At 72.2% G+C, this 115,343-nt stretch carries 95 protein-coding genes and 2 pseudogenes (2 of these 97 cut by a window edge); 43 read left to right on the forward strand and 54 right to left on the reverse strand.

The features are described from left to right. From QFZ58_RS15565 to QFZ58_RS15575, 3 genes are all read right to left on the reverse strand, one after another. Positions 1-702 carry the 5' portion of an ABC transporter ATP-binding protein gene (locus QFZ58_RS15565; protein ID WP_307125515.1) on the reverse strand. The gene continues 291 nt to the left of window position 1, outside the view, so 702 of the gene's 993 nt are visible here — the first part of the coding sequence; its start codon is at positions 700-702; its stop codon lies off the left edge, out of view. 104 nt (positions 703-806) lie between these two features. Beyond that, entirely contained in the window at positions 807-2,036 is a 1,230-nt protein-coding gene (locus QFZ58_RS15570) for a sigma-E factor regulatory protein RseB domain-containing protein (protein ID WP_307125516.1), read from the reverse strand. A gap of 210 nt (positions 2,037-2,246) precedes the next feature. Next, positions 2,247-3,257, reverse strand: coding sequence for a polyprenyl synthetase family protein (locus tag QFZ58_RS15575; RefSeq protein WP_307125517.1), 1,011 nt, complete (start codon positions 3,255-3,257; stop codon positions 2,247-2,249). 472 nt (positions 3,258-3,729) lie between these two features. Between QFZ58_RS15575 and QFZ58_RS15580 the strand changes: the two are divergent. From QFZ58_RS15580 to QFZ58_RS15630, 11 genes and pseudogenes are all read left to right on the forward strand, one after another. Beyond that, positions 3,730-3,990: pseudogene (locus QFZ58_RS15580) on the forward strand (MFS transporter); the annotation flags it as partial. 9 nt (positions 3,991-3,999) lie between these two features. After that, the gene (locus QFZ58_RS15585; protein ID WP_307125518.1) at positions 4,000-5,994 is read left to right on the forward strand and encodes a CocE/NonD family hydrolase; all 1,995 of its coding nucleotides are present in this window, start codon (positions 4,000-4,002) and stop codon (positions 5,992-5,994) included. Positions 5,995-6,120: 126 nt separating this feature from the next. Further along, a complete protein-coding gene (fahA, locus tag QFZ58_RS15590; RefSeq protein WP_307125519.1) occupies positions 6,121-7,350 on the forward strand; it encodes a fumarylacetoacetase in 1,230 nt (409 codons plus the stop codon). Next, positions 7,347-8,033 carry a GPP34 family phosphoprotein gene (locus tag QFZ58_RS15595; protein ID WP_307125520.1) on the forward strand — a complete coding sequence of 229 codons (687 nt, stop codon included), beginning with the start codon at positions 7,347-7,349 and terminating at the stop codon, positions 8,031-8,033. The genes fahA and QFZ58_RS15595 overlap by 4 nt, the downstream gene beginning before the upstream one ends. A 152-nt stretch (positions 8,034-8,185) precedes the next feature. Then, positions 8,186-8,956, forward strand: coding sequence for a GntR family transcriptional regulator (locus QFZ58_RS15600; RefSeq protein ID WP_307125521.1), 771 nt, complete (start codon positions 8,186-8,188; stop codon positions 8,954-8,956). A 32-nt stretch (positions 8,957-8,988) separates the two neighbouring features. Further along, positions 8,989-9,216: a ferredoxin family protein gene (locus QFZ58_RS15605; RefSeq protein WP_307125522.1), complete on the forward strand. Its 228-nt coding sequence runs from the start codon at positions 8,989-8,991 to the stop codon at positions 9,214-9,216. Positions 9,217-9,231: 15 nt separating this feature from the next. After that, entirely contained in the window at positions 9,232-10,605 is a 1,374-nt protein-coding gene (locus tag QFZ58_RS15610; protein WP_307125523.1) for an ABC transporter substrate-binding protein, read from the forward strand. Beyond that, complete coding sequence (locus QFZ58_RS15615) at positions 10,602-11,468, forward strand: ABC transporter permease (protein ID WP_307125524.1); 867 nt, start codon at positions 10,602-10,604, stop codon at positions 11,466-11,468. The genes QFZ58_RS15610 and QFZ58_RS15615 overlap by 4 nt, the downstream gene beginning before the upstream one ends. After that, positions 11,465-12,220 (forward strand): ABC transporter ATP-binding protein, encoded by a 756-nt coding sequence (locus QFZ58_RS15620; RefSeq protein ID WP_307125525.1) that lies wholly within the window; start codon positions 11,465-11,467, stop codon positions 12,218-12,220. Before QFZ58_RS15615 ends, QFZ58_RS15620 begins: the two co-directional genes overlap by 4 nt. A gap of 12 nt (positions 12,221-12,232) precedes the next feature. Continuing rightward, complete coding sequence (locus QFZ58_RS15625; protein ID WP_307125526.1) at positions 12,233-14,953, forward strand: fumarate reductase/succinate dehydrogenase flavoprotein subunit; 2,721 nt, start codon at positions 12,233-12,235, stop codon at positions 14,951-14,953. Between the two features lie 84 nt (positions 14,954-15,037). Further along, positions 15,038-15,646, forward strand: a complete 609-nt coding sequence (locus QFZ58_RS15630; protein WP_307125527.1) for a Uma2 family endonuclease — start codon at positions 15,038-15,040, stop codon at positions 15,644-15,646. A 14-nt stretch (positions 15,647-15,660) separates the two neighbouring features. Here the strand turns inward: QFZ58_RS15630 and recQ are convergent, their stop codons facing one another. The 15 genes from recQ to QFZ58_RS15705 all read right to left on the reverse strand — a co-directional run bounded on the left by recQ (position 15,661) and on the right by QFZ58_RS15705 (position 33,839). After that, positions 15,661-17,691 (reverse strand): DNA helicase RecQ, encoded by a 2,031-nt coding sequence (recQ, locus tag QFZ58_RS15635; protein WP_307125528.1) that lies wholly within the window; start codon positions 17,689-17,691, stop codon positions 15,661-15,663. Between the two features lie 123 nt (positions 17,692-17,814). Next, entirely contained in the window at positions 17,815-19,479 is a 1,665-nt protein-coding gene (gene nuoN, locus QFZ58_RS15640) for an NADH-quinone oxidoreductase subunit NuoN (protein WP_307125529.1), read from the reverse strand. Further along, complete coding sequence (locus QFZ58_RS15645; protein WP_307125530.1) at positions 19,476-21,047, reverse strand: NADH-quinone oxidoreductase subunit M; 1,572 nt, start codon at positions 21,045-21,047, stop codon at positions 19,476-19,478. The genes nuoN and QFZ58_RS15645 overlap by 4 nt, the downstream gene beginning before the upstream one ends. Positions 21,048-21,051: 4 nt before the next feature. Next, entirely contained in the window at positions 21,052-22,998 is a 1,947-nt protein-coding gene (gene nuoL, locus QFZ58_RS15650) for an NADH-quinone oxidoreductase subunit L (RefSeq protein WP_307125531.1), read from the reverse strand. Positions 22,999-23,010: 12 nt separating this feature from the next. After that, a complete protein-coding gene (nuoK, locus tag QFZ58_RS15655) occupies positions 23,011-23,310 on the reverse strand; it encodes an NADH-quinone oxidoreductase subunit NuoK (protein WP_069171239.1) in 300 nt (99 codons plus the stop codon). Next, positions 23,307-24,143 (reverse strand): NADH-quinone oxidoreductase subunit J, encoded by an 837-nt coding sequence (locus tag QFZ58_RS15660; protein ID WP_307125532.1) that lies wholly within the window; start codon positions 24,141-24,143, stop codon positions 23,307-23,309. The genes nuoK and QFZ58_RS15660 overlap by 4 nt, the downstream gene beginning before the upstream one ends. Then, positions 24,140-24,736 (reverse strand): NADH-quinone oxidoreductase subunit NuoI, encoded by a 597-nt coding sequence (gene nuoI, locus QFZ58_RS15665; RefSeq protein ID WP_307125533.1) that lies wholly within the window; start codon positions 24,734-24,736, stop codon positions 24,140-24,142. The genes QFZ58_RS15660 and nuoI overlap by 4 nt, the downstream gene beginning before the upstream one ends. Next, positions 24,729-26,132, reverse strand: coding sequence for an NADH-quinone oxidoreductase subunit NuoH (nuoH, locus tag QFZ58_RS15670; RefSeq protein WP_307125534.1), 1,404 nt, complete (start codon positions 26,130-26,132; stop codon positions 24,729-24,731). The genes nuoI and nuoH overlap by 8 nt, the downstream gene beginning before the upstream one ends. Next, positions 26,129-28,636 carry an NADH-quinone oxidoreductase subunit G gene (locus QFZ58_RS15675; protein WP_307125535.1) on the reverse strand — a complete coding sequence of 836 codons (2,508 nt, stop codon included), beginning with the start codon at positions 28,634-28,636 and terminating at the stop codon, positions 26,129-26,131. Before QFZ58_RS15675 ends, nuoH begins: the two co-directional genes overlap by 4 nt. Next, positions 28,633-29,997 carry an NADH-quinone oxidoreductase subunit NuoF gene (gene nuoF / locus QFZ58_RS15680; protein WP_307125536.1) on the reverse strand — a complete coding sequence of 455 codons (1,365 nt, stop codon included), beginning with the start codon at positions 29,995-29,997 and terminating at the stop codon, positions 28,633-28,635. The genes QFZ58_RS15675 and nuoF overlap by 4 nt, the downstream gene beginning before the upstream one ends. Beyond that, entirely contained in the window at positions 29,997-30,830 is an 834-nt protein-coding gene (nuoE, locus tag QFZ58_RS15685) for an NADH-quinone oxidoreductase subunit NuoE (RefSeq protein WP_307128877.1), read from the reverse strand. Before nuoE ends, nuoF begins: the two co-directional genes overlap by 1 nt. Before the next feature lie 29 nt (positions 30,831-30,859). Beyond that, positions 30,860-32,194 (reverse strand): NADH-quinone oxidoreductase subunit D, encoded by a 1,335-nt coding sequence (locus tag QFZ58_RS15690; protein WP_307125537.1) that lies wholly within the window; start codon positions 32,192-32,194, stop codon positions 30,860-30,862. After that, positions 32,194-32,910, reverse strand: a complete 717-nt coding sequence (locus QFZ58_RS15695; protein WP_307125538.1) for an NADH-quinone oxidoreductase subunit C — start codon at positions 32,908-32,910, stop codon at positions 32,194-32,196. The genes QFZ58_RS15690 and QFZ58_RS15695 overlap by 1 nt, the downstream gene beginning before the upstream one ends. Then, positions 32,907-33,461 carry an NADH-quinone oxidoreductase subunit B family protein gene (locus QFZ58_RS15700; RefSeq protein WP_069171248.1) on the reverse strand — a complete coding sequence of 185 codons (555 nt, stop codon included), beginning with the start codon at positions 33,459-33,461 and terminating at the stop codon, positions 32,907-32,909. The genes QFZ58_RS15695 and QFZ58_RS15700 overlap by 4 nt, the downstream gene beginning before the upstream one ends. A gap of 18 nt (positions 33,462-33,479) precedes the next feature. Beyond that, complete coding sequence (locus tag QFZ58_RS15705) at positions 33,480-33,839, reverse strand: NADH-quinone oxidoreductase subunit A (RefSeq protein WP_053654533.1); 360 nt, start codon at positions 33,837-33,839, stop codon at positions 33,480-33,482. A gap of 1,244 nt (positions 33,840-35,083) precedes the next feature. Here QFZ58_RS15705 and QFZ58_RS15710 point away from each other — a divergent pair. Next, the gene (locus QFZ58_RS15710; RefSeq protein WP_307125539.1) at positions 35,084-35,923 is read left to right on the forward strand and encodes a C40 family peptidase; all 840 of its coding nucleotides are present in this window, start codon (positions 35,084-35,086) and stop codon (positions 35,921-35,923) included. Between the two features lie 96 nt (positions 35,924-36,019). On the opposite strand, the gene mptB is transcribed toward QFZ58_RS15710, so the two are convergent. Together mptB and QFZ58_RS15720 are read right to left on the reverse strand one after the other, a co-directional pair. Continuing rightward, positions 36,020-37,558, reverse strand: a complete 1,539-nt coding sequence (mptB, locus tag QFZ58_RS15715) for a polyprenol phosphomannose-dependent alpha 1,6 mannosyltransferase MptB (RefSeq protein ID WP_307128878.1) — start codon at positions 37,556-37,558, stop codon at positions 36,020-36,022. Positions 37,559-37,632: 74 nt separating this feature from the next. Next, positions 37,633-38,916, reverse strand: coding sequence for a geranylgeranyl reductase family protein (locus tag QFZ58_RS15720; protein ID WP_307125540.1), 1,284 nt, complete (start codon positions 38,914-38,916; stop codon positions 37,633-37,635). 96 nt (positions 38,917-39,012) lie between these two features. Between QFZ58_RS15720 and QFZ58_RS15725 the strand changes: the two genes are divergently transcribed. Beyond that, complete coding sequence (locus QFZ58_RS15725; RefSeq protein ID WP_307125541.1) at positions 39,013-39,531, forward strand: GNAT family N-acetyltransferase; 519 nt, start codon at positions 39,013-39,015, stop codon at positions 39,529-39,531. A 41-nt stretch (positions 39,532-39,572) separates the two neighbouring features. On the opposite strand, the gene QFZ58_RS15730 is transcribed toward QFZ58_RS15725, so the two are convergent. Next, positions 39,573-40,265 carry a demethylmenaquinone methyltransferase gene (locus QFZ58_RS15730; RefSeq protein ID WP_307125542.1) on the reverse strand — a complete coding sequence of 231 codons (693 nt, stop codon included), beginning with the start codon at positions 40,263-40,265 and terminating at the stop codon, positions 39,573-39,575. A 700-nt stretch (positions 40,266-40,965) separates the two neighbouring features. On the opposite strand from QFZ58_RS15730, the gene QFZ58_RS15735 reads away from it, so the two are divergent. Then, positions 40,966-41,853: a DUF3152 domain-containing protein gene (locus tag QFZ58_RS15735; protein ID WP_307125543.1), complete on the forward strand. Its 888-nt coding sequence runs from the start codon at positions 40,966-40,968 to the stop codon at positions 41,851-41,853. Between the two features lie 113 nt (positions 41,854-41,966). Here QFZ58_RS15735 and QFZ58_RS15740 read toward each other — a convergent pair whose 3' ends face one another. From QFZ58_RS15740 to QFZ58_RS15755, 4 genes are all read right to left on the reverse strand, one after another. After that, positions 41,967-42,614, reverse strand: coding sequence for a hypothetical protein (locus tag QFZ58_RS15740; protein ID WP_307125544.1), 648 nt, complete (start codon positions 42,612-42,614; stop codon positions 41,967-41,969). Between the two features lie 7 nt (positions 42,615-42,621). Beyond that, a complete protein-coding gene (gene mqnC, locus QFZ58_RS15745) occupies positions 42,622-43,821 on the reverse strand; it encodes a cyclic dehypoxanthinyl futalosine synthase (RefSeq protein ID WP_307125545.1) in 1,200 nt (399 codons plus the stop codon). A 72-nt stretch (positions 43,822-43,893) separates the two neighbouring features. Next, entirely contained in the window at positions 43,894-45,549 is a 1,656-nt protein-coding gene (locus tag QFZ58_RS15750) for a serine/threonine-protein kinase (RefSeq protein WP_307125546.1), read from the reverse strand. A gap of 438 nt (positions 45,550-45,987) precedes the next feature. Next, a complete protein-coding gene (locus QFZ58_RS15755; RefSeq protein WP_307125547.1) occupies positions 45,988-46,866 on the reverse strand; it encodes a menaquinone biosynthetic enzyme MqnA/MqnD family protein in 879 nt (292 codons plus the stop codon). 286 nt (positions 46,867-47,152) lie between these two features. Here QFZ58_RS15755 and QFZ58_RS15760 point away from each other — a divergent pair, with 286 nt between their 5' ends. The 3 genes from QFZ58_RS15760 to QFZ58_RS15770 all read left to right on the forward strand — a co-directional run bounded on the left by QFZ58_RS15760 (position 47,153) and on the right by QFZ58_RS15770 (position 51,582). Further along, a complete protein-coding gene (locus tag QFZ58_RS15760) occupies positions 47,153-47,356 on the forward strand; it encodes a cold-shock protein (RefSeq protein ID WP_006347360.1) in 204 nt (67 codons plus the stop codon). Positions 47,357-48,244: 888 nt separating this feature from the next. Next, the gene (locus QFZ58_RS15765) at positions 48,245-51,217 is read left to right on the forward strand and encodes a BTAD domain-containing putative transcriptional regulator (RefSeq protein ID WP_307125548.1); all 2,973 of its coding nucleotides are present in this window, start codon (positions 48,245-48,247) and stop codon (positions 51,215-51,217) included. Between the two features lie 191 nt (positions 51,218-51,408). Then, positions 51,409-51,582, forward strand: a complete 174-nt coding sequence (locus tag QFZ58_RS15770; protein WP_307125549.1) for a hypothetical protein — start codon at positions 51,409-51,411, stop codon at positions 51,580-51,582. A 324-nt stretch (positions 51,583-51,906) separates the two neighbouring features. Here the strand turns inward: QFZ58_RS15770 and QFZ58_RS15775 are convergent, their stop codons facing one another. Next, on the reverse strand, positions 51,907-52,461 hold the full coding sequence (locus QFZ58_RS15775) for a hypothetical protein (RefSeq protein ID WP_307125550.1): 555 nt from the start codon (positions 52,459-52,461) through the stop codon (positions 51,907-51,909). 228 nt (positions 52,462-52,689) lie between these two features. Between QFZ58_RS15775 and QFZ58_RS15780 the strand changes: the two genes are divergently transcribed. Beyond that, positions 52,690-53,436 (forward strand): hypothetical protein, encoded by a 747-nt coding sequence (locus QFZ58_RS15780; protein WP_307125551.1) that lies wholly within the window; start codon positions 52,690-52,692, stop codon positions 53,434-53,436. A gap of 181 nt (positions 53,437-53,617) precedes the next feature. On the opposite strand, the gene QFZ58_RS15785 is transcribed toward QFZ58_RS15780, so the two are convergent. Both QFZ58_RS15785 and QFZ58_RS15790 read right to left on the reverse strand, forming a co-directional pair. Continuing rightward, a complete protein-coding gene (locus QFZ58_RS15785; protein ID WP_307125552.1) occupies positions 53,618-55,984 on the reverse strand; it encodes a PQQ-binding-like beta-propeller repeat protein in 2,367 nt (788 codons plus the stop codon). A 236-nt stretch (positions 55,985-56,220) separates the two neighbouring features. Beyond that, positions 56,221-57,030 carry a VOC family protein gene (locus QFZ58_RS15790; RefSeq protein ID WP_307125553.1) on the reverse strand — a complete coding sequence of 270 codons (810 nt, stop codon included), beginning with the start codon at positions 57,028-57,030 and terminating at the stop codon, positions 56,221-56,223. A 375-nt stretch (positions 57,031-57,405) separates the two neighbouring features. Between QFZ58_RS15790 and QFZ58_RS15795 the strand changes: the two genes are divergently transcribed. From QFZ58_RS15795 to QFZ58_RS15815, 5 genes are all read left to right on the forward strand, one after another. After that, positions 57,406-58,053 carry a TetR family transcriptional regulator gene (locus QFZ58_RS15795; protein WP_307125554.1) on the forward strand — a complete coding sequence of 216 codons (648 nt, stop codon included), beginning with the start codon at positions 57,406-57,408 and terminating at the stop codon, positions 58,051-58,053. Positions 58,054-58,215: 162 nt separating this feature from the next. Continuing rightward, on the forward strand, positions 58,216-58,881 hold the full coding sequence (locus QFZ58_RS15800; RefSeq protein ID WP_307125555.1) for a pyridoxal 5'-phosphate synthase: 666 nt from the start codon (positions 58,216-58,218) through the stop codon (positions 58,879-58,881). A gap of 74 nt (positions 58,882-58,955) precedes the next feature. Further along, positions 58,956-59,867 (forward strand): zinc metalloprotease HtpX, encoded by a 912-nt coding sequence (gene htpX / locus QFZ58_RS15805; RefSeq protein ID WP_307125556.1) that lies wholly within the window; start codon positions 58,956-58,958, stop codon positions 59,865-59,867. A 9-nt stretch (positions 59,868-59,876) separates the two neighbouring features. Continuing rightward, on the forward strand, positions 59,877-60,461 hold the full coding sequence (locus tag QFZ58_RS15810; RefSeq protein ID WP_307125557.1) for a hypothetical protein: 585 nt from the start codon (positions 59,877-59,879) through the stop codon (positions 60,459-60,461). A 91-nt stretch (positions 60,462-60,552) separates the two neighbouring features. Further along, positions 60,553-61,737 (forward strand): NAD(P)/FAD-dependent oxidoreductase, encoded by a 1,185-nt coding sequence (locus tag QFZ58_RS15815; RefSeq protein ID WP_307125558.1) that lies wholly within the window; start codon positions 60,553-60,555, stop codon positions 61,735-61,737. 117 nt (positions 61,738-61,854) lie between these two features. Here the strand turns inward: QFZ58_RS15815 and QFZ58_RS15820 are convergent, their stop codons facing one another. Continuing rightward, on the reverse strand, positions 61,855-63,204 hold the full coding sequence (locus QFZ58_RS15820) for an MFS transporter (protein ID WP_307125559.1): 1,350 nt from the start codon (positions 63,202-63,204) through the stop codon (positions 61,855-61,857). A 262-nt stretch (positions 63,205-63,466) separates the two neighbouring features. Beyond that, positions 63,467-63,829, reverse strand: coding sequence for a DUF2809 domain-containing protein (locus QFZ58_RS15825; RefSeq protein ID WP_307128879.1), 363 nt, complete (start codon positions 63,827-63,829; stop codon positions 63,467-63,469). Between the two features lie 237 nt (positions 63,830-64,066). Here QFZ58_RS15825 and QFZ58_RS15830 point away from each other — a divergent pair, with 237 nt between their 5' ends. Then, complete coding sequence (locus QFZ58_RS15830; protein ID WP_307125560.1) at positions 64,067-65,059, forward strand: GlxA family transcriptional regulator; 993 nt, start codon at positions 64,067-64,069, stop codon at positions 65,057-65,059. Between the two features lie 35 nt (positions 65,060-65,094). On the opposite strand, the gene QFZ58_RS15835 is transcribed toward QFZ58_RS15830, so the two are convergent. The 3 genes from QFZ58_RS15835 to QFZ58_RS15845 all read right to left on the reverse strand — a co-directional run bounded on the left by QFZ58_RS15835 (position 65,095) and on the right by QFZ58_RS15845 (position 67,134). Beyond that, entirely contained in the window at positions 65,095-65,544 is a 450-nt protein-coding gene (locus QFZ58_RS15835; RefSeq protein WP_307125561.1) for an ATP-binding protein, read from the reverse strand. A gap of 571 nt (positions 65,545-66,115) precedes the next feature. Continuing rightward, positions 66,116-66,652, reverse strand: a complete 537-nt coding sequence (locus QFZ58_RS15840; RefSeq protein ID WP_307125562.1) for an EF-hand domain-containing protein — start codon at positions 66,650-66,652, stop codon at positions 66,116-66,118. A gap of 107 nt (positions 66,653-66,759) precedes the next feature. Next, a complete protein-coding gene (locus QFZ58_RS15845; protein WP_307125563.1) occupies positions 66,760-67,134 on the reverse strand; it encodes an STAS domain-containing protein in 375 nt (124 codons plus the stop codon). A 294-nt stretch (positions 67,135-67,428) separates the two neighbouring features. Here QFZ58_RS15845 and QFZ58_RS15850 point away from each other — a divergent pair, with 294 nt between their 5' ends. Beyond that, entirely contained in the window at positions 67,429-68,010 is a 582-nt protein-coding gene (locus tag QFZ58_RS15850) for a sigma-70 family RNA polymerase sigma factor (protein ID WP_307125564.1), read from the forward strand. Next, positions 68,007-69,341, forward strand: a complete 1,335-nt coding sequence (locus QFZ58_RS15855) for a maleylpyruvate isomerase N-terminal domain-containing protein (protein WP_307125565.1) — start codon at positions 68,007-68,009, stop codon at positions 69,339-69,341. The genes QFZ58_RS15850 and QFZ58_RS15855 overlap by 4 nt, the downstream gene beginning before the upstream one ends. Positions 69,342-69,350: 9 nt before the next feature. On the opposite strand, the gene purU is transcribed toward QFZ58_RS15855, so the two are convergent. Continuing rightward, complete coding sequence (purU, locus tag QFZ58_RS15860; protein WP_307125566.1) at positions 69,351-70,253, reverse strand: formyltetrahydrofolate deformylase; 903 nt, start codon at positions 70,251-70,253, stop codon at positions 69,351-69,353. A gap of 28 nt (positions 70,254-70,281) precedes the next feature. Next, the gene (locus QFZ58_RS15865) at positions 70,282-70,728 is read right to left on the reverse strand and encodes a hypothetical protein (RefSeq protein WP_307128880.1); all 447 of its coding nucleotides are present in this window, start codon (positions 70,726-70,728) and stop codon (positions 70,282-70,284) included. Positions 70,729-70,902: 174 nt separating this feature from the next. Between QFZ58_RS15865 and QFZ58_RS15870 the strand changes: the two genes are divergently transcribed. Beyond that, on the forward strand, positions 70,903-72,171 hold the full coding sequence (locus QFZ58_RS15870; protein WP_307125567.1) for an ABC transporter substrate-binding protein: 1,269 nt from the start codon (positions 70,903-70,905) through the stop codon (positions 72,169-72,171). Positions 72,172-72,356: 185 nt separating this feature from the next. Here QFZ58_RS15870 and QFZ58_RS15875 read toward each other — a convergent pair whose 3' ends face one another. Together QFZ58_RS15875 and QFZ58_RS15880 are read right to left on the reverse strand one after the other, a co-directional pair. Then, entirely contained in the window at positions 72,357-73,937 is a 1,581-nt protein-coding gene (locus QFZ58_RS15875; RefSeq protein ID WP_307125568.1) for a hypothetical protein, read from the reverse strand. Positions 73,938-74,095: 158 nt separating this feature from the next. Continuing rightward, positions 74,096-75,478 carry a transcriptional regulator gene (locus QFZ58_RS15880; RefSeq protein WP_307125569.1) on the reverse strand — a complete coding sequence of 461 codons (1,383 nt, stop codon included), beginning with the start codon at positions 75,476-75,478 and terminating at the stop codon, positions 74,096-74,098. Positions 75,479-75,746: 268 nt separating this feature from the next. Here QFZ58_RS15880 and QFZ58_RS15885 point away from each other — a divergent pair, with 268 nt between their 5' ends. From QFZ58_RS15885 to QFZ58_RS15895, 3 genes are read left to right on the forward strand one after another with little or no spacing between them, the layout of a single operon-like run. After that, positions 75,747-76,433, forward strand: coding sequence for a bifunctional DNA primase/polymerase (locus tag QFZ58_RS15885; RefSeq protein ID WP_307125570.1), 687 nt, complete (start codon positions 75,747-75,749; stop codon positions 76,431-76,433). Positions 76,434-76,472: 39 nt separating this feature from the next. Next, positions 76,473-77,333 carry an ABC transporter ATP-binding protein gene (locus tag QFZ58_RS15890; protein WP_307125571.1) on the forward strand — a complete coding sequence of 287 codons (861 nt, stop codon included), beginning with the start codon at positions 76,473-76,475 and terminating at the stop codon, positions 77,331-77,333. Continuing rightward, entirely contained in the window at positions 77,330-78,976 is a 1,647-nt protein-coding gene (locus QFZ58_RS15895; protein ID WP_307125572.1) for a transporter, read from the forward strand. The genes QFZ58_RS15890 and QFZ58_RS15895 overlap by 4 nt, the downstream gene beginning before the upstream one ends. Positions 78,977-79,099: 123 nt before the next feature. Here QFZ58_RS15895 and QFZ58_RS15900 read toward each other — a convergent pair whose 3' ends face one another. Both QFZ58_RS15900 and QFZ58_RS15905 read right to left on the reverse strand, forming a co-directional pair. After that, positions 79,100-79,993, reverse strand: coding sequence for an alpha/beta fold hydrolase (locus QFZ58_RS15900; protein ID WP_307128881.1), 894 nt, complete (start codon positions 79,991-79,993; stop codon positions 79,100-79,102). A 726-nt stretch (positions 79,994-80,719) separates the two neighbouring features. Then, a complete protein-coding gene (locus QFZ58_RS15905) occupies positions 80,720-81,412 on the reverse strand; it encodes a metal-dependent transcriptional regulator (protein ID WP_307125573.1) in 693 nt (230 codons plus the stop codon). A gap of 198 nt (positions 81,413-81,610) precedes the next feature. Here QFZ58_RS15905 and QFZ58_RS15910 point away from each other — a divergent pair, with 198 nt between their 5' ends. Continuing rightward, positions 81,611-82,366, forward strand: coding sequence for an SIS domain-containing protein (locus QFZ58_RS15910; protein WP_307125574.1), 756 nt, complete (start codon positions 81,611-81,613; stop codon positions 82,364-82,366). A 172-nt stretch (positions 82,367-82,538) separates the two neighbouring features. Here the strand turns inward: QFZ58_RS15910 and QFZ58_RS15915 are convergent, their stop codons facing one another. Both QFZ58_RS15915 and pdxH read right to left on the reverse strand, forming a co-directional pair. Continuing rightward, a complete protein-coding gene (locus QFZ58_RS15915) occupies positions 82,539-83,960 on the reverse strand; it encodes a PAS domain-containing protein (protein ID WP_307125575.1) in 1,422 nt (473 codons plus the stop codon). 423 nt (positions 83,961-84,383) lie between these two features. Next, positions 84,384-85,010: a pyridoxamine 5'-phosphate oxidase gene (gene pdxH / locus QFZ58_RS15920; RefSeq protein ID WP_307128882.1), complete on the reverse strand. Its 627-nt coding sequence runs from the start codon at positions 85,008-85,010 to the stop codon at positions 84,384-84,386. A gap of 286 nt (positions 85,011-85,296) precedes the next feature. Here pdxH and QFZ58_RS15925 point away from each other — a divergent pair, with 286 nt between their 5' ends. Beyond that, a complete protein-coding gene (locus tag QFZ58_RS15925; protein ID WP_307125576.1) occupies positions 85,297-86,406 on the forward strand; it encodes a citrate synthase 2 in 1,110 nt (369 codons plus the stop codon). Positions 86,407-86,803: 397 nt separating this feature from the next. Here the strand turns inward: QFZ58_RS15925 and QFZ58_RS15930 are convergent, their stop codons facing one another. The 9 genes and pseudogenes from QFZ58_RS15930 to QFZ58_RS15970 form a co-directional block, all read right to left on the reverse strand. Next, positions 86,804-87,397, reverse strand: coding sequence for a TetR/AcrR family transcriptional regulator (locus QFZ58_RS15930; protein ID WP_307125577.1), 594 nt, complete (start codon positions 87,395-87,397; stop codon positions 86,804-86,806). Next, complete coding sequence (locus tag QFZ58_RS15935; RefSeq protein ID WP_307125578.1) at positions 87,385-88,137, reverse strand: enoyl-CoA hydratase family protein; 753 nt, start codon at positions 88,135-88,137, stop codon at positions 87,385-87,387. The genes QFZ58_RS15930 and QFZ58_RS15935 overlap by 13 nt, the downstream gene beginning before the upstream one ends. Then, positions 88,134-89,711 (reverse strand): 4-coumarate--CoA ligase family protein, encoded by a 1,578-nt coding sequence (locus QFZ58_RS15940; protein ID WP_307125579.1) that lies wholly within the window; start codon positions 89,709-89,711, stop codon positions 88,134-88,136. Before QFZ58_RS15940 ends, QFZ58_RS15935 begins: the two co-directional genes overlap by 4 nt. A gap of 257 nt (positions 89,712-89,968) precedes the next feature. Further along, complete coding sequence (locus QFZ58_RS15945) at positions 89,969-91,129, reverse strand: acyl-CoA dehydrogenase family protein (protein WP_307125580.1); 1,161 nt, start codon at positions 91,127-91,129, stop codon at positions 89,969-89,971. Beyond that, positions 91,126-93,060 carry a biotin carboxylase N-terminal domain-containing protein gene (locus tag QFZ58_RS15950; RefSeq protein ID WP_307125581.1) on the reverse strand — a complete coding sequence of 645 codons (1,935 nt, stop codon included), beginning with the start codon at positions 93,058-93,060 and terminating at the stop codon, positions 91,126-91,128. Before QFZ58_RS15950 ends, QFZ58_RS15945 begins: the two co-directional genes overlap by 4 nt. A 116-nt stretch (positions 93,061-93,176) precedes the next feature. Further along, positions 93,177-94,775 carry an acyl-CoA carboxylase subunit beta gene (locus tag QFZ58_RS15955; protein WP_307125582.1) on the reverse strand — a complete coding sequence of 533 codons (1,599 nt, stop codon included), beginning with the start codon at positions 94,773-94,775 and terminating at the stop codon, positions 93,177-93,179. Continuing rightward, positions 94,772-96,475: an acyclic terpene utilization AtuA family protein gene (locus QFZ58_RS15960; RefSeq protein WP_307125583.1), complete on the reverse strand. Its 1,704-nt coding sequence runs from the start codon at positions 96,473-96,475 to the stop codon at positions 94,772-94,774. Before QFZ58_RS15960 ends, QFZ58_RS15955 begins: the two co-directional genes overlap by 4 nt. Then, positions 96,472-97,278: a TIGR03084 family metal-binding protein gene (locus tag QFZ58_RS15965; protein WP_307125584.1), complete on the reverse strand. Its 807-nt coding sequence runs from the start codon at positions 97,276-97,278 to the stop codon at positions 96,472-96,474. Before QFZ58_RS15965 ends, QFZ58_RS15960 begins: the two co-directional genes overlap by 4 nt. Positions 97,279-97,838: 560 nt before the next feature. Further along, positions 97,839-98,825: pseudogene (locus QFZ58_RS15970) on the reverse strand (DMT family transporter); the annotation flags it as partial. Between the two features lie 139 nt (positions 98,826-98,964). Between QFZ58_RS15970 and QFZ58_RS15975 the strand changes: the two are divergent. Then, entirely contained in the window at positions 98,965-99,897 is a 933-nt protein-coding gene (locus tag QFZ58_RS15975; RefSeq protein ID WP_307125585.1) for a LysR family transcriptional regulator, read from the forward strand. A gap of 181 nt (positions 99,898-100,078) precedes the next feature. Here QFZ58_RS15975 and QFZ58_RS15980 read toward each other — a convergent pair whose 3' ends face one another. Together QFZ58_RS15980 and QFZ58_RS15985 are read right to left on the reverse strand one after the other, a co-directional pair. Continuing rightward, positions 100,079-102,859, reverse strand: a complete 2,781-nt coding sequence (locus tag QFZ58_RS15980) for an FAD-binding and (Fe-S)-binding domain-containing protein (RefSeq protein WP_307125586.1) — start codon at positions 102,857-102,859, stop codon at positions 100,079-100,081. A 90-nt stretch (positions 102,860-102,949) separates the two neighbouring features. Continuing rightward, positions 102,950-104,746, reverse strand: a complete 1,797-nt coding sequence (locus QFZ58_RS15985; protein WP_307125587.1) for an LCP family protein — start codon at positions 104,744-104,746, stop codon at positions 102,950-102,952. A gap of 454 nt (positions 104,747-105,200) precedes the next feature. Here QFZ58_RS15985 and QFZ58_RS15990 point away from each other — a divergent pair, with 454 nt between their 5' ends. From QFZ58_RS15990 to QFZ58_RS16025, 8 genes are all read left to right on the forward strand, one after another. Further along, positions 105,201-106,667 (forward strand): sensor histidine kinase KdpD, encoded by a 1,467-nt coding sequence (locus QFZ58_RS15990; protein ID WP_307125588.1) that lies wholly within the window; start codon positions 105,201-105,203, stop codon positions 106,665-106,667. Continuing rightward, positions 106,664-107,110, forward strand: coding sequence for a roadblock/LC7 domain-containing protein (locus QFZ58_RS15995; protein WP_307125589.1), 447 nt, complete (start codon positions 106,664-106,666; stop codon positions 107,108-107,110). Before QFZ58_RS15990 ends, QFZ58_RS15995 begins: the two co-directional genes overlap by 4 nt. Next, the gene (locus QFZ58_RS16000) at positions 107,107-107,478 is read left to right on the forward strand and encodes a DUF742 domain-containing protein (RefSeq protein ID WP_307125590.1); all 372 of its coding nucleotides are present in this window, start codon (positions 107,107-107,109) and stop codon (positions 107,476-107,478) included. The genes QFZ58_RS15995 and QFZ58_RS16000 overlap by 4 nt, the downstream gene beginning before the upstream one ends. Continuing rightward, on the forward strand, positions 107,459-108,121 hold the full coding sequence (locus QFZ58_RS16005; protein WP_307125591.1) for an ATP/GTP-binding protein: 663 nt from the start codon (positions 107,459-107,461) through the stop codon (positions 108,119-108,121). The genes QFZ58_RS16000 and QFZ58_RS16005 overlap by 20 nt, the downstream gene beginning before the upstream one ends. After that, positions 108,118-109,353: a cytochrome P450 gene (locus QFZ58_RS16010; protein ID WP_307125592.1), complete on the forward strand. Its 1,236-nt coding sequence runs from the start codon at positions 108,118-108,120 to the stop codon at positions 109,351-109,353. The genes QFZ58_RS16005 and QFZ58_RS16010 overlap by 4 nt, the downstream gene beginning before the upstream one ends. Then, the gene (locus tag QFZ58_RS16015) at positions 109,350-110,558 is read left to right on the forward strand and encodes a cytochrome P450 (protein WP_307125593.1); all 1,209 of its coding nucleotides are present in this window, start codon (positions 109,350-109,352) and stop codon (positions 110,556-110,558) included. The genes QFZ58_RS16010 and QFZ58_RS16015 overlap by 4 nt, the downstream gene beginning before the upstream one ends. Positions 110,559-110,654: 96 nt before the next feature. Further along, on the forward strand, positions 110,655-111,773 hold the full coding sequence (serC, locus tag QFZ58_RS16020) for a phosphoserine transaminase (RefSeq protein ID WP_307125594.1): 1,119 nt from the start codon (positions 110,655-110,657) through the stop codon (positions 111,771-111,773). 143 nt (positions 111,774-111,916) lie between these two features. Beyond that, complete coding sequence (locus tag QFZ58_RS16025; RefSeq protein WP_307125595.1) at positions 111,917-112,411, forward strand: DinB family protein; 495 nt, start codon at positions 111,917-111,919, stop codon at positions 112,409-112,411. 66 nt (positions 112,412-112,477) lie between these two features. On the opposite strand, the gene QFZ58_RS16030 is transcribed toward QFZ58_RS16025, so the two are convergent. Beyond that, the gene (locus tag QFZ58_RS16030) at positions 112,478-112,972 is read right to left on the reverse strand and encodes a GNAT family N-acetyltransferase (protein WP_307125596.1); all 495 of its coding nucleotides are present in this window, start codon (positions 112,970-112,972) and stop codon (positions 112,478-112,480) included. 119 nt (positions 112,973-113,091) lie between these two features. On the opposite strand from QFZ58_RS16030, the gene QFZ58_RS16035 reads away from it, so the two are divergent. Next, on the forward strand, positions 113,092-113,493 hold the full coding sequence (locus QFZ58_RS16035) for a PPOX class F420-dependent oxidoreductase (RefSeq protein WP_307125597.1): 402 nt from the start codon (positions 113,092-113,094) through the stop codon (positions 113,491-113,493). A gap of 282 nt (positions 113,494-113,775) precedes the next feature. Here the strand turns inward: QFZ58_RS16035 and QFZ58_RS16040 are convergent, their stop codons facing one another. Continuing rightward, on the reverse strand, positions 113,776-114,765 hold the full coding sequence (locus QFZ58_RS16040) for a WD40 repeat domain-containing protein (protein ID WP_307125598.1): 990 nt from the start codon (positions 114,763-114,765) through the stop codon (positions 113,776-113,778). Between the two features lie 58 nt (positions 114,766-114,823). Between QFZ58_RS16040 and QFZ58_RS16045 the strand changes: the two genes are divergently transcribed. Beyond that, positions 114,824-115,343 carry the 5' portion of a GDSL-type esterase/lipase family protein gene (locus QFZ58_RS16045; protein WP_307125599.1) on the forward strand. 179 nt of this gene lie beyond the right edge of the window, so only the first 520 of its 699 coding nucleotides appear in the window; it begins with the start codon at positions 114,824-114,826; its stop codon lies off the right edge, out of view.

Below are 115,343 nucleotides of genomic sequence, written 5' to 3' on the forward strand. Positions count from 1 at the left end.
GAGGAGCCTGCCGCGCGCCATCACCGCGGCGTGGGTGCAGACCTGTTCGATCTCGTCGAGCAGGTGGGAGGAGAGGAAGACCGTGGTGCCCTCGGCCGCCAGGTCCCGGACGAGGGCCCGGATCTCGCGCATGCCCTGGGGGTCGAGGCCGTTGGTCGGTTCGTCCAGGACGAGCAGCCTGCGCGGCCGGAGCAGCGCGGCGGCGAGCCCGAGGCGCTGCTTCATGCCGAGCGAGTAGGCCTTGGCCTTCTTGCCTGCCGCGGCGGCGAGGCCGACCCGGTCCAGGGCGCCGTCGACGCGTGCGCGCCGGGTCCGCGGATCGGCCGACGGGTCGGCGCAGTCGTAGCGCACGAGGTTGTCGCGGCCGCTCAGGAACCCGTACGGCGCGGGCCCCTCGATCAGTGCGCCGACGTGCGGGAGGACCGTACGGGTGGCGGCCGGCATGGGACTGCCGAGGACGCGCGCGGTACCGGAGGTCGGGTCGATGAGGCCCATGAGCATGCGGATCGTCGTGGTCTTGCCCGAGCCGTTGGGGCCCAGGAAGCCGAAGACGCTGCCGCCCGGAACACTGAGGTCGAGCCCGTCGACGGCCAACTGCCCGCCCCGGTAGCGCTTGGTGAGGCCACGGGTCTCGATCACCGCGCCCTCTCGCGGCCGCCCGGCCGGCTCCCTCGCCACCGCCCCGGGCGCTGTGCCGGTCATACGCACTCCCGTCCCTTCCCGCCGTGTGCGGACACGACCGCCATGGCCGCGCCGCCCCGCCGTACGGAGCGTACGGCGGGGCGGCGCGGCGCGGACGGAACGTCCTACTCGGCGGTGTCGGCCGCCTTCACCAGCGCGTCCTTGGTGACCGCGCCGACGTACACCTTGCCGTCGTCCGTCATCAGCGCGTTGACCAGGCGCGTCCTGAAGACCGTGCCGGAGCCGAAGTCGCCGGTGACCTTGTCGCCGAGCGCGTCCAGGAACTGCTGCGCCTGGGCGGGCATGTCCCCGGAACCGTCGGCCGGGAGGCCCGCGCCGCCCGGGAGCTCGATCTCGGCGACCGCGTTCCAGCCTTCGCCGATGACGTTGACGCCCTTGAAGTCCTCCAGGGCGCCGAGGTCCTGCTGCGCCTTGTCCGTCGCACCCTTCTTGCCGGCCTCGGCCTTCAGCTCGTCGGCCTCGGTGACCTCGGCCCCCTTGGGCGGGGTGAAGGAGAAGGAGGACGCGTCGGGCTTCGCGAAGTCGACCTTCGTGAAACCGGCGTCGATCGCGGCCTTGCCACCGCTGCTCGGGGACAGGGTGAACTTCAGGGGTACGCCGGTCGAGGCGTCGACCGCGACCCGGACGGATCCGATCGTCGAACCGGACTGCTTCGGCTTGATCAGCAGCTGGTACGCGTCACGTCCCGCCACCTGCGCCGTGCCGTCGACCGTGACCGACGTGGTGTCGTCGGCCGCCGCGAGGGCTTCCTCGGCCAGCTCCTTGGGAGTGGTCGGCACCCCCTTGGGCGCCGTGTGCTTCCCGGCCTTCCCGCCGGTCTCCTCGGACCGCGCGTGGTAGACCTCGTTGCTCTCGCTGTCGTACGCCCAGACGTCGTCCCCGTTGTGGACGACGCTGTACTCGGAGCCCTCGCCGAGGATCGACAGGCGCTGCCGGTCGGGGCCGTCGGCCGCCACCCGCAGCGTGTGCGTGCCGGACGCCAGCTCCATCAGCTTCGCGTCGGGGGCGGCGCTCGACGTGCTGTCGCTCCCCTGGCCTCCCGGCGCGAAGGAGCCCGCGAGCCCGCCGAGGGAGGGGATACCGAGGTCCGTGCTGATCTTGACCGTGCCGGACAGCTGCTCCTCGTCCGAAGCGGCGATCTTCTCGACGAGTTCCTGCGCCGTGATCTTCGGCAGGTCCGGGTCGCCGGAGTCCGCCAGCGCCGGGACGAGTCCGATCGTCACCGCCGCCACCCCCGCCACCGCGACGGGGACCATGTAACGTGCCGCCTTCCGGCGGCCCACGACAGTGCCCGTGGCCTCGCCGGTCGTCTCCGCGCTGTCGTTCGATGCCATGTGTGCTCTACCTCCGTGGTCGGCGGCTGCCATCCCGTTGCACTCGTCCACCCCTCGCCGCCATTCTCACCCGATGTGGTCAGGAGTGGTTGTTCTCCATCTGACCAAATCGGGCGGCGACAAGCGTCAACCCCCGGGAGCAACTGTCGCTACCTCTCCGGGATGACAACGGGGGGGTCGTAGCCCCTAGGGGGAGCCGCCGACGCGGGGTCAGCCCGCGCGGTGCACCACGGCATCGCACAGCTCTTCGAGCGCGGCCTTCGCGTAGCACTCGGGGAGGGGCGCCAGGGTGGCCCTCGCCTCCTGTGCGTAACGGACGGTGTCCCGCCGGGCCTGCTCCAGTGCCGGGTGCGCGCGGAGACGGCTCAGGGCCGTGGCGAGCCGGTCGTCGTCGGCGAGGTCGCCGTCCAGCAGCTCCACGAGCTCGAGGTCGTCCGGCTTGCCCTCGGCCGCCGCCTGCGCGCGCAGGTGGAGGACCGGGAGCGTGGGGATCCCCTCACGCAGGTCGGTGCCGGGTGTCTTGCCGGACTCGTGCGAGTCGGAGGCGATGTCCAGTACGTCGTCGGCGAGCTGGAAGGCGATGCCGAGCCGTTCGCCGTACTGGGTGAGGATGTCGACGACCGATTCGTCGGCCCCCGCCATCATGGCGCCGAAGCGGCCGGAGACGGCGACCAGGGAGCCGGTCTTGCCGCCCAGCACGTCCATGTAGTGGTCGACCGGGTCCCGGCCGTCGCGCGGGCCGGCCGTCTCCAGGATCTGCCCGGTGACCAGGCGTTCGAACGCCTCGGCCTGGACGCGGACGGCCTCGGGGCCGAGGTCGGCCAGGATGTGCGAGGCGCGGGCGAAGAGGAAGTCGCCCGTCAGCACGGCGACGGAGTTGCCCCAGCGGGTGTTCGCGCTGTCCACCCCGCGGCGCACGTCCGCCTCGTCCATCACGTCGTCGTGGTACAGCGTGGCCAGGTGCGTCAGTTCGACCACCACGGCCGCGGGCACGATCCCCGGCGCGTCGGGGTCCCCGAACTGGGAGGCCAGCATCACGAGCAGCGGACGGAACCGCTTGCCTCCCGCGCTGACGAGGTGCTGCGCGGCCTCCGTGATGAACGGGACGTCGCTTTTGGTGGCGTCCAGCAGCCCCGCCTCGACAGCGGCCAAACCGGCTTGGACATCGGCCTCAAGAGCCTGGTCCCGCACGCGCAGTCCGAACGGCCCGACGACGGTCACGAGGGGATCTCCTGTCTGCTGACGATCACACGGAATGTCGATGTGTCGCTGTCTTCACCCAAGCCAGCGTATCCGGTCCCCTTTGGATCACCGTGGGCGCCTTCCCGCCACCGCCGGTATGTTCGGGATCAGCTCATACGATCAGGAGTTGCCGCTTTGTCCCACACCGTGATCGGTACCGAACCGGCGCAGCCACCACCCGAGGACGACCGGGCCTTCTCCGGCCGGGCCCGGGGGCTGACGACCCTGTCCGGGCCGGAGGTCCGGAAGCGCTTCTCGTGCCCCGGGACGCAGGCGATCCTGGTCCTCTTCTTCGCCGGCTTCCTCGCCGACAAGGTGTCCGACGGCGGCATGGGGCATGGACCCGGGCACCGGCGCCTCGGTGTCGGCGGCCTACGGCACCCTGGTCCACCTGGTCTCCGTCAGTACGTGGCGGGCCGGCGTCACCTGGCCGGGCGAAAGCACGCCGCGGCTCGGCGACATCCTGCTGGAGACCTCCGGCATGCCCGCCACCACCGAGCTCGCCCCACGGGCGTTCGTCAGCCGGACGACGGCGCTGTGGCCCCTGCCCCTGGCCCTCGCCCACGGCATCCAGGCGCAGATCGTGAAGCTGTACGGCGAGGTGTCCGACCCCGCCCACTTCGGTGTCAATGGCGCTATCGCGGTGGCGGCCGGTGTGGCCGTCATCGCCGCCGCTCCCTGGCTCGAGCGCACCATGCACCCCGTCCGCTGAGGTATCGCCATGCAGATCCGCACCGAGTTCCCGTACGAGACGACCCACGAGGACCTCTACATCCCGTTGCCGGACGGCACCCAGCTGTACGCACGGATCTGGCGGCCGGTCACCGACGAACCCGTGCCCGCGCTGCTGGAGTACCTGCCGTACCGGCTGAGCGACCGGACGGCGCCGCGGGACTGGCAGCGCCATCCCTGGTACGCGGGTCACGGCTACGCCTCCGTACGCGTGGACGTGCGCGGGCACGGCAACAGCGAGGGGATGCCGGGCGACGAGTACGACGCGACCGAGCTGGCCGACGGGGTCGCCGTCGTGCACTGGCTCGCCCGGCAGGAGTGGTGCTCGGGCCGGGTCGGCATGTTCGGCATCTCCTGGGGCGGCTTCAACTCGCTGCAGATCGCCGCCCTCGCCCCTGAGCCCCTGAAGGCGGTCGTCACCGTCTGCTCGGCCGACGACCGCTACGACAACGACGTCCACTACATGGGGGGCTCCGTCCTCGGCGTCGACATGCACGCCTGGGCCGCCACCATGCTGGCCTTCGTCTGCCGCCCTCCGGACCCCGCGGACGTCGGCGACGACTGGAGGGACATGTGGCTGGGGCGGCTGGAGGCCGTGGAGCCGTTCATCCACACCTGGCTGGCTCATCAGACCCGTGACGACTACTGGAAGCACGGCAGCGTCTGCGAGGACTACGGCGCCGTCGAGGCGAGCGTGCTGGCGGTGGGCGGCTGGCACGACCCCTACCGCGACACCGTCCTGCGGCTCGTCGAACACCTGGACCCCGGCAAGGTGCGCGGGCTCATCGGCCCCTGGTCGCACCAGTACCCGGACCGCGGGCTGCCCCCCGGCCCCGCGATCGGCTTCCTGCAGGAGACGCTGCGCTGGTGGGACCAGCACCTCAAGGACAAGGACACCGGGGTGATGAACGAGCCCCTCCTGCGGTCCTGGATCAGCGGTTCGCACCGTCCGGCCACGGCGTACGAGACGCTGCCCGGGCGCTGGGTCGGTGACGCGACCTGGCCGTCGGCGAACGTCGCCACCGTCGCGTACGCCCTCCAGGGCGGCCCGCAGACCGTCCGCTCGCCGCAGCGGACCGGGCTGGACGCCGGCCGCTTCGTCCCGTTCGGCAACGAGGCCGACCTGCCGCCGGACCAGCGCGACGAGGACGCCAAGTCGGTGTGCTTCGAGTTCCCGGTCGAGGAGGCGCCGATCGAGATCCTCGGCAGGCCCCGGGTGAGGCTCCGCATCCGTATGGACGTGCCGCGCGGCCAGGCCGTCGCCCGGCTCTGCGACGTGTCCCCCGACGGCGCGTCGACCCTGGTGACCTGCGGGGTCCTCAATCTCTCGGCCCGCCACGGGCGCGAGCGGTGCGACGACTGGCCGGCCGGGGAGACCGAGGACGTGACCTTCGAACTCAACGGCATCGGGCACACCTTTCCGCCCGGCCACCGGATCAGGCTGGCCGTCTCGTCGGCGTACTGGCCGTGGATCTGGCCGCAGGCGGGTTCGGACGGCTTCACGCTCGAGGCGGACGGGAGCCTCGTCGAACTCCCGGTGCGCCGGCACACCGAGGACCCGGCCATCACCTTCGGCGAACCGGAGCAGTCACAACCGCTCAACGTCGTCTTCCCGGTCACGCTCGACGAACAGCGCCCCGAGCGCCTGGTGGTCCGGGACGTCGCCAAGGGCGAGTGGCGCCTGGAGGTCGATCCCCGCTACGGCGGCACGCGTGTCCACCCGGACGGGTTGGAGTACACCGAGGACGCGGTGGAGACGTACACGATCCAGGAGGACGACCCGCTGTCGGCCCGGGCCCGTTCGGACTGGACGATCCGGCTGCACCGGCCGGAGATGTCCTGGGACGTGCGCATCGAGACCCGGTCGGAGACCGGTGCCGACGGGAACGACTTCATCACGTCCGACGAGGTCGTCTGCAAGGACGGCGACGAGATCGTCTTCCACCGGACCTGGGAGAAGCGGATCCCGCGCACGGCGGGGTGACGGCGGGCCCCATACGGGACCAGGGGGTAACTTTCCGGGCATCACGCCTACTTGAGGCCCTGCCACCGGCCGGCCCGACCGACGTAACGTGTCCCCCAAGCGACCTGGAAAGCGAGGCAGCAACAGATGCCCGAGCAGAGCAGCCCGCTCGATCTGGCCGAGGGCGACCCCTTCGGTCCGCACAACCTTCCGTACGGCGTGTTCTCCACCCCCGAACACCCGCACGACCGCAGGGTCGGTGTCCGCATCGGCGGGCATGTGCTGGACGCCGGAGCGGCCGCCCACGCGCTCGGTTCGCCGTACGCCCGGCTGCTGGCCCGGCCGAACCTGATGCCGCTCCTCGCGGCGGGGCGCACGGCGTGGCGGGACGTCCGGCGGGCGATCACGGCCTGGGTGACCGTGCCGGCCCACCGGCCGGACGTCGAGCCCCTGCTGCACCCCGTGGACTCGGTGACCCTGCACCTGCCGTACGAGGTCGCGGACTACGTCGACTTCTACGCCAGCGAGCACCACGCCACGAACGTCGGCAGGATCTTCCGCCCGGACGGCGCGGCACTCACCCCCAACTGGAAGCACCTCCCGATCGGTTACCACGGGCGGGCCGGCACGGTCGTCGTCTCGGGCACGGACGTGGTGCGCCCCTCCGGGCAGCGCAAGGCGCCCACCGACCCGGCCCCGGTCTTCGGCCCCTCGGTGAAGCTGGACATCGAGGCCGAGGTCGGCTTCGTCGTCGGTGTGCCCTCCGAGCAGGGCTCCCCCGTCGCGCTCGGCGACTTCCGTGAGCACGTCTTCGGGATCGGCCTGCTCAACGACTGGTCGGCCCGGGACATCCAGGCCTGGGAGTACGTCCCGCTCGGGCCGTTCCTGGGCAAGTCCTTCGCCACCTCCGTCTCCGCGTGGGTGACCCCGCTGGAGGCCCTGGACGCGGCCCGCACGGCACCGCCCGCCCGCGACCTCGACCTGCTGCCCTACCTCGACGACACGGACGAGGAGGAGCCCGGCGGCTTCGACATCCGGATCTCCGTCGCGATCAACGGCCGGACGGTTTCCGAGCCGCCGTTCGCCTCCATGTACTGGACGGCCGCCCAGCAGCTGGCCCAGATGACGGTGAACGGCGCCTCGCTGCGGACCGGTGACCTGTACGGCTCCGGCACGGTCAGCGGCGCGGAGCCCGGACAGCGCGGCTCCCTTCTCGAACTGACGTGGAACGGCCGCGACCCGCTGGACCTGCCCGAGGGCAGGCGGACGTTCCTGGAGGACGGCGACACGGTCACCCTGACCGCCTGGGCGCCCGGACCGCACGGCACGCGGGTCGGGCTCGGCGAGGTCACCGGACGGATCGTGCCGGCAACGTGACCACCCCCGCGCCCACGCTCCCCGAGGAGCTGCTGCTGCTCGCCCTGGATCCCGTACGCGGCAAGCCGTACTGCCGCGGCCGGTTCCTGGAGTACGGAATCGCCGGGGCCGCGCTGGCGGAGCTGGAGCTCCAGGGCCGGATCGCCGAGAAGCGCGGCCGGGTGGTGGTCGTCAATCCGCTCGACCCGCCGGACCCGCTGCTCGCGGTGTTCCTGCGCAGCCTCCCGCCACCCGGTAAGGGCCGATTCGGCTCGGGGGTGTCGGCGCGGCGCTGGGTGCGGCAGTCGGGGCGGCGTGCCGAAGGGCTCTACCTGGACGCGCTCGTGGAGCGCGGTGTGCTGCGCAGGGAGACCCACCGCTTCCTCGGCCTGTTCCCGTACCACCGCCACCCGGCGGGCTCCGCCTCGCCCGCGGAGGAGGTGCGGCAACGCTTCGATGCCTCCCGTGCGGCGGGTCATCCCGACCGCCGCAGCCGGCTGCTCGCGGCTCTGGGCGCGGCGGTCGAGCTGCCGTCGGTGGTGAGGCACGGTGACCGCCGCACGCGCGCGGCGGTGCGGGCCCTGGCCCGTGAGGAGTGGCCGGCGGCGGCCGTGCACCGCAACGTGCGCCAGGACAAGGCCGCCCAGGCCGGTGGCGGAGACGGCGGCGGAGGCGGAGACGGCGGCGGGGGCGGCGGCGACTGACGCCCCCCAGTGTCCGAAGGGTGGTCGCCCGAGTGGCAGATCTTCGCCGACCGGACTGAAAACAGCAGGTCACAGCGGTGCGTCCCGGATCCTCAGGTGGCGCAACACTGTGGCAACACCACCGCGGGCACGCCGTCGGTATGGTCCAGCGCATGCCAGCCGAACGCACCCGTGAGCACACCGTGCCCGTCGCCGCCGCCCGTCGGCGCCGGCTGCGCGCGGACCATGCCCGGCTGCTGGCCGACCTGCTGCGCCATCAGCTGCGCACCGGCGGCTTCCCGGGGGGTGTGCTGCCCTTCGAGGACGCGATCGGCAGCGACTACCGCGTCTCGCGCAACACCGTCCGCCAGGCCCTGGATCTGCTGCGCGCCGAGGGTCTGGTGGAACGTCAGCCCGGCGTCGGCACCGTCGTCGTCGGCGAGAAGTACCCGCACCGCCTCGACCGGCTCCAAGGGCTGGCCGAGACCCTCCGCGGACACGGCCGGGTCACCAACGAGGTCCGTACCGTCGGCCCCGTGCCGGCGCCGGGGCCCGTCGCACGGCGACTGCACATCGCGGAGCACACGGACGTGCTCTACATCGAGCGGCGGCGGCTGCTGAACGGGTTGCCGCTCTCCCTCGACCTCACCTACGTCCCCCTGGACCTCGGGACCGGCCTGCTCGGCTGCGACCTGGAGAACACCGACGTCTTCCGGCTGCTGGAGTCCCTCGCCGGGCAGCCGCTCGGCACCGCCGAGATCACCATGGAGGCCGTCAACGCCGACGCGCACTCCGCCGCCGTGCTGGAGGTCCCGCAGGGTTCCGCCGTCCTGATGCTGGAACGGCTCACCCACCTCGATGACGGCCGCCCCGTGGACCTGGAGTTCATCCGGTTCCGCGGCGACCGCATCAGCATGAGCGGCCTGCTGCACAGGTCCGACTGAGTCCCCTCATCCCTTCTTTCCTGGAGACCGCCATGCCTCTGGCGCCCCAGCGGGCCGACGTGCCCGTGACCATCGACGAGTCCAAGTGCATCGACGGCTGCACCCTCTGCGTCGACATGTGCCCGCTCGACTCCCTGGCCATCGACCCGGCCAGCGGCAAGGCGTACATGCACGTCGACGAGTGCTGGTACTGCGGCCCGTGCGCGGCCCGGTGTCCCACCGACGCGGTCACGGTCAACATGCCCTATCTCCTGCGGTGAAAGGCTCCTCCTCCCATGCGACGCACGGCAAGCCGTACTGCCGGGGCCCTGCTGGCCTCCGCTCTCCTCGTCCCGCTCACGGCGGGCTGCGGCGGCGGGGCGAGCGCGGGTGACGGTGACACGGTCACGGTGACCGTCGGCTACCAGTCCAGGACCATCAACACCGTCACGGCGGGCACCCTGCTGCGCTCGCTCGGCTACTTCGAGGACGAACTGCGCGCCCGCGGTGAGCGGGAGGGCGTCACGTACGAGGTGAAGTGGCAGGACTACGCGACCGGCGCGCCGATCACCGCCCAGATGACCGCGGGGAAGATCGACATCGGTTCGATGGGCGACTTCCCGCTGCTGATCAACGCGGCCCGCGGCAAGCAGCTGAACCGTCCGACGAAGCTGGTGTCGGTCACCGGCTACAACCTGCGCGGCGGCCTGAACACCGTGGTGACCGGGCCCGACTCGGCTCTCGGTTCCTTGGAGGACCTGCGTGGCAAGAAGGTCTCCACGAGCGTCGGTTCGGCCGCCGACGGAACACTCGTCCGCGCGCTCCGGCAGGCCGGAATCGATCCGGAGAAGGACATCCGCAAGCTCAACCAGCAGCCCGCGGTGGGGGCGTCGGCACTCCAGGCGGGCAGCGCCGACGCCCTGTCGCAGTTCGTGGCGTGGCCCGGCCTGCTGGCCTTCCAGGGCCGGGCGAAGGCCCTCTACGACGGCGCGGAGCTGAATCTCCCGACCTTCCACGGGGTCACCGTCGTCGAGGACTTCGCCAAGGAGCGGCCCGCCGTGCTGGAGGACTTCCTCCGGGCGCAGGGCCGGGCCACCGACTACCTGCACGAGCACCCGGTGGCGGCCTCCGAGTCGGTGGCGAAGGCGACGGGCCTCCCGGCCGAGGTCGTCCACCTGTACAACGGCGCCCAGGGCATCGCCACCTTCGACCCGACGGTGAAGCCCGCGCTGGTGGCCGCGCTGAAGAAGGACGTCCCGGTCCTGCGTTCGGCGAAGCTGGTCGGGGACGTGGACGTCGACTCCTTCGTCGACGAGACCTACCTGAAGCGGGTGTACGGCTCCGCCTACGCGAAGGCGCGGGCTGCCGGTCCGCCCGTCGCACGCGGCGGCGAGGTCTGGCTGAAGGGCGAGGACACCACGTCGGCGTTCGCCACTGCCGCCGAGGTCCTGCGGTACACCGCCGGACACGGGGGCCGGGTGCGCGCCGCGTACGTCCCCGACGCGAGCACCGGGACCCTGTGGTTCGCGGACCGGGCGGTCTGGGTGTCGGACGGGACGGAGCTCCGGCCGTACGTCACCGGCTCCGCGGCCCGCGCGGACATCGCCGCGCATCCCGGCGCCCGTGTCGTCCCGTACGCCACCGCGCTCGACCTGGCCCGCGCGTCATGAGGGCGCGGCGGTGGTCGGTGGTGCTGCGGGTGCTGTCGCTGGTGGCCGCACTGGGCACCTGGCAGCTCCTGACCTCCTACGACGTCGATCTTTGGCTGCGCTTCGAGCAGTTCCCCACGGTGACCGATGTGGCCCGGGCGTTCGGGGACCGGGTGGGCGGTGAAGCGTACTGGCAGGACCTCACCGACAGCCTGACCAGGATCGTGACCGGGTTCGCGCTGGCCGCCGTCCTCGGCGTGACGGTCGGCACGGCCGTCGCCCGGTCCAGGGTGGCCTCGGACCTGCTGGACCCCGTGCTCGAAGTGATCCGCCCCGTACCGGCGATCGCCCTCGTGCCCGTGGCGATCCTGCTCTTCCCCAGCAACGAGCAGGGCATCGTCTTCATCACCTGCACCGCGGCGTTCTTCCCCGTCATGGTCTCCACCCGGCACGCGGTACGGGCGCTCACCCCGATGTGGGAGGAGGCGGTCCTGACGATGGGGGGCGGCCGGTGGCGGATCCTCGGCTCCGTCGTCCTGCCCGGCGCGCTCCCCGGCATATTCGGCGGGCTCTCCGTCGGCATCGGCGTGGCATGGATCTGTGTGATCTCCGCCGAGATGATCTCCGGAGAGTACGGGGTGGGCTACCGCACCTGGCAGGACTACACGGTCGTCGACTATCCGGGGGTCTTCGTCGGCATGGCCACGATCGGCCTCCTCGGCCGGCTCACCTCCACGGCGGTGGAGCTGCTGGGCCGCCGGCTCACCCGGTGGCTGCCGCGCACGGAGGGCAACCGGCCCCCCTCCCCCGCGCGGCACCGGGCCCGGGCCGTGCCCCCGGTGGCAGTGCCGGTCCCCCTGCCGAAGGAACGGGTGCACCCATGACCTCGCCCACTACTCCCCCGGGCGTCCGGCTGAGCCTGCGCCGCGCCGTGCTGGGCCGGGCCGGGGCCCCCGTGCTCGACGGGATCGACCTCGACGTCGTGCCCGGCGAGATCCTCGCCGTCGTCGGCCCGTCCGGCTGCGGCAAGTCCACACTGCTGCGCACCCTGGCCGGGCTGCTGCCCGTCCTCGGCGGCGACGTCACCCAGGACGGCGAGGCGATCACCGCGCCCCACGCCGAGCGGGCCCTCGTCTTCCAGGACGACGCCCTGCTGCCCTGGCGCACGGCGCGGGCCAACGTCGAACTGCCCCTGGCCATCCGGGGCGTCGCCCGAGGCGAGCGCAGGACGCGCGCCGAGTCCTGGCTGGCCCGGGTCGGCCTGGACGGCCACGGCACCAAGCTGCCGCACCGGATCTCCGGCGGCCAGCGCCAGCGCGTCCAGCTGGCCCGCGCCCTGGCGGCCGAGCCGCGCGCGGTCCTGATGGACGAACCCTTCGGCGCGCTGGACGCCCAGACCCGGGCCGGCATGCAGCAGTTGCTCGTCGACGTCCTGCGGGGCACGGGCGCCACGGTCGTCTTCGTCACGCACGACGTCGACGAGGCCCTGTTCCTCGGCGACCGGGTCGCGCTGCTGCCCTCCGGGCGCGTCCTGGACGTGCCGCGTCCCCGGGAACGCGCCGCGCACGCCGATCCGGCGACCGTCGCGCTGCGCCGCGAGGTCCTGCAGTCCCTCACCCCCGCCACCTCCTCCTGAAAGGCTCCGACCGTGCAGATCCCCGCCCTCGCCGACGCCGAGGAACTCTCCTGCGACGTCCTGGTCGTCGGGGGCGGCACGGCCGGCACGATGGCCGCGCTCACCGCCGCCGAACACGGCTCCTCCGTCCTGCTGCTGGAGAAGGCGCACGTCCGCCACTCGGGCGCCCTCGCCATGGGCATGGACGGCGTCAACAACGCCGTGATCCCCGGCCGGGCCGAACCCGACGACTACGTCGCCGAGATCACCCGTGCCAACGACGGCATCGTCGACCAGTCCACCGTCCGGCAGACCGCCGAGCGCGGGTTCGGCATGGTGCAGCGGCTGGAGTCGTACGGGGTGAAGTTCGAGAAGGACGAGCACGGGGAGTACGCCGTCCGGCAGGTGCACCGCTCCGGCTCGTACGTACTGCCGATGCCCGAGGGCAAGGACGTCAAGAAGGTCCTCTACCGGCAGCTGCGGCGCCGGGAGATGCGGGAGCGGATCCGGATCGAGAACCGGGTGATGCCGGTCCGCATCCTCACCGGAGACGACGGCCGGGCGATCGGCGCCGCGGCCTTCAACACGCGTACCGGTGCGTTCGTCACCGTGCGCGCCGGAGCCGTCGTCCTCGCCACGGGACCGTGCGGGCGGCTCGGCCTGCCCGCTTCGGGATACCTCTACGGCACGTACGAGAACCCCACCAACGCGGGCGACGGTTACGCCATGGCGTACCACGCGGGGGCCGAGCTGACCGGCATCGAGTGCTTCCAGATCAACCCGCTGATCAAGGACTACAACGGGCCGGCCTGCGCCTACGTGGCCAATCCCTTCGGCGGCTACCAGGTGAACCGGCACGGCGAGCGGTTCGTCGACTCCGACTACTGGTCGGGGCAGATGATGGCGGAGTTCGCGGCGGAGGTCGCCTCGGACCGCGGACCGGTGTACCTGAAGCTGAGCCACCTGCCCGAGGAGTCCGTCAGCGCCCTGGAGAGCATCCTGCACACCACGGAACGGCCCACACGGGGCACGTTCCACGCGAACCGTGGCCACGACTACCGCACGCATGACATCGAGATGCACATCTCCGAGATCGGCCTGTGCGGCGGGCATTCGGCCTCCGGCGTCCGCGTCGACGACCGGGCCCGCACGACGGTGCCGCGCCTCTACGCGGCCGGGGACCTGGCGTGCGTCCCGCACAACTACATGATCGGCGCGTTCGTCTTCGGCGATCTCGCCGGCGCCGACGCCTCGCAGTACACCGCGTACGAGGGCGAACTGCCCGCGGAGCAGCTGCGCGAGGCCCACGAGCTGATCTACCGGCCGCTGCGCAACCGGGAGGGGCCGCCGCAGACCCAGGTCGAGTACAAGTTGCGCCGTTTCGTGAACGACTACGTGGCCCCGCCCAAGTCGGGGGCACGGCTCTCGCTCGCCCTGGAGTCCTTCGAGCGGATGCGCACGGACATCGCGGAGATGGGGGCGACTTCCGCGCACGAGCTGATGCGGTGCGCGGAGGTGAGCTTCATCCGGGACTGCGCGGAGATGGCGGCGCGCTCCTCGCTGGCCCGCACGGAGTCCCGCTGGGGGCTCTACCACGAGCGTACGGACCATCCCGAGCGCGACGACACGGACTGGTTCCACCACCTCGACCTGCGCAAGTCGGCCTCGGGCGCGATGGAGTTCACGGCGCGGCCGGTGGCGCCGTACCTCGTGCCGGTGGACGGTTTCGAGCCGGTCGGCGGGGCGTCCAGGGAACTGGGCGAGGTCGAGGCGGAACAGGTCGCGACGGCGGGAGCACGCGAGTCGGCCCCGTCCGGATCGACGGCGACCGTGCGCACCAGGGCCGCCGCCTCCGACCCCGCCGGCCCGTCCCCCCGCATCCTGGAACTCCTCGCGCTGGCCGAGGACCAGCCGGAGCTGCCCGACCTCGCCCCGTATCTGACCGACTCCGACCCGGCGGTCCGGCGGGCCGCCGTGGCCGCGCTCACCGAGTCGACCCCTGCGGGCGCGGGACCGGCGCTGGCGGCGACGCTCGCCGACCCGGCGCCGTCGGTGCGGGCGGCGGCCGCCGCCTCGCTGCGGGAGCTGGTCGAGGTACTGCCGGCCGAGCCGGCCCTCCGGGAACCGCTGGTGGCGGCCCTCGGCTCGGACGACCCGGTCGTCCGGGCCACGGCGCTGGACACCCTGCGGGCGCTGCGGCTGGGGGAGGCGGAGCTCTTCGCGGGCACGCTCGGCGATCCCGACATCGCCGTACGCCTCCACACGGTGAGCGCGCTGGTCTCGGTGGACGCGGCCGATCTGCTGGCCGAAGCGGTGACCGACCCGTCCCGCGAGGTCCGGGTGGCCGTCGCGAAGGGCCTCGGGGCCACGCGGTCCCCCCGCCCGGAACCGCTGACACCACTGCTCGAGGACCCGGACCCGCTGGTGCGGGCCGCAGCCCTGGCGGCGCTCGCCGCGACGGGATGCCCCGCGCCGTACGCCGTCCGGGCCACTGCGGCATTGACGGATCCGGCCTGGCAGGTCCGGGCAGGAGCGGCGGCGGCGCTCTCGTCTGCGGACCCGGTTCCGGCTGTCGCGGCGCTGGCCGGGGCGCTGGGAGACCCGAACGCCGACGTCCGGAAGGCGGCGGTCCTGGCGCTGCTGCACCACACGTCCCACGACGCCGCCCGGGAGGCCCTGGCCGGGGTGCTCACCGACCCGGACGCGGACGTGCGTGCCTATGCGGCCAGGGGTGCGGCGGTCAACGGGGCGTGAGGCGTTCGCACGTGCGGGGGACCCCATCTCGTTGCCTGCGGATACGCTGAACAGACCCGCGAGACTGCGTTCATGGGAGCACTGATGAGCATCGAACCCGAGGCCCCCCAGCCGCGGTGGGCGGTCCCGCCCGTGGGCGGCTGGACCGCCGATGACCTGGACACACTCCCGAATCTGCCTCCGCACACGGAGCTGATCGACGGGAGCCTCGTTTTCGTGAGTCCGCAGACCGTGTTCCATGAGCGTGCAATCGACTATCTCAAGTGGCAGTTGCAGTCGGTCGCGCCACTCGACCTGGAAGTCTTTCGCGAGTTCACCATCGACGTCGACTTCCAGAACCGGCCTGAACCCGATGTCGTCGTCGTCCGTGCGGACGCGGTCGAGAGCCTGCGGCAGACGCGGTTCCCCGCAGACAGTGTGGTGCTGGCCATCGAGGTCGTGTCCGACGAGTCCGTCACCCGTGACCGGGAGACCAAACCCGTGAAGTACGCGCGCGCGAGAATCCCTCACTACTGGCGGGTGGAGAACCAGGACGGCCGCACGGTCGTCTACGTCTTCGAGCTGGAACCCGCCACCGGCGTATACACATCCACCGGGATCTTCCACGATCAGATGAAGATCTCCGCGCCCTTTCCCCTCGATCTCGACCTGACCGCGATCGTCTCCCGCCGCCGGGCGGCGGACCCCCGGTAGGGACCCGCCCCAGCTCACTCGTACTCGGGCGGCTCCTCGTCCCAGCCGAACTCCGGGTCCGGTGTCCCGGCGGCGGGCTGAGCCGCCGGGGCCGGTGCCCGGGCCGGTGCGGGGACGCCCGCTTCCGGCGCTGCAGGCGGGGCGACCGTCTCCCGTGCGGGGGCAGCCGCTTCCGGGGCTGCGAGCGGGGCCGCGTCGCCCAGCCCCGCCAGCACCTCCAGCACCCCCTCGCCGTAGGTCGCCAGCTTCTTCTCGCCGAGTCCGCTGACCCCGCCCAGCTCTGCCAGGGAGCCGGGGCGCAGGACGGCGATCTCCCGCAGCGTCGCGTCGTGGAAGATCACGTACGCCGGGAGGCCCAGCTCCTTCGCCGTCGCCCCGCGCCAGGCACGCAGCGCCTCGAAGACCGGGACGGCCTCCGCCGGGAGGTCGGCCACCGCGGCGGCCGACTTCGCCTTGCGCTCGCCCGGGCCACCACCGGACCGGGTCGTCGGCCGCTTCGGCTCCTTGCGGAGCAGGACCTCGCGCTCCCGGCCGAGCACGGAACCGCTCTCCTCGGTCAGCACCAGCGTGCCGTACTCACCCTCGACCGCGAGCAGCCCCTGAGCCAGCAGCTGGCGCACCACGCCCCGCCACTCCGCCTCCGCGAGCTCCTCGCCGATACCGAAGACCGAGAGCTGGTCGTGGTCGAACTGGATGACCTTCGCGGTTTTGCGGCCCAGCAGGATGTCGATGATCTGCCCGGCGCCGAACTTCTGGTTGCGCTCCCGCTTCAGCCGGACGACGGTGGACAGCAGCTTCTGGGCGACCACCGTGCCGTCCCAGGTCTCGGGCGGGGTGAGGCAGGTGTCGCAGTTGCCGCAGCTCTCCGCGCCGGGTTCCTGGCCGAAGTACGTCAGGAGCTGGGCGCGGCGGCACTGCACGGTCTCGCAGAGCGCCAGCATCGAGTCGAGGTGCGAGGCCGCCCGGCGCCGGAACGCCTCGTCGCCCTCGCCGCCCTGGATCAGCTTGCGCTGCTGGACGACGTCCTGGAGCCCGTAGGCCATCCACGCCGTGGAAGGCGCCCCGTCACGGCCCGCACGGCCCGTCTCCTGGTAGTAGCCCTCGACGGACTTGGGCAGGTCGAGGTGGGCGACGAAGCGGACGTCGGGCTTGTCGATGCCCATGCCGAAGGCGATGGTCGCGACGACGACCAGGCCCTCCTCGCGGAGGAAGCGCGACTGGTGGGCGGCGCGCGTCGCGGCGTCCAGACCCGCGTGGTAGGGCACGGCCTCGATGCCGTTACGGCTGAGGTATTCGGCGGTCTTCTCCGTGGAGTTGCGCGAGAGGCAGTAGACGATGCCGGCGTCCCCCGGGTGCTCCTCCTTGAGGAACGTCAGCAGCTGCTTCTTCGGGTCGGACTTGCCCACGACGCGGTACTGGATGTTGGGCCGGTCGAAGCTGGCCACGAAGTGCCTGGCGTCGGGCATGCCCAGGCGCTGGGTGATCTCCCGGTGCGTGGCGTCGGTCGCCGTGGCCGTCAGCGCGATGCGTGGCACGTCGGGCCAGCGCTCGCCCAGGACGGAGAGGGCCAGGTAGTCGGGGCGGAAGTCGTGGCCCCACTGGGCGACGCAGTGCGCCTCGTCGATGGCGAAGACGGAGATCTCACCCCGGGCCAGGAGGGACAGGGTGGAGTCCAGGCGCAGCCGCTCGGGCGCCAGGTACAGCAGGTCGAGCTCGCCCGCCACGAACTGGGCCTCCATCGAGCGGCGCTCGTCGAAGTCCTGCGTGGAGTTCATGAAGCCCGCGCGGACACCGAGTGCCCTCAGAGCGTCCACCTGGTCCTGCATGAGGGCGATCAGCGGGGAGACCACCACGCCCGTCCCCGGCCTGACCAGGGCGGGGATCTGGTAGCAGAGCGACTTGCCGCCGCCGGTGGGCATGAGCACGACCGCGTCCCCGCCCTCGACGACATGCTCGATCACCGCGCCCTGCTCACCGCGGAACGCCTCGTACCCGAACACCTTGTGCAGGGTCTGCTGCGCGGCGCTCTCGGTCGTCACACTCATCGTTCCGCCCGTTCCGTTCCGTCCTGCACCCGTCCACAGCAACCATAGGCGCCTCCTACGACAACGCCGGACGGGCTTGACTTCCCAAGGCCCGTCCGGCGTGTGCACCGCTCCTCGCTCCGCCTACCGGACGAAGACCCCCGCCTGGCTCGCGAGGTCGAGGAAGTACTGCGGGGCGATGCCCAGCACCAGGGTGACGGCGACGCCGACCGCGATCGTGGTCATCGTGAGCGGGGACGGGACGGCGACCGTGGGGCCGTCCACCTTCGGTTCGCTGAAGAACATCAGGACGATGACCCGGATGTAGAAGAACGCGGCGATGGCCGACGAGATCACACCCACCACGACCAGCCCGGACGCGCCGCCGTCCGCCGCCGCCTTGAAGACGGCGAACTTGCCGGAGAAGCCCGAGGTGAGCGGGATGCCGGCGAAGGACAGCAGGAACACCGCGAACACCGCCGCGGTCAGCGGGGAGCGCCGGCCGAGCCCGGCCCACTTCGACAGATGTGTCGCCTCCCCGCCCGCGTCGCGCACCAGGGTGACGACGGCGAAGGCGCCGACGGTCACGAAGGAGTACACCGCGAGGTAGAAGAGGACCGACGAGATCCCTTCGGGGCTGGACGCGATGACGCCGGCGAGGATGAAGCCCGCGTGCGCGATGGAGGAGTAGGCCAGCAGCCGCTTGATGTCGGTCTGGGTGATCGCGACGATCGCACCACCCAGCATCGTGACGATCGCGACGCCCCACATGACGGGGCGCAGGTCCCAGGTGAGGCCCGGCAGCACCACGTACAGCAGGCGCAGCAGGGCGCCGAAGGCCGCGACCTTGGTGGCCGCCGCCATGAAGCCGGTGACCGGGGTGGGGGCGCCCTGGTAGACGTCCGGGGTCCACATGTGGAACGGGACCGCACCGACCTTGAAGAGCAGACCCATGAGGATCATCGCCCCGCCGATCAGCAGCAGCGCGTCGTTGCCCATGGTGTCGGCGAGTGCCGGGTCGATCTGCTGGACCGTGCCGTCGACCACGTTGGCGATGCCGGCGTACGAGACGGAGCCCGCGTAGCCGTAGAGGAGGGCGATCCCGAAGAGGAGGAAGGCCGAGGAGAACGAGCCGAGCAGGAAGTACTTCACCGCCGACTCCTGCGACATCAGCCGCTTGCGGCGGGCGATGGCGCACAGCAGGTAGAGCGGGAGGGAGAAGACCTCCAGGGCGACGAAGAGCGTCAGCAGGTCGTTGGCCGCGGGGAAGACGAGCATGCCCGCCACGGAGAAGAGGACCAGCGGGAAGACCTCGGTCGTGGTGAAGCCGGCCTTGACCGCCGCCTTCTCGCTGTCGCTCCCCGGGACCGACCCCGCCTGGGCGGCGAAGGAGTCCACGCGGTTGCCGTGCGAGGCCGGGTCCAGGCGCCGCTCGGCGAACGTGAAGACCGAGACCATGGAGACCAGCAGGATGGTGCCCTGCAGGAAGAGGGCCGGACCGTCGACCGCGACGGCACCCATCGCGGCGATGTGCGCGTTCTTCGTGGCGTACCCGTCGGCGGCCAGGCCCACCACCGCGGCGAACGCGGCGGCGAGGGCGACGACGGTCAGGAACACCTGCGTGGTGTACCGCGCCCGGCGTGGGACGAAGGCCTCCACCAGGACGCCCAGGACGGCGACGCCGACCACGATCAGGACGGGCGCCAGTTGGGCGTACTCGATGGTCGGTGCGGTGAACGTGTCGCCCGGGGCGGCCGAGGTCACCCCGCCCGCCGTCGTCCACAGGCTGTGGACAGCTGTTGCGCTCACTTGGCGGCCTCCACCTCGGGCTGGGGGTCCTTCTTCTGTACGTCGTGCATGGTGTGCCGCACCGCCGGGTCGACGACCTCGGTGAGGGGCTTCGGGAAGACACCCAGGAAGATCAGCAGCGCGATCAGCGGCAGGGCCACGGCCAGCTCACGGACCCTGAGGTCGGGCATACCCCTCACCCCCTCCCTGACCGGTCCCGTCATCGTCCGCTGGTAGAGGACCAGGACGTAGAGCGCGGCGAGGACGATGCCCACGGTGGCGATGATCCCGACCGCCGGGTAGGCGCTGAAGGCGCCCACCAGGACGAGGAACTCACTGACGAACGGGGCGAGTCCGGGCAGTGACAGGGTGGCCAGGCCGCCGATCAGGAAGGTCCCCGCCAGCACGGGCGCCACCTTCTGCACCCCGCCGTAGTCGGCGATGAGCCGCGAACCGCGGCGGGTGATCAGGAATCCGGCGACGAGCATCAGCGCGGCCGTCGAGATCCCGTGGTTGACCATGTAGAGCGTGGCACCGGACTGGCCCTGGCTGGTCATCGCGAAGATGCCGAGCACGATGAATCCGAAGTGCGAGATCGACGCGTAAGCGATGAGCCGCTTGATGTCGCGCTGGCCGACGGCGAGCAGCGCCCCGTAGATGATGGAGATCAGCGCCAGTACGAGGATCACCGGCGTCGCCCACTTGCTGGCCTCCGGGAACAGCTGGAGGCAGAAGCGGAGCATCGCGAAGGTGCCGACCTTGTCGACGACCGCGGTGAGCAGGACGGCCACCGGGGTGGTCGCCTCCCCCATGGCGTTGGGCAGCCAGGTGTGCAGCGGCCACAGCGGGGCCTTCACCGCGAAGGCGAAGAAGAATCCGAGGAACAGCCACCGCTCCGTGCCGGTCGCCATCTCCAGCGAGCCGTTGGCGCGGGCCTCGGCGATCTCCGAGAGCGAGAAGCTCCCCGCGACGACGTAGAGCCCGATGACGGCGGCCAGCATGATGAGGCCGCCGGCCAGGTTGTAGAGGAGGAACTTCACGGCCGCGTAGCTGCGCTGCGCCGCCGCGTTCTCGTCGCTGCCCGAGTGCGCCCGGTCCCCGAAGCCGCCGATGAGGAAGTACATCGGGATGAGCATGGCTTCGAAGAGGATGTAGAAGAGGAAGACGTCGGTGGCCACGAAGGAGAGGACCACCATCGCCTCCACCATCAGGATCAGGGCGAAGAAGCCCTGGGTGGGACGCCAGCGCGAGGACGAGGTCTCCAGGGGGTCGGCGTCGTGCCAGCCGGCCAGGACGACGAAGGGGATCAGCAGCGCGGTGAGCGCGAGGAGCGCCACCCCGATGCCGTCGACGCCCAGTTCGTACCGGACGCCGAAGTCCTTGATCCAGGCGTGCGATTCGGTGAGCTGGTAGCGGTCGCCGCCCGGTTCGAAGCGGGCGAACACGATGCCGGTCAGGACGAGCGTGGCCAGCGAGACGGCCAGCGCGAGCCATTTGGCCGCGGTGCGCCGTGCGGCCGGGACGGCGGCGGTGGCGATCGCGCCGATCGCCGGGAGCGCCGCCGTCACGGTCAGGAGGGGAAACGACATGGGATCAGACCGCCCTCATCAGCAGGGTGGCGGCGATGAGGACCGCCGCACCGCCGAACATCGAGACCGCGTAGGAGCGGGCATAGCCGTTCTGCAGCTTGCGCAGCCGGCCGGAGAGCCCGCCCATGGAAGCGGCCGTGCCGTTGACGACGCCGTCGACCAGGGTGTGGTCGACGTAGACCAGGGAGCGGGTGAGGTGTTCGCCGCCGCGGACCAGGACCACGTGGTTGAAGTCGTCCTGGAGCAGGTCCCGGCGGGCCGCCCTGGTGAGCAGCGAACCGCGCGGGGCGACGGCCGGCACGGGCCTGCGCCCGTACATGGCCCAGGCGATGGCGACACCGACGACGAGCACCACCATGGTGGCGGCGGTCACGGTGCTCGCGCCGACCGGGGCGTGGCCGTGGTCGTGCCCGGTGACGGGCTCCAGCCAGTGCATGAACCGGTCGCCGATGGAGAAGAAACCGCCGGCGAACACCGACCCGAAGGCGAGTACGACCATCGGGATCGTCATCGACTTCGGTGACTCGTGCGGGTGCGGCTCGCTGTGCTCACCGGCCGTCTCCGCGGCGGGCTCCACATCCGGCTCGGCGGGCGACGGAGTCGCCGAACGGCGCCAGCGCTCCTCGCCGAAGAAGGTCAGCAGCATCACGCGCGTCATGTAGAACGCGGTGATCGCGGCGCCCAGCAGGGCGACCGATCCGAGGATCCAGCCCTCGGTGCCCCCCTTGGCGAACGCGGCCTCGATGATCTTGTCCTTGGAGAAGAAGCCGGACAGGCCGGGGAAGCCGATGATCGCGAGGTAGCCGAGGCCGAACGTCACGAAGGTGACCGGCATGTACTTCCGCAGACCGCCGTACTTGCGCATGTCGACCTCGTCGTTCATGCCGTGCATGACCGAACCGGCACCGAGGAAGAGCCCGGCCTTGAAGAAGCCGTGCGTCACCAGGTGCATGATCGCGAAGACGTACCCGATGGGGCCGAGGCCCGCGGCCAGGATCATGTAGCCGATCTGCGACATCGTCGAACCCGCGAGGGCCTTCTTGATGTCGTCCTTGGCGCAACCGACGACGGCACCGAAGATCAGCGTGACCGCGCCGACGACCACGACGACGAGTTGCGCGTCCGGTGCGCCGTCGAAGATCGCGCCGGAGCGGACGATGAGGTAGACGCCCGCGGTCACCATGGTGGCGGCGTGGATGAGGGCCGAGACGGGGGTCGGGCCCTCCATCGCGTCACCGAGCCAGGACTGCAGCGGCACCTGGGCCGACTTGCCGCAGGCGGCCAGGAGCAGCATCAGGCCGATCGCCGTGAGCTTGCCCTCGCCCGTCTCCCCGGTCGCTTCCAGCACCGGGCCGAAGGCGAAGGTGCCGAAGGTGGTGAACATCAGCATGATCGCGATCGACAGGCCCATGTCGCCGACCCGGTTGACCAGGAAGGCCTTCTTCGCGGCGGTGGCCGCGCTGGGCTTGTGCTGCCAGAAGCCGATGAGCAGGTACGACGCCAGGCCGACACCCTCCCACCCGACGTACAGCAGGAGGTAGTTGTCGGCGATGACCAGGATGAGCATCGCGGCGAGGAAGAGATTCAGGTAGCCGAAGAAGCGGCGGCGCCGTTCGTCGTGCTCCATGTAGCCGATCGAGTAGATGTGGATGAGCGTGCCCACGCCTGTGATCAGCAGGACGAACGTCATCGACAACTGGTCGAGCTGGAAGGCCACGTCGGCCTGGAAGCCCTCGACGGGGATCCAGCTGAACAGCTTCTGGTGCAGGGCCCGGTCCTCGGCGCCCTTGCCCAGCATGTCGGTGAACAGCACGACGCCGACGACGAAGGACGCGCCGGCGAGCAGGGTGCCGATCCAGTGGCCGACGCGGTCGAGGCGCCGGCCGCCGCACAAGAGGACCGCGGCTCCGAGCAGGGGCGCCGCGACCAGCAGCGCAATCAGGTTTTCCACGACTGCGACCCCTTACAGCTTCATCAGGCTGGCGTCGTCGACCGAGGCCGAGTGGCGTGAGCGGAACAGCGACACGATGATCGCGAGCCCGACGACGACCTCCGCGGCGGCGACGACCATCGTGAAGAACGCGATGATCTGGCCGTCGAGGTTGCCGTGCATCCGGGAGAACGCGACGAACGCGAGGTTGCAGGCGTTGAGCATCAGCTCGATGCACATGAACACCACGATCGCGTTCCGCCTGATCAGCACACCGGAGGCGCCGATCGTGAACAAAAGGGCCGCGAGGTAGAGGTAGTTGACCGGATTCACTTGGCGACCTCCTCCTCTTCTTCTGCGTGGTCACGGCCCAGCCGCTCCTCCGAGCGCTGTTCCAGCGCCTTGAGGTCGGCGAGCGATTCGTTCGACACGTCGCGGATCTGGCCGCGCCGGCGCAGCGTCTGCATGACGGTGAGCTCGGACGGGGTGCCGTCCGGGAGCAGTCCCGCGATGTCCACGGCGTTGTGCCGTGCGTAGACACCGGGGGCGGGCAGTGGCGGGACGTGGTTGCTGCGCACCCGCTCCTGGGACATCTCCCGCTGGGTCTTGGCGCGTTCGGTGCGCTCCCGGTGGGTGAGGAGCATCGCGCCGACGGTCGCCGTGATCAGCAGGGCGCCGGTGATCTCGAACGCGAACACGTACTTGGTGAAGATGAGGTTGGCGAGGCCCTCGACGTTTCCGCCGTGCCGGGCGTTCGCCGTGGCGAGGCCGTTGAAGCTCGTCAGGGAGGCCTGCCCGATACCGGCGATCAGGAGGATGCCGAAACCGAGCCCGCACGCGGCGGCCAGCCAGCGCTGGCCCTTGAGGGTCTCCTTCAGCGAGTCCGCCGCCGTGACGCCGACGAGCATGACGACGAAGAGGAACAGCATCATGATCGCGCCGGTGTAGACGACGACCTGGACGATGCCCAGGAAGTAGGCGCCGTTGGCGAGGTAGAAGACCGCCAGCACGATCATGGTGCCGGCGAGCGAGAGCGCGCTGTGCACCGCCTTCCTCATGAGGACGGTGGAGAGCGCGCCGATGACGGCGACGGTGCCGAGCAGCCAGAACTGGACGGCCTCGCCGGTCGAGGTGGCGGAGGCCGCTGCGGCCAGGGTGGCACTCACGCGTCCACCTCCTTGTCCGCTTCTTCCTCGGAGACGGCCCTCTGGCGTTCCGTGCCGGCGGCGGCCTCGGTCACCAGGCCCCGGTAGTAGTCCTGTTCGTCCATGCCGGGGAAGATCGCGTGCGGGCTGTCCACCATGCCTTCCTCGAGACCCGCGAGCAGCTCGTCCTTGGTGTAGATGAGGCTCTCGCGGGTGGTGTTGGCGAGCTCGAACTCGTTCGTCATGGTCAGGGCGCGGGTGGGGCAGGCCTCGATGCAGAGCCCGCACAGGATGCAGCGCGCGTAGTTGATCTGGTAGACGCGGCCGTAGCGCTCCCCCGGGGAGTAGCGCTCCTCGTCGGTGTTGTCCGCGCCCTCCACGTAGATCGCGTCCGCGGGGCACGCCCACGCGCACAGCTCGCAGCCGACGCACTTCTCCAGCCCGTCCGGGTGGCGGTTGAGCTGGTGGCGGCCGTGGAAGCGCGGGGCCGTCACCTTCTGCGTCTCCGGGTACTGCTCGGTCAGCCGCTTCTTGAACATGGCCTTGAAGGTCACGCCGAAGCCGGCCACCGGATTCATGAACTTGTCCCCTGAGGGCTCCGATGACTCAGACACCGTCAGCCTCCTTTCCGTTACCCGCGGAGTCGTCACTCTGAGTATCCGACCCGCCACTGACAACGAGCTCCCGCTCGCGCCGTGGCGTGCGGCGCGGCACCGGCGGCAGGGTCTGGCCGGGCAGTGGCGGCACCGGGTATCCGCCCGCCATCGGATCGAACGCCGGTTCCGGACCGGCCGCCTCCTCGGCGGACTTGGCCTTGCGGTCGCGGAAGATGTCGGCCACGAACGAGACCAGCAGAACCGCGATGACGGCCCCGGCGACGTACAGCAGGATCCTCGAGAAGTCGTACCCCTCGTTGCGCAGCGCCCTGACCGTGGCCACCAGCATCAGCCACACCACGGAGACCGGGATGAGCACCTTCCAGCCGAGCTTCATCAGCTGGTCGTAGCGGACCCGGGGCAGCGTGCCGCGCAGCCAGATGAAGAAGAAGAGGAGCAGCTGGACCTTGATGACAAACCAGAGCATCGGCCACCAGCCGTGGTTCGCGCCCTCCCAGAAGGTGCTGACCGGGTACGGAGCCCGCCAGCCGCCCAGGAAGAGGGTCACCGAGACGGCGGAGACGGTGACCATGTTGACGTACTCGGCGAGCATGAACATCGCGAACTTGATGGACGAGTACTCGGTGTTGAACCCGCCGACCAGGTCGCCCTCGGACTCCGGCATGTCGAACGGGGCGCGGTTGGTCTCACCGACCATCGTGACGACGTAGATGATGAAGGAGACCGGGAGCAGGATGATGAACCAGCGGTCCTCCTGCGCCGCGACGATCTCCGAGGTCGACATCGACCCCGAGTAGAGGAACACCGAGGCGAACGCGGCGCCCATCGCGATCTCGTAGCTGATCATCTGGGCGCAGGAGCGCAGGCCGCCGAGCAGCGGGTACGTCGATCCGGAGGACCAGCCGGCGAGCACGATGCCGTAGATGCCGACGGAGGCGACCGCGAGGATGTACAGCATCGCGATCGGCAGGTCGGTCAGCTGCATCGTCGTGCGCTGGCCGAAGATCGAGACCTCGTTGCCGGACGGGCCGAACGGGATCACCGCGATCGCCATGAAGGCGGGTGCCGCGGCGACGATCGGTGCCAGGACGTAGACGACCTTGTCGGCCCGTTTGACGACGACGTCCTCCTTCAGCATCAGCTTGATGCCGTCGGCGAGCGACTGGAGCATGCCCCAGGGGCCGTGCCGGTTGGGGCCGATGCGCAGCTGCATCCAGGCGACGACCTTGCGCTCCCAGACGATGGAGAACAGCACGGTCACCATCAGGAACGCGAAGCAGAACACCGCCTTGACGACGACGAGCCACCACGTGTCCGTGCCGAACACCGAGAGGTCCTCGGCTGCCAGGACGGTGCCCCGGGGTGCCGCGGCGAGTTGAGCGAGGGCGGTCACTCTCCTACCTCCGATGTCACGACGTGGGAGCCCGGTGCGGCCGGACCGATCCGCACCAGACCGCCGGGCTGGGCGCCGGTGTCGGCGGGGACGCCCCGGCCGACGGAGTTGAGCGGCACCCAGACCACCCGGTCCGGCATGTCGGTGACCGCGAGCGGGAGTTCGGTCGTGCCGGTGGGGCCGGTGACGGCCAGCAGGTCGCCGTCCTTCACCCCGGCCTCGGCCGCGGTGGTGGCGGAGACCCTGGCGAGCGCCGCGTGCCGGGTGGCGGCCAGGGCCTCGTCGCCCTCCTGCAGCCTGCCCCTGTCGAGCAGCATGCGGTGGCCCGCGAGGACCGCCTCCCCGTCGCCGGGCCGTGGCACCGGACGGGAGACCGCGTGCGGGTCGTCGGCGTACGGGCCGGGCCGGCCGCCGAGGCGGTCGAGCTCGCGGCGGGCCGCCCGCAGGTCGGGCAGCGCGAGGTGTACGTCCAGCGCGTCGGCGAGCATGTGCAGGACCCGCGCGTCGGTCGGGCAGAGCGTACGGGGCAGCTGCTCGGGCTTGAGCGCGGCCTCGAACATCCGGGCCCGTCCCTCCCAGTTGAGGAAGGTGCCGGGCTTCTCGGCGACGGCGGCGACCGGAAGGACCACGTCGGCCCGCTCGGTTACCTGGCCGGGCCGCAGTTCGAGCGAGACCAGGAAGCCGACCTCGTCCAGCGCCTCCAGGGCCCGAGCCGGGTCGGGCAGGTCCTCGGGGTCGACACCCGCGACCAGCAGCGCGGCCAGCTCACCGGTGGCGGCGGCCTCCACGATCTGGCCGGTGTCGCGTCCGAAGCGGGTGGGGAGCCGGGCGACGCCCCAGACGGACGCCACCTCCTCCCGGGCCCGCGGGTCGGTCGCCGGACGGCCGCCGGGCAGCAGCGACGGGAGCGCGCCCGCCTCCAGCGCACCGCGTTCACCGGCCCGCCGCGGGATCCACACCAGCGCTGCGCCGGTCGCCGCGGCGGTGCGTACGGCGGCGCTCAGCGCGCCGGGCACCCCGGCGAGCCGCTCGCCCACCACGATCACGGCACCTTCGCCGTGGAGCGCCTCGGCAGCCACGGCGCCGTCACCCTCCAGGCCGACACCGCCCGCGAGCGCGTCCAGCCACTCCGTCTCGGTGCCCGGTGCGGCGGGGAGCAGCGTTCCACCCGCCTTCTCGAGGCCGCGCGTGGCGTGCGAGGCGAGGGCGAACGTCCGCTGCCCGTGCTTCCGGTGGGCCTTGCGCAGCCGCAGGAAGACGCCGGGGGCCTCCTCCTCCGACTCGAAGCCGGCCAGCAGAACGGCCGGGGCGTTCTCCAGCGAGGTGTACGTGCCCCCGCTGCCGTCCAGGTCGCGTCCGCGCCCGGCCACCCTCGCCGCCAGGAAGTCGGCTTCCTCACCGCTGTGGACCCGGGCCCGGAAGTCGATGTCGTTGGTGTCGAGGGCGATCCGCGCGAACTTGCTGTACGCGTAGGCGTCCTCGACGGTCAGCCGGCCGCCGGTGAGGACCCCGGCCCTGCCTCGAGCCGCCGAGAGGCCGGCCGCCGCGGCCGCCAGCGCCTCGGGCCAGCTCGCCGCTTCCAGGACTCCGTCCGCGTTGCGCACGAGCGGGGTGGTGAGCCGGTCGCGCTGCTGGGCGTAGCGGAAGCCGAAGCGGCCCTTGTCGCAGAGCCACTCCTCGTTGACCTCGGGGTCGTTGAGGGCCAGGCGCCGCATGACCTTGCCGCGCCGGTGGTCGGTCCTGGTCGCGCAGCCGCCCGCGCAGTGCTCGCACACGGACGGCGTCGACACGAGGTCGAAGGGCCGGGAGCGGAAGCGGTACGCGGCGGAGGTGAGCGCCCCGACGGGGCAGATCTGGATGGTGTTGCCGGAGAAGTACGACTCGAAGGGGTCGCCCTGCCCGGTACCGACCTGCTGGAGGGCGCCGCGCTCGAGGAGCTCGATCATCGGGTCGCCCGCCACCTGGTTGGAGAACCGGGTGCACCGCGCGCAGAGCACGCAGCGCTCACGGTCCAGCAGCACCTGGGGGGAGATCGGGACGGGCTTCTCGAACGTGCGCTTCTTCCCGTCGAAGCGGGAGTCGGTGCCGCCGTGCGACATCGCCTGGTTCTGCAGGGGGCACTCGCCGCCCTTGTCGCAGACCGGGCAGTCCAGCGGGTGGTTGATGAGCAGGAGCTCCATCACCCCCTTCTGGGCCTTCTCCGCGACGGGCGAGGTGATCTGCGACTTCACGACCATGCCGTCGGTGCACGTGATGGTGCAGGACGCCATCGGCTTGCGCTGGCCCTCGACCTCGACGATGCACTGCCGGCAGGCGCCGGCCGGGTCGAGGAGCGGATGGTCGCAGAAGCGCGGGATCTCGATGCCCAGGAGTTCGGCGGCCCTGATGACCAGGGTGCCCTTCGGCACGCTGATCTCGATGCCGTCGATCGTCAGCGTGACCAGGTCCTCGGGCGGGATGGCCGCCTCGCCGCCCCCGGAGGGCGCACTCGTGGTGACTGTCATGCGTTCACCCCCCGGTGAGCGTTCTTGTCGTCGGCCCAGACGGTCGACTTGGCGGGATCGAAGGGGCAGCCCTTGCCGGTGATGTGCTGCTCGTACTCCTCGCGGAAGTACTTCAGCGAGGAGAAGATCGGCGAGGCGGCGCCGTCGCCGAGGGCGCAGAAGGACTTGCCGTTGATGTTGTCGGCGATGTCGTTGAGCTTGTCGAGGTCGGCCATCTGCCCCTTGCCCGCCTCGATGTCGCGGAGCAGCTGGACGAGCCAGTAGGTGCCCTCGCGGCAGGGCGTGCACTTGCCGCAGGACTCGTGGGCGTAGAACTCCGTCCAGCGGGTGACGGCCCGCACCACACAGGTGGTCTCGTCGAAGCACTGCAGTGCCTTGGTGCCGAGCATGGATCCGGCGGCGCCGACGCCCTCGTAGTCCAGGGGGACGTCGAGGTGCTCGTCGGTGAACATCGGGGTGGACGAGCCGCCGGGCGTCCAGAACTTCAGACGGTGCCCGGCCCGCATGCCGCCGCTCATGTCGAGCAGCTGGCGCAGGGTGATGCCGAGCGGGGCCTCGTACTGGCCGGGGCTGGTGACGTGCCCGCTGAGCGAGTACAGCGTGAAGCCCGGGGACTTCTCGCTGCCCATGGACCTGAACCAGTCCTTGCCCTTGTGCAGGATCGCGGGAACCGAGGCGATGGACTCGACGTTGTTCACCACGGTGGGGCAGGCGTACAGGCCGGCGACCGCGGGGAAGGGCGGCCGCAGCCGGGGCTGGCCGCGCCGTCCTTCGAGGGAGTCGAGCAGCGCGGTCTCCTCTCCGCAGATGTACGCCCCGGCACCCGCGTGCACCGTGAGTTCCAGGTCGAGTCCCGAACCCAGGATGTTCGCCCCCAGATAACCCGCCTCGTACGCCTCACGCACGGCTTCGTGCAGCCGCCGCAGTACGGGCACGACTTCGCCCCGCAGGTAGATGAAGGCGTGCGAGGAGCGGATCGCGTAACAGGCGATCACGATGCCCTCGATGAGGCTGTGCGGATTCGCGAAGAGGAGCGGGATGTCCTTGCAGGTTCCGGGCTCCGACTCGTCGGCGTTGACCACGAGGTAGTGCGGCTTGCCGTCGCCCTGCGGGATGAACTGCCACTTCATGCCGGTGGGGAAGCCCGCGCCTCCGCGTCCGCGCAGACCGGAGTCCTTGACGTAGGCGATGAGGTCGTCCGGCGACATCGCGAGGGCCTTGCGCAGTCCCTCGTAGCCGTCGTGGCGCCGGTAGGTCTCCAGGGTCCAGGACTCCGGCTCGTCCCAGAAGGCGGACAGGACGGGAGCCAGAAGCTTCTCCGGGCTGGTCCCGTTCTTGCCGATCTCGGCTGCCAAGGTCATCACTCCCCCTCCTCGGCTACGGGTCCGGCCGGGTTCTCCGGGTCGGAGGCCGAGGTCTGCTGCGGCGCGTCGTGCGAGCTGAGGTGCTCGGACGGCGACGGGTCGTGCGGCGGTGTGTCCCGGGGCGCCTCGCCCCGCTGGCCGACCACCCGGGCCTGCGATCCCGCCTCGCCCTTGGCGAGCCTGAGTCCGGCCAGTGAGGCGGCGCCCGCTCCCCCGGACGCCTCGACGGCGCCGGGGCGCGTGTCGGGGAAGCCGGCCAGGATCCGGGCCGTCTCCTTGTAGGTGCACAGAGGGGCGCCGCGGGTGGGCTCGACGGTCCGGCCGGCGATCAGGTCGTCGACGAGCTGCGTCGCGCTCTCGGGCGTCTGGTTGTCGAAGAACTCCCAGTTGACCATCACGACGGGCGCGAAGTCGCAGGCCGCGTTGCACTCGATGTGTTCGAGGGTGACCTTGCCGTCCTCAGTTGTCATGTCGGACCCGTCGTCGCCGACGCCCAGGTGGGCCTTGAGCCGGTCGAAGATGGCGTCGCCGCCCATGACCGCGCACAGGGTGTTGGTACAGACCCCGACCTGGTAGTCGCCGCTCGGCCGGCGCCGGTACATCGTGTAGAAGGTGGCGACCGCGGTGACCTCGGCTGTGGTGAGGCCGAGGAGTTCGGCGCAGAACGCCATGCCCGTACGCGAGACGTACCCCTCCTCCGACTGCACCAGGTGCAGCAGGGGCAGCAGTGCGGAGCGGCTTCCCGGGTAGCGGGCGATCACCTCCTTCGCGTCCGCCTCGAGCCGGGTGCGCACCTCGGCCGGGTAGGCGGGGGCGGGGAGCTGCGGCATCCCCAGGCTGACTTCTTGACTGGATGCGGTCACCGGTCGACGCCTCCCATCACGGGGTCGATGGACGCGACGGCGACGATGACGTCGGCGACCTGGCCGCCCTCGCACATCGCCGCCATGGCCTGGAGATTGGTGAAGGACGGGTCGCGGAAGTGGACCCGGAAGGGGCGTGTGCCGCCGTCGGAGACGACGTGCACCCCCAGCTCGCCCTTGGGGGACTCGATGGCGGTGTACGTCTGTCCGGCCGGGACCCGGAAGCCCTCGGTCACCAGCTTGAAGTGGTGGATCAGGGCCTCCATGGAGGTGCCCATGATCTTCCTGATGTGGTCGAGCGAGTTGCCGAGCCCGTCGGGGCCCAGCGCGAGCTGCGCCGGCCAGGCGATCTTCTTGTCGCCGACCATGACCGGGCCCGGCTCCAGCCGGTCCAGGCACTGCTCGACGATCCTGAGCGACTGGCGCATCTCCTCGAGCCGGATGAGGAAACGGCCGTAGGCGTCGGCGGAGTCGGCGGTGGGCACGTCGAACTCGTAGTTCTCGTAGCCGCAGTACGGGTCGGACTTGCGCAGGTCGTGCGGGAGTCCGGCGGACCTGAGGATCGGGCCGGTCGCGCCGAGCGCCATGCAGCCGGCCAGATCGAGGTAGCCGACGTCCTGCATGCGCGCCTTGAAGATCGGGTTGCCGGTCGCGAGCTTGTCGTACTCCGGCAGGTTCTTCTTCATGGTCTTCACGAACTCGCGGATCCGGTCGACCGCGCCGGGGGGCAGGTCCTGGGCCAGTCCGCCCGGCCGGATGAACGCGTGGTTCATGCGGAGGCCGGTGATCAGCTCGAAGAGGTCGAGAACGAGTTCACGGTCGCGGAAGCCGTAGATCATGATCGTCGTGGCGCCGAGCTCCATACCGCCGGTGGCGACGCAGACGAGGTGCGAGGAGAGCCGGTTGAGCTCCATCAGGAGCACCCGCAGGACGGTGGCCCGGTCGGGGATCTGGTCCTCGATCCCGAGCAGCTTCTCGACCCCGAGGCAGTATGCGGCCTCGTTGAAGAACGGGGTCAGGTAGTCCATGCGCGTCACGAAGGTGGTGCCCTGGGTCCAGTTCCGGAATTCGAGGTTCTTCTCGATGCCGGTGTGGAGATAGCCGATGCCGCAGCGGGCCTCCGTGACGGTCTCGCCGTCGATCTCCAGGATGAGCCGCAGCACGCCGTGCGTGGACGGGTGCTGGGGGCCCATGTTGACGATGATGCGCTCGTCGTCGGACGTGACCGCGGACTCGACGACCTCGTCCCAGTCGCCGCCGGTGACCGTGTACACGGTCCCCTCGGTCGTGGCGCGGGGCGTCGAGTGGGGCGTTGCGTGTGGAGTGGTCATCAGCTGTACGACCTCCGCTGGTCCGGAGCCGGGATCTGGGCGCCCTTGTACTCGACGGCGATGCCGCCGAGGGGGTAGTCCTTGCGCTGCGGGAAGCCCTGCCAGTCGTCCGGCATCATGATCCGGGTCAGGGCGGGGTGCCCGTCGAAGATCAGCCCGAAGAAGTCGTAGGTCTCGCGCTCGTGCCAGTCGTTGGTCGGGTAGACCTCGACGAGGGACGGGACGTGCGGGTCGCTGTCCGGGGCGGACACCTCGACCCGGATCAGCCGCCCGTGGGTCAGTGATCGCAGGTGGTAGACCGCGTGCAGTTCGCGGCCCTTGTCCCCGAGGTAGTGGACCCCGCTGACGCCCGTGCAGAGCTCGAAACGCAGGGCGGGGTCGTCGCGCAGGGTGCGGGCGACCCGGAGCAGGTGTTCGCGGGCGACGTGGAAGGTGAGCTCGCCCCGGTCGACGACCGTCTTCTCGATGGCGCTCTCGGGAAGCAGGTCCTGTTCCTCGAGGGCTCCCTCCAGCTCGTCCGCCACTTCGTCGAACCAGCCGCCGTACGGGCGGGACGCGGCGCCGGGCAGGGTCACCGTGCGGACGAGTCCGCCGTAGCCGGTGGTGTCGCCGCCGTTCTCGGCGCCGAACATGCCCTTGCGGACGCCGATGACCTCACCGGAGTCCTCGCGCGGGGCGGGTACCTGGCCGCTGTTCGTGTTCGGTTCGTCGCTCATCGAAGCAGCCCCTTCATCTCGATCAGGGGCAGTGCGTTGAGGGCCGCCTCCTCCGCCTCGCGGGCGGCCTCCTCCGCGTTGACCCCGAGCTTGGAGCCCTGGATCTTCTGGTGGAGCTTGAGGATGGCGTCGATCAGCATCTCGGGTCGCGGCGGGCAGCCCGGCAAATAGATATCGACCGGCACAATATGATCAACACCCTGAACAATGGCGTAATTGTTGAACATTCCACCCGATGACGCGCAAACCCCCATGGAGATGACCCACTTGGGGCTGGGCATCTGGTCGTAGACCTGCCTCAGGACGGGCGCCATCTTCTGGCTGACCCGCCCCGCGACGATCATCAGGTCCGCCTGCCGCGGCGAGCCGCGGAAGACCTCCATGCCGAAACGGGCCAGGTCGTAACGCCCGGCCCCGGTCGTCATCATCTCGATGGCGCAGCAGGCGAGGCCGAAGGTGGCGGGGAAGACGGAGGACTTCCGCACCCATCCGGCAGCCTGCTCGACAGTGGTCAGCACAAAGCCGCTCGGCAGCTTTTCTTCGAGTCCCATGGTGTGCCCCTCAGCCCCTCAGTCCCATTCCAGACCGCCCCGGCGCCACACATACGCGTAGGCGACGAAGACGGTGAGCACGAAGAGCAGCATCTCCACGAGCCCGAAGATCCCCAGGGCGTCGAAGGTGACCGCCCAGGGATAGAGGAAGACGATCTCGATGTCGAAGACGATGAACAGCATCGCCGTCAGGTAGTACTTGATGGGGAAGCGGCCGCCTCCGGCCGGCGTGGGTGTGGGTTCGATACCGCACTCGTACGCGTCGAGCTTTGCCCGGTTGTAGCGCTTGGGGCCGATAAGCGTGGCCATGACCACGGAGAAGATCGCAAACCCTGCCCCCAGGGCGCCGAGCACGAGGATGGGCGCGTAAGCATTCACGCTCCTCGCTCCTTCCAGTCGTCCTTGACCGTTGGACCGCATCGGGCGACCGGCTCGCCACCTCACCAAGATCGTGCACATGTGAGGCAGTTCACAAGCCCGACTGCCCCGCATCCTATGCCTGCCGTCCTGTGATCTGCGACACGGGGTACGTCACCGACTTTGTGATCTCCACCACCCGGCGAACGATCATGAAGTCGGATGAGCGGTGATCTACGTACGCGAAGCGGCCGAGCAGTTACGAGACGTGACATTTGGCGGCGTTGTTGCTGGTCAAAGCCGTGCAGCACTATCAATCGTAGGCCTCTACATGCAAATTGGCGATGGACGGCAGGAGGGTGATATAGGAGGTGCCTTCATTTTCCGCCCACCCGGAAGAGGGGCCGCCCGGACCGAGGTGGACAGTGGCAATGCGCGCCCGTTCACTAACTCTCCGGATGCGAGGCCGGGGATGGCGAACGGTTCGTACGCGCCACCCTCGGCGACGCGTACGAACCGGATCGCCCGACCCCTCGGCCGGCGCGATCGGGCGGCGTCCGGATGGCAGGCGGGACGGTGGACCGGACAGTGGGCCGGACGGCGGGCAGGCCGGACCGCACGGCGGGCCGTACGGAGGGCCGTACGGAGGGGACGGCGGACCGAAGGAGAGGCGGCGGGCCGGAGGAGCCGGCGGGGCGACCGGACGACGGGCGGGGCGGCGGATCACCGCGAGACCGCGCCGGCTCATCGGGCGGCCCGCCGGCAGCTCACCGGAGCGCCCCGAGGAGAGCTCCCGGGAGCACCCCGGGAAGCGCCCCACGGAGAGCGCCCGGGAGAGCCGCTGCAGGGCATTCCCCGGAGGATCCACCGGAAGCCTTCGCGACCCCTTCGAAAGCCGCCCCGGCAAAGCGGACATGACTCGTCAATAGGTCACGGGGCGACAAGTGGCGAGCCGGCCCGCGTCCGGACTCGCGGCCCGGGCGCGCGGTTGCCTCTCACAGCAGACCCACACTGTGACCTGCGTCACTCCGCGCGTCCTCCGATTAAAGCGGGCTTGGCCAACCGTGTGAACGGATGGTAAGCCACGGGCAATTCGGGCGTATTGCTGAAAACCCGTGATCACGCCCGTGATCGGGTGCGACCGTTTTGTCCGTTAAGGCGTCAATAAAGGTGGGGACTAAGCGGATTCACAGATTCCGAACGTAACTGTGTCGCAACACACGTTTCTTGATGGGACCCCTACCGCCCTGATAGCGCTAGTACTCATGTCCCACACCGCTCACATACCCAGCCACCGGAAGCCCCGCCAGAGTGCCTCGAAGACTGCGCTGCGGGCAGGAGTTGCCGGTGGCGTCCTCAGCACCATCGCGGTCGCCGGTGCCGCCGGTCCGGCTCAGGCCGAGCCGGTGACCCAGACCATCGAGATGCCCACGATCACGGCCGGGCTCTCCACCACCGTCGCCGCATCCGCACAAGCCACGCAGCAGGTCGCTCTCGACATCGAGACGCAGGCCCACGAGGACGCGGCCGCGGCCTACGCCGCCAAGACCGCCAAGAAGGCCAAGGCCGAGGCGGTCCGCAAGGCCGAGGCCGAGAAGAAGGCCCAAGCAGCCGCCGAGGCCGAGGCCAAGGCGGAGGCCGCCGAGCGCGCCTCCCGTACCGCCGAGCGCACGACGCTCAGCGCTTCCTCGGACTCCTCCGATTCCTCCGTCTCCTCCTCCTCCTCGCCGTCCTACTCCTCGAACGCCACGGGCTCCGCGGCGTCCGTCGTCGCGTTCGCGCAGTCGCAGGTCGGCGACGCGTACGTCTCCGGCGGCACCGGCCCCAACTCCTGGGACTGCTCCGGCCTGGTCCAGGCCGCGTTCCGCACGGTGGGCGTCGACCTGCCGCGCGTCTCGCAGAGCCAGTCGACCGCCGGCACCCAGGTCTCGCTCAGCAACCTGCAGCCCGGCGACATCCTGTACTGGGGCGGCGCGGGCAGCGCGTACCACGTCGGGATCTACATCGGCGACGGCCAGTTCGTCGGTGCGCAGAACTCCTCCACCGGTGTGGTCCAGAAGTCCCTCGACTACGACCCGCCGTCGGGCGCCGTCCGCGTTCTCTGATTCACAAGCGCCGGTCGCGCACGTGCCGCTACCGCACGCACCGGAACGCCTGAGTACGACAGCGGGCCGTCGCTCCCCCTCGGGAGTGACGGCCCGTCATCGTGCTGTGGTCCGGGTACCGGGGGCCGTGTCCGCCACCGGCGTGTCCGCCGACGCGCCCCTGTCCGCCGACGCGCCCCTGTCCGTCTCGGTGGCAGCCTCGGCCGGGCGGCGCGGCCCCGGTACTCCGGCGGTCCCCACCGCCGCCCCGTCGCGCCGCAGGAGCAGCACGCCCACCACGCACGTGAGGCCCGCCAGCACGAAGCCGTACGCGGGGGTCGACCCCGAGGGCTGGGTCTCGTAGACGAGCGCCGCCGACAGCACGGTCACCGCGCTCCGCGCCCGGCCCTCGCCCGCGGTGGCGGCGAGCACGACCGTGCCCCACAGCAGGTACCACGGCTGCACCATCGGCGAGAGGGCCACCAGCGCCACCAGCGCCAGGCCCAGGGCGTGCACCGGTTCGGTACGCCCGGTCGCCGAGCGCCACGCCAGGTGGGCGATCAGCACGAGGGCCGCCGCCAGGCCCAGGTTCTGCACCGCGGTCCTGACCGGGTCCGGGTCGGTACCCGCCACCAGCCGCAGCAGGTGCCCCAGGCCCAGGCCGAGGTCGCTGCTGGCCGACAGGGCGGTGTGGATGCGGCCCGCGACCCCCTGGGTCGCCAGCCAGCCGAAGCCCGTGCCGCCGAGCAGGGTCGCCCCCAGGGCGACCGCCCCGGCGACCAGCCCTGGCGCCAGCAGCCCCTTGGCCACCCGGCGTACGAGGGGACCGGCCGCGGCCCTGCCCACCAGCACACCGACGAACAGCAGCGCCAGCGCCGCCGGGGACTTCACCGTCATGGCGAGCCCGATGAGCGCGGAGCCGGCGACCCACCGCCCCCGCAGGGCGAGGACGGCGCCGGCCAGCATCAGACCGGCCATCAGTCCGTCGTTGTGGACGCCCCCGACCACGTGCGTCAGCAGCAGCGGGTTCAGGGCGCCCAGCCACAGCGCGGCGCTCTCGCTGCGGCCGTGCTCCCGGGCCAGGTGCCGCAGGGAGTGGACGACGAGCACCAGCGCGCCCAGCGCGACGATCCGCATCCCCAGCACCGCCGGGACGATGGTCCCGCCGGTCGCCCATGCCACGCCCCGCGCGAGGATCAGGAAGAACGGGCCGTAGGGCGCGGGCGTATCGGTCCAATGCCCTCCGACACTCGCCGCCGCGTCCCCGCCCGGCCCGGCGGGGTCGAGCACCGACGGCCCCGCGCTGTAGACGTCGTGGCCCTCGAGGACCATCGCCCCCTGAGCGATGTAGCTGTAGACGTCGGCGCTGTAGAGCGGCGGTGCCAGGACGAGCGGTGCCGCCCACCAGACCAGGGTGACCAGGGTGTGACGGACGGAGGCCCCCGCCCTGCCGTACAGCCACCAGGCCACGACGAGCAGCGTGAGGCCGCCGTACGCCAGGGCGTGACCCGCGGCGCTCACCAGCGGCCCGTGCGGGACCCACAGTCCCCACGGGTCATGGGCCGGCAGTGTGCCGACGGCCCAGCCGCCCAGGGCGGCGGCGGCCGATGCTGCCGCGCCCAGCCGGCGGTATCCGCCGGCGCTCCACGCCCCCATTGCCCGCATGGCCGAAACCTACCGCAGCGTGTGCGGGGCGCGGTCCACAGGACCGGGCCCCGGGCGCCGGGCGATCAGGCCTTCGGGGCCACCTTCGAGAGTCCGTTGATGATGCGGTCCATGGCGTCCCCACCCGTCGGATCGGTCAGGTTGGCGAGCATCTTCAACGTGAACTTCATCAGGACCGGGTGGGTCAGACCGCGCTGGGTCGCGATCTTCATGACCTTCGGGTTGCCGATCATCTTCACGAAGGCACGGCCCAGCGTGTAGTAGCCGCCGTAGGTGTCCTTGAGGATCTTCGGGTAGCTGTGCAGGGCCAGTTCGCGCTGGGCGGGGGTCGCCCGGGCGTGGGCCTGGACGATGACGTCCGCCGCGAGCTGCCCGGACTCCATGGCGTACGCGATGCCTTCGCCGTTGAAGGGGTTGACGAGGCCGCCCGCGTCACCGACGAGCAGCAGGCCCTTGGTGTAGTGCGGCTGGCGGTTGAAGGCCATCGGGAGGGCGGCGCCCCGGATCGGCGTCGTCATGTTCTCGGGGGTGTATCCCCAGTCCTCGGGCATGGAGGCGCACCAGGCCTTGAGCACCTCGCGCCAGTCGAGCTCCTTGAAGGCGGACGAGGAGTTGAGGATGCCGAGGCCGACGTTGGAGGTGCCGTCGCCCATGCCGAAGATCCAGCCGTAGCCGGGCAGCAGGCGGTCCTCGGCGCCGCGGCGGTCCCACAGCTCCAGCCAGGACTCCAGGTAGTCGTCGTCGTGGCGGGGGGAGGTGAAGTACGTACGGACCGCGACGCCCATCGGACGGTCCTCGCGGCGGTGCAGGCCCATGTGGAGGGAGAGCCGGGTGGAGTTGCCGTCGGCGGCGACGACGAGCGGGGCGTGGAAGGTGACCGGGGTCTTCTCCTCGCCGAGCTTGGCGTGGACGCCGGTGATGCGGCCGGTGCGCTCGTCCTTGACCGGTTCGCCGACGTTGCAGCGCTCGTAGAGCCGGGCGCCCGCCTTCTGGGCCTGACGGGCCAGCTGCTCGTCGAAGTCGTCGCGCTTGCGGACCAGACCGTAGTCCGGGTACGAGGCGAGATCCGGCCAGTCCAGCTGGAGGCGGACGCCTCCGCCGATGATGCGCAGGCCCTTGTTCCGCAGCCAGCCGGCCTCTTCGGAGATGTCGATGCCCATGGAGACGAGCTGCTTGGTGGCGCGCGGGGTGAGTCCGTCGCCGCAGACCTTCTCCCGGGGGAAGGCCGTCTTCTCCAGGAGGAGGACGTCGAGTCCGGCCTTGGCGAGGTGGTACGCGGTCGTGGAGCCGGCTGGGCCCGCTCCGACGACGATCACGTCCGCGCTGTGCTCGGAGAGGGGCTCGGTCACGGTCGGATCTCCCGAAGACTCGAAATCGCGTGCCGCGCGGCACATGTCGCGTGCAGTCTATGGGTGCCTGCTGATCCGTTACCGAAGGGCTCCCCGATGTCGCTCGCGCCCCCCGCCGCCCCCTCCGTACACCTGCGTGTCCCGACCGACGAGGACACCCTGGCCTGGCACCGCGTCTTCGACGACCCCGAGGTGATGGAGTTCCACGGCGGCCGGCCGGCCGAGTACTCGGTCTACGAGGAGCTGACGGCCCGGCAGCGCCGGCACGACGCCGAGCTGGGTTACTGCCTGTGGACGCTCACCGACGACACCGGGCAGGTGCTCGGCTTCACGGGTGCACAGCCGTGGCCGCACACGTCCTTCGGCCCGGTGGGCGCCACCGAGATCGGGTGGCGGCTCGGCCGGGCCGCCTGGGGGCGCGGCTACGCCACCGCCGCGGCGCGCGCCACGCTGGAGCGGGTGCGCGCGGCGGGCGTCACCGAAGTCGTGGCGATGATCAACGCGCGCAACGAGCGTTCCCTGGCGGTCGCCCGGCGGCTCGGCATGCGCAGGGCGGAGACGTACACGACTCCGGTGACGAAGCAGGAGGCCCACTGCTTCCGGCTGGAGCTGTGAGGACCGCCCCACCGCGCACGCACGGTGGGGCGGTCCCGGGTTCAGGCGCGCACGCCCCGGTGCAGCGCCACGACGCCTCCGGTGAGGTTGCGCCAGCCGACTCCGGACCAGCCGGCCTTCTGCAGCAGGCCCGCGAGTCCGGCCTGGTCGGGCCAGGCACGGATCGACTCGGCGAGGTAGACGTAGGCGTCCGGGTTGCTGCACACCGTGCGGGCGACCGGCGGCAGCGCCCGCATCAGGTACTCCGTGTAGACCCGGCGGAACGGCGCCCAGGTCGGCTGCGAGAACTCGCAGATCACGACCCGGCCACCGGGCTTGGTCACCCGGTACAGCTCACGCAGCGCCTGGTCGGTGTCCTGGATGTTGCGCAGGCCGAAGGAGATCGTGACGGCGTCGAAGGTCTCGTCCTTGAACGGGAGCCTGGTGCCGTCGCCCGCGGTGAACGGCATCCACGGGTGGCGCTCCTTGCCGACCCGCAGCATGCCGATCGAGAAGTCGCAGGGCACCACGTAGGCGCCGGCCTGCGCGAACGGCTGCGAGGAGGTGGCGGTTCCGGCGGCCAGGTCCAGGATCTTCTGCGCCGGGCGGGCGTCGACGGCCCGGGCGACCTCCCTGCGCCAGAGCCGGGCCTGCCCGAGGGAGATCACATCATTGGTGAGGTCGTAGTTCGCCGCGACATCGTCGAACATCGAGGCGACTTCGTGCGGCTGCTTTTCCAGGGATGCTCGGGTCACCCACCCATTGTGCCGGTCGCGCCCCGGCGGGGGCCGGGCAGGACCGTACGTGGCGCGACCCCCTCGGGTTGCCCGTCCGGATCCGGGGGGACAGAGGGATCAGCGGGACAGGGGGGCAGGGGGACAGCGGAACGGGGGTCAGCGGGACAGGGAGGGGCAGGGGGTCACGTCCCGCGAGCCCGGCACGATCCGGACGGGAAGCCCCTGGGCCGCCGTACGCGTCCGCGCACCGGAGCGGACGGCCCCGCGCCACCGCGGCGCCCCCGCCCCGTTCACCGGTGGCAATATCCATCCGTTCGTATTCGCCTTCAACCTTTTCGGCTCCGCCCCTCTCTGTAAGGAGTGGGAGCCGGTACCGACGGCGCCCTGGTGGTCGGAGGCGGAGGGAGGGCAGATGCACGCGGACGCGGAAGGGGCGGTCACGGACAGCGACAGCTTCGGGGCATACGTGCTCGGCGACGTGCCGCCCGACACGGCCGGCGTCGTCCGCCCCCCTGGACAGCGACGTCTCCCTCACCGTCCCGCCACCGCAGCCGGCTCACGTGACGAAGCCGGCGCACTCCGCCCGGCCACCGACCGCCTCCGTGGGATCCGCTCCGCTCACACCGACCCAGCTGTTCCGCGCGGTGGACGACGCGCGGTTCCAGGCACTGGTGAGGTACGCCGACGCGCATCCCGTACTGAAGAGTGGAAATGACCAGTGCCGACCGACCGACACCTCCCCGACCGTGACCCGCGGCGTTCCGGACACACCTCGCGCCTCCCGGGCCGGGCGCTGCGAGGGCTCCGCGGCCGGCGCCGCGTCGGCCTCGCCGTGCTGGCGCTGGTGGCCGGTGTCGTCCTGGCCGCGGCGCTCCTCGACCTGCTGCCGGGCTCCGGCGGCGGAGCGGCGGTCGCGGAGGGGTCCTCACCGGCGCCGTCCCACCCCGCCTCCCCGGGACACGGGTCCCCGCCGTTCGCGTCCGCCGAGGACACCGTGCCCGCCTCCCCGCCCGCCTCTTCCGAGGCCCCGGCCACGGGGCCGGACGTGCCCGGGTCGGGACCGGGAACCTTCACCGTCGCCCGGGCCGGGCTCTCGCGTGCCACGGGTGGGAACCACTACCGCGTGGAGGTGGAGGACGGCCTCGACGTCGATCCGGACGAGGCCGCCGACGACATCGGGGAGATACTCGCCGACCCACGTGGCTGGGCCCACGGGGGCAGGACGTCCTTCCACCAGGTGGCCGACGCCTCGGCGGGACTGGTGATCAAGATCGCCACCCCGGACACCACGGACGAGATCTGCGGCAGGTACGGACTGGACACCGGCGGTGAGGTCAACTGCCGCGTCGGCGAGACGGTCATGGTCAACCTGAAGCGCTGGGAGCTCGGTTCACCGACCTTCGACGGTCCGGCATCGGAGTACCGGGCCCTGATCATCAATCACGAGGTCGGCCATTGGCTCGGGCACGGTCACGAGACCTGTCCCGGCGCCGGCCGTCCGGCCCCCGCGATGATGCAGCAGATCAAGGGACTCAAGGGCTGCAGGTCCAACGCCTGGCCGTACGACGAGCACGGCCGCTACCTGAGCGGCCCGTCCGTACCGTAGGCCGCCTCCGCCCTGGGTGGCCGGACCGGGCCCACGCCGGCCCGGGGCCCGCCGGCCCGGGGCCACGCCGGCCCGGGGCCACGCCGGACCGCGTCGGCCCCGGCGCCCCGTGCTCACCTCCGCCGGTGGACCAGCCGCCCGCCGAGCACCGTGGCCACGCAGGTCCAGGCGCCCGCCACCTCCAGCGCGGCCTCGTCGGGCACGTCGAAGACGGCCAGGTCGGCGCGGCCGCCGACGGTGAGGGGGCCGTGCACGGAGCCCGGCAGGTCGCGGCCGTGGACGAACGGGTCCAGGGACGGCTCCCCCGGGAGGCCGCCGGGAGGCCCGGCGACCGCCGTGAGTCCCGAGCGGGCCACGGCGGTGCGTACGGCCTGGTCGCCGAACGGGCCCGCGAGGTGCGTGGTGCCGTGGCGCAGCATCCGCTGCAGCCCCCTGCGCACGCTGCCGGTCCGGCGCGGTTCGTCCAGCCGGCCCGCCAGCCGTTCGAACTCCGCGCCGGTCAGCGGTTCTTCGCCCAGCTCGTCCGCCTCGCGGGGGTCGGGGTGGTAGCAGCGGGTCAGCAGGGGGGCGCCGTGCCACTGCCGCAGGCCGGGGGTGAGGACGCCCGGCCATCGGCGGACGCGGGCCGTGGGGTGCGCGTCCATGACCGCTTCGTACGGCCCGAGGGCCACGACGCGGTCGCCGTCCACGGCGACCGCACCCGCGGACACGGCTGCCGCGCCGACCGGAAGAACCAGCGGCGCGGCATGAACGGTCAGCACGGCTGGCTCAGTTGGCGCTCAGGAGCTTCAGCTCCGGATGCGCCGTACCGCCCGAGATCGCCGTGGACGAGATGTGCGAGACGACGCGCTCGTCGACCGGGTCGTTCGCCGGGTCGTCGTGCACCACGAGGTGCTCGTACGTCGTGGCGCGCTGTGCCGGGACGCGGCCCGCCTTGCGGATCAGGTCGATGATCTCCTGCCGGTTCGAACGGTGCTTGGCACCGGCCGAGGAGACGACGTTCTCCTCCAGCATGATCGAGCCGAGGTCGTCCGCGCCGTAGTGCAGCGACAGCTGGCCGACCTCCTTGCCGGTGGTCAGCCACGAGCCCTGGATGTGGGCGACGTTGTCGAGGAAGAGCCGGGCGATGGCGATCATCCGCAGGTACTCGAAGAGCGTGGCCTGCGTCTGTCCCTTCAGCTTGTTGTTCTCCGGCTGGTAGGTGTACGGGATGAAGGCGCGGAAGCCGCCGGTCCGGTCCTGCACGTCGCGGATCATCCGCAGGTGCTCGATGCGCTCGGCGTTCGTCTCGCCGGTGCCCATCAGCATGGTGGAGGTGGACTCGACGCCCAGGTTGTGCGCGATCTCCATGATCTCGAGCCACCGCTCGCCGGACTCCTTGAGCGGGGCGATCGCCGTGCGGGGCCGGGCGGGCAGCAGTTCGGCGCCGGCGCCCGCGAAGGAGTCGAGCCCGGCGGCGTGGATCCGCCGGATGGCCTCCTCGGCGGTCACGCCGGAGATACGGGCCATGTGCTCGATCTCGGAGGCGCCCAGCGAGTGGATGACCAGCTGCGGGAACGCCTTCTTGATCGCGGAGAAGTGCTCCTCGTAGTACTCGACGCCGTAGTCCGGGTGGTGGCCGCCCTGGAACATGATCTGCGTTCCGCCCAGTTCGACGGTCTCCGCGCAGCGGCGCAGGATGTCGTCGAGGTCGCGGGACCAGCCCTTGGCGGTGTCCTTGGGGGCTGCGTAGAACGCGCAGAACTTGCACGCCGTGACACAGACGTTGGTGTAGTTGATGTTGCGCTCGATGATGTACGTCGCGATGTGCTCCGTACCGGCGTAGCGGCGGCGGCGTACGGCGTCGGCGGCGGAGCCCAGCGCGTGCAGCGGGGCCGACCGGTACAGGTCGAGGGCCTCTTCCGGAGTGATCCGCCCGCCTTCGGCGGCGCGGTCGAGGACGGGCTGAAGGTCGGCCTTCTCGGTCACCGGGCTGTCACCTTTCGGCGGTTTTTCAACGGATCTACGGACCGATCCAGCCTACGCCAGCCCTTGCCGGGGTCAGCCGCCGGACCGGGTGAGCGTGCCCTTCGGGTTGCCCGCGGCCTCCTCGTGGGACTGGTAGCGCAGGGTGCCGGCCGAGGTGAGCGTGAACACGAGGTCGGCGTCACCGCCGGTGCACAGGGCGCTGCGGGCGTTGTCCGGGTCGGTGCGCTCCCGGACCTTCAGCTCCACGGACGTGGCGGAGACGAGCGTGCCGACGCCCTTGCAGACGACGCTCGTGCCGAGCGCGTCGAGCCGGTGCGTCAGCCGGACCACGTCCTCACCCTCGGCGCCCTCGGTGAACACGGCGGTGACCGTGCCGTGCGGCAGCCCGCTGCGTTCGGTGGCGGAACCCTGCCAGGTGCCGACGAACGCCGGGGGGAGCGCGCCGGCGGACGCGGACGGCCGGGGCGAACCGGAAGCGGTGGCCGCCGGGGGCTGCGCCGCCCCCTCGTCACCGTGCTGGTCACTGCCGGCGCCCGGGAACCAGTCCCCCAGCGTCGCGGCGCCGACGGTCACGACGGCGAGCGCCCCGGCGACGGCCAGCGCGACGGTGCAGCTCACCCGCCGCCCCCGGCGAGCCCCTGACTGCGGGCCCGGCTGCGCGCCGGAGTCCATGGTGAAGGCGATACGGGCGCCGGAGCCGCCGCCGTCCCCTGTGACGGACGGCGGCAGGTCCGGCGGTGGCGGTGGGAGCGGGGGGCCGAAGGTGCCGAGCGGCGCGCTCGGCAGGGACGCGTTGCTGAACGGGACCGGACCCGACTGCACCGGCGCCTCCTGGGGCTCCAGGTCCAGCAACGCCACCGCCGCGCGGCTGACCTCGCGCTCCAGGGAAGTCGGCAGCCACCCGGCCGCCACCAGTACGGCGGCCCCGCCGGGCGCGAGCGTGCGGGCCAGCTCCGCCGGGGCGGGCCGGTCGGCCGGGTCCTTGGCGAGGCACCCTGCGACCACTTCGCGCAGTTCCCCTTCCAGGTCGCCGAGTTCGGGTTCCTCGTGCACCACCTTGTAGAGCAGTACGGCGGAGGAGTCGCCCGGGAAGGGGGCGTTGCCGGTCGCCGCGTAGGCGAGTACCGCTCCGAGTGAGAAGACGTCGGCCGCGCCCGAGATGTCCAGGCCCCGGATCTGCTCCGGCGCCATGTAACCGGGCGAGCCGACGGAGACCCCGGTGGAGGTGAGGGAGACGGTGGCGCCGAGGGCCCGGGCGATCCCGAAGTCGATCAGCCGGGGGCCGTCGAGGGCGAGCAGGACGTTGGACGGTTTCACGTCCCGGTGGATGAGACCGTGCGCGTGCACGGCGTGGAGCGCCTCTCCGAGGCCGGCCCCCAGGGTCCGTACCGCGTGTTCGGGCAGGGGGCCGTGCCGGGTGACCGCGTCGGAGAGCGGCGGCCCCGCCACGTAACCCGTCGCCACCCAGGGCACGGGGGCGTCCGGGTCGGCGTCCAGGACGGGAGCCGTCCACTGCGCGCCGAGCCGGCGCGCGGCGTCGACCTCGCGCCGGAATCTCGCGCGGAACTGCTCGTCGAGTGCGAAGTGGGGGTGGACGACCTTGACGGCGACGGTCCGTCCACCGGCGCTGCGGCCGAGATAGACACGGCCCATGCCGCCGGCGCCGAGCCTGCCGAGCAGCCGGTAGGCGCCGATCGTCCGCGGTTCGCCGGCTTCCAGCGGCTGCATATGGTCTCCCCCTGTGGACCGTGGGACCTCCGAGGCAGCCTAGAGGCCCCGGGTCGCACGGTCACAGAGAACCCTTCTGCCGATTTCACCCCTAACGGCACGAAGCGCGGTTTTCGCCACCGCGAAAGGCGTGAATACATCGTTCGCAGGTGCGTATCGGCGTTCACCGGCGGGATACCGGAACGCAGACCGGGGGGTGCGCGCCGCGGCATCCGCTATTCGCCGCCCCGGCCGCCCCGGCCATTCGCGGCTTTGCCGGGGGAACGGAATGCGGGCCGCACTCCGGGGGAAAGGAGAGGGGCTGCGAGCAGGCCGGAGAGGAAGCCCGGAGAGGAAGGCAGGGAAGGGGGGAGAGGCCGGCCGGTAAGGCCGACCAGAACGCCGGCCGGGAAGGTACGGGATTCACCTTCCCTCCCGCACCATTCCCGTGCGCCGGTCTCAGCCGCCGAGCAGTTCCACCCGTACGTCCGCGGGGAAGCCGGTCGTGGGGCCCGTCCTGCGGGCGAACTCGCGCACGCCTGCCAGCTGGTCCGGACCGAAGCGGAAGTCCAGGGTGGTGAAGTAGCGCTCCAGCACCTCGGCGTCGAAGAGCTCCCAGCGGGCCGCCTGCTCCGCGACCTTGGTGACCTCCTCCAGAGACAGGTCGCGTGAGGCCAGGAACGCCTCGTGCACCTTCTTCACCAGGAGGGGATGCGAGGCCAGGTAGTCCTTACGGGCCGCCCAGACCGCGAAGACGAACGGCAGCCCCGTCCATTCCTTCCACATCTGCCCCAGGTCGTGGACCTGCAGCCCGAGCCGAGGGGCATCGTGCAGATGCGCACGCAGCGCGGCGTCGCCGATGAGGACGGCCGCGTCGGCCTCCTGCATCATCAGACCGAGGTCGGGCGGGCAGGTGTAGTAGTCGGGAGTGACGCCGTAGCGCTCGGCGAGCAGCAGCTGGGCCAGCCGCACGGAGGTGCGGGAGGTCGAGCCGAGCGCCACCCGGGCCCCGTCGAGCCTGTCGAGCGGCAGCTGCGAAACGATCACGCACGACATCACGGGACCGTCGCAGCCGACCGCGATGTCGGGGAGAGCGACCAGGTCATCGGCGTTGCGGAGGAACTCGACCAGGGTTACGGGAGCGATGTCCAGGTCCCCTCTGATCAGCTGCTCGCTGAGTCTCTCCGGGGTGTCCTTCGAGAGCTCGAGATCGAGCAGGGTTCCGGTCCGTGCCAGGCCCCAGTACAGGGGCAGGCAGTTGAGGAACTGGATGTGGCCGACGCGCGGCCTGCTGCGACGGTCGTCGCCTTCCACGGGAGAGACGGTTGAATTGTCCACATCGTGAGGCTAGACCCGTGTCCGCCGACGGCCGTCATCGGGGCCGTCCGGAGAGTCTCCGGGAGTCTTGTCCGTCAGCTCTTCGGCGACCCGGTCGAACTTCCGGGTGAAGTGATCTTTCCCTCTACCGCTCCCCGCGGAGTGCGTGCTAGGCTCGCTCGCAAGTTGCAGTTTGGTTTCCCTTGCAGTACAGAGCCTGCGGAGCATGTAACCCGCAGGCTTTTGTAGTTTTCAGACTTGTTTGCAGGTTCTGGAGCAGGGCAACCCTTTGGCCCAAGGAGGGCTTATGGCTACCGGAACCGTCAAGTGGTTCAACGCTGAAAAGGGCTTCGGCTTCATCGCCCAGGACGGCGGCGGCCCGGATGTCTTCGTTCACTATTCCGCGATCAACGCGGCCGGGTTCCGCTCCCTCGAGGAGAACCAGGTCGTGAACTTCGACGTCACTCAGGGACCCAAGGGTCCGCAGGCTGAGAACGTCACCCCGGCCTAGTTGCCCGGGTCGGCCGATCGCGGCCGGCTGGTAGTACCCAAGGAGCCCGGCTCCTCCGCCCCGGCGGAGGAGCCGGGCTCCTGCCTTGTGGCACGCGGCGGGACCGCTCGGCCTTGTCACCGGCCACGATGGCCGCCGCGGCGGCGGCACGGCCGGCCCTGGTCGAGGCGAGGCTCCGGTCCATCGGGAGCGAGGGGCGCGTGCCCGGGAACGACGTCGTCGTGCGGAGGCCCCGACGGTCCGGATCGCCGAGCCGACCGCGACGGCCGCGGGTCGCCGGCCGCAGGACATCACCCCGGCGTCAGGCTGCTGTACGCCGGTCCGTTCCCCCTGCCGGCCACGGCGGGCGTCGCCCACACCGGCCCGGGGCATCGCCTGGCACGAGGACGCCCCGGCCGGGGACGGCCCGGTCACCGCCCCCGCCGGCATGACCGCCCGGGCCCCGCCCGGACCGCCCGGCCCGCTCGGCGGCACGGACGGCACCGCCGTCGAACCGCCCGCGTCATAGGCCGCGGCCGTCGTCCACCACGGCGCCTCGGACCACGGCCCGGCGACCGGGCAGGCTCCTGCCCGCCGGACCGACGGGCAGGGCCGGCGTCCCGCCGCCCTGCCCGGGAGGTGACCCCCGGCCACGCCCGGGAGGTGACCTGGAGTGTCCGGCGGATTTCGAGCAGTGGGTCACCGAACCCCCGTCTGTGTCCTGTCGGCTGACCCGCCGTCACCTTCCGTGCGGTCCCTCCGCCCCCCATCATGTCGAGGGCCTGTGCAGAGCGTCACCCGATGCTGACGAGCCCGCCCATAACAAGGCAGACTGTTGAGGGCGACAGCAGCGGTACGGAGCAGAGCGGGATCAGCAGGACCGGCGGGGCTAGCAGGACAGGGGGCATCATGGACCGCGACAACAAACCCGGCGTGCGCGTTCCGGGGCAACGCGCCCCGCGGGAACGGGTGGCCGTCACCGACCTGCGCTTCACCGTGCTCGGCCCGGTCCGCGCCTGGCGCGGCGGCGAGGCCCTGCCCTCCGGCTCCCCGCAGCAGCGGGCCCTGCTGGCCGCCCTGCTCCTGCGCGACGGCCGTACGGCCACCGCTGCCGAACTCATCGACGCTCTCTGGGGTGACGACCCCCCGTCCCAGGCGCTGGCGACGGTACGGACGTACGCCTCCCGGCTCCGCAAGACACTGGGCCAGGACACCCTGGTCAGCGAGGCGGGGGGCTACGCGGTCCGGATCCCCCGCGAGGCCCTCGACCTGACGCTCGCCCAGGACCTGGCCACCGAGGCGGAGAAGGCCCGTGGCGCCGGGGACCGCTGCCAGGCCCGCACGCTGATCAACAAGCTGCTCGGCCTCTGGGACGGCGAGGCGCTCGCCTCCCTGCCCGGGCCGTACGCGGAGAACCGGCGCACCAGCCTCGAGGAGTGGCGCCTCCAGCTCACCGAGACCCGGCTGGACCTGGACCTGGAGGTCGGCTGCCACGCGGAGGCCGTCTCCGAGCTGACCGCGCTCACCGCCGCGCACCCCTTGCGTGAACGGCTGCGCGAACTGCTGATGGTCGCCCTGTACCGCAGCGGCCGGCAGGCCGAGGCCCTCGCGGTGTACGCCGACACCCGCCGCCTGCTCGCGGAGGAACTGGGCGTCGACCCACGGCCGGAACTGGCCCAGCTCCAGCAGCGGATCCTCCGGGCGGACGAGGAACTGGCCCGCCCGGCAGACGAACCGGCCACGGCCTCCGCCCCGGTCCGTCCCGCCCAGCTCCCGGCCACCGTCCCGGACTTCACGGGCCGCGTCTCCTTCGTGCGCGAGCTGGGCGACCGGCTCGTCACCGCCGAGGGCTCCGTGATGTCGGTCTCCGCGCTCGCCGGCATCGGCGGCGTCGGCAAGACGACCCTCGCCGTGCACGTCGCCCACCAGGCACGCCCGCACTTCCCGGACGGCCAGCTCTACGTCGACCTCCAGGGCGCGGGGGCCCGGGCCGCCGAACCCGAGACCGTGCTCGGCTCGTTCCTGCGCGCCCTGGGCACGCCCGACTCCGCGATTCCGGACTCCCTGGACGAGCGGGCCGCGCTCTACCGCTCCACCCTCGACGGCCGCCGCATCCTGGTCCTGCTCGACAACGCCCACGACGCGGCCCAGATCCGGCCGCTGCTCCCCGGCACCGAGGGCTGTGCGGCGCTGATCACCAGTCGTGTCCGCATGGTCGACCTGGCCGGCGCGCACCTCGTGGACCTGGACGTGATGTCGCCCGAGGAGGCCCTGCAGCTCTTCACCCGCATCGTCGGCGACGAACGCGTGCGCTCGGAGCGTGAGGCCGCCCTGGACGTGGTGGCCGCGTGCGGCTTCCTGCCGCTGGCCATCCGCATCGCCGCCTCCCGGCTGGCCGCCCGCCGCACCTGGACGGTCTCGGTCCTGGCCGCGAAGCTCGCCGACGAACGCCGCCGGCTCGACGAACTCCAGGCCGGCGACCTCGCGGTGAAGGCCACGTTCGAGCTCGGCTACGGCCAGCTGGAGCCCGCCCAGGCCCGTGCCTTCCGCCTCCTCGGCCTGGCGGACGGCCCGGACATCTCCCTCGCGGCGGCGGCCGCACTCCTGAACCTGGGCCCCCACACGGCGGAGGACCTCCTGGAGTCCCTGGTCGACACCAGCCTCCTGGAGTCGGCGGCCCCGGGCCGCTACCGCTACCACGACCTGGTGCGCCTCTACGCGCGTTCGTGCGCGGAACGCGACGAACAGACCCCGGTGGAACGGGAGCTGGCCCTCTCCCGCCTGCTGGACTTCTACCTGGCGACGGCGGCGGGGGTGTACGCGCTGGAGCGGCCGGGGGAGCGGGTACTCGACCACTTCGCGCGCACCGAATACCCCGGGCTCGCTTTCCAGGTCCGTGAGACCGCGCTGGACTGGCTCTTCTCGGAGTCCAGCGCACTGTTGGCCTGCGCGACCCAGTCAGCGGGATCCCGTATGCCGCGGCGTGCCGCGGACCTGCTCATGGCCGTGGTGGACCTGGGTGAGTCCGGTGCCAACTCCCACCAGTTCGCCACGACGGCGAAGGCGGTGAGCGACGCGGCACGGACAGCGGGAGACGCACAGGCCGAGGGCAGGGCACGCACGATGCTGACCCACGCCCTCAGCGTCTCCGGACGGTTCGCGGAGGCGGAGACCGAGGCCCGGCGCGCGCTGGAACTCGGCCGGCTGGCCGATGATCCCGTCTCCCTCGGACAGGTCCCCAACCAGCGGGGAATCATCGCCCTGTACGAGAACCGGCACGCGGACGCGGAGAACCACCTCAGTGAAGCGCTGGCCGCCTTCCGCGAGGACGGCAACAAGCCCGGTGAGGCCTCCGCCCTGTGCAACCTCTCCCGCGTCCACCTGGCCACGGGGAGAACGGCGAGCGCTGTGGACCTCGCCCAGCAGGGCGTCGGCATCTACGAGGCGGACACCTCGGGGCTGGCCCTGCGCCTCGCCAACGGGAAGTACGCCCTGGGGCTGGCGCTCACCGGTACCGGGCGGACGGCCTCCGCCCAGGAGGCGCTCACCGAAGCCATGTCGATCTTCCGCGACAGCCGGCAGCAACTCTGGCACGGCATGACCCTGTTCCGGCTGGCCGAGTTGCACCTCGCCATCCGTCAGCCCGCCCTCGCGGCGTCGCACGCCGAGCAGGCGCTGGCGATCCTGCGCGGTATCGGCGGTGACTGGCGCCGCGCGAACGTGCTCACCGCGCTGGGACGCGGGCTCGCGGGCATCGGCCAGACGGACCGCGCCCAGGTCTGCTGGAAGGAGGCGCTCTCGATCTTCGACGACCTCGGCTCACCCGAGGCCGCCTCCGTGCGCGAACTCCTGGCACCGGCCCCCGTCGCGAGGGCATCCTGACCGGCGTTCATCAATCGTTTATCGCCTGACGGCACTCTCTACTCATCGATCCGTCGCGTCGGGGGGCAGACGGATTGGCGAGTGGCCTCACCAATAAGGTGATCGGCCCTGGGAGCCCGCCCGGCGATCCACGGGGGAACCGCCGGGCGGGCTCCTCATCCGCTGTCACAACGTTTCAGGAGTTGAACTTCATGGCCGACAAGAGCGACATCCTCAAGCCGACGGACGCGCACGCCACCGGCGGGGACATCACCACCCAGGACGCGCACGCCACCGGTTCACCGCTCAAGCCGACGGACGCGCACGCCACCGGCGGGGACATCACCACCCTGGACGCGCACGCCACGAGTGAGCCGGCCAACTAGACCTCAATCGCACGGGGGAGCGGCCGCGGCGGCGCGGAGGGGGAGCCGTCGCGGCCGCCGCATGCGCGTGTGCGGATGGGGCGCCGCATGCGCGTGTGCGGATGGGCCGCCGCATGCGCGTGTGCGGATGCGGCCGCCGCATGCGCGTGTGCGGACATGCGCCTCAGGCCGGCACGGCTTCCGCATGCCGTCCTCCCGCGAGGTCGCGTACGCGCCCGGCCGCTCCCGCTCATGCCGGCACTCCGTGGCACGAGCGCCGTACGCGCCGAAACACGCCCGGGCCGACTCGCCGCCGATCCCCTCGGCGAGTTCGGCCGAGGACGGTCAGTAGCGCAGCTCCGCCGTGACCTGGCAGCGCTTCACGCGGGAGACCAGGCGCGGGCTGTCCATGGCGACGGTGATGATCTCGGCCTCACCGGCACCGACCTCGACGTCGGCCTCGCCCGTGTCGACGGTCAGGCCCTTGGCGTCGAGGAACGTCACGTCCACGTCGTAGAGGTGTGTGCCCGCCGCGGTCGACCTGATCTCGATCGACGACGTGGTCAGGGCCCTGCGCTTGCCGCTCTTGGGCCGGGCGCAACGGATGACGCGGAGGGCGGGCGCCTCCGAGGCGGTGCTGACGGGCGTCTGCGACGCGTACGTCGTACCGCTGGAGGAGCCCGACGAGCCGTCGCCGTAGTCGTCATCGTCGTCGTAGTCGTGGTAGCTGCCGTTGCTCTTCTTCGAGTTGGAGCAGCCGCCCCCGGAACCACTGCTCTTGCCGCTCCGGCTCTTCCCGCTCTTGCCGCTCTTGCCGCCATGACTGGACGTCGAGAAACCGGTGAGTGCGAGCACCACCACGACCAGTACCGCTGCGAACCTGATCCGTCGCCGCATCATCGATGCAGCCCCCCTTGTTGTTGTCGGCTCTCCTGGCCGTCGCACGGCCGCGCGACACCGTAACGCACAGCATTCCGGCTCCGGACCCGCAGTCCGGTCATGGCCCTGTCACAGTCCGGTCATGGTCTGGTGGCGGGGCCAACCCGCACGGCGTAGCGTCGCAGGAGGGATCCGTACACGTCCGCAACGCCGGCCCGGGGGTTAGCGAACGCCGCAGGAGGCTGACCGATGATCCGCAACGTCCTGGGCTCGGTGATCGCTCTCATCGGAGCGGCGGCTGCCGTCCTGAGCCCTTTCCAGCACTGGTACGGCAACCGTCTCGGGCGGGACTACCGCATCCAGGACCTGTTCGGCGGCATCACCGGCGCGCACGCGGCGGTGATGACGTCGATCCTGCTGCCCTTCATGTTCGCCGCCCTCGTGGCCCTGATCGGCGTCGTCCTGCGATCCCGTGCCGTGGTGGCGGTCGCGGGGCTGATCGTGCTCGGCTTCACCGTGCTCTGGATGGTCCGCCAGGGGCAGGCGGCCGGAAGCCTGTCGGTCGGCGGCGACGGGTCCGGGCTCCGTCCGGGCGTCGCGTACGCCGCGGCGGGCGGGCTGCTGCTCCTGCTGGGCGCCGTCCTGATGTCGGGCCGCCCCCGGAAGCGTGGCCGGCGGCGCCGAGGGGACCCCGAGCCCTACGCGGCTCCCGGGGACGACCACCCGGACACCTGGCCGCCCACGCAGGAGCCCGGTCCGGCCGCGCAGACGTCACCCTGGCCGGAACAGGAGCGGAACCCGTACACGGGCCCGGACCCGCACGCCCGGCGCGAGGACCAGGGACAGTTCCATGAGGACCAGGGCCAGTTCCGTGAGGGTGAGGGCCAGTCCCGTGGCCCTCACCCGGCGCAGGACCGGGGCGAGGAGCAGGACACCGCCGCGTACCCCGTATGGGACAAGGACGTCGACCGCGACCAGCGGGACCAGGGCCGCTAGGGCCCTAGGGCGTGTTTCGAAAGTCCCGCCTGCCCGGGGGCGTCTGGCACGCACGCTCGCCGTGTTGTCGGGATCACCCCGATACACCCGGTATCGGGGCGACCCTCCGCCTTGCGATCGCACGCACCAGACGCCCCCGGGCCTGCCCTTCGGGCAGACGACGCTACTTTCGAAACACGCCCTAGGCCCGCGGTGCCCGGCTCCCCGTGCCCGTGCCCTTCAGCGCGTCCAGCGCGTACACGCACCGGTCCTTGCTGCACGCGTACACGACGCCCGCCTCCGCGACGGGTGAGCCGGTGATCTCACCGCCCGTGGCGAGCTTCCAGCGGAGCTGGCCGCCCGCCGCGTCCAGCGTGTAGAGCACGTGGTCCGCCGAACCGAAGTGGACCCGGCCGTCGGCGACCACCGGAGCTCCCACGACCTCGCCGCCCGCCGCGAACCGCCACTTCGGCGTACCGGTGACCGCGTCCAGCGTGTACAGCGCGCTGCCGCTGCCGACGTGTACGTTCCCCGCCGTGACCAGCACCGGCTCGATGGACTGACGGCCTTCCGTCGCGATGCGCCACCGGTCCTTGCCGGTCGACGCGTCCAGCGCGTAGACGGTGCCCAGGTAGTCCGCGAGGTACACCCCGCCGCCCGTGACCGCCGGCCCGGGGGCGAACGCGGGCGGGGAGAGGAAGACGGCCGGCGACTCGAAGTGCCAGCGCACCCGGCCCGAGACCGTGTCCACGGCCAGCACCCGGGTCCCCGCGGCGACGTACACGAAGCCGTCCGGCGCCGGTGACACCCGCACCGGTACACCGCCGCAGGAGGCCGCGTCACCGATGGGGTAGGACCACCGCTCGATGCCCGTGCGCGCGTCGACGGCCCGCAACCGGGCGTCCTGCCACAGGTACACCGTGCCGTCGTGGATGACGGGCCCTGCCTCCGCTGTCTCGAAGTCCGTCTGGACTCCCCCGGTCTCCCACAGCTTCTCGCCGCTCGACGCCTCCCAGGCCTGTACGCCGCCGCCCCGCGTCGCGGTCAGGACGGTGCCGCGGTCGGCCTTGAGGGAGTACACCCAGGCGTCGGTCTGCAGACGCCACCGCTCGTTGCCGGTGCCCGCGTCCAGCGCGTACAGGGACGGGCCGTCCGAGGCGTGGATCCGGCCGCCGTCGACGGCCATCGCCCAGGCCACGTCGCGGGTCTTGAACTGCCGTCGGCCGTTGCCCACGTCCAGCGCGTGGACCTCGAACGACGTCACGTACAACAGGTCGCCGACCACGACGGGGGTGCCCCACACATCGTTCGACATGCGGAAGCGCCAGGGCCGCCAGCGTTCCGGCCCGGCGGGCGCGGCTTCCGGGGACGGGGTGGGCGCGGGCACCGGCGCGGTCGCGGTACCCGCCGCACCGTTCGCCCCGGGAGCGCGCACCCAGCCGGTGGCCGGGTCCGCGTGCGCCGCGGCCGGACCGCGTACCTCCGCCGGACGCGGCCCGGGGCCGATCGGCACCTTGGCGCCGGGCAGCCGCACGGGGCCGCCGTCGGACGAGGGCGCGGGTGCGGTGCGGACGTCACCGCCGCTGCGCCATGCCCCGTCCCGGCCGGTACCCGGCGGGGGCTGCTGCGGAGGTGGCGGCACGGCCACCGGCGCGGGGGCGGCCACGACGGCGCGGCCACCGCCCCTGCGCTGCTCGATCATCGCCGTCGCCGAGGTGGGCAGCCAGGCGGACGCCGTACCGCTGTCGTCGCTGCCGGAGGCGAACAGGTGCGGGGCCAGCTGGGACTGCAGGTCGGCCGGGCTGGGCCGCCGTGTCGCGTCCATCTGCATGCAGGACTCGATCAGCGGGCGCAGATCGTCGGGCAGCCCCTCCGTGTCGGGGCCCTCGCGCAGCAGCATGAAGACGGTCTCCACCGGGTTCGCGCCGTGGAAGGGCGCGTGGCCCGTCGCCGCGAAGACGAGCGTCGAGCCGAGCGAGAACACGTCGCTGGCCCCCGTCACGCTGCGCGAGTCACGGGCCTGCTCGGGAGACATGTACGCCGGTGTTCCCACCGCGACGTTCGTCATGGTCAGCCGGGTGTTGGAGACGCCGGACGCGATGCCGAAGTCGATCACCCGGGGCCCGTCCTCGACGACGAGCACGTTCGACGGCTTGAGGTCGCGGTGGACGAGTCCCGCCCCGTGGATCGACTGCAGGGCCTCGGCGATCCCGGCGGCCAGCCACCGCACGGCCTGGGTCGGCATCGGCCCGCACTCGCTCACTATCTCCTCGAGCGAGGGAGCGGGAACGTAGGCGGTGGCCAGCCACGGGACGGCCGCCCGCGGATCGGCGTCCACCACGGCCGCGGTGTAGAAGCCGCTGACGGCGCGGGCCGCTTCCACCTCACGGGTGAAGCGGACCCGGAACAGCTGGTCCTCGGCCAGTTCCGTACGGACCGTCTTGATCGCCACCCGCCGGCCCGACGCCGACCGGGCGAGGTAGACCAGCCCCATGCCTCCGGCGCCGAGCCGTCCCAGCACCTCGAACGGGCCGATCCGCCGCGGGTCATGCTGCGTCAGCTGCTCCACTTGCCTGCCACCTCCCCGTACGGGCCCCAGGAAACGAAGCCCGCGAAATCCCGCCCTGTGCAGCGTCTCACCACTGAGCACCACCTGGCGGTGCGCACCTGATTCTTCCTGGCTCGGGGCCTGGTTGCGAACCCGGGGGCGGATCGGGGTGTCTTGTGGCACTCCACCCGTTTCAGGACAGCCGAAACGGAGCCGGAGAACGGCCGGAGTGCACCTCGGGCGCCGGCCGCAGCCCGCTAGGGCAGCAGTTCGGTCGGCTGAAGCACCGCGAAGGCGGCACCCTGGTCGTCCTGGAGCACCGCCATCCGGCCGTACGGGGTGTCGAAGGCCGGGGCCGAGATCCGGCCACCGAGGCGTACGGCCGTCTCGGCGGCCCGGACGCAGTCGGCCACGGCGAAGTAGCTCAGGAAGTAGCTCGGCAGCATCGCGGGGGACGCGTCCGGGATGACGCTGCGTCCGCCGATCGCACTGTCCGGGCCGGGCTCGGTGCCTGCCGGGGACCACATGCGGAAGTCCGCTCCGGACCCTTCGGTGCCGGGGTCGCCGTCCGGCGCCCCGTCCAGGTCCGTGCCGAGGAAGCCGAAGACCTCTTCGTAGAAGGCGTCGACCCGTTCGGGCTGCCGGGTGTGGACCTCGGTCCAGCAGAAGGCGCCCGGCTCGCCGTACTTCTCGAAACCCGCACGGTCACCGGCCTGCCAGAGACCGAAGACCGCACCGCCCGGGTCGGCCGCCTGGGCGAGGATTCCCGCCCGGCCGGCCCGTACCGGATCGGTGATCACCTGGCCGCCGGCCTTCCGGATCAGGGCCACGGTGGCGAGGATGTCGTCGGTGGAGAAGTAGACGCCCCACTCGGTCGGCATGCGCCCGTCCTGCTTGGCCGCGAGGGCGGCGACGAGCTTCCCGTCGCTGTACGCGTCGGCAAAGGGCATCCCGTCCTCCGCGTGGAAGGTCCAGCCGAAGAGCCCGCCGTAGAAGCGCTTGCCCGCTTCGAGGTCGGAGAGCGACACGTCCACCCAGCACGGCACGGACTGCGCGAATGCGGCCATGGCCCGGGTCCTTCCGTTGCGGTGACGCCCGTCACACTCAACGTATCGCCGGGCGTCGTGCCGCGCGCCCCGAAATCCCCTGGCGCACGGCCGCCACCCGCAGGAATAGAACTTCTGCGCGCATCGTGAAGGTGGCGCGCGCAGGGTGGACGAGCGTTGTCCACCGAAGTTATCCACAGGCTGTTGATAAGAAGATCACGTCGGCGGGCCTCCGCTGCGGGCACCGCCCGGACACCCCGCCCACGGGGCGGAACCGCCTCCGCGACCGCCTTCCGGGACGCCTGGAAAAGCGCCTTCCGCCCTGTGCGGACTGGGGCGTTCCCCATTTGCAGTCGGTCAGATCGCGCCCCGATCACCCCTCGGTAAGCTGACTGCATGACAGGACAAGTACGCACCGTCGACGGCCGCGTGGCCGGTCGGCGAGGCCAGGCGACGCGGCAGAAGCTGCTCGACTGCCTCAGCGAGATGCTCAGCTCCTCGCCGTACCGGGACGTCAAAGTCATCGACGTGGCCCGGAAGGCGGGGACTTCGCCCGCGACGTTCTACCAGTATTTCCCCGACGTCGAGGGCGCCGTCCTCGAAGTCGCCGAGGAAATGGCCAAGGAGGGCTCCGGGCTGACCGAACTGGTCACCGGCCGCTCCTGGGTCGGCAAGGCCGGCCGGCAGTCCGCCGAAGAACTCGTCGACGGATTCCTCGACTTCTGGCGGCGCCACGACGCGATCCTGCGCGTCGTCGACCTCGGCGCGGCCGAGGGCGACAAGCGGTTCCACAAGATCCGCATGAAGATCCTCACCTCTGTCACCAGCCCGCTGACGGAGTCGGTCAAGGAACTGCAGGCGAAGGGCAAGGTCGACAAGGACGTCAGCCCCGCCGCGATGGCCGGTTCGCTCGTCGCGATGCTGGCAGCGGTCGCCTCGCACCAGAAGGGCTTCAGCACCTGGGGCGTGAAGCAGGCCGACCTCCGGCCGAACCTCGCGCTCCTGGTCCACCTCGGCATCACCGGCAAGAAGCCGGCCAGGTAGGCGCCGGTAGCTGAAGACCCCCGAACCCACCGGGCGCCGTACGGACACTCCGTAGCCCGCCACGTCCTGTCTCACCGACGGCGGACCACCCACGTGGTCCGCCGTCGGTGCTTTTCCACCCCGCACCGGGCGACCCCGTCGGCGGCACGGTGGAATAGGACCATGAGCGATGCACAGAAGGCCTTCCGCGACCTGCTCCGCACCCAGCGCGTCTGGGACGCCCCCCTCCCCCGTTTCGATACCTCCACCGCGCCCGCGGACCCGCTCGCCCTGTTCCGCGACTGGTTCGCCGAGGCGGTGGCGGCCGGGCAGCCCGAGCCGCACACCATGACCCTGGCGACCACGGACGCCGAGGGCCGACCCGACGTACGGACGCTGATGCTGCACGACGCCGACGAGCGCGGCTGGCACTTCGCCACGCACGCCACCAGCGAGAAGGGCCGCCAGCTCGCCGCCCGCCCGCACGCCGCCCTCGGTTTCTACTGGCCCGCCCAGGGGCGCCAGATCCGCGTACGCGGTGCCGTCACCCCGGCGAGCCCGGCGGAGAGCCGGGCCGACCTGCACAGCAGGTCGGCAGGTGCGCTGGCCGCCGCGCTGACCGGGACCCAGAGCGAGGTGCTCCCGTCGTACGAGGAGCTCGTACGGGCCTCCGAGGCCGCCTGGGAACGGGCGCGGGCGGAGCCGGACGCCGAGGTGGAGACCTGGACGCGGTACGTGGTCGAGCCGCGCGAGGTCGAGTTCTTCCAGGGCGACGCCGAGCGGCGCCATGTCCGGCTGCGCTACCGCCGGGGCGGCGCGGACTGGACGCGGGAGCTGCTGTGGCCGTAGGGCTTCCGCCCGATTTACCCCGTTCATTCGCGAAAGGGGCATGATGGGAGGCAGGCGAACTGCTGGAGGCACCCATGGCACGAGCCCGTTCCCGTTATGCCCCTGACCGCGGACTGACCACCCGCATGGTGAGCACGATGTTCTTCATCGGGCTGCTCTACGTGGTCCTGGTGGGTGTGCTCGTGGCCGTCCTGCGCGGCGCCTGGCCGGTCATCCTGATCATCACGGGCGGTCTCTTCGTCGCCCAGTTCTGGTTCAGCGACCGCATCGCCGCCTACGGCATGGGGGCCCGCGAGGTCACGCCGCAGGAAGCGCCCGAACTGCACGGGGCGATCGACCGCATCTGCGCCCTGGCCGACATGCCCAAACCGCGGGTCGCCATCGCGCGGAGCGACGTGCCGAACGCCTTCGCGACGGGCCGCAGCGAGAGGACCGCACTCGTCTGCGCCACGACCGGGCTCCTGCGCAGACTGGAGCCCGACGAGCTCGAGGGCGTCCTCGCCCACGAGATGTCGCACGTCGCCCACCGGGACGTGGCCGTCATGACGATCGCGTCGTTCCTCGGTGTCCTCGCGGGCATCATCACCCGCGTCGCCCTGTGGGGCGGTTTCGCACGCAACAGCCGGGGCAACGACCCGGCCGGCATCATCATCATGCTCATTCCGCTGATCAGCGCGGTCGTGTACGCCCTGAGCTTCCTGCTGACCCGGTTGCTCTCCCGCTACCGCGAGCTGTCCGCCGACCGCACGGCCGCGCTGCTCACGGGCCGGCCCTCCTCGCTCGCCTCGGCCCTCACCAAGGTGAGCGGCCAGATGGCCAGGATCCCGACGGAGGACCTGCGGAAGGCGGAGCCGTACAACGCCTTCTACTTCGTGCCCGCCTTCGCCGCCAAGGAGAGCCTGGGCCGGCTCCTCTCCTCGCACCCGACGCTGGAACAGCGCCTGGACCAGCTGGCCCGCATCTCGGCCGGCCTCTCCCGCCCGTAAGGAGCTCCTGTGGGCCTGCTCGACAGCATCCTGGGCCGCAGCAAACCGGTCCGCCCCGACCTCGACCAGCTCTTCGCCCTCCCCTCCGCCGCCCTCACCCTCCAGGCGGGCACCGGCCTCACGCCCACCGGCCTCGGCTCGGTGTGCTTCGCGGGGGTTGAGGGCGGCACGTTCGCCCGTATCCAGCAGGACGTACGGGAGTTGCTCGACGCGGACACGGGACGGGGCGGAATCCCCGTGGAGTTCGGCCGGGACCCCTACGGCTACACCTGGTTGCTCGCCCGGCAGGCACCCGACGACACGGCCGCACTGGTCAACGACCTGCACGCGGTCAACACCCTGCTCCAGGACGGCGGATTCGGCCCGCACCTGCTCTGCTCGATGATCGGCTTCCGGAGTGCGGAGGGGCGCTCGCTGGCCCTGGTCTACCTCTACAAGCGCGGCACGTTCTACCCCTTCGCGCCGGCGCCGGGCGGCGGCGAGAAGCGCGACAACCGACTCGAACTCCAGGTGCGGGCGGTGCTCGGCGACGACCTCCGGGTGGAGAGCGACCTCGCCCGCTGGTTCCCGGTGTGGGGGGCGCCGGGGCTCTGAACGGCCGGGAGGTGCGGACCGTGATCGTTTCGCAACCGATTCCGGCCTTGACCGAGACCCATCAAGCTCAGGGCGGATTACGCTCCGAACCATGCCAGACAGCACGTTTTCCGCCGGTGACGCCCTTCCCGCCATCGACCGCACCGAGGACCGGCCGGTCTACGTGATCGGCGGCGGGCCGGGCGGTCTCGCCGCCGCGGCCGCCCTGCGGGCGCGGGGCGTCCGGGCGGTCGTCCTCGAGAAGTCCACCGAGGTCGGGGCGTCCTGGCGGCGCCACTACGACCGGCTGCACCTCCACACGATCCGGCGCTGGTCGGCGCTGCCGGGGCTGGCGATGCCCCGCCGGTTCGGGCGGTGGGTGTCGCGCGACGACATGGTGCGCTACCTGGAGAAGTACGCCGAACACCACGACCTGGAAGTGGTCACGGGCGTCGAGGTGTCCCGGATCGACCGGACCGCCGACGGCACGGGCTGGCAGCTGAGCGCCACCGGGGGCCGGGTGCTCACCGGGCGGGCCGTGGTGGTGGCCACCGGGTTCAACCACACTCCCCGCCTGCCCGGTTGGCCAGGCCGTGCGGGCTTCACGGGGGAACTGGTGCACGCCGCGGAGTACCGCGGCCCGGCCCCGTACGCCGGCCGGGACGTCCTCGTGGTCGGCATCGGCAACACCGGCGCGGAGATCGCCGTGGACCTCGTCGAGGGGGGCGCGTCCCGGGTGAGGATCGCGGTCCGCACGACTCCGCACATCGTGCGCCGCTCCACGGCGGGCTGGCCCGCACAGGCGACCGCCGTCCTGGTCCGCAGGCTGCCGGTCCGGCTCGTCGACCGGGCGGGCCGCCTGATGAGCCGTGTCTCCGTCCCCGACCTGGCGGCCCAGGGCCTCCCCCGCCCGGACACGGGCCTGTACTCCCGGGTCCGGGAGGGTGCGATCCCCGTCCAGGACGTCGGGCTGATCGACGCGGTCAGGAGCGGCAGGGTGGTCCCGGTGGCGGCCGTCGAGTCGTTCGACGGGGACGATGTGGTGCTGGCCGACGGGTCCCGGATCACCCCCGACGCGGTGATCGCGGCGACCGGCTACGAACGTCGCCTCGAAGGTCTGGTGGGCCACCTCGGCGTACTGGACGCCCGGGGCCGCCCCGTGGTGCACGGTGGCCGCACCCCGAAGCAGGCGCCGGGGCTGTACTTCACGGGCTTCACCAACCCGATCAGCGGGATGCTGCGGGAGATGGCCCGGGACGCCCGGAAGATAGCCAGGAAGCTGGCCGCCGCGGGGTAGGGGTGCGTCCGGCGTCGGGACTCCTCCCGACGCGCCAGGATCCGGACCTCGCCGTCCCCCGGGCGCCGATCCGCCCGTACCGCGTCCACGCGTCGCGCCCCGCCCGCCCCTCGACGGTCAGTCACCCAGCGCCGACCGTCCGAGCGGGTGCCCAGGGGCAGCGGCCTGCTTGCGGCGGATCACCAGGGCCATCAGAGCCGCGGTCGCGCACAGGGCGCCCGAGGCGTACCAGACCACGTCGTACGAGCCGAACGCATCGCGAGCCACGCCGCCCAGGAACGCCACCAGGGCCGCCCCCACCTGGTGGGAGGCCAGGACCCAGCCGAAGACGATCGCGCTGTCCTCGCCGTACTGCTCGCGGCACAGGGCCAGGGTGGGCGGGACGGTGGCGACCCAGTCCAGACCGTAGAAGACGATGAAGAAGACCATCGGCGGATGCACGGAGGGGCTGGTCATCAGCAGGGGCAGGACCAGCAGGGAGGCCCCGCGCAGCGCGTAGTAGACGGCCAGCAGCCTGCGGGCGTCGAAGCGGTCCGTGAGCCAGCCGCTGAAGACCGTGCCGATGATGTCGAAGATGCCGATGAGGGCCAGCAGGGAGGCCGCCGTGGTGATCTCCATGCCCTCGTCGTGGGCCGAGGGCACGAAGTGGGTGCGCATCAGGCCGTTGGTGGAGGCGCCGCAGATCGCGAAGGAGCCGGCCAGCAGCCAGAACGGCCCGGTGCGGGCCGCGTCCCTCAGGACGCGGACCGTGCGGGTCGCGGCACCCACGGCGGGCGCCGGCTTCTCCACGTACGCGCCGCCGTAGGGGGCGAGGCCCACGTCGGCCGGGTGGTCACGCATGAGGAGCCAGACGAAGGGGACGACCACGAGCGCGGCCAGGGCGACCGTCACCGAGGCCGGACGCCAGCCGTGCGCGTCCACGATCCAGGCGCACAGCGGCAGGAAGACCAGCTGGCCGGAGGCACCGGCCGCGGTGAGGATGCCGGTGACCAGGCCGCGTCGGGCGACGAACCAGCGGTTGGTGACGGTGGCGGAGAAGGCCATCGCCATCGAGCCCGTGCCCAGGCCGACGAGCAGGCCCCAGTAGAGCATCAGCTGCCAGGCCGCCGTCATCCAGACGCTCGCCAGCGCACCCGCGGCCACCGCGCTCAACGCGACGACCACGACCCGGCGGATGCCGAACCGGTCCATCAGAGCCGCGGCGAACGGCGCGGTCAGCCCGTAGAGCGCCATGTCGAGGGAGACGGCGAGCCCGATCTCACCGCGCGACCAGCCGAACTCCGTGTGAAGGGGGTCGATGAGGAGGCCCGGCAGGGAATTGAAGGCCGCACCGCCGATGATCGTCACGAAGGTGACGGCGGCGACGATCCATGCCCGGTGGATCCGCGGGCGGGACGGGCGACGAGGCGGGACGGCGGCGTCGGCCGCGCTTTCGGTTTCGGCTGTCCGGTTCACGTGGCCCAGCATCCGGTCCCGGGCCTGCGCCGTACGAGTGGCTGGGAGGACACGGTTCGCAAGAATCGGGCCAGGAGGTGACGCGTGAGACCGGCGAGCCCCACGGGTGGGGCGGGGGGGTTCGGCGCCGAGGCAGGACGTGCCGCCCGGCGCCGGAGCAGGACGTGACGGTGCCGGTCAGCGGCTCCCGGCGGGGGCGGCGCGACCGGCCTGAGGTACGGCGGGCATCATGCCGGACGCGCAGGGACGACCCGACCGGCCGGGGAGACGGGCATCATGACCTGCGGCGCCCGCGCCGGGCCGTGGCTCCGGCGTGGGCCGCCCGGGCGAGCCCGGCTCCCGCCACGTACCAGAACAGGTCCGGGGCGTTGAAGGTCGACCCCAGGACCAGCCGGGCCACGGCACTCCCCCGGGACAACTCGGCCGGTACACCGGTCAACTGGGCGAGCTCCACCGCCCAGCTGGACGCCAGGGCCACGCCGGCGGCCGTCAGCGGCCTCACCCGGGGCACGACGAGGACCACGACCGCGTGGATCAGCACGGTGTACAGCGCGTCACCCGCGTACTTCGCCAGGACGCCGCCCACGACCGAACGGACGCCGAGCCCCGCGGCCACGGTCACGAGAGCAGCGGCCAGCGCCGTCGCACGGACAGCCGCCGTCGCACGGACAGCCGCCGTCGACCGGGCAGCCGCCGCACGGGCAGCCGCCGCCGGAGGAACGGTCGTACCGGAGGCCGTCCGGAGGGCCGCACCGGAGGCCGGAGGGACGGTCGTGGCGGAGACCGGATTTTCCTTCACGGCAGTGACCTCCATCAGCTTAGAGTCGGTGGCGGCCGATCCACCGGCCGCCACCGCCGGGGAACAGGAGACCGCATGCGGCACCGTGTCGTCGTACTCGCCCTCGACGGACTGCTCCCCTTCGAACTCGGCATTCCCCAGCGGATCTTCGGCCGTTCGCTGGGCTCCGAACCGCACGGCAGGCGGGAGTTGTACGACGTCGTGACCTGCTCGGTCCGCCCGCCGGGCCCGGTCCGTACCGACGCCGACTTCAGCATCGTCGTCGAGCACGGCCCGGAGGCGCTGGCCACCGCCGACACCGTCGTCGTCCCGGCGTCGTACGAACTCGGCCCCGTGTACACGGAGGGCAGACTCACCGACGAGCTCGCCGCCGCCTTCGCCCACGTCCGGCCCGGGACCCGGATGGTGTCCATCTGCACGGGCAGCTACGTGCTCGCCGCGGCCGGATACCTCGACGGCCGTCCCGCCACCACCCACTGGTCGGCCGCCGACCACTTCCAGGAGCTCTTCCCGGAGGTCCGGGTCGACCCGGACGTCCTCTTCATCGACGACGGGGACGTGCTGACCTCCGCCGGGGTGGCCGCCGGGATCGACCTCTGTCTGCACATCGTGCGCCGCGACCACGGCACCGCCGTCGCCAACGACGTCGCCCGCCGCACCGTGGTGCCGCCGCACCGCGAAGGGGGCCAGGCGCAGTACATCCAGCGGCCCGTCCCCGAGGCGCGGTCCGCCACGACGACCGCCGCTCGGGTCTGGGCACTGGGGCGGCTGGAGCAGCCGATCTCGCTGCGCGACATGGCCCAGCAGGAGTCGATGAGCGTACGCACCTTCACCCGCCGCTTCCGCGAGGAGGTCGGCGTCAGCCCGGGGCAGTGGCTCACCCAGCAGCGGGTGGAGCGGGCACGGCAGCTGCTCGAATCCACGGACCTGTCGATCGACCAGGTCGCCCGGGACGCCGGGTTCGGCACGGCGACCTCCCTGCGCCAGCACGTGCAGGCGACGCTGGGCGTACCGCCGACGGCCTACCGGCGGGCGTTCCGCTCGACGATCGCGAGCCGGACCCCGTAGGCCGGGCATCGTCCGGGCCCACGGGCCGCCCGGGCTCAGATACGGGCGCAGTCGCCGGGCTGGTCGTCGATCACCGGAACCATCACCGGATCGCCCCGGTCGACCTCGCACCAGATTTGCTTCCCGGCCCCTTCCGGCTGCCATCCCCAGCGGTCGGCCAAGCCGTCCACGAGCTCCAGGCCCCGGCCGCCCGTGTCCTCGCCCACGGCGTGGCGCTGCTGGGGCGGGCGGCAACTGGTGTCGGCCACCTCGACCCGTACGGTTCCCAGCGATCCGGATCCGAACAGCATCCGCAGCACGGCCGGGCAGCCCGTGTGGACCACCGCGTTGGTGACGAGCTCCGAGATCAGCAGGATGAGCGTCTCGGCGAGCGGCTCGTCATCCGCCACGCCGGACCCGATCAGCCGTGACCGCGCCCATCTGCGGGCCCGGCCCACCTCCGCGGGATCCGGCCCGACCTCCAGCTGCACCTGAAGCACCTGCACCGCTCACACCATCCGAACCGGCGGACACATCGCCTCGCGCCTCCTCAGGGTCACAGAACGTGACTCCCCTGCGAGACAGCATGGTTGACGTACAGTCACCGCAACAAGCGCTTCAGGCATATTCCAGCGCGAAGGAGTACGCGTGGTACATACTGTGCGACGCACTCTGCGGAGAGTCGAACAGGAGCGCGCCCCGACTGCGGAAACCGACTCCCCGGCAGGCCCGGCGCATCTCCGGGGGCCACGAGCGGGGCACCGCTCCCGGACCGGAGTCGCCGCACGGGCCACACCCGGATCCTTCGGTTCCAGAACCACTCGCATCCACCGGAGCCTACCGGAGCGGAGCAGTCGACTCCGCCCCGTCACCACCTGCCCGCCCCGGCGACCGGGTGCCGACTGCACAGGGTCACGTGCCGCCGCGCCGCCCGAAGCGCCCCCGGTCAGCCACGACGGTGAGAGCGCCGGGCCGTGCGCCAGGTCCCGGCGGTCCGCGGAACCTGCCGCACGGGGGCGCGAACTGGTCGCGCGCTTCGGCGTGTTGACGTCCGCGCGGGCGACGTGCCGAGCGGTCTCAGGCGTCCGGCTCGATCACGGTGAAGTACGCGGAGAGTGCCGCGACCGCGTCCGTCTCGGCCACCCGGCCGTCGTGGTCGGCGTCCAGGCTCTGCGCCGCGACGCTCGCGACGTCGGCTCCGGCCCCCAGGACCCTCAGGGCCCGCTCCACGGCCGCGACGGGGGCCGAGGCGGGTGCGGCCCCTTCGTGGACCCCGGAGTCGGCGACGGCGATCGCCGCCCGCAGGAAGGGGCGAGCGATCTCCGCGAAGCGTCCGGGGTTGTCGCGCAGCCGCTTCACGGCCCCGCCCACGAACTCCTCCCGGGTGACGCGCTGGTCCCCGTCCACGTCGGCGATGCCCGCCATGCCCTGCCAGAAGGCCTCGGCACCCGTGTAGAGGGCCTGACCCTTGTCACAGCGGGCCGTCGTACCGAATTCGGTGAGCAGACGTGCCGCCGCGGCGTTGAAATCGGCGCGATCGATGTAGCCGTTGCCGTCCTGGTCGAAGGCGGCGAACCGGTGTGCGATCTTGCGCTCGTACTCTGCACTGTCCATGCGGGGAGCGTACGACGCCGACGGTCGTCACGTGTCACCAACTCCCGTTGGAGGTGTTACAACCTCGTACTGACCCGTGTGTCACTCGGCCGCATCCGGCCCGCGTGTCAGGCGCTGAGCGGCCGGGCGTCCCCGTCGGTGGCGGAACGCGCGTCGGGGTAGACCTCGAAGAGCCTGCGTACGCCGAGGGCACCGAGCACCTTGTTGACGTGGGAGCCGTCCACCGCGCCGCGGGCCGGGAGGATCAGCCGCAGCCGGCCCCCGCACGACTTCATGAGACGGCGGGTGGCGATCAGCACGTTGACACCGCTGGAGTCGCAGAAGAGCACACCGGAGAGGTCGAGGACCACGTCGTGCCGGCCCTCGGCCACCGCTCCGTGGACGGACTGACGCACGACGGGTGAGGTCACCAGATCGAGTTCACCGTGGGCCCGCAGTACGGTCCACCCGCCTTGCTCGGTCTCGTCCACCTTCAGCGTCACGCGATCGGACCTCTCGTTCCGGCGGGATCCGGAGGATCATCCGGAAGTTTCCGTTCCTCCTCGCGGCTGCCCCCGTCACGCACCCGCGAAACACGGAACGGCCCACCGGTACGGCACAGGATTCATCCAGGAATGATCACATGGGCTGCGATCACCCGGTCAGGAATCGGCAAAGCGCGTCATATTCCCTATCAGCCGGCGCCACTCGGGGGACGTACTTGGTGCAAAGGTACGTGACGGCCCGATGCCGCCGACTACATTCGGCGTGACGAGGAGCACAGGGCTGGGGGCCGGATGGCGAAGGACGTACCACCGCGCTGGGACCGCCGCATGCAGCAGCGGCTGGTGCGGGGCGAGGCGGCGGCGCTCGGCGAGCTCTACGACCGGTTCGCCGCCCTCGTGCACACCCAGGCCCATCGGATGCTCGACGACGAGGGCGCCGCGGACCTGGTGACCCGGGAGGTCTTCGGCTACGTCTGGGAGAACCCCGACGCCTACGACCCCAAGCAGGGCTCCATGCGGTCCTGGGTGGCGCAGCTCACCCACCGACGTTCCGTGCAGCGGCTCCGCGACACGCACGGGGAGCCGTCGGGGCCCGACGCGGACGCGCACGCCGAGGAGCTGGAGCAGCGGGTCCGGAAGGCCACCGCCGCCGCCCGCGCCGACTACATCGTCGCCTCCATGCCCGCACCACTGCGCGCCGCTCTGGAGCTCGCCTACGTCCAGCGCCGTGACTACCGGCAGGCCGCGGCCGACCTGGGCGTCACCGGGGACGAGGCCAGGCGCCGGCTGCGGCTCGGGCTGCAGCTGCTCTCCACGGCGAACACCCGCCCGCCCGCGGGCTCCGCACCACCGGGATACGGACGGACACCGTGACGGAGGACGAACGCGACGACGGGCGGGACGAGTGGCCCACGGACGAACGGCGGATACCGGGACAGCGGACCGGCGGCACGCAGGACCAGGGCCGCGGGGACCCACCCGCGCTCCCCGGACCGCACCCCGATGTCTCGACGGCCCGCACGGCGGCGCTCGCGGAGAGCGTCGCGGCACCCTTCGCGGAGAGCGTCGCGGAGACCGGCCCGGAGAGCGCCGCTCCGGGCGCGGTCCTGTCCCACAAGGTCCTCACCTCCCTCCTGGGCGCATGGGCCCTGGCCGCCTGCTCCGTCGAGGAGACGGCGGCGGTCGAGGAGCACCTCACCTCCTGCGCCCCCTGTGCGGACGAGGCACTGCGGTTGCGCGACGCGGTGGGTCTGCTGCACACCGACGGCAGCCTCGACCTGGACCCGAAGCTGCGGGCCCGGGTGCTGGAGGGCTGTCTGGGCCGCCGCCCGGCGCGCATCCCCGTCCCGTCCTGGGCCGCTCCGTACGACGCCGAGACCGCCAGGCTCGACGCGCTGCTGCGGGACATCGGGGACTCGGAGTGGCATGCGCCGGTGCGGCTGAAGTGGTTCGAGGGCGAGCGGCCGGTCACCCGCAGGACGACGGTGGCCGGAGTGATCGGTCACCTCATGACCGTCGACGGCCTGGTCTCCACGGCTCTGGGCCTGGACGACCCGCTCGGGAGCGGTGACAGGCCCTCGACACCGACCGCGCGCACCGAGACCTGGTGGTCGGCCCATTCCCGGCCGCCCACCAGGGCCGTCCGGGAACCCTGGCGCGACCAGAGCCACACCCTCGTACGCACGGTGTCGTTCGCCGGCCGGGGCGTCGCGGAACTCTCCGTGCCGTACGGGGACTTCGCCCTGCCGCTGCGGGACTCGCTCCTGGAGCGGGCCTTCGAGTGCTGGGTGCACGGCGGCGACATCGCGGACGCGGTCCACTATCCGTACGAGCCGCCCGCCGCCGCCCATCTCCACGGGATGATCGACCTGGCGGCCAGGCTGCTGCCCGCCGCCCTCGCCGAGCGCCGCCGCACGGGGCTGGCCGGACCGGCCCGGGGGCTGGTGACGGCCGGGGCCCCGGGGCGTTCGCTGCACCTGGAGATCGAGGGGCGGGGCGGCGGCGACTGGTACGTCGCGCTGGACTCACCGGCCGCCCTCGGCTCGCCCGGCCACGCGGTGGCGCAGGTGGCGCTCGACGGCGTGGAGTTCTGCCGGCTCGTCGCCGGGCACGTCCCGCCGGAAGAGGCGGCGGCGGGACAGGAGGGTGACCGCGAGGCCATCCGCGACGTGCTGTCCGCCGCGGCCTCCCTCAGCAGGCTGTGAGCGCGCGCCCTACGCGAAGACCACCGTGCGTCGGCCGTTGAGCAGGATGCGCCGCTCCGCGTGCCACTTCACGGCGCGCGCCAGGGCCTGGCACTCGACGTCGCGCCCGACGGCGACGAGCTGGTCCGGTGTGACCCCGTGCCCGACGCGCTCGACCTCCTGCTCGATGATCGGCCCCTCGTCGAGGTCGGCCGTCACGTAGTGCGCCGTCGCCCCGATCAGCTTCACGCCCCGCGCGTGGGCCTGGTGGTAGGGCTTGGCCCCCTTGAAACTCGGCAGGAAGGAGTGGTGGATGTTGATGATCCGGCCGCTCAGCTGCTTGCAGAGGTCGTCCGACAGCACCTGCATGTAGCGGGCCAGGACCACCAGTTCGACGTTCTCCCCGCGCACCAGCTCCAGCAGCTGCGCCTCCGCCTCCGGCTTGTTCTCCCGGGTCACGGGGATGTGCCTGAAGGGGATGCCGTACGAGGCGACGAGCTCGGCGAAGTCCGTGTGGTTGGAGACGACGGCCACGATCTCCACCGGCAGGGCGCCGATGCCGGACCGGAAGAGCAGATCGTTGAGGCAGTGCCCGAACTTGCTCACCATCAGCACGACCCGCATCCGGTCCGCGACGCGGTGTATCTGCCAGTCCATCCGGAAGGCGTCCCCGATGGCGGCGAAGCTGGCCCGCAGCTTGTCCAGGTTCACCGTGGCGTCGGCCGAGAAGTGGACGCGCATGAAGAAGAGACCGGTGTCGTGGTCGCCGAACTGCTGGCTGTCCTCGATGTTGCAGCCGGTCATGAAGAGATAGCTCGACACGGCGTGCACGATGCCCTGTTTGTCGGGGCACGAGAGCGTGAGGACGTACTGCTCGGCGGCGGCGTCCGAGGCAGCGGCGGTAACGGGTTCGGCAGGCTGCGGCGCGGTCATCCCCGTAGGGTGCCACACCGCCCGCTGATCAGGCCGATCCGGTCATCATGCGGAGCACGTCCAGGGAGCGCGGCGGGATGTCGGGGTCCTCGCCGTCGTTGCCCGCGAGCATCACATGGGCCTCACGGGCGGCCAGGACGGCCTCCTGCCAGCCGGGGTGCTCCAGGTAGGCGGAGACGGGGGCGTCCGCACCGACCTGGTGCATGATGCGCAGCACCCGCAGAGCGGCGACGTCCACGAGGGCGGCCTCGGCGGAGTCCCGGAAGATGGTGCCCACGTACTTCTCGGCGGACCAGTTGTCCAGCCAGGTGTCCTCGACCAGGCGGTACACGGCGTCGGTCACGTCACCGTAGCCCTCCTGGCCGGCCAGCCAGCACTGCTGGTGGAAGACGGGGTCGGAGAGCATGTGCAGCGCTGAACGCACGTTGCTGCGCCAGCGCCACCACGGCATGTCGTTGAGCGGCATGCCGCCCATGGTGGAGGAGCGACGGCCGCGACGGGAAGAGTTCTCCGAACCTTGCTGCACGATTGTCGATCGTACGTTCCCTTTCGTCGTGTACGCACGGGCCCCCGGAATTCACCTGCGTGTCACCGAGCGTTGAGCACTGCACACCGTTCCGTTACCTCCGGCACGCAACAGTTCATGCTCATGACCGGATGGCAACGCCTCAGCTCCCCCCGCACCTCAAGGCTCCTGACATGCGCGGTGACGGCCGGCGCGCTGCTGTCCGGCTGCGGCGTCCTCCCTGGCGCGTCGGGGGATTCCAGGGAGCCCGTCACCGTCATGACCTGGGCCCCTGACGCGTCCGGCGCCGACGCGGTGAACATGGCGGGCATGCCGGCCATGGCGCGGGCCTACGCCGCCTGGATCAACGAGCGGGGCGGGATCGACGGGCACGAGCTGCGGGTCCTCACCTGTGACGACAACGACACCCCGGTCGGCGCGTCCCGGTGTGCCCGGCGGGCGGTCGACGAGGACGTGGTCGCCGTCGTCGGCTCCTACAGCCGGCACGGGCGGGCCTTCCTGGCCCCGCTGGAGGCGGCCGGGATCCCGTACATCGGTGGTTACGGCGCCTCGGCCGACGAGTTCACCAGCTATCTCTCCTACCCCGTCAACGGCGGCCAGCCGGCGCTCGTCGCCGGAAACGGCAAGCAGCTGGCCGCCAGGTGCGACCGGGTGTCCCTCGTGCGGCCCGACTCGCTGGTCGGCGACAGCATGCCCGGCCTCCTCGACACGAGCCTCACCCGGGCCGATCTGCCCGCCTCCTACGACATCAGGGCCCCGGAGGAGGCCACCTCGTACGACGCCCAGGCGGCCAGGGCGCTCGACCGGGCGGCCGACGGCTGTGTGACGGCCGTGCTCGGCCAGGGGACGGAGACGTTCTTCGACTCGTTCCGCCGCCTCGAACCGGAGGGCGGCAGGGTGCGGATCTCGTCCGTGCTCGGCAGCATCGAACAGCCGCTCATCGACCGTACCGGCGGCCGGAACAGCCCCTTCGAGGGGGCGTACGTCACCGGCTGGTACCCGGACTCCGGGGACGCCCGCTGGGACGCCATGCGCCAGGTGATCGGCGAGTTCGCCTTCGGTGACAACCGGGTCGACCCCGAGGACACCGGCGTGCAGACCACTTGGATCGCGTACACCGTGCTCAAGGCGGTCATCGAGGCGATGGACCGGCCGGAGATCACCGCCGGCGGCATCAGCGTCAGCCTCAACCGCGGCGCCGAGGTGGACACCGGCGGACTCACGCCCGTCCTGCGCTGGCGCTTCAAGGACATGGTGGGCACCGCCGCGTATTCACGCATCGTCAACGGGCGGGTGACGTTCCAGGTGGTGCGCGAGGGCCGGCTGGTCGCCGAGAAGAAGGGCTTCGTGGATGTCACGGAGACCTTGGTGGACGCCCGGCTCGGCAGCTGACGCCCGGCCTCCCGGACTCCGGCGGCCGCGGAGGACGACCACGGCCTCGCCGGCCGGTGTCCGGGCGGGTGTGAACCCCGGGGCGGGTGTCGCACCGGGGCGGGCGTGGGACCCGAGGCGTGAGCTTCGGGCGCGAGGCCAGAGGCCGTGGGCCCGAGGCCGTGCGCCCGACGGGCCGCCGGGTGTCAGAGCTGCTGAGGGGTCCTCTTCGTCAGCCCGTACTTCGCCGCGATGGAGTTCCAGATGCCCGAGGCCTCCTGCTTGGCGCGGGTCGCCTCGCCGCTCGACGCGTCGGCCCTGGCCTTCTCGTCCGTCGACCTGGCCTTGCCGCCCTTGCACACCTTCTTGCCGTTCTTGGCCTGTCCCGCCCACGCGGCGTAGTGGTCGTCGGCCTCGGCCGACGCCTGCCACGCCTTGGTCAGCGAGGACTTCAGACCGGCGTTGTCGGGGAGCTTGTCCACGGCGAGCCCCTCGAGCCGGGTCACCAGATCGCGGCGCTGCGTGGCGGCGCCCTTCAGATCGGCGGCCGCCTGGTCGAGCGCCGTGCAGCCCTTGATCTTCTCCACGGCGCTGATCACCGCCGCACGGCTGTTGTTGCTGTCGGCGAGCAGTTTGTCGAGCGCCTTCGCCTGCGGCTCGGCGGGGTCGGCCGCCGCCTGGGTGGAAGGGTCCGCCGCGGAGGAACTCTGGGCGGCCACAGGCTGCTTGTCGTCCCCGGAGCCTTCGTCGCCCCCGCTCATCAGGGCGCCGGCTCCGAGCCCGATGACGGCGCAGCCGACCACGACCGCGGCGATCAGCGGGATGTGCGCGGACCGCCGGCGCTGCGTCCCCTGTCCGTGGTCCTCGGGCTCCTGCGCGCCCCGCACGCCCTGCAGTCCCGACTGGTACGGCTGGGGCGCCGAGGCGGGTTGCGGCTGCCCCTGCACTCCCGGATACGGCTCCTGCGACTGTCGGCGGGGCTGCTGCTGGTGGGGCTGCTGCTGGTGGGGCTGCTGCTGGTGGGGCGGCTGCTGGTGGGGCGGCTGCTGGTGGGGCGGCTGCTGGTGGGGCTGCTGCTGCCCGGCGTCGAAGCGCGGCATCTGCTGCGTGGCGCCCGCGGGCCCCTCGCTGCGGAAGAGGCTGTCGAATTCCGCGGGCGGCTGCCGCTCACCGGGGGTTCCCGGCCGGATGCCGTACGGGGCCCCGCCGGGTACCGGCGGTATGTACTGGGTCGCGTCGGCGTCGCCCCCCTGGGCCGGCCTGCCCAGGTGCTGGGTGGGTTCCGCGGGGCGTTCCGGCGGCAGGCCGCCGGGCCCGTGCCCGCCGGGGACGGGGGCGATGAACTGCGTGGCGTCGGCGTCCCCGCCGGGCGCGGCCTCCGGCGGCAGCGGCTGCGCGTACTGCTGGTGCTGCGGGGCGTAGGGCTGCTGGAACTGCTGCTGGTACGGGTCCGGCTGAGGCGCGTAGGACTGCTGCGGCGCATAGGACTGCTGCGGCGCGTAGGACTGCTGCGAGGGCTCGTACGGCCCGGGCTGCGGCGCGTACGCGCCCGGCGGGGGCTGCTCGGGGGGCAGCTGCCCCGGGAGCGGTCCGGCCGGACCGGCGGCCTGCGGGCCCCAGGGCGCGCCCCACGGCTGCCCGCCCGCAGGGACCGCCCCGTCGTGCGCCGGTCCTCCTGCGGGCCCACCCGCGGCCCAGGCACCACCCTCCGCGGGCAGCACGACACCTTCGTGCGCGGGCCGTACAGCAGGGAGCTGCTGCTCGTCACCCTGTCCGCTCTGCGTCACCGGGACTCCTACGTGTCAACCTACGGAATCGTCGGCTCACGCTATCGGGTGGCTGCCGCCCCGCGCCAAGCGCCCATGAGCGCTCACCAGCCCTTCACACCGCGGGTGACACGGGACGGCACGCCGGCGCTGATCATGGCCGATCGCCGGATCGCAGGTCAGGCGGCCTGCAGTTCCAGCCTGGCACCGAACTCCCGGACCGCGGGCTGGTCCCCGTACGGCACCAGCCGCTGCTGGAGGTCGTCGAGGTATTCGGCACCCCGGCTGGAGCGCACCGTCCCCAGCAACTCCACGGCCCGCAGCCCCGTGTGGCACGCCTGCTCCACCTCGCGCTGCTGCACCTGAGCCGTGGCCAGCAGCACCAGGCCGATGCCGCGGCGCCGGGTCCGCGACGCGGGCAGGGCCGCCAGCGCCTCCTTCGCCCGGCGCGCGGCCGGTTCCGCCTGCCCCAGGTCGCGGTGGCAGTGGGCGAGTTCGTCCGCGAGATAGCCGGCGTCGAAGTGGGCGATCCAGTCCGGGTCGTCCCCGGTGTCCGGGTCGGTCCGCTCCAGGGCCGCCGACGCCTTGGCGGCCACCACCTGGAAGGTGCGGGCGTCTCCCATGAGGGCGTGGCCCCGGGCCTCCGCCGCGTGGAACATCGCCTCCGCACGCGGGGTCACCCGCCCCCGCGTGCCCTCCTGCGCGGCCCGCGCCAACTGGGCGATCTCCCGCGGATTGCCGAGCTGGGCGGCGAGGTGGCTCATCGACGCGGCCAGCACGTAGCCGCCGTACGCCCGGTCGCCCGCGGCCTGGGCGAGGCGCAGGGCCTGGATGTAGTACCGCTGCGCCAGACCCGGCTGGCCCGTGTCGACGGCCATGTAGCCGGCGAGTTCGGTGAGCCGGGCCACCGCGCCGAACAGCTCCCGGCCGACCGCTTCCCGGTACGCCCCCGAAAGGAGCCCGGACACCACGCTGTTGAGGTAGTGCACGAGGACGGGCCGCACGTGTCCGCTGCCGAACCGGTGGTCGAGGTCGACGAGGGCGACGGTCATCGCCCGCACCGCCTCCACGTCCGGCATGCCGACCCTGGCTCCCGTCGTCCGCGCCACCTGGGGGTCGGCGCCCGTGATCAGCCAGTCCCGGCTGGGCTCGACCATGGCGGAGGCGGCGACCGCCGACCCGGCCAGCAGGTCGCGGCGGCCCACGTCACTGCGCCACAACTCGCAGACCTGCTCGATCGCACCGAGCACGGTGGGGGCGAACCGCAGGCCCACCCCCGAGGCCAGGTTCTTCCCGTCGGCCATGCCGATCTCGTCGATCGTGACCGTACGGCCGAGCTTGCGGCCCAGCGCCTCGGCGATGACCCCCGGCGCCCTGCCGCGTGGTTGCTGCCCACGCAGCCATCGGGCCACGGACGTCTTGTCGTAGCGGAGGTCGAGTCCGCGCTCGGTCCCGACCATGTTGACGCGGCGGGCGAGGCCCGCGTTGGAACAGGCCGCCTCCTGGATGAGCGTCTGGAGCCGTTCGTTCGGCTGGCGGGCGACGAGAGGCCTGGCTGCCATATTTCCCCCTGGGACCGCAGTGATCGGAAGGGATCACTGCCCGGCACTTACACAAGAAATGCGCATATTCGTCTTCATTCGGTACGGACGTCAGCGTGCGGGCACGCCCTGCGACGAGCGCCTCGGCACAGTCCTGCAAGTGGTTACCCGCGCATCGGTGCACTGCCGCATGCGCGCCCCCGTCCATGCACCCGTGCGCCCCATATGCAGGATCGATCCGCCGTGACGGGCGGCAGTGCGCCCGTAACCCCGGGTTGCAGGGGTAGTTGTGCTGTGCGTGGAAGAGCCCATCGGAGTGACGGAAGCCGCCCAGGTCCCCCAACAGCGAGGTGAGCAGCTGCTCGACGCGGCGGCGCGGTATGCGGAGGAGCGGCACTGGGACGTGTTTCCCGGCACGTGGCTCGAAGCGGTGGAGGGCACCGAGCGCTGCTCGTGCGGGGACCCCGGCTGCCCCGCCCCCGGAGCCCACCCCGCGCGGCCCGACTGGGCGGGGCAGGCGACCGGGAGCGCCGCTGCCGCCCGCCGGATGTGGTCCAGGCAGCCCGGTTCCTCGGTCCTCCTGCCGACCGGCCGTGCCTTCGACGCGCTCGACGTCCCGGAGTCCGCGGGTTTCCTGGCTCTGGCCCGGATGGAGCGGATGGACCTCACGCTCGGCCCGGTGACCCGCACCCCCGACCGCCGGATGGTGTTCTTCGTGCTGCCGGGCGCCGCCGCCAAGTCCCCTGACCTCGTACGCCGCCTGGGCTGGGACACCACGGCGATCGACCTGGTGGGCCTGGGCGAGGGCCACTACGTGGCCGGGCCCCCGACCCGCGTCGGCGGGCGCGGTGCCGTGCAGTGGGCCCGGCGCCCCACCCACGCCAACCGCTGGCTGCCGGACGCGGAGGAACTGATCAGTCCGCTCGCCTACGCCTGCGCGCGGGAAGCGGCCGACGCCCGGGCCCGCGTTTCGTAGGGTGGTCCCCACACGTGGGGACCACCGAAAGGCAGTGCCATGCCGGACCAGGCGGACAGCGCAGGCGGAGCGGACCAGGCCGGTGCGGCGGAGCGGGCCGGTGAAGCGGGCCGGGCCGGTGGGGCGCCGACGCCACCGCCCGCCGTCCGGATACAAGGGCTGTGGAAGCGGTTCGGGGAGCAGATCGCGGTCGGTGGCATAGATCTGGAGCTGCCCGCGGGCAAGTTTGTCGGCCTGGTCGGGCCGAACGGCGCGGGGAAGACCACCACGCTCTCGATGGTCACCGGACTGCTCAGGCCCGACATGGGGAAGATCGAGGTCGGTGGCCACGACGTGTGGCGGGACCCGGTCGAGGTGAAGTCCCGGATCGGGGTGCTCCCGGAGGGACTGCGGCTCTTCGAACGCCTCTCCGGCCGCGAACTCCTCGCCTACACCGGGCGGTTGCGGGGCCTGCCGGGTGCCGAGGTGGACAAGCGCGCCACCCAGCTGCTCGATGTCCTGGACCTCGCCGGCGCTCAGCACAAGCTGGTCGTGGACTACTCGACCGGGATGCGCAAGAAGATCGGCCTGGCGGCCGCGCTCCTGCACAACCCCGAAGTCCTCTTCCTCGACGAACCGTTCGAGGGCGTGGACCCGGTGTCCGCCCAGACCATCCGGGGCGTGCTGGAGCGGTACACCCGGTCCGGTGCGACCGTCGTCTTCTCCAGCCATGTGATGGAGCTCGTCGAGTCGCTCTGCGACTGGGTGGCCGTCATGGCGGCGGGCCGCATCCGGGCGCGCGGCACGCTCGCCGACGTACGCGGGGAGGCGTCCTCGCTGCAGGACGCCTTCCTGGAACTGGTCGGTGCGAACGCCCGGGACACCGGGGAGTCCCTGGACTGGCTGGGCGGTGCCCGATGACCGTGCTCGACACCCCGGTGGGCTCCGCCGTGCCGGCGGCGCGGGGCCAGGGCCTCGTCCCCGTCTTCGTGCGGCTCAAGCTGACGCTGCTGCGCAACGGCCTGCGCCAGTCGTCCGGGCGGCGGGCCGCCTATGTCGCGTCCCTCGTCGTCACGCTGCTGTTCGCCGTGGGCCAGGTGATCGGCCTGGTCGCGCTGCGCGGCCACGCGCAGGCGGGCACCCTGGTGGTCCTGCTGACCGCCGTGGTGGCGCTCGGCTGGGCGGTGATGCCGCTGTTCTTCCCGAGCGGCGACGAGACCCTCGACCCGAGCCGGCTGGTGATGCTTCCGCTGCGGCCCCGCCCGCTGATCGGCGCGCTGCTGGTGGCCTCGCTGATCGGGATCGGCCCGCTCTTCACGCTGGCCCTGGTCCTCGGTTCGGTGATCGCTCTCGCGCACGGCCCGGCGGCAGCGGTGGCCGGCGTGATCGCCGTACCGCTGACGTTGCTGATCTGCCTGGCGCTGGCGCGGTCGGTCGCCACGGCCAACATCCGGTTGCTCACCTCGCGCAAGGGCCGTGACCTCGCGGTGCTCAGCGGTCTGGTGATCGCGGTGGGAATCCAGTTCGTCAACTTCGGCGCTCAGCGCCTCGGCCGGGCGGGCGGGCTCTCCTCGCTCGAACCGGCCGCGGACGTGGTGCGCTGGCTGCCCCCGGCATCGGCGCTCGGCTCGGTGGAGTCCGCCTCCGACGGCGCGTACGGGAGCGCCGCGGTACAGCTGCTGTCGTCGGTGCTCGCCCTCGTGGCCCTGATGTGGCTGTGGCACCGGAGCCTGGTGAAGCTGATGACGTCACCGGACGGTTCCACGATCGCCGCGGCGGAGCCGGCCCGCGGCAGCTCGTCCGGGACGGACCGCCCAGGGTTCTTCGCCCTGCTGCCCGAGGGGCGCACGGGTACGGTGATGCAGCGGAGCCTGCGCTACGTCGTACGGGACCCGAAGACCAAGGCGGCCTGGGTGACGGCGCTGGCGATCGGCCTGATCGTGCCGGTGCTCAACGCCGTGCAGGGGGCGGGATCGGTCTACTTGGCCTGCTTCGCGGCCGGCATGCTCGGCATGCAGATGTACAACCAGTTCGGCCAGGACACCTCCGCCTTCTGGATGGTGGCGCTCTCGATCTCCTCCGCGCGGGACGCCCGTCTGGAACTGCGTGCGCGTGCGCTGGCTCTGCTGGTCATCACGCTGCCGTACACGATCCTGGTGACCGTGGTGACGGCGGCGGTCCTCGGTGACTGGGCGGCGCTCCCGGGGGTCATGGGGCTGTCGTTCGCCCTGCTCGGAGCGATGCTGGCGACGGGTGCCATGGCTTCGGCGCTGTTCCCGTACTCAATCCCGCAGGACGGCGCGTTTAAGAACGTGGTGCCGGCGCAGGCGGGGCTCGCCTGGATCTCCATCTTCGGCGGAATGGTCGCGGCCGCACTGGTCAGCGCGCCCGTGATCGGGCTGACGGTGTGGCTGCACGTGGCGGATCTGCAGGGCTGGTTGTGGCTGCTGCTGCCGGTGGGAGCGGTGTACGGGACGGCCGTCGGCCGGCTCGGGCTGCGGCTGGCCGCGACCCGCACGGCGGACCGGCTGCCCGAGATCCTGGCCGCGGTCAGCAAGGGCTGAGCCGGCGTCCGGCCCGGCACGCGCGGGGCCGGACATCCCCGGGCGTCCGGGACGGGAACACCCCAGGGCCTGCCGGCAGGCGTGCAGGCGGGGGCCGGGGCTCCCGGAACGGTGGCCGCCGGGTCAGGGGCTGACGGGCTCCCGGTCGTCGCGCCAGTCCTCGGCGAGCTGTTCCAGGAACGGCTCGACCGCCGTGCGCCAGCCCTCCGGCTGGTCGTAGTGGACGAGGTGACCGGCGTCAGCTACCTCGGCGTACTGCCCGCGCGGCAGGACGCGGACCATTTCCTGCGCCTCGGCCCTGCCCAGCTGCCCGTCGATCCCCCGCAGGACCAGGGTCGGGCACCGCACCTGGGCCAGCTCCTCCCAGTGGGCGTCGTAGACCCAGGTGGCCCGCGATTCGAGCATCTGCCTGCGGGAGAAGACGGGCCGCCAGCCGTCGGCGCACTCGGCCATCACCTCGGCGAAGAACTCTCCGCGGGACGGATTGGGCCGCTCCACCCAGGGATCGTCCTCGCCGAACCACTTCCGCACCTCGGCGAGCGTGGCGAAGGGCACCGGCCACGCGTCGAACCAGTCCTCCCATTCCCGCTGGGAGGCCGCCCCGAGGGCCGAGGCCCGCATGTCGCAGACGACCAGCGCCTTGACGAGGTCGGGGCGCTTCGCGGCGAGCTGCCAGGCGGTGAGGGCACCCATCGAGTGCCCGATGAGGGTGACGGGAGCGAGATCGAGCTGTTCGATCGCGGCCTCGACGTCGGCGACGTAAGCGTCACGCGTGTAGGGGCCGTCGGCAGGCTTCTCGCTGCGGCCGTGCCCCCGCTGGTCGAGGCCGACCGGCCGGTGACGCTCGGAGAGCCAGCGGGCGGTGGAGGCCCAGTGCGCGGCCCGGCCCATCAGCCCGTGCAGCAAAAGGATCCCGGGGGCCCGCTCGGCCTCCGCGCGCCCTTTGGGCGGATCGGCGAACTCCCAGGCAGCCAGGCGCACGCCGTCGGAGCCGGTCACATCAATGCGCCGCACCATAGGTTCGGGCACCCCCTTCAGGTTCTCGGTCACCGCGTGCTCGCGTCCGCCAGACTATCGAACCTTTATTCGAAAACCGGCTCCCGGCTCGGAACTTCCCACGTTCGAGTGACAGCTGCGCAGGATTGACGTCCGTCACCGGGGGGAGATCTTCAGCGGGAAGCGGACCACTCGGGGACAGGGGTCCGCGGGGACTGACTTCGAGAGCTCGGGGCTCCAGGTCAGCGCAGGGGAGGACAGGCCCCGGCACCCTCGGGTGCCGGGGCCTTCCCCGTGTTCCGGCACCGGTCCGTCCGCAGTCGGCCCCCGCCCTAGGGGCGGCGCACCGGGGTGCTCCCGCGGCCACCGGGGCAGCGAGGCACCCGGCAGTCACCTCGCGCTGCACATGCCGGTGCGACAGGCGCATTCCCCGCTCCCTCCCCGACCGCGCGGCGGTATCAGCCGGACCCTCAGGTCATATGCCTGGCCACAGCCTGGCACGCGATTCGCCCGGGCGCTGCGATTCCGGACGGAAAACAGAAAGCGGGCCGTAACCGGTCACTTCTGCACGTGCATCTGCACCGGTGCCTGCAACTGCAACACCCGTAACGGTGGTCGCGCAGTGCCCCGAACGCACCGCGGCCACCTTGCGTACGCAAGGTGGCCGCACCACATCCGTGCTGGTCAGCGCCGTTTCTGCGGGCTATGGGCCGAGGCGGCAGGGCGTCCGTGCCGACGACCGCAGGCTCAGCGCTTGGCGACGAAGACGTGAGAGGCCACGTCGGCGTTCAGTTCGGCCGCTTCGCCGCTGGATCCGACCAGCACACCGCCGGCCGACTCCGTCACGCTGACGACGGACCCGGGCTGCACGCCCGCACGACGCAGCGTGTACATCAGCTGCGCGTCGGTCTGGATCGGCTCGCCGATCCGGCGCACCACCACGGTCTTGCCCTCCGGGCCCGGGTCGAGCTCGGACAGGCTCACCATGCCCTCGTCCAGGAACGGGTCGGCCTCCGCCTCCTCGCCCAGCTCCTCAAGACCCGGGATCGGGTTGCCGTAGGGCGACTCCGTCGGGTGGCGCAGCAGCTCCAGCACCCGGCGCTCCACGGCCTCGCTCATCACGTGCTCCCAGCGACACGCCTCGGCGTGGACCTGCTCCCACTCCAGGCCGATCACGTCGACGAGCAGGCACTCGGCGAGCCGGTGCTTGCGCATGACACGGGTCGCGAGGCGACGGCCCTCGTCGGTCAGCTCCAGATGGCGGTCACCCGCGACCTGGACCAGCCCGTCCCGCTCCATGCGCGCCACCGTCTGGCTGACCGTCGGACCGCTCTGGTCCAGCCGTTCGGCGATCCGGGCGCGCATCGGGACCACGCCTTCCTCTTCGAGCTCGAGGATGGTGCGGAGATACATCTCCGTTGTGTCGATCAGTCCGGACATACGTGCCCCTCGATGCTGTGACATGAAGTCGTCGTGCGATGGCCCTGCACCAATTCTGACGCATGGGGCCGACAACCGTGCCGTACCGGTCGCAGGCGGTGTGCAGGCATGCCCCGGAGCGGTATTGACAGGTCACTGGTCCAGACCGCAACGTGATCCGCGGCACGGTCCACCACTCCCGCAGGAAAGGCCTCCTCGATGAGCGACAGGAAGCTGGCCGGTCAGTTCTTCGACGCAGCGATCGGCCTGCTTGAGCGCGTTCGCGACGAGGAGGCGGGCTCGATCGCGGCAGCGGGTACCGCGATCGCCGACACGGTCGCGGCGGGCGGCCGGCTCTTCGCCTTCGGCGCCGGGCACTCGTCCCTCGCCGCCCAGGACGTCGTCTACCGGGCGGGCGGATTCGCGCTGATGAACCTGCTCGCCGTGCCGGGCACCGTGGGCGTCGACGTCATGCCCGCCACGCTCGGCTCGGCCCTGGAACGGGTGGACGGCCTGGCGAGCGCCGTGCTCGACTCCAGCCCCGCCACCTCCGGCGACCTCCTCGTGATCATCTCCCTGTCCGGGCGCAACGCCCTGCCGGTGGAGATGGCGCAGAACGCCCGGGCACTCGGCCTCACGGTCGTCGGGGTCACCTCGGTCGCCTACGCGACGGGCACCAGGTCCCGGCACGCCTCGGGCGGGTTCCTGCGGGACCACTGCGACATCGTGCTCGACAGCAAGATCGCGATCGGTGACGCGGAGCTGACCACGGAGGGCATCGAGGCGCCGTTCGCCCCCGCGTCCACCGTCGTGACCAGCGCGCTGATGCAGGCGGTGATGGCCACCGCCGCGGAGGAGCTCGTCGCCCGGGGGATCGAACCGCCGCTGCTGCGGTCGGGGAACGTGGACGGCGGCCACGAGTGGAACGGACGCGTGATGCGGGAGTACGGGGACCGCATCTTCTACCGGCACTGACCGGTACTCCGGAGCCGGCAGGCACGGCCCGGCAGTCCGGGACACGGCTGCGGCGGCCCCGGCGGGGTCCGGTCCGGGACACGGCCGCGGCGGCCCCGGCGGGGGCACGGCACACGCCACCACGCGCCCCCGCACCCCGGGTGTCCGCCCCGGCGGGCCCCGCCGTCCGCCCTCACCCGCCGGAGGGGTCCCGGGGGCCGTCCCGGCTCGTCAGCCGGGCCAGGTCGACGGCCGAGGCGACCCGCACCGCGACGCTCTCCGCGTACATCACGTCCGGGCGCTCGAAGGCGCTGCGGTGCGCCGCCCGGAGGAACGTCACCACACCCAGCGTCCGGCCCCGGCTCCGCAGCACCGTGCACAGGGCGTGCGCCGAGTCCCGGGGCCACCGGCGCTCCACCGCCCACTGCTCACCCGCCCCGGGACCGGCGCTGGCGCGGACCGAGCCCCTGCGCTCCACCGCCTGGACGGCGGGGTGGCCGGCCCCGTACCCCACCGGGATCGAGCCGCCCGACACCAGGAGGCAGGGGCCCGGTGCGTCAAAGGGCGTCGCGGCGGTCCGTACCAGCCGCTCCCCCGCCAGCAGGTCCACCACCACGTGGTCGGCGAACCCGGCCAGGGCGTAGTCCAGCGACGAGGTCGCCGCCTCCATCGGGTCCTCGCACTCGGCGGCCTGGCGGGCCGCCCGGTGCAGTTGGCCGGACCGGAAGCGCACCCGGTCCGCCTCCTGCTCCGCGAGCTTCGCCGCCGTCACGTCCGTGAACAGCCAGCCGACCCCGAGCGGAACCGGCTCTTCGGCGAGCGGGGAGGACAGCCGGAGGAAACCGCTGCGCCAGCAGCGCCGCCGGTCACCCTCCGCCGTCCGCAACGTCACCCACAGCTCGGCCGGAGCGGTCGGCGCCCCCTCGGCGAGCACGTGCTGCAGGGCGCCCTCCAGCTCCTCGACGCCCTGCAGGATCAGCTCGCCCAGCGGGCGGCCCAGCAGCGCCGTGCGCCCGCCGCCCAGTGCCCGGGCGGCGTGGGCGTTGACGACGGTCGGGCGGAGATCGACGTCGACGAGGACGACACCCCAGGAGGCGTCCTCGAGCAGCGCCTCGCTCAGCGCGATGGAGCGCTCCAGGTCGATCTGGGTGTGCACCTCGCTGAACGCGCAGTACACCCCGGCGGGCTTCCCGTTCTCGCCGCGCACCCCCGACGACTGTGTCCGTACGAGCACCCGCCCGCCGTCCTTGCGCAGCAGTGCGAACTCGTGGACCTGCCGCCCCGGGGCGTCCATCACGGCCATGAGGCGGCCGTGCACGTCGTCCGCGTCCGCACTGCGCACGGCCCATCCGGCGAACCCGGTCCGGCCGACGGCCTCCGCGCTGGTCCAGCCGAGAATGCGCTCGGCCTCCCGGTTCCAGTGGGTGATCGTGCCGTGCGCGTCGAACGCGCACAGCGCCGCGTCCATCCCGTCGAGCAACGCGGCCAGCAGCCGGGACCCCGGAACCGCCCCCGCCGGGGACCCGGGCCCGGATCCGCCGTCGGAACCGGGCGCGTCGGGGCCCTCGTCGGGATCGAGCGCGTCGGTGGTTCCACTGCTCCTGGAAGCACTCACTCCGTACCCCCGCAGGACGTATCCGTCATGGCTGTCCGCATTACCGCACGTCAGACCATTGAACTCGAACGTGAGCCACCACACATCCACTTCCCGGAAATCGGATGGCCACGTCCCCCGATAAATCACTTGTGCCGCTCCGGGGCGAGTTCCTACTCTGTACGCACACGTTGAAAGGAGGTGATCCGAAAAGTGCAGTCTTATCGGATTCGTGAGGTGGCTGCGGGCTGACAGCCCGTCGTCGCACACAGTGCACCTCGGCAGCTGTCTGCCGAAACCCAAGCAGTCACCGACCCGCAGGCTCGCCGGTAAGTCCGGCCGGCTCCTCAGCAAGGAGGGACCAGAGCCTGCGGGTTTCTGCGTGTCCGGGCCCCGGTCAGGTCGCGTGTCCGGGCCCCGCCGGATCCGCGGGGCCCGCCGCCGCTACGGGCAGAGCCGCTCGACCTGCCAGCCGGCGCCCTCACGTACGTACCGCAGCCGGTCGTGCAGCCGGTTCTCGTGGCCCTGCCAGAACTCGATCGTCTCCGGTACGACCCGGAAGCCACCCCACTGCGGAGGCGCGGGGACCTTCTCGCCCTCCGGGTAGCGGGCGGCCAGCTGCTCGTAGCGGTCCACGAGCTCCTGCCGCGAGCCGATCACCGTCGACTGCTCGCTCGCCCACGCACCCAGCTGCGAGCCGTGGGGGCGGGTACGGAAGTACGCCACCGTCTCCTCACGCCCCACGCGGGCCGCCGTGCCGTTGACGACGACCTGGCGGGCCAGCGGGTGCCAGGGGAAGAGCAGCGAGACGTACGGGTTGGCGGTCAGCTCGCGGCCCTTGCGGGAGCCGTAATTGGTGAAGAAGACGAAACCGCGGTCGTCGTAGTGCTTGAGCAGCACCGTGCGGGAGGACGGCCGGCCGTCGGGCGTGGCCGTGGACACGACCATCGCGTTCGGCTCGTGGAGCATGCCTCCCCCCGCGACCTGCCGGAACCAGTGGGCGAACTGCTCCATCGGGTCGGCGGCAAGGTCCTTCTCGGTGAAGTCCTCGGAGCGGTACTGCTCGCGCATCGCGGCCGGATCGGTGGTGCAATCGGAAGCAGAGGCGCGGGAGGAGGCGGAAGCGGAAGACGGAGTGGCATCAGCTGTGGGCACGGGGCCATCCTGCCGCAGAGGGACGGGGTGCCCGGCGGGAAGGGGGCGTGGAAGCCGGACCGCGCCACCGGAAGACCGGCCGGGACCGGGATGTTGTGCCGGATGTCACCCTTCCGCACACCGTGCGTACCCGCCAGTATCGTGGGCAGGCCCCGTGGTACCAGGGGTCCGTACACAGCCGCCGAGCCGAGGGAGCCGCCTGATGTCCGACTTCGTACCCGGACTTGAAGGAGTCGTCGCGTTCGAGACGGAGATCGCCGAACCCGACAAGGAGGGCGGCTCGCTCCGCTACCGCGGCGTCGACATCGAGGACCTCGTCGGCCAGGTGTCGTTCGGCCACGTATGGGGCCTGCTGGTGGACGGGGCGTTCGATCCGGGTCTGCCGCCCGCCGAACCGTTCCCGATCCCCGTGCACTCCGGCGACATCCGTGTCGACGTGCAGTCCGCGCTCGCGATGCTGGCGCCCGTGTGGGGCCTCAAGCCGCTGCTGGACATCGACGAGAAGACCGCGCGCAACGACCTGGCGCGCGCCGCCGTGATGGCCCTGTCCTACGTCGCCCAGTCGGCGCGTGGCCAGGGGCTTCCGATGGTTCCGCAGAGCGAGATCGACAAGGCGCAGTCCGTGGTGGAGCGGTTCATGATCCGCTGGCGCGGCGAGCCGGACCCGAAGCACGTCAAGGCCGTCGACGCCTACTGGACGTCGGCCGCCGAGCACGGCATGAACGCCTCGACCTTCACCGCCCGTGTCATCGCCTCCACCGGCGCCGACGTCTCCGCCGCCCTGTCCGGCGCGGTGGGCGCGATGTCCGGCCCGCTGCACGGCGGCGCCCCGTCCCGGGTGCTCGGCATGATCGAGGAGATCGAGCGGACCGGCGACGCCACGGCGTACGTCAAGCAGGCCCTGGACAAGGGCGAGCGCCTGATGGGCTTCGGCCACCGCGTCTACCGCGCCGAGGACCCCCGCGCCCGCGTCCTGCGCCGCACGGCCAGGGAGCTGGCCGCCCCCCGCTTCGAGGTGGCGGAGGCCCTGGAGAAGGCGGCCCTGGAGGAGCTCCACGCCCGCCGTCCGGACCGCGTCCTGGCGACGAACGTCGAGTTCTGGGCGGCGATCGTGCTGGACTTCGCCGAGGTCCCGGCGCACATGTTCACCTCGATGTTCAGCTGCGCCCGTACGGCGGGCTGGTCGGCGCACATCCTGGAGCAGAAGCGGACCGGGCGCCTGGTGCGCCCCTCGGCGACGTATGTCGGCCCCGGCCCCCGCGACCCCCGGGAGATCTCCGGGTACGACCAGCTGGCGAACCTGGGGAACTGACCGGACAGGACACGGACCGATCGGGGGCCCAGGGCGGCCGCCGATCGGTCCGTGTGCGCGGCGCACAGCCCCACCAAGCGGTCCATGCCGGCCCAGCCCGCCCCGGCGCACACGGCTTCGCGCTCCTGCCCGAACGCGATCGGTACGGGACACCCGGCCTCCCGGAGGCCCTACGCGAGCGGTACGGGACGCCCGGCCCTCCCGGAGGCCCTCCCCGACGGCCTCTGCCGCTCCTGCCACCGGCCCGGCTCTTCCAGCCGGCGGCCCTCCCGCCCGGGGTGCTCACCGAGTCCGGCGTCCGTAACCGCGCGGGTGAGGTCCGCGAGCTGCTCAGGGCCCGGTGAGCGAACGCCCCGCCACCGCTCGGACGCGCCGTCCCGGCCGGGCGGTGGCGTCCTCAGTCCAGTACGTCGTCGAGCACGGCCGCCCACTGCGCGACGACCCGGCGCCGCCTGGCCGTGTCGTCGGTCAGCAGGTTGGCGAGGCCCAGGCCGCGGGCCATGTCGAGGAGGCCCTGGACCGTCTCGCGGACGCCGGGGCGGCTTTCGTCGGCGTCGAGCAGCTGTACGGCGATGCGGTGGGTCTCGCGGCCGACCCGGGCTTCGAGTTCGGTGACGCGGGGCCGTAGCTGGGCCTCGTTGGAGGCGGCGACCCAGAGCTGGAGCGCGGCGCGGAAGAGGGGACCGGTGTAGAGGTCGACGAGTGCGGCGACCACCGCCGTGCGGCCCTGGACGGGCAGGGCGCGCAGGGCGGCGGAACGTTCCTCGGCGACGTACTCGACGGCACCGGTGAACAGGTCCTCGCGGGTCGGGAAGTGGTGCTGGGCCGCGCCGCGCGAGACCCCGGCGCGCTCCGCGACGACGGAGACCGTGGAGCCCGCCCAGCCGTGTTCGGCGAGGCAGGCGACGGCGGCCTCGAGGAGACGCTGACGGGTGGCGCGGCTGCGGTCCTGCTTGGGGGTCTTCGCGGAGGGGGGTGTCACACCAGCCATGCGGGATCCCGTCGTTCCAGGAAGGCCGTCATCCCCTCCCTGGCCTCGTCGGAGGCGAAGAGTGCTGCCGAGCGGGCGATGAGGTCTTCGGCGTGCCGGTCGAAAGTCTCCAGCACAGTAGCCGTGACCAGCTCCTTCGACGCGGCCAGCCCCTGGGGTGAGGCCCTGCGCAACCCGTCCAGTACCGGTACGAGCGCCTTGTCCACATCATCGGCGGAGCCGGCGGACGCGGCGGCCAGGGAGACGAGGCCGATGCGGACGGCCTCCGCGGCGTCGAAGCGTTCTCCGGTGAGGTAGTAGCGGGCGGCGGCTCGGGGGTCCAGGCGGGGCAGCAGGGGCAGCGAGATGACGGCGGGGGCGAGGCCGAGGCGCGATTCGGTGAGGGCGAAGGTCGCCTCCGGGCCGGCTGCCGAGATGTCACAGGCGCCGAGCAGCCCGAGGCCGCCCGCCCGGACGTGCCCGGTGACCCGGGCCACGACCGGCTTGGGCAGCGCCACGATGCGGCGCATGAGCCCGACGAGGGCGTGCGGGTCGGGCGGTGCGGTGAGGTCGGCTCCGGCGCAGAACGTGTTGCCGGTGTGGGTGAGGAGGACCGCCCGTACGGCCGGGTCGGCCGCGCAGCCGGCCAGCGCGTCGTCCAGCTCCTCGACGAGCGGCGCCGAGAGGGCGTTGCGGTTGGCCGGGGAGTCGAGGGTGAGGGCGGCGACGCCCCGGTCGTCGGCCCGGTGGACGAGGGTCATCGCTGCTTCTCCCGGTCGCGCAGTTCCCGCCGCAGGATCTTGCCCGAGGTCGCCCGCGGGACGGCGTCCACGAACTCGACCCGTCTGACCTTCTTGTACGGGGCGGCGCGCTCGGCGACGTACGCCATCACCTCGTCCTCGGTGAGGTCCGGGGTCTGCGGGGAGCGGACCACGAAGGCCTTCGGGACCTCGTTGCCTGTGTCGTCGAGGACGCCGATGACGGCCGCGTCCGCGATGGCGTCGTTGCCCAGGAGCAGGGCTTCGAGCTCGGCGGGGGCGACCTGGTAGCCCTTGTACTTGATGAGCTCCTTCACCCGGTCGACGACGTACAGCCAGCCGTCGGCGTCGACGCGCCCGACGTCGCCGGTGTGGACCCAGCCGTCGCCGTCGATCATGTCGGCGGTGGCGTCGGGGCGGCCGAGGTAGCCCTTCATCACCTGGGGGCCCCGGATGAGGATCTCGCCCTCGGTGCCGGTGCCGACGTCCGCGCCCGGGTCCACCAGCGAGACGATGCGCATCTCGGTGCTGGGCAGGAGCTTGCCGACGGTGCCGGGCGGCGGGTTCGGCTCGTCGAGCGGCACGACGTGCGTGCCGGGCGAGAGTTCCGTCATCCCGTACGCCTGCCGTACGGGTGGCAGGCCCAGGCGCGCCGAGCAGGCGGCGGCGAGCTCGGCGTCCAGCGGGGCGGCGGCGCTGACGATGTAGCGGAGCGAGGAGAGGTCGTACTCACCGACCAGGGGGTGCTTGGCGAGGGCGAGGACGATCGGCGGCGCCACGTACAGGCCGCTGATCCGGTGGGTCTGGATCGCTTCGAGGAACTGCGCGAGGTCGAAGCGGGGCAGCACCACGACGGTGGCGCCGTAGCGGAGCGGGGCGTTCATCAGGGCGGTCAGCCCGTAGATGTGGAAGAAGGGGAGCACGGCGAGGATGCGGTCGCCCTGGCCGATGGGGACGAAGGGGCGCAACTGCTCCAGGTTCGTGCCGATGGAGCGGTGGGTGAGCATGACGCCCTTGGGGACGCCGGTGGTGCCCGAGGAGTAGGGCAGGGCGGCGATGTCCTCGGCGGGGTCGATCGTGACGTCGGGTTCGGGGGCGGTCGAGCCCAGCATGTCCAGGACGGAGGTGTGACCCTCAGCCCGGTCGCAGACGAAGATCTCCCGGACGCCGCCGGCCAGTTCGGCCGCGCGGCGGGCGACCTCCAGGAGCGGGGAGACGGTGACGATCCAGCGGGCGGCGGAGTCCCCCAGCTGCTTGGCGAACTCCTCGGGGGTGGCGAGGGGGTGGATGGTGGTGACGGTGGCGCCCGCCCGCGTCGCCCCGTAGAAGACCGGTGGGTAGGCGATCGTGTTGGGGCTGTGCAGGGCGAGTACGTCACCCTTGCGCAGCCCCGCTTCGGCGAGGGCGGCGGCGATGCGGCGGTGGAAGGTGTCGAGCTGGGTGTAGGTGACGCTCGTGCCGTTCGTCGCGTCGATCAGGGCGGGGGTGTCACCGAAGTCGGCGGCGGCCCTCCCGAGGACGGCTTCGTGGATGGGTGTTGCCAGGGCCGGGACATCTGCGTACTCGCTGCGGAACACTGTGGCGGTCCCTTCGACGCGGGTGGACGGGCAGTCAGCATCCCCTCCGCACCGGGGCGTGGGAACCCCGCGCGGCAGTCACCGGAAGCGGTGGTCCGGCTTCCGCCGGATCGGCGCGGGGCGCCCGGCGGGGTCGCCCACAAGGCGCCGGAGACCCCTCGCGGGGGAGCCGCCAGGGCGTTTCGGCAACGCCGCGAGCGGCCGCGCCAGGCGCTCCGCGCCCAGCGGGAGGTGGAGGCCGGCTTCCCGGGGAACCTTCAGTAGGACTTCGGCAGGCCGAGGGTCCGGTGGGAGACGTAGTTGAGGATCATTTCCCGGCTGACGGGAGCGATGCGCGCGACACGCGAGGCCGTGATCAGGGAGGCGAGGCCGTACTCGCGGGTGAGCCCGTTGCCGCCGAGGGTGTGGACGGCCTGGTCGACGGCCTTCACACAGGCCTCGCCGGCCGCGTACTTGGCCATGTTGGCGGCTTCGCCGGCGCCGGCGTCGTCGCCGCTGTCGTAGAGGGCGGCCGCCTTCTGCATCATGAGCCGGGCCAGCTCCAGCTCGATGTGGGCGACGGCGAGCGGGTGCGCGATGGCCTGGTGTGCGCCGATGGGGGCCTTCCACACCTGGCGGGTGCCCGCGTACTCGACGGCCCTGCCGAGCGCGTACCGGCCCATCCCGATGCCGAACGCCGCGGTCATGATGCGTTCCGGGTTCAGTCCGGCGAAGAGCTGCAGCAGGCCCGCGTCCTCGTCACCGACGAGGGCGTCGGCGGGGAGCCGTACGTCGTCGAGGACCAGCTCGAACTGCTTCTCGGCAGCCTGCAGTTCCATGTCGATGGGGGTGCGCGTGAAGCCGGGGGTCTCGCGCGGCACGATGAAGAGGCAGGGCTTGAGGCTGCCCGAGCGGGCGTCCTCGGTGCGGCCGACGACGAGGGTGGCGTCGGAGACGTCGACGCCGGAGATGAAGACCTTGCGGCCGGTGAGGACCCAGCCCCCGCCGTCGCGGCGGGCGGTGGTGGTGATGCGGTGCGAGTTGGAGCCCGCGTCGGGTTCGGTGATGCCGAAGGACATGGTCAGGGTCCCGTCGGAGAGTCCGGGCAGCCACGCCCGCTTCTGGGCCTCGGTGCCGTAACGGGCGATGACCGTGCCGCAGATCGCCGGGGAGACGACCATCATGAGCAGGGGGCTGCCGGCCGCGCCGAGCTCTTCCAGGACGATGGAGAGTTCGGCGATGCCGGCGCCCCCGCCGCCGTACCGGGCGGGGAGGTTGACCCCGAGGTAGCCGAGCTTGCCGGCCTCCGCCCACAGCTCCCGGGGGTGTCCGCCCTCGCGGGCCAGGGCGGTGATGTAGTCCCGGCCGTACCGCTTGCCGAGCGCGGCCACGGCGGCGCGGAGGGCCTTGTGCTCTTCGGTTTCGAGGACGGTGCTCATGGTTTCGTCTCCTCCTGGCGCACGGGGGCGTCCTGTACGACGGCGAGCAGGGTGCCGACCTCCACCTGGAGACCGGGTGCGGCGTGGAGCGCGGTGAGCATGCCGGCGGCGGGGGCGAGGATGCGGTGCTCCATCTTCATCGCCTCCAGCCAGATCAGGGGCTGCCCGGCCTCGACGGCCGCACCCGGCGCGAGCCCGTCCGCGAGGCGGACGACGGTGCCGGGCATGGGTGCGAGCAGGGAGCCGGGTTCGGTGCGCGCGGTGGGGTCCGTGAAGCGCGGCAGGACGGTGAAGGTGTACGAGCCGCGGGCGCCGTCGACGTGGACGCGGTCGCCGTGCGGGGTGATCGTGAAGTGCCGTGTGACGCCGCCCGATTCAAGGCCGACGCGGCCGGGCCCGGCGGTGGTGACCCGTTCGCCGGTGACGGGTGCCGGGCCGTCCCGGCCGGTGCGGTAGGCGATCTCGTGTTCGGCCCCGTCGGGTTCGACGCGGTAGCGCTTGGTCTGGTGCTGCGAGGGCAGGTTGCGCCAGGCACCGAAGCGGGTGGGGGCCGAGGCGGAGGCGAGGGCGGCGGCCGTGGCGGCGAGGCGGCGGTCGTCCTCGCGGACGGGGGCGGTGAGCGTGGCCAGGTGCCGGTCGTAGAAACCGGTGTCCAGGCGCGCCGCCGCGAAGTCCGGGTGGCGCAGGGACCGGACGAGCAGGTCGCGGTTGGTGACCGGCCCGTGGATGCGGGCGCGTTCCAGGGCGCGGGCGAGGAGGCGTACGGCTTCGGCGCGGGTGGGTGCGTGGGCGATGACCTTGGCGAGCATCGGGTCGTAGTGCACCCCGACCGTGTCGCCGCCGGTGTACCCGGTGTCGAGGCGCAGGCCGGGCCCCTCCGGTACGTCCAGGGTGAGCAGTGCTCCGGTCTGCGGCTGCCAGTCACGGGCGGGGTCCTCGGCGTAGAGCCTTGCCTCGACCGCGTGGCCGCGGAGCGGCGGGGGTGCGGGGGCGGGCAGCGGCTCCCCCTCCGCGACGCGCAGTTGCAGGGCCACGAGGTCGAGCCCGGACACCGCCTCCGTGACCGGGTGCTCGACCTGGAGCCGGGTGTTCATCTCCAGGAAGTACGGGCGTCCTTCGGCCGACACGAGGAACTCGACGGTCCCCGCGCCCCGGTAGCCCACGGCCCGGGCGGCGGCGACGGCGGCGTCGTGCAGTTCCTGCCGGAGCGCGTCGCCGAGGCCGGGGGCGGGAGCCTCCTCGATGACCTTCTGGTGGCGGCGCTGGAGCGAGCAGTCGCGGGTGCCGAGCGCCCACACCGTGCCCTGGGCGTCCGCCATGACCTGGACCTCGACGTGCCGGCCGCGTTCGACGTACGGCTCGGCGAAGACCTCGCCGTCCCCGAAGGCGGCGGTGGCCTCGGCGACCGCCGCCGTCAGCTCCCCGGGCAGCTCGCCGAGGTCCCGGACGATCCGCATCCCGCGCCCGCCCCCGCCGGCCGACGCCTTGAGCAGCAGCGGCAGGTCCTCGGCGGTGGCGCCCGCCGGGTCGACGGGGGCCAGGAGCGGTACGTCCGCGGCGGCCATCAGCTCCTTGGCGCGGGTCTTGGACGCCATCAGCTCGACGGCCTCGACCGGTGGGCCCACCCAGACGAGCCCCGCGTCCCGCACGGCGCGGGCGAACCCGGCGTTCTCGGAGAGGAAGCCGTACCCGGGGTGCACGGCGTCGGCGCCCGCCGCGAGGGCGGCGGCCACCACCAGGTCGCCGCGCAGGTAGGTGTCACCGGCCGCCGCCCCCGGGAGGCGTACGGCGGTGTCGGCCTCCCGCACGTGCAGGGCGCCGGCGTCCGCGTCGGAGTACACGGCGACGGTGGAGATGCCCAGCTCGCGGCAGGTGCGGAAGATCCGGCAGGCGATCTCGCCCCGGTTGGCCACCAGGAGCGTACGAATCATGGCTGGCACAGGAGAAGCTCTTTCCACTAGGACACCGCAACCGTCGGTCGAGGGGCTCCCACGGCGAGCGGCCACCTCCGCGGGAGCGGCGGCTGTTCGGCCGCGAGGGGGCCGCCTCACATCCGGAAGACGCCGAAGCCGCCGCGGGCGCCCTCGACCGGTGCGGTGTGGATCGCGGACAGGCAGATCCCGAGGACGGTCCGGGTGTCACGCGGGTCGATGACCCCGTCGTCGTACAACCGCCCCGACAGGAACACGGGCAGGGACTCGGACTCGATCTGCTGCTCCACCATGGCGCGCAGGCCCGCGTCGGCCTCGTCGTCGTAGGGCAGGCCCTTCGCGGCGGAGGACGCCCGGGCGACGATCGACAGGACGCCGGCGAGCTGCTGGGGACCCATGACGGCGGACTTGCTGCTGGGCCAGGCGAAGAGGAAGCGGGGGTCGTAGGCGCGACCGCACATGCCGTAGTGCCCGGCGCCGTAGGAGGCGCCCATCAGCACGGACAGGTGCGGGACCCGGGAGTTCGACACCGCGTTGATCATCATGGCGCCGTGCTTGATGATGCCGCCCTGTTCGTACTCCTTGCCGACCATGTAGCCGGTGGTGTTGTGGAGGAAGAGGAGCGGGATGTCCCGCTGGTTCGCGAGCTGGATGAACTGCGCGGCCTTCTGCGACTCCTCGCTGAACAGCACGCCCTGCGCGTTGGCGAGGATGCCGATCGGGTAGCCGTGCAGGCGGGCCCACCCCGTGACCAGGCTGGCCCCGTAGAGCGGCTTGAACGCGTCGAAGTCCGATCCGTCGACGAGCCGGGCGATGACCTCGTGCGGGTCGAAGGGGGTCTTGAGGTCGCCCGGGACGATCCCGGCCAGTTCGTCCTCGTCGTACTTCGGTGGTTCGGCGATCCCCGGGTCGGGGTGCGCCTTGCGCCAGTTGAGGCGGGCGACGATCCGCCGGGCCTGCCGGATAGCGTCGTGCTCGTCCACGGCGAAGTGGTCGGCGAGCCCGGACGTACGGGCGTGCATCCCGGCGCCGCCGAGGGATTCGTCGTCGCTCTCCTCACCGGTGGCCATCTTCACCAGGGGCGGGCCGCCGAGGAAGACCTTCGACCGCTCCTTGATCATCACGGTGTGGTCGGACATGCCGGGGACGTACGCCCCGCCGGCGGTCGAGTTGCCGAAGACGACGGCGACGGTCGGGACGCCGGCCGCCGACAGCCGGGTGAGGTCGCGGAAGAGCGCCCCGCCCGGGATGAAGATCTCCTTCTGCGAGGGCAGGTCGGCGCCCCCCGACTCGACGAGGCTGACGCAGGGCAGCCGGTTGGCGAAGGCGATCTCGTTGGCCCGCAGGGCCTTCTTCAGCGTCCAGGGGTTGGAGGCGCCGCCGCGGACGGTCGGGTCGTTGGCGGTGATCAGGCACTCCACCCCCTCCACGACGCCGATCCCGGTGACGAGCGAGGCGCCGACCGTGTACGCGCTGCCCCAGGCGGCGAGCGGGGAGAGTTCCAGGAAGGGGGTGTCCGGGTCGACCAGCAGCTCGATCCGCTCCCGGGCCTGCAGCTTGCCGCGCTCCCTGTGCCGCGCCACGTACTTCTCGCCTCCGCCCGCCAGGGCCCTGGCGTGCTCGGCGTCGAGCTCGGCGAGCTTGGCGAGCATGGCCTCGCGGTGGGCGGCGTATTCGGGGCCGGTGGTGTCGAGTGCGGTGGGCAGGACGGTCATGGGGTCACCTCCGGTGGGTCGAGCAGCGCCACGGGGACGGGGAGGTGCCGGGAGCGCAGCCACTCCCCCACCGCCTTGGCCTGGGGGTCGAACCGGGCCTGCGCGGCGACGCCCTCGCCGAGGAGGCCGTGGACCACGAAGTTGAGCGCCCGCAGGTTCGGCAGGACATGGCGTACGACGGTGAGCCCGGCGGTCTCAGGCAGCAGCTCCCGTAAGCGTGCGACGGTCAGCTCGTGCGCCAGCCACCGCCAGGCCTCGTCGGTGCGGACCCATACGCCCACGTTGGCATCGCCGCCCTTGTCGCCGCTGCGGGCGCCGGCGACGCGGCCGAGCGGGACGGTACGGGTGGGTCCGGCGGGCAGCGGCTCGGGGAGCGGGGGCTCCTCGACCGCCTCCAGTTCCCTGTACCGGCCGGCCGGCGGCACGGTCTCCCGCCGCCCGTCCGGCAGGACGGCCGCGTGCTCCACCTCTTCCGCGGGCACCCGCCCGGCCTCGAACACCCCGTACGGAGCGCCCTTTCCCGGTGGCGCGGTCACGTGGAAGCCCGGGTAGCTGCCGAGCGCCAGCTCGACGGCCGCGCCGGACACCGCGCGCCCGACCGCCTCGGCGTCCTGGTCGCGGACGACGAGCCGGAGCAGGGCGCTGCCCGTCTCCTCGGTGGGCGCGTCCGGCCGGTCGGTACGGGCGAGCTCCCACCGCACGTCGGCGGGTGGCCGTTCCGTGCGGGCGAGGGCGTCGGCGAACTGGTCCCGCACGAGCCGCGCCTTGGCCTCGATGTCGAGGCCCGTCAGCACGAAGACGACCTCGTTGCGCCAGCCGCCGATCCGGTTGAGCCCGGTCTTCAGCGTGGGCGGTGGGGCCTCGCCCCGTACGCCGTCGATCCGCACCCGGTCGGGCCCGGCCCCGGTGAGGGTGACGGTGTCCAGCCGGGCGGTGACGTCGGGTCCGGCGTACCGGGCGCCGGCGGTCTCGTACAGCAACTGCGCCGTGACGGTGCCGAGGTCGACGACACCGCCCGTGCCGTCGTGCTTGGTGACGACGCTCGACCCGTCCGCGTGGATCTCGGCGAGCGGGAAGCCGGGGCGGCGGACGTCGTGTTCGCCGAAGAACGCGTAGTTGCCCCCGGTGGCCTGGGTGCCGCACTCGAGCACATGCCCCGCGACGACGGCCCCGGCCAGCGCGTCCAGGTCACCGGGCCCCCAGCCGAAGTGGGCGGCGGCCGGGCCGGTGACCAGGGCGGCGTCGGTGACGCGCCCGGTGACGACGATGTCCGCCCCGGCCCGCAGGCAGGCTGCGATCCCGGCGCCACCGAGGTAGGCGTTGGCGGTGAGGTGACCGTCGGGCACGGGGAGGCTGTCGCCCTCGACATGGGCGACGCGCACGGGCACGGACAGCTTGCCGGCCAGCTGCCGTACGGCGTCGGCGAGTCCGGCCGGATTGAGCCCCCCGGCATTGGTGACGATCTTGACGCCCCGGTCGTGCGCGAGGTGGAGGTTCTCCTCCAGTTGCCGCAGGAAGGTGGAGGCGTATCCGCGGTTCGTGTCCTTGAGCCGGCTGCGGCCCAGGATCAGCATGGTGAGTTCGGCGAGGTAGTCCCCGGTCAGGACGTCGAGGGGGCCGCCGGTGAGCATCTCGCGTACGGCGTCGAAGCGGTCGCCGTAGAAGCCGGAGGCGTTGCCGATACGGAGCGGCCGGGTCACCGCTCCCCCTTCCTGGGGCGCCCCTTTCCGGGCGGGCCGGCGAAGGCCTGGGCGATGTCCAGCCATCGGTCGGCGTCGGGGCCCACGGCCTCGAGGGCGAGGTCGTCCCGGTGGGCGCGCCGGGTGACGAGCAGGCAGAAGTCGAGGAGCGGCCCGGTGATCCGCTGGGGGGCGCCCTCGGGGCCGTACACGCTCGACGTTCCGTCCTCGGCCCGGAGTTCCACCCGGAACTGCTCGGCGGGCGGTTGCATGCCCCGCACGGAGTAGGCGTAGTCGCGCGCCCGTACGCCGATCCTGGCGATGTGCCGCAGCCGGGCGGACGGCTTCCGGGCCACCCCGAGGGCGTCGGCGACGTCCTGGCCGTGGGCCCAGGTCTCCATGAGCCGCGCGGTGGCCATGGAGGCGACGCTCATGGGCGGTCCGTACCAGGGGAACTTCGCCCCGGCGGGAGCCTCCCGCAGCGCCTCCTGCAGACGGGCCCGCCCCTCCCGCCACTCCACGAGCAGCGCTTCGGGCGGCAGGGCGGTCGCCGCCTCGTCGGCCGCCTCGTCGACGAAGGTCTCCGGGTCGGCGGCCGCCTTGCCGGCCTCGTCGGCGAAGGCCCCGGGGTCGGTGACGGCGAGCAGGGCGACCTCGTCGGTCCAGTTGAGATGGGCGATCTGGTGGGCGACGGTCCACCGTTCGGCGGGGGTGGGCAGGGCCCATCCCTCCGCGTTCAGCCCGGCGACCAGCAGGTCCAGTTCGTCGCTCTCCTGACGCAGATCGTCGAGCACGGCGACGGTCACGGCCGAAGCGTCGGACACGGTGCGCTCCCCTCGGGGCGTGGCGGTGTGCCCTGGAGCATGGCAGCGACCCGCGAAACAAGCAAGCATGCTTGCATGATTTTATCGCCCGCCCGCACCTCGGCGCGGGCGCGATGCGGGATCCACCGGTCGCCGCGCCCGCGCCCGCGAGGGGCCGAGAATCGGCCTCGTCGTGGACGCGGTGGCGTCATCCCGGCCGGCCGGAGCGGACCGACCGCGTCGGCACCGTCGGCCCTCCGGTCAGCGGGACTTCACGTGCGTGACACCGCCGGCACCCGGCTTCCCGGGCCCCGGACGCCGCCCGCCGGCGGCCGGTCCGCTCTCAGCGGCTAATCCGCACGTTCGCCCTCGGCCTGCGAGGGTTCCGTCCTGGAGACGTCGGGATGCGTCTCGGCCGCCTGGCCGCGTTCGGTGGGCTCGTCGCGTTCTCCCTCGGCCTGCGAGGGGGTGTGGGCGTACAAGCCGTCGTACTCGTCGGTTCCCTTGGTGGAGCCCATGGACAGGCCTCCTTCCTCCGGTCCCTTCCATCGTGCCTCCCCCGCCCCGTCCCGGCGCGGCGACGCCGTCCCGGCCGTCCGGCTGCGCACGGCGCCGACACTCGCGCCGATGACCAGGGCGATGGCCAGCGCGTCGGTCGTGGACAGGGCCTGATCGAGGACGAGGAAGCCCGCGGTGGCCGCGATGGCGGGTTCGAGGCTCATCAGGACGGCGAACGTGGGAGCGGGCAGGCGGCGCAGGGCCATGAGCTCGAGGGTGTACGGCAGGACCGAGCTGAGCAGGGCCACGGCGAGGCCCAGGCCAAGCGTGGAGGGGACCACGAGTTCCGCGCCCGACTCCATGATGCCGAGCGGCAGCGAGAGGACCGCGGCCACGACCATCGCCAGGGCCAGCCCGTCGGCCTGCGGGAAGCGCCGGCCGGTCCGGGCGCTGAAGACGATGTACGCCGCCCACATGGCTCCCGCGCCCAGGGCACACGCCGCTCCGACCGGGTCCAGCCCGTCGAAGCCCTCCCCGAGCTCCCCGCTCCGCCCGAACAGGGGAGACGCCATCCCGCTGAGCAGGACGACCCCGCACAGCGCTAGGCCCGCCCAAAGGAGGTTGACCAGACGGCGGGAGGCGACCACGGACAGGACCAGCGGGCCGAGGACCTCCAGGGTGACGGCGGCGCCCAGCGGGATGCGGTCGGCAGCCTGGTAGAAGAGCGTGTTCATGGCGCCCATCGCGATGCCGAACGCCACCACGGTGCCCCAGTCGGCCCGCGAGTGCCCGCGCAGCTTCGGGCGGCAGACGGCCAGCAGCACGAGCGCGGCGGCGACGAGGCGCAGGGTGACCACGCCGAACGCGCCCGCCTTCGGCATCAGCAGGACCGCGACCGCCGCTCCGAACTGCACGGAGAGTCCGCCCGCGACGACGAGGGCCACCGGGCCGAGCGTCGCCCGGCGGCTGCCACCGCCGGGCCGCCAGTGACCCGGTTCGTCGAGCGCGGAGACCGCCTCGGGTACGGCGACGGCTGCGGCGGGCTGCACGGCGCTGCGCGGGTCGTTCACCTGGGACCTCTCGAAAAGTTCACTGTAATGTACCGAGCATCCACAGTACGGTACTGCCCGGACGCTTCCTCCCCCTCACCGTAGAGACCCGTGCGCGTCCCCGGAAATGCCGGTTGCGCTCCCGTTATGCTCGGCGGACATGAGCACTGGACAGGGCACGGAACAGGGTGGCGGACGCGGAATCGAGGTCCGGCACCTGCGGGCTTTCCTGGCGATCGCGGACGAGGGCAGCGTCACCCGGGCCGCCACCCGCCTCCGCGTGACCCAGCCCGTCGTCTCCCGTACGCTCGCCGCCCTGGAGAGGCATCTGGGGGTGCGGCTCGTCGACCGGTCCACCCACCACCTCGCCCTCACCCCCGACGGCGTCGCCTTCCGCGACAAGGCGGCCGCGGCCGTCGGCGCCTTCGACGAGGCCCTCGACCCGGGACGGCTCCGCCGCCGGCCCCTACGGCTCGGGCACGCCTGGTCGGCGTTCGGCCCCTACACCACACCGCTGTTGCGGACGTGGCAGCGGCTCCACCCGCGGACCCCGCTCGAACTGCTCCGCATCGACGACCGCACGGCCGGGCTCACCCGCGGCGAGGTCGACGCGGCGCTCCTGCGCGGGCCCGTGGAGACGCCGGGGCTCGTCACCGAGGTCCTCTTCACCGAGGACCGGGTGGCCGCCGTCACCGCCGACGGGCCACTCGCCGCCCGTGCCTCACTGTCGCTGGGCGATCTGACGCAGGACGCCGTCGTCCTGAACACCGTCTCCGGGGCCACCACCCTCGACCTCTGGCCGCCGCACGCCCGGCCCGTCGCCACGCTCACCGTCGCCAACACCGACGACTGGCTCACCGCCATCGCGGCGGGACGCGGCAGCGGGGTCTCGGGCACGTCCACCGTCGGCATGCACCCCCACGCCGGGGTCGTGTACGTGCCGCTGGACGATGCCCCGCCGCTCCCCGTCCTCCTGGCCCGCCGGGACGGGCCCGGCCATCCCGCGCTGCCCCACCTGGTGGAGCTGGCCCGGGAGATCGTCGCGCGCGAAGGACGGACACCGCCCCGGACACCGCCCCCAGCTACCACCTGACGGCGGGGAGGGGAGCTTCGCCTACGGGCATGGGGGGCCGCGCACCGACCGGGGCCGGCCATTCAGGAGTGTCCCGCTCCGAGGGCGGCTCCTTCACGGGGCGGCTCCTTCACGGGGCGTCTCCTTCACGGGGCGTCTCCTGTCACCCCACCCCTGCGGTACCCGGGCCTGCGGGCCGGCCTCACGCGTCCAGGCCCTCCGCCAGGACCTCGGCGAGGTGCCGGGCCCGGCGGCCGGCCAGCTGGTCGAGCTGGGTGCGGCAGGAGAAGCCGTCGGCGAGCAGCTCCGTACCGGGCCCGGCCTCCCGTACGGACGGCAGGAGGCGGTCCTCCGCACAGGCCACCGAGACGTCCCAGTGGCCCTTCTCGAAGCCGAAGTTGCCCGCCAGACCGCAGCAGCCACCGCTCAGCTCACCCGTGAGGCCCGCCTTCTCCCTGAGCCGGCGCTCGGCCGCGTCCCCGAGGACGGCGTGCTGGTGGCAGTGGGTCTGGCCGGCGACCGGGCGGTCCAGGCGGGGCGGGTTCCACTCGGGGGCGTACTCCTCCAGGTACTGGGCCAGGGTCCGGACGGAGGCGGCCAGTCCGGCGGCGCGGGGGTCGTCGGGGAGGAGCTCCGGAAGGTCCGTACGGAGGGTGGCGGCGCAGCTGGGTTCCAGGACGACGACCGGCTCCCCGAGGGTGGGTCCCAGCCGGTCCAGGGTGCGGCGCATGACCGTGCGGGCACGGTCGAGACGGCCGGTCGACACGTAGGTGAGGCCGCAGCAGACGCGGCCGGCGGGGTACACGGGGGTGCGGCCGGCCGCCTCCAGCACACGGACCGCGGCACGCCCGACCTCGGGCGAGAGGTGGTCGGTGAACGTGTCCGGCCAGAGGATGACGGCCGGTCCCCCCGCCGGTGCCCGGCGCGCGCGGGCCCATGCCCGGAACGTCTGCCGGGCCAGGACCGGGATGGACCGCTGCGGCGCGATCCCCGCGAGCCGCTTGGCGAGGGCCGCCGGCGGGGCGAGCCGCGCCAGGGCGTTGAGGACGCGTGCGAAGGGGGCGGCCGGCCTCAGCCACTGCGGAAGCCCGCCCATGACGTAGTGGGCGGCGGGCCGCAGCCGCCCCCGGTAGTGGTGGTGCAGGAACTCCGCCTTGTACGTGGCCATGTCGACGCCCACCGGGCAATCGCTGCGGCAGCCCTTGCAGGACAGGCACAGGTCGAGGGCGTCGCGCACCTCCGTGGACCGCCAGCCGTCCTCGATCACCTCTCCGGCGAGCATCTCGTGGAGCAGTCGGGCGCGGCCCCGGGTGGAGTGGGCCTCCTCGCCGGTCGCCCGGAAGGACGGGCACATCACGCCGGAGCCCGCCGCCGTCGTCGTGCGGCACTTGGCGACCCCGACACAGCGGCGCACGGCCGCCGAGAAGTCGCCGTCGTCGTCCGGGTAGCCGAAGGTCACGTCGACGGGCCGCTTCGGGAGCACGTCGAAGCGGAGGTTCTCGTCCAGCCGGGCAGGGCGGGCGAGCATGCCCGGGTTGAGGCCGGCGTCCGGGTCCCAGAGGTCCTTGAACCGGGTGAACAGCTCCACGACCTCGTCCCCGTACATCCGGGGCAGGAGCTCGGCCCTGGCCTGCCCGTCGCCGTGTTCGCCGCTCAGTGACCCGCCGTGCGCGACGACGAGGTCGGCCTGGTCCTCGGAGAAGCGGCGGAAGCGGGCCACTCCGTCCGTGCTCAGCAGGTCGAAGTCGATGCGGACGTGGATGCAGCCGTCGCCGAAGTGGCCGTACGGGGTCCCCCGCAGTCCGTGCGCGGCGAGCAGGGCCCGGAAGTCGCGCAGGTAGGGGCCGAGCCGCCCGGGCGGCACGGCGCAGTCCTCCCAGCCGGGCCAGGCCTCCGTCCCGTCGGGCATGCGCGTCGCGGTGCCGGCGGCGTCCTCCCGGATGCTCCACAGGGCCCGCACCGCGGCGGGCTCGGTGACGACGGTGGCGTCCAGGGCGTCGGCCGCGCGCAGGATGCGGGTCGCGTGGGCGTGCGCCTCGGCGGGTGTGGCGCCCCCCGTCTCGACGAAGAGCCAGGCCGCGCCGCGGGGCAGGCCGGCCGGCCGGCGCACGAGGTCGGCGGCCATGCCCTCGACGGTGAGCGGGTGGTACGGGAGGAGGCCGGGGGCGGCGTCGGCCGCCGCGGTCTCGTCGGCGTACCCGAGGACCGCGAGGGCGCGGGCGTTCGGGACCTCGACCAGCCGCACGGTCGCCTCGGTGACGACGGCCAGGGTGCCCTCGCTGCCGCAGAGGGCACGGGCGAGGTCTCCGCCGTGCTCCGGGAGCAGGGCGTCGAGGGCGTACCCGGAGATACGGCGCGGGAGCGCGGGGAAGCCGGTGCGCAGGAGGGCGCGGTGGGTGTCGGCGAACTCGCGGACTCCCGGGGGCGCTCCGGTGAGACCGCGGCCGAGGTCGAGGGCCGTCCCGTCCCCGTACCGCAGGACTCGCAGGCCGTGGACGTTGTCGGCGGTGGTGCCCCAGGCCACGGAGTGGGAGCCGCAGGAGTTGTTGCCGATCATGCCGCCGAGCGTGCAGCGGCTGTGGGTGGAGGGGTCGGGCCCGAACGTCAGCCCGTGCGGCGCGGCCGCCGCCCGCAGATCGTCCAGGACGACGCCGGGCTGGACGACGGCGGTGCGGCCACCGGGGTCGAGCCCGACGATCCGGCGCATGTACCGGGTGAAGTCGAGGACGACTCCCGTGCCGGTGGCCTGCCCTGCGATGGAGGTGCCGCCGCCCCGGGGCACGACCGGCACGGAGTGTTCCCGGCAGACGCGCAGGGCGGCGGCCACGTCCGCGGCGTCGCGGGGGGCGACGACTCCTCGGGGGACACGGCGGTAGTTGGACGCGTCCATGGTCGTCAGCGCACGGGCGGTGCGGGAGAAGTCCACGTCGCCGCGGACGGCCGCGGTGAGGTGGCGGGCGAGGTCGGAGTGCGGGGCGGGCATGGGTCCAGCATGCCGTCGCCGGCCGCCCCGCTCGTCGTCGCTCGCCGGACGGGGCGCGGGGGGCGGCACACCGACGCCCGCGCCGACGGGCTACTTGGCGCAGACCGCCTTGTCCGCCCCGACGCGCTGGATCTCGTCCGGGGCCTTGCGCGGAGCCGTGAGCGGGGTGCCGCCCTTCTGGAAGTCCGGGCCCAGGGTCAGCACCATCGGCTCCATGGCTCCGGCGTCCGTCGTCGTCGGCTTCATCGCCGAGGCCGACATGCCCATCATCTCGGCCAGGGTGCGGGCCTGGTCCGCCTGGTTGGGGGCGTAGACGAGCTGGGTCTTCTTCACGTCCTGCGGGGCGTTGGCCTTGTTGGTGGACTTGAGCACACGCTTCTCGTTCTGCAGCCAGTCCAGGGCGTTCTGCGCGGAACCGGCCGGTGCGCCGCCGTTGTAGACGTCGACCCGGACGTCCGCCGGGTCGGCCGTCTTCCCCTGGAGCTTGGCGGCGTCCCTGGCCTTCGCGTCGGCCTTCTCCTGCTTCTCCACCGCGGTGAAGGAGACGTCCTCGCGCATCATCGAGAACACCTGCGGGGCCTTGGTCTCGTCGAGGACGACGGTGGCCTTGACCTTCTCGGCCGGATTGTCGATCACCGGCACGGTCGTGAAGGTGATGTTCTTCGGCTCGACCGAGGCCAGTTCCATGCCCAGCTTGCGGAGCTGGTTGATGTCGCTGATCTTGTCGTCGACGGTGAGCGCCTTGGTGGCCGCCTCCGCGAGGCTCCACATCCGGGTGGGGCTCGTCAGCGTGTCGTTGGACTTGAGCTTCCTCATCAGGGAGCCCAGGAACTGCTGCTGGATCTCGATCCGGCTCAGGTCGCCGCCGAAGCCGACGGAGTGCCTGGTGCGCAGGAAGGCCAGGGCCTGCTCCCCGTCGAGGGTGTGCTCGCCCTCGGAGAGCTTCAGGTGGGAGTCCGGGTCGTCGATGTCCTTGGCGAGGCAGACGTCCACGCCCTCCACGGCGGCGGTCAGGGTCTTCACCGCGTTGAAGTCGGCCACCATGAAGTGGTCGACCTTGATGCCCGTGAGTTCGGTGACGGTGCGCATGGTGCAGCTGGGGGTGCGGTCGTACTGCCCGAGGCTCTCGTTGAAGCGCTTGCCCGGTGTCGCCGGGATGTCCTTCGTCGAGCCGTCGCTCTGGTTGGTCGGGCAGTCCGGGATGTCGGTTATCAGGTCGCGCGGGATGCTCAGTGCGGTCGCGTTCGTACGGTCCTTGGAGACGTGGAAGAGGATCGTGGTGTCGGCGTGACCGACGCTGCCCTTGTCCCCGTACCCCTCGTTGCCCGCACCGGTCCGCTTGTCCGTCCCGATCACCAGGACGTTGATCGCACGGTCCTTGCTGAAGCCGCCCGTACCGGCCCCGTCGCTGGAGACGGAGGTGATGTTGCCGTTGAAGTGCTCGTAGACGAGGTAGCCCGTCGTACCGACGCCCACCAGCAGGAGGGCCAGCACGCCGCCGGTCCACACCAGCGCCTTCTTCCTCGCGGGCTTCTTCGGCTTCGGCCTGCGCCGCCCGGTGGGCGGGGCCGCGGCCGCACGGCCCGCCGCGCGGCCACCCGCCCGGCCGCTCCCGTCCCGGTCCCCGCGGCCGCCCGCGCTCCTTCGCCCACCACGCTGGCCCGGTACGGAGGTCCGCTCGCCGGCCGGCGGGGTCGTGGGGGCCTGGTCGCGGCGCCGGCCCGGAGCGGACGCTCTCGAGGCGGACGGTGCGGCGGACCCGGACGGTGCGGCCGGTCGCCCTGCGGAGGGCGTCAGTCGCAGTTCGTAATCACCGGTGTCCGGGTTGAGTACCCACTGGTCTGCGGGGTCGATGTTCTCGTCCCGCCCACGGCCTTGCGCGTCCACGGTTGCCTGCGTCCTCCGTCGGGGCCCACGCGGCACCTCCCCCTCAAGGTGCGCGGGGTGTCTTACGGCAGTGCCGCGACCTGGGGTCGGCTGCACCGGAGCGCTCACACTAGTCGCCCTCCCGCCCGTGGGCGACGATCGCGGCAATTCAAGCTGCACATCGGAGACATATCGACTCAATCACCACCGGCCCCCCGGCCGTCCCGCCGGTTCCGTCGCCACGGGTCACCCGGCTCACACCTCGCAGGCGCCCGCGGAATCCGGCCGAAGTCACATTCAAGCCACGTTCCAAACAGAAGTGGCCACAAGGAAACCCCAAACAACCCATCAATTCTCCTATAGTTGCCGTTGCTTGATCAGGAACAATCAGGTCCAGTTGTGGTTCTTTCATCACCGCAACGCCGAAACATCCGGATCGTCCCTTCCCCCGCACCGTCCGCCCCGAGGACTCCGATTGCGCCCTTCACTCCGGCCAACCGCACTCGCCCTGCTGATCTCGGCAGCCGTCACCGGTGCCCTGTCCCTGTGGGCGGTCGCCGCCGCTCCCGATTCGGTACGGACCCCGCTGGCGTGGGGGGCGGGCGCCGCTGCCGTACTGGTCTGCGCGTCGGTCACCGTCGCCGTCCACACCCTCGCCACCGCACGCAATCTGCGGGCCCTGCGCGCCGCCGACGCCGAACGCTTCACGGCCGAGACCTCACGCCTCGTCTCCTCCTCCGCCGCGGAGGCGCAGCGCTTCACCGCCGAGACGGCCCGCATCCGGTCGGCCGCGGCCGCCGAGACCGGCCGGGTCACGGCGGCGGCCGACGACATGGTCGCGCGGGTGACCGCGGAGGCCGCCGAGCAGCACACCCGGCTCACCGCTGAGGTCGCGCGTCTCACCGCCCGGGCCCGGCGCAGCGAGACCGAGCGTTCCGCGGCGATCGCCGCCTGCGCCAACGCCGCCGGCCGCATGCAGGCCCTGGCCACGAGCATGCTGGCCGACCTGCGCGAGATGGAGCACCGGCACACCGCCGAGGACGTCCTCGGCGACCTGCTGCACCTGGACCACCGCACCGCCCAGGCGGGCCGTCTCGCCGACTCCATCGCCGTCCTGACCGGTGCGCGCTCCGGGCGGCGCTGGGCGAAGCCGATCGTGATGGAGTCCATCCTGCGCGGCGCGATGGGCCGGATCGGCGGCTACCAGCGCATCCGCCTGCACTCCACCAGTGACGTGGCGATCGCCGGTCACGCCGCCGAGGGTGTGATGCACGCCCTGGCCGAACTCCTCGACAACGCTGCCAACTTCTCGCCGCCCACCGCCGAGGTCCATGTGTACGTCGAAGAGGTCCCGGCGGGCATCGTCGTCACCGTCGAGGACAGCGGCCTGGTGATGAGCGAGGTGCAGCTGCGTCGCGCCGAGCGCGCGGTGTCCACCGAGAACCAGGACCTCACGGGCCTCTCCGGTACCCGCCTCGGCCTCGCCGTCGTCGGCCGGCTGGCCCGCAAGCACGGTCTCACCGTCTCCTTCCGGCCGTCGGCGCGCGGCGGTACGGGCGCGCTGATGATGCTGCCGCAGGAGCTCATCTCCCGCACCGCCGTCCCCGCGCCCCCGCCCGCCCCCGCCCCGGCGGCCGCCCCCGAGCCGGAGCCGGACCACGCCTCGGCCGCGGCCCCGGAGGCCGGTTCCCCCGGGCCCGCCCCGGAGTCCCCGTCCGAATCGACCGGTGCCGTCCCCCAGTTCGGCGAGAGCGGGCTGCCCAAGCGCCGCCGCGGCCGCACCCTGGCCGCCGCCGAATCCCGTACCGGCAACGCCGCCCCCGGCGGTGCCGACTCCTCCCGGCCCCGTACCACCGACCCGAAGGTCCAGGCAGCGCGCTTCAGCACCTTCAGCCAGGCGGTACGAGCCAACTCCCCGCACCCGGAAGGCAACACCCGATGACCGCGACCACCGACGAGAAGCTCAACTGGCTGCTGGAAGGGCTGCTGGAACGCACGCCCGGCGCCCGGCACGCCCTGGTCCTGTCCCGGGACGGCCTGAAGCTCTGCCGTACCCCCGAGCTCTCCGTCGACCAGGCCGACCAGCTGGCCGCCATCTCCGCCGGGATCCAGAGCCTGTCGCACGGCGCGTCCATCGAGTTCGGTGACGGCACCGGTGGCGTGCGGTCCGCGATGGCCGAGTTCTACGGCGGTGTGCTGTTCATCGTCGAGGCGGGTGCGGGCGCGCACCTCGCGGTCGTGGCGGCGGAGGACTCCGACGTCGGCCTCGTCGGCCACAACATGAGTGAACTCGTGGAGCAGCTCGGCGAGTACCTCGTCGCTCCGCCGCGCTCGGCGCCCGAGCCCCGGGCAGCGGCCACGTCCGCGGAAACCGCGGACGTATGACGTCCCTACCGCGCCCCCGCCCCGGACGCGACGACGATCCGGACCGGCTGTACACCCTCACCGGGGGCCGCAGCCGGTCCGACTCCGCCGCGTTCGACCTGGTGACGCTCATCGTCGCCGAGTGCGATCCGAACCCCGGCATGCAGTCGGAACACACCGCGATCCTGCGGATGTGCCAACGCCCCACCGCGGTCGTCGAGATCTCGGCCACCCTGAATCTGCCCGTCAGCATCGTCCGCATCATGCTCTGCGACCTGCTCGACACCGGCCGGATCAGCGCCCGTCACCCCCGTAATGCCCGTGTCGCGGACCGGCTCCCCGACACCGACACCCTGGAACAGGTGCTCGTTGGACTCCGCAACCTCTGACCGTGCCGCCCTGCAGGCGACAGCCGACAACGGACTGAAGATCGTCGTCGTCGGCGGCTTCGGGGTCGGCAAGACCACCATGGTCCGTTCGGTGAGCGAGATCCGTCCGCTCAACACCGAAGAGACGATGACCCGCGCGGGCGAAGCAGTCGACGACCTCGACGGTGTGCACTCCAAGACGTCCACCACGGTCGCCTTCGACTTCGGCCGGATCACCCTGGACGCCCGCTCGGTCCTCTACCTCTTCGGCGCGCCCGGGCAGGAACGCTTCTGGTTCCTCTGGGACCGCCTGTTCTCCGGGACCCTCGGTGCCGTCGTCCTCGTCGACACCCGGCGGCTCGCCGACTCCTGGTACGCGATCGACCGGCTGGAGCACCACGGCACGCCGTTCATCGTCGCGTGCAACGACTTCGGCGGTCCGCTCCACACCGAGCAGCAGATCCGCGAGGCGCTGGACCTCTCCCCCGACGTCCCGCTCGTCGAGTGCGACGCCCGGGACCGGTCCTCCAGCAAGTACGTCCTGATCACGCTCGTCGAACACCTCCACGCACTGTCCGTCGCCCGCGCGGGGGCCGCGGACGCGGCCCTGGCGGGGAGCGCCGCCTCCGTGTCGGCCGCACAGACTCCGGAGCCCACCCTGTGAGCGGATGCCCCGTGCCCCACGGTTCCGTACCCCTGTCCGGACCACGGTTCCAGACGGACCCCGTGCAGCTGTACCGGGACATGCGGCGCGACCACGGCGCCGTCGCCCCGGTCGTGCTCGACGGAGACGTGCCCGCCTGGCTGATCCTCGGCTACCGCGAGCTCCACCAGGTCACCGGCGACCCGGTCCTCTTCAGCCGCGACTCCGACCTGTGGAACCGGTGGGACACCATCCCGGACGACTGGCCGCTGCTGCCGATGATCGGCCGTAAGCAGCCGTCCATCCTCTACACGGTCGGGGAACGGCACACCGTCCGCGCTGCGATGATCAGCAACGCCCTGGAGGCTGTCGACCCGTTCGCCCTCAAGCGGTACGCCGAGGAGTTCGCCGACGGCCTCATCGACCGGTTCTGCTCCGTGGGCCGCACCGACATCATCGCCGAGTACGCGATGCTGCTCCCCGCCCTCGTCCTCGCGAAGCTCTACGGCTTCGGCAACGAGGTCGGCGCCGCACTCGTCGGCGCGCTCAACGACATGATCGACGGCCGCGAGCGCGCCCTGGCCGGGCAGCAGTACCTCGGCTCGGCCATGGCACAGCTCCTGCTCGACAAGCACGCCGAGCCCGGTGACGACGTCGCGACCAGGATGCTGGAGGATCCGGGCGGCTTCAGCGACGAGGAGATCGCCCAGGACCTCATGGTCATGATGGCGGCGGGCCACCAGCCGACCGCCGACTGGATCGGCAACTCGCTGCGGCTGATGCTGACGGACGACCGTTTCGCCGCCTCGCTCTCCGGCGGCCGGCACAGTGTCGCCGAGGCGATGAACGAGGTGCTCTGGGAGGACACCCCCAGCCAGAACGTGGCGGGACGCTGGGCCTCCCGCGACACCCACCTCGGCGGACGCCACATCCACGCCGGCGACCTGCTCCTCCTCGGTATCGCCGCCGCGAACGGGGACCCCCAGGTACGCACCGACGGCTCCACGCTGACCGGGGGCAACAACGCCTTCCTCTCCTTCGGCCACGGCGAGCACCGCTGCCCGTTCCCGGCCCAGGAGACCGCCGAGGTCGTCGCCCGCACAGGGATCGAGGTGCTCCTGGACCGGCTCCCGGACGTCGACCTCGCCGTCCCGGAGGAGCAGCTGACCCGCCGCCCGTCCCCGTGGCTGCGCGGCCTGACGGACCTGCCGGTGCAGTTCACTCCCACTCCCGCCCTTGGAGGCCAGTCATGACCCGGATCGCCCTCGATCCCCTCGTCACCGACCTGGACGGTGAGAGCGCCGCGCTGCGTGCCGCCGGGCCGCTGGCCGAGGTGGAGCTCCCCGGCGGGGTGCACTGCTACGCGGTGACCCACCACGCCGAGGCACGTCAGCTGCTCACCGACAGCCGGGTGGTCAAGGACATCAACGTCTGGAACGCCTGGCAGCGGGGCGAGATACCCATGGACTGGCCACTGATCGGCCTCGCCAACCCCGGCCGCTCGATGCTCACGGTGGACGGTGCCGACCACCGCCGGCTGCGCACCCTGATCGCGCAGGCGCTGACGGTGAAGCGTGTGGAGCGGCTGCGGGCCGGCATCGAGGCGCTGACGAACGCGAGCCTGGACCGGCTGGCGGCCCTGCCCAAGGGTGCGACCGTCGACCTGAAGGCCGAGTTCGCCTACCCGCTGCCCATGAACGTCATCAGCGAGCTCATGGGCGTGGACCCGTCCGACCACCCCCGGCTCAAGGAGCTGTTCGAGAAGTTCTTCTCGACGCAGACGCCGCCGGAGGAGGTCCCGCAGATGATGGCGGACCTCGGCGCCCTCTTCACGAAGATCGTGGACGACAAGCGCGCGAACCCGGGCGACGATCTGACCAGCGCGCTGATCGCGGCCTCCGAGAACGGTGACCACCTCACCGACGAGGAGATCGTCAACACGCTGCAGCTGATCATCGCGGCGGGTCACGAGACCACGATCAGCCTGGTCGTCAACGTGGTGGAGGCCCTGCAGACCCACCCCGAGCAGCGCGAACGCGTGCTGAAGGGCGAGGTGCCGTGGGAGAACGTGATCGAGGAGACGCTGCGCTGGAACACACCGACCTCGCACGTCCTGATCCGCTTCGCGACCGAGGACATCGAGGTGGGCGACTCCGTCCTGCCCAAGGGTGAGGCCCTGATCGTCTCCTTCGGCGCGCTCGGCCGGGACGAGAAGCAGTACGGGCCGACCGCCGGTGACTTCGACATCACCCGCTCGCCGAACCGCCACATCGCCTTCGGGCACGGCCCGCACGTCTGCCCGGGTGCCGCCCTGTCCAGGCTGGAGGCCGGCGTGGCCCTGCCCGCGCTGTACGAGCGCTTCCCCGAGCTGGACCTCGCGGTCCCGGCGTCCGAGCTGCGCAACAAGCCCATCGTGACCCAGAACGACCTGTACGAGCTCCCGGTCGAGCTGGGCTGATCCACGTATCGCACGGTTGTCCACGAGCTGGAGCGTCCGTCTCATCCGACGGACACGGTTCCCGGTCCTCGTCCGGGAGGGACTACGCTCCGGCTCGTGGCCGACATCCAGATTCCCGCTGACATCAAGCCCGCCGACGGACGATTCGGCGCCGGGCCCTCCAAGGTGCGGACGGAGGCGCTCGACGCGCTGGCCGCCACCGGCACCTCTCTTCTCGGTACGTCCCACCGCCAGGCCCCGGTCAAGAACCTGGTCGGCGAGGTGCGGGACGGCGTGCGCAGCCTCTTCTCCCTCCCCGAGGGTTACGAGGTCATCCTGGGCAACGGCGGATCCACCGCCTTCTGGGACGTCGCGACGCACGGTCTCATCGAGTCGAAGTCCCAGCACCTGAACTTCGGCGAGTTCTCGTCCAAGTTCGCGAAGGCCGCCAAGCTCGCCCCGTGGCTGGCCGACCCGACCGTCATCGCCTCCGACCCGGGCACCCACCCGGACCCGGAGGCCGAGGCGGGCGTCGACGTCTACGCGCTGACGCACAACGAGACCTCCACGGGTGTCGCGGCCCCCGTCAAGCGGGTCGCGGGCGCCGACGAGGGCTCCCTCGTCCTGGTGGACGCCACCTCCGGCGCGGGCGGCCTCCCGGTCGACATCACCGAGACCGACGTCTACTACTTCGCCCCGCAGAAGTCCTTCGCCTCCGACGGCGGTCTGTGGATCGGCGTGTTCTCCCCGGCGGCCCTGGACCGCGCCGCGCGTGTCCACGCCTCCGGCAGGCACGTCCCGGAGTTCTTCTCGCTGCCCACGGCGATCGACAACTCCCTGAAGAACCAGACGTACAACACCCCGGCGCTGGCCACCCTCTTCCTGCTGAACGAGCAGCTGAAGTGGATGAACACCCAGGGCGGCCTGGACTTCACCACCGGTCGCACGGCGGCCTCCTCGCAGGCTCTGTACGGCTGGGCCGAGGAGTCCAAGTACGCCACGCCGTTCGTCACCGACCCGGCGAAGCGTTCACAGGTCATCGGCACCATCGACTTCGAGGACGGCATCGACGCGGCGGCGGTCGCGAAGGTGCTCCGCGCCAACGGGATCGTGGACACGGAGCCGTACCGCAAGCTGGGCCGCAACCAGCTGCGCGTCGCCATGTTCCCGGCGATCGACCCGGCGGACGTCCAGGCGCTCACCGCCTGCATCGACTACGTGATCGACAAGCTGTAACGGACACGCGCACGAGACGGCCCTGCACCCGTGAGGTGCAGGGCCGTTCGCGTTCCACTCGGACGTCGGCCCGTGCCCGAGCGACGGCCACCGGGACCTGAGTGCCGGCATCGGTGTCGGTGCCGGTTGCTACGTTCCCCGGCATGACGAAGACCGTGCCGTACACCGGCGGCGAGAAGGAATCCCTGCACGCGAGCCTCGACCGGCACCGTGACGTGGTGCTGTGGAAGCTGGAGGGGCTGGACGACGAGCAGTTGCGCAGGCCGATGACCCCGACGGGGACGAACCTGCTGGGCCTGGTCAAGCATCTGGCCGCCGTCGAATACGGCTGGTTCTGCAGCACGTTCGGGCGCGGGACCGAGGACTTCTGGTTCGACCCGTACAAGGACGACATGACGATCGCCCCGGACGAGACGACCGGGCAGATCCTCGACTTCTACGCCCGCGCCCGCGCCGCCGCCGACCGGTCGATCGAGGAGACGGACCTGGACACCACGGGCACCTCCTGGAACGGCACGACCGTGTCCATGCGCTGGGTGCTCGTCCACATGCTGGAGGACGTGGTGCGGCACGCCGGCCACATGGACATCGTCCGCGAGCTGATCGACGGGTCGACGGGCTCCCATCCCGCTTCCTGAGCCCGGCCGGGACGCGGCGGAGCTCTGCGATGCCCTCGATGGCTCCACCGCCGAAACGGGCGAGGGTCAGGGCGCGTCCCGGCGCCAGCGCACCTCGCCGTCCTCCCACTCCCGCGTCGGCGCCAGCCCGGCCGCCCCGGCCACGGCGGCGGACGCGGCGTGGCCGGGGTGGATGTGGGCGACGACGGTGCGGACGCCAACGCCCAGGAGGTGTCCGACCAGTGCCTCCGCCGCCTCCTTCGCGTAGCCCCTGCCCTGCCGGCCCGCCCCCACCACCCAGGCGACCTCGGCCCGTTCACCGCGCACGGTGGCCTGGACGTATCCGGCCAGGCGGCCGTCGTCGCGCACCCGGAGCACCCAGTTCCACCACAGTTCGCCGGGGTCCGGCGAACCGGCGGTCTGGCGTTCGTAGCGGGCGCGCAGTGCGTCCGGGTCCTGCGGGGCGCCTCCCGTGTACGCGTACAGCGCGGGATCGGCGAGGACCACCGCCATCTCCTCCGCGTGCACGGGGTCGAGCGGTATCGCGTCCAGGCGGGGTGTGGAGAAGGGCTCGGCCTGCATGGGCCGAGCGTACGGGGCGGCTCAGCGGCCGAGGCGCCCAAAGCCCTCGTGGTCGGCGCCCCACCCGGCACGTGTCACGGTCATGCCCTGTATCGCCCGATTCGTGCACCATGGGACGTATGGAGACGATCAGTGAACTGGAGCCGTTCGTGAAGCAGTACACCGTCCTGCTCAGCAGTCGCCGGCCGGACGGATCGGCCGCCCACACCCCTGTCAGCATCGCCGTCGAGGGCGATCACGCCTACGTCCGCACCTTCGCCTCGGCGTGGAAGGTGGACCGCATGCGCAACCACCCCGTGGTGGACATCTCCCCGTGCACCGTGCGGGGCGCACCGACGGGCCCGCCCATGAAGGCCTGGGCGCGGCTCCTGCAGCCCGGGTCGAAGGAGGACACCCACGCCGCCCGGACACTTTCCCGCAAGTACCCGGCGCTGCACGGCGTGGTCGTTCCCCTCACCCACCGGCTGAAGCGCGACCGGACCCTGCACTACGAGCTGCGGCCCTGCTCGCAGGAGCGCTGAAGGCCCGCCCTGCGGACGCAGGCGGGCCCGGCGCCGGCCACGCGGGACCTCACTCCCCCTCGCCCGCGGTGGCCGTCCCCGCGAGGGCGAACGGCCGCTGGGGCGGGCCCACCTGGCCGGCGCGAGGGACCTGGCGGCCGGTACGGCGACCTGATCCGGCGGGCACGAGCCCGCGGCCTCGTCCGGCAGGCACGAGCCCGTACGAGCCGGCCGCGAGCCCCGCAAGGTGCCCCGCCCCCGCCCGGAGCCTCCGTGAGCGCCGGAGCTCCGTACGGCCCGGCACTACCCGCGCCGCCTCCTGAACCCGATCACGGCCACGGCGGCGACCGCCAGCAACAGGGCGCCCCCGGTCACGGTGATCTTCTGGGAGCCGTCGCCGCCGCTCCCGCTCGCCCCGGACGACGATCCACCGCCCCCGTCCGAGGAGGGTGACGTGCCGCCGCCGCGCCCCCCGCCCTCGACCTCCACGCGCACCACTTCGCTCCGTTCCCCCTCGGAGCCGAACATCATCGCCGAGCCGTCCGACGTGTACGTCACCGACTCGGCCTGTCCCTGGAGCGGCACGGTCACCCGGTGGTCGGCGCCGAGCCGCCCGTTCGCGAAGGCGTAACCGCGGGTGCTGAAGTAGGAACGGAGCACCAGCTCCTTCCCGTCCGGGGAAAACGCCCCGTCCGTCACCCACGGCACCTCGCCCACGCGCCGGAACACGTTGTTCCCGCCGGTGGCGAGCTTCGCGGGCCCCTCGTAGAGCCCGCCGCCGTCCTCGTTCTTGGAGGCGATGTAGACCCGCCCGGTCTTGGGATGGACCATCATCGCCTCGGCGTCGCGCGGCCCGTCGGCGTACGTCACGTCGAACTGCGTCGCCCGCACCGTGGCGTCCGCGAGCTTCACGGGCTCGGGGAAGCGGTAGATCCAGACGTGGTCCCAGGACCCGTCGAGGTTGTCGCCGATGTCACCGACGTACAGATTGCCGTCCGGTCCCAGGGATATCGCCTCCACGTCCCGGGGCTCCCCCACCCCTCGCATGGTGATCGTCGCGACGGTCTTCCCGGTCCGGGAGTCGACGGCGTAGACGTACGGCCCGTCCTCGCTGTCGTTGTGCGTCCAGTAGACGCCCGGGTGCAGGCGGCTGGCGGCAAGGCCGCTGGACTCGGTGATCCGGGGGTCCTCGATGGTGAAGGTGCGGTCGGCCCCGTCCCCGTCGTCCGCCACGGCGGGTGCCGCCGCGACGAGCAGGAGGGCGGCGGCGGAGGCGGCGAGCAGCGATCTCATGGGACAAGTGTCCACTGTCACGTATCAGGCCGGAGCAGTGATCGGCCATGATGTCGCCATGCGTTTTCTCTTCGTCGGCGACTCCATGACCATCGGGCGCTCCGGCGATTTCACCTGGCGCTACCGCATGTGGCAGCACCTCGAAGCCACCCTCGGCGCCGGTGGGTACACGATCACGGGCCCGCGCACCGAGTTGTACGACACCGAGGCGAACGCCCCGCTCTCCCACGCGTACGGCGACCCGGCCTTCCCCGCACCCGCGCGGCGCCACCTGGCCGGCTGGGGCGAGGGCTGGCTGCACATGGCGCCTGTCGTCGCGGACGCCGTGGCGGCTGCCCGCGCCGACGTCCTGCTCGTCTCGCTCGGCCTGATAGACCTCGGCTTCTACACCGGCAGCGAACAGACGGCCGTGAACACCCGGGCCTTCGTGACGGCGGCCCGTGCCGCGAACCCGAACGTCAAGATGGTGATCCTCCCCGTCATACCGAACATCCGGGCCGAGTCCGACGCCCTCTTCGCCGCCGAGTGCGAGCGCTTCAACCTGCTCCTGGCCGAGGCCGTCGCCGATCTGGACACCC

It is taken from the genome of Streptomyces sp. B1I3 (genome assembly GCF_030816615.1).
Classification (GTDB): Bacteria; Actinomycetota; Actinomycetes; order Streptomycetales; family Streptomycetaceae; genus Streptomyces.

Coding starts and splice junctions, on each gene's coding strand:
- nuoE (WP_307128877.1), bottom strand. CDS start 30,830: ATGCCGCAGCTCCCCGCCCCCGCCTACCCGGCCGAGGTGCGCACCCGG.
- QFZ58_RS15770 (WP_307125549.1), top strand. CDS start 51,409: ATGGCCGACAAGAGCGACATCCTCAAGCCGACGGACGCGCACGCCACC.
- QFZ58_RS16015 (WP_307125593.1), top strand. CDS start 109,350: ATGACCCGGATCGCCCTCGATCCCCTCGTCACCGACCTGGACGGTGAG.
- QFZ58_RS15995 (WP_307125589.1), top strand. CDS start 106,664: ATGACCGCGACCACCGACGAGAAGCTCAACTGGCTGCTGGAAGGGCTG.
- QFZ58_RS15760 (WP_006347360.1), top strand. CDS start 47,153: ATGGCTACCGGAACCGTCAAGTGGTTCAACGCTGAAAAGGGCTTCGGC.
- fahA (WP_307125519.1), top strand. CDS start 6,121: ATGCCCGAGCAGAGCAGCCCGCTCGATCTGGCCGAGGGCGACCCCTTC.
- QFZ58_RS15945 (WP_307125580.1), bottom strand. CDS start 91,129: ATGAGCACCGTCCTCGAAACCGAAGAGCACAAGGCCCTCCGCGCCGCC.
- QFZ58_RS16030 (WP_307125596.1), bottom strand. CDS start 112,972: ATGCAGGCCGAGCCCTTCTCCACACCCCGCCTGGACGCGATACCGCTC.
- QFZ58_RS15620 (WP_307125525.1), top strand. CDS start 11,465: ATGACCTCGCCCACTACTCCCCCGGGCGTCCGGCTGAGCCTGCGCCGC.
- QFZ58_RS15905 (WP_307125573.1), bottom strand. CDS start 81,412: ATGTCCGGACTGATCGACACAACGGAGATGTATCTCCGCACCATCCTC.
- QFZ58_RS15890 (WP_307125571.1), top strand. CDS start 76,473: ATGCCGGACCAGGCGGACAGCGCAGGCGGAGCGGACCAGGCCGGTGCG.
- QFZ58_RS15930 (WP_307125577.1), bottom strand. CDS start 87,397: ATGGCTGGTGTGACACCCCCCTCCGCGAAGACCCCCAAGCAGGACCGC.
- QFZ58_RS15950 (WP_307125581.1), bottom strand. CDS start 93,060: ATGATTCGTACGCTCCTGGTGGCCAACCGGGGCGAGATCGCCTGCCGG.
- QFZ58_RS15925 (WP_307125576.1), top strand. CDS start 85,297: ATGTCCGACTTCGTACCCGGACTTGAAGGAGTCGTCGCGTTCGAGACG.
- QFZ58_RS16000 (WP_307125590.1), top strand. CDS start 107,107: ATGACGTCCCTACCGCGCCCCCGCCCCGGACGCGACGACGATCCGGAC.
- QFZ58_RS15820 (WP_307125559.1), bottom strand. CDS start 63,204: ATGCTGGGCCACGTGAACCGGACAGCCGAAACCGAAAGCGCGGCCGAC.
- QFZ58_RS16035 (WP_307125597.1), top strand. CDS start 113,092: ATGGAGACGATCAGTGAACTGGAGCCGTTCGTGAAGCAGTACACCGTC.
- mptB (WP_307128878.1), bottom strand. CDS start 37,558: ATGGGGGCGTGGAGCGCCGGCGGATACCGCCGGCTGGGCGCGGCAGCA.
- QFZ58_RS15765 (WP_307125548.1), top strand. CDS start 48,245: ATGGACCGCGACAACAAACCCGGCGTGCGCGTTCCGGGGCAACGCGCC.
- QFZ58_RS15630 (WP_307125527.1), top strand. CDS start 15,038: ATGAGCATCGAACCCGAGGCCCCCCAGCCGCGGTGGGCGGTCCCGCCC.
- QFZ58_RS15795 (WP_307125554.1), top strand. CDS start 57,406: ATGACAGGACAAGTACGCACCGTCGACGGCCGCGTGGCCGGTCGGCGA.
- QFZ58_RS15725 (WP_307125541.1), top strand. CDS start 39,013: ATGTCGCTCGCGCCCCCCGCCGCCCCCTCCGTACACCTGCGTGTCCCG.
- QFZ58_RS15800 (WP_307125555.1), top strand. CDS start 58,216: ATGAGCGATGCACAGAAGGCCTTCCGCGACCTGCTCCGCACCCAGCGC.
- QFZ58_RS15900 (WP_307128881.1), bottom strand. CDS start 79,993: ATGGTGCGGCGCATTGATGTGACCGGCTCCGACGGCGTGCGCCTGGCT.
- QFZ58_RS15975 (WP_307125585.1), top strand. CDS start 98,965: ATGAGCACTGGACAGGGCACGGAACAGGGTGGCGGACGCGGAATCGAG.
- QFZ58_RS15775 (WP_307125550.1), bottom strand. CDS start 52,461: ATGATGCGGCGACGGATCAGGTTCGCAGCGGTACTGGTCGTGGTGGTG.
- QFZ58_RS15840 (WP_307125562.1), bottom strand. CDS start 66,652: ATGGACAGTGCAGAGTACGAGCGCAAGATCGCACACCGGTTCGCCGCC.
- QFZ58_RS15910 (WP_307125574.1), top strand. CDS start 81,611: ATGAGCGACAGGAAGCTGGCCGGTCAGTTCTTCGACGCAGCGATCGGC.
- QFZ58_RS15710 (WP_307125539.1), top strand. CDS start 35,084: ATGTCCCACACCGCTCACATACCCAGCCACCGGAAGCCCCGCCAGAGT.
- QFZ58_RS15570 (WP_307125516.1), bottom strand. CDS start 2,036: ATGGCATCGAACGACAGCGCGGAGACGACCGGCGAGGCCACGGGCACT.
- QFZ58_RS16040 (WP_307125598.1), bottom strand. CDS start 114,765: ATGAGATCGCTGCTCGCCGCCTCCGCCGCCGCCCTCCTGCTCGTCGCG.
- QFZ58_RS15865 (WP_307128880.1), bottom strand. CDS start 70,728: ATGGGCGGCATGCCGCTCAACGACATGCCGTGGTGGCGCTGGCGCAGC.
- QFZ58_RS15870 (WP_307125567.1), top strand. CDS start 70,903: ATGACCGGATGGCAACGCCTCAGCTCCCCCCGCACCTCAAGGCTCCTG.
- QFZ58_RS15935 (WP_307125578.1), bottom strand. CDS start 88,137: ATGACCCTCGTCCACCGGGCCGACGACCGGGGCGTCGCCGCCCTCACC.
- QFZ58_RS15780 (WP_307125551.1), top strand. CDS start 52,690: ATGATCCGCAACGTCCTGGGCTCGGTGATCGCTCTCATCGGAGCGGCG.
- nuoF (WP_307125536.1), bottom strand. CDS start 29,997: ATGACCTTGGCAGCCGAGATCGGCAAGAACGGGACCAGCCCGGAGAAG.
- QFZ58_RS15585 (WP_307125518.1), top strand. CDS start 4,000: ATGCAGATCCGCACCGAGTTCCCGTACGAGACGACCCACGAGGACCTC.
- QFZ58_RS15695 (WP_307125538.1), bottom strand. CDS start 32,910: ATGAGCGACGAACCGAACACGAACAGCGGCCAGGTACCCGCCCCGCGC.
- pdxH (WP_307128882.1), bottom strand. CDS start 85,010: ATGCGCGAGCAGTACCGCTCCGAGGACTTCACCGAGAAGGACCTTGCC.
- QFZ58_RS15895 (WP_307125572.1), top strand. CDS start 77,330: ATGACCGTGCTCGACACCCCGGTGGGCTCCGCCGTGCCGGCGGCGCGG.
- QFZ58_RS16025 (WP_307125595.1), top strand. CDS start 111,917: ATGACGAAGACCGTGCCGTACACCGGCGGCGAGAAGGAATCCCTGCAC.
- QFZ58_RS15645 (WP_307125530.1), bottom strand. CDS start 21,047: ATGTCGTTTCCCCTCCTGACCGTGACGGCGGCGCTCCCGGCGATCGGC.
- QFZ58_RS15700 (WP_069171248.1), bottom strand. CDS start 33,461: ATGGGACTCGAAGAAAAGCTGCCGAGCGGCTTTGTGCTGACCACTGTC.
- QFZ58_RS15605 (WP_307125522.1), top strand. CDS start 8,989: ATGCCTCTGGCGCCCCAGCGGGCCGACGTGCCCGTGACCATCGACGAG.
- purU (WP_307125566.1), bottom strand. CDS start 70,253: ATGACCGCGCCGCAGCCTGCCGAACCCGTTACCGCCGCTGCCTCGGAC.
- QFZ58_RS15850 (WP_307125564.1), top strand. CDS start 67,429: ATGGCGAAGGACGTACCACCGCGCTGGGACCGCCGCATGCAGCAGCGG.
- QFZ58_RS15690 (WP_307125537.1), bottom strand. CDS start 32,194: ATGACCACTCCACACGCAACGCCCCACTCGACGCCCCGCGCCACGACC.
- QFZ58_RS15600 (WP_307125521.1), top strand. CDS start 8,186: ATGCCAGCCGAACGCACCCGTGAGCACACCGTGCCCGTCGCCGCCGCC.
- QFZ58_RS15815 (WP_307125558.1), top strand. CDS start 60,553: ATGCCAGACAGCACGTTTTCCGCCGGTGACGCCCTTCCCGCCATCGAC.
- htpX (WP_307125556.1), top strand. CDS start 58,956: ATGGCACGAGCCCGTTCCCGTTATGCCCCTGACCGCGGACTGACCACC.
- QFZ58_RS15980 (WP_307125586.1), bottom strand. CDS start 102,859: ATGCCCGCCCCGCACTCCGACCTCGCCCGCCACCTCACCGCGGCCGTC.
- recQ (WP_307125528.1), bottom strand. CDS start 17,691: ATGAGTGTGACGACCGAGAGCGCCGCGCAGCAGACCCTGCACAAGGTG.
- QFZ58_RS15955 (WP_307125582.1), bottom strand. CDS start 94,775: ATGACCGTCCTGCCCACCGCACTCGACACCACCGGCCCCGAATACGCC.
- QFZ58_RS15615 (WP_307125524.1), top strand. CDS start 10,602: ATGAGGGCGCGGCGGTGGTCGGTGGTGCTGCGGGTGCTGTCGCTGGTG.
- QFZ58_RS15750 (WP_307125546.1), bottom strand. CDS start 45,549: ATGCAGCCGCTGGAAGCCGGCGAACCGCGGACGATCGGCGCCTACCGG.
- QFZ58_RS15675 (WP_307125535.1), bottom strand. CDS start 28,636: ATGACAGTCACCACGAGTGCGCCCTCCGGGGGCGGCGAGGCGGCCATC.
- QFZ58_RS15830 (WP_307125560.1), top strand. CDS start 64,067: ATGCGGCACCGTGTCGTCGTACTCGCCCTCGACGGACTGCTCCCCTTC.
- QFZ58_RS15790 (WP_307125553.1), bottom strand. CDS start 57,030: ATGGCCGCATTCGCGCAGTCCGTGCCGTGCTGGGTGGACGTGTCGCTC.
- QFZ58_RS15880 (WP_307125569.1), bottom strand. CDS start 75,478: ATGGCAGCCAGGCCTCTCGTCGCCCGCCAGCCGAACGAACGGCTCCAG.
- QFZ58_RS15610 (WP_307125523.1), top strand. CDS start 9,232: ATGCGACGCACGGCAAGCCGTACTGCCGGGGCCCTGCTGGCCTCCGCT.